The sequence below is a fragment of the Streptomyces sp. NPDC088387 genome, from assembly GCF_044753385.1.
Taxonomy (GTDB): Bacteria; Actinomycetota; Actinomycetes; order Streptomycetales; family Streptomycetaceae; genus Streptomyces.
This window is the reverse complement of sequence record NZ_JBIVNC010000009.1, coordinates 296183-408329: the sequence shown is the minus strand read 5'-3', so window position 1 is coordinate 408329 and position 112147 is coordinate 296183. Positions and strand designations below refer to the sequence as shown.

The window sequence follows — 112147 nt, the reverse complement described above, 5'->3', positions numbered from 1 at the left end:
ATCTCTCGGCCCGCCCGCGTGAGAGCGTGGCGCCGAACACCTCCCGCTGACCGCACAAGACCTCACATCAAGGACTGACTCGGGGAGTCAACCCGTATCCTGCACAACAACCCACCCGACGAGCAGCACTCTCAAGTTGAGGAGGACCGGCCCGTGGCACGCCAGTTTCTGACCGTTGGCCAGGACGGCGCGGGCGAGTTCCGGACGATCGGAGAGGCACTGAGCCGGGCACATGCCGGAGCGGTGATCAGCATCCAGCCCGGGAGTTACGCCGAGGCGCTGACCGTTCGCACCCGGGTGACACTCGTCGCCGAGGGCCCCCGCGGCTCGGTGCGCGTCGAACCGGTGCGGGGCAGCGCCGTCACGCTCGCCGCGGACGCCGTGATGCTCACCGACCTGGTACTGCGGGCGGGTGAGAGTGACCTGCCGGTGGTGGACGCGGTCCGCGGCCAAGTGGCCCTGGACGGCTGCGAGGTGATCGGCGCCGGCTGGACGGCCGTACTGAGCCGGGGCAACGGATCACTGGCCATGCGCAACTGCCGGGTCACCAACCCGGTGGGCGCCGGCATCGTCGAGACCGCCACCACGGGCAGCATCGTCGAGGACTGTCTGATCGAGCACCTGGGCACGTCGGCCGTGGTGATCGGCGAGCAGGGCCGGGCCACCGTGCGCGGCTGCACCATGCGCGACGCACGGGGCAACGGGCTGCTGGCCAACGGCAGTTCACGCGGTTCGGTGGAGGAGTGCGAGATCTCCTCGACGGACAAGCCGGCGATCGCCCTCGAAGGCGCCACGACGGTGACGGTGGCCAGGACCGAGGTGCACGGCGGGGCCGTCGGCGCCTATCTCGCCTCCACGGCACGGGTGTCACTGACGGACGTACGGGTCAGCAAGACCACCGGACACGGATTTGTGGTCGCCAACGGGAGTGATCCACAGCTGCGCGCGTGCGGCACCGCCCGCACCGGCGGCAGCGGGCTGATCGTCACCGAGCGGTCGCGCGGCACCTACACCGACTGCGAGTTCACGGGCGCCGCCCAGGCCGGCATCCATGTGGACGAGTCGAGCGCGCCCACCCTGACCGGGGCGCGGGTCGCCGACTGCGACGGCATCGGGATCCAGCTGGTCAACGAGTCGTCCGCCGAGTTCGACCGGCTGACCGTCACCGACAACGGCGGCATGGGTGTGTCCATACGCACCGGTGCCAACCCGCTGCTGCGCCGCGCACTGATCACAGGCAGCCGCGGCCCCGGCATCCAGGTCGCCGAGGACGGCCGGGGCCGGGTGGAGGACTGCACCGTCGAGTCCGCCGCGGGGCATGGGCTGCGCACCGAGGGACACGGCAATCCGCAGGTCGGCAACTCGGTGATCCGGGGCGCGGGCAAGTCGGGTGTGTCGGTGGGCCCGCGCGGCCTCGGCCAGGTCCGGGACTGCGAGGTGTCCGGCTCGGCGGAGAGCGGGGTGAGTGTCGAGGACGGCGGCGAGGTGTCGCTGGTACGGCTGCGGATCAACGGCTCGGGCAAGCACGGTGTGCTGATCGCGGGCGGCGGCCGGGCCACCCTCAGTGGCTGCGAGGCCACGGAGAACGGCGGCGACGGCATCCGTATCGACAGCGCCGAGCAGGTCGCGCTGACCGGCTGCGCCACCCGCGGCAACAGGGGCGCCGGACTCAGGGCGGGCAGGCCGGGCCCGCGGCTGTCCGTCGCCGAGCTGATCAGCGCCGACAACCACGCCCCGGACGCCTGGCCCGGCGCCGACCCCGCCGCGCAGACCACCGCCCCCGGAGCCACCGGCGACGGCGCGCCCGCCGAACCGCAGGGCCCGTTCGCCGAACTCGACTCCCTGGTGGGCCTGGCCGGCGTCAAGCACCAGGTCAACACCCTGGTCAACCTCGGCCGGCTGGCCCAGCGCCGGGCCCAGCTCGGTATCCCCGCCCCGCCGATGAGCCGCCACCTCGTCTTCGCCGGCCCGCCCGGCACCGGCAAGACCACCGTGGCCCGGCTCTACGGCAGCATCCTCGCCGACCTCGGGATGCTCTCCTCCGGGCACATCGTCGAGGTGTCCCGCTCCGACCTGGTCGCCCAGGTCATCGGCGGTACGGCGATCAAGACCACCGAGGTCTTCGAACGGGCCCTGGGCGGTGTGCTGTTCGTCGACGAGGCGTACACCCTGCTGTCGGACAGCAAGGGTTCCGGCGCCGACTTCGGCCGGGAGGCGATCGACACCCTGGTGAAGCTGGTGGAGGACTACCGCGACGAGGTCGTGGTGATCGTGGCCGGTTACTCCAAGGAGATGCAGGACTTCCTGGCCGCGAACCCGGGCCTCGCCTCCCGGTTCACCCGGACCATCGAGTTCACCAACTACTCGGTGGACGAACTGGTCACCATCACCGAGAACATGTGCGCCTCGCACAGCTATGTCCTCGACCCGCTGGCCGTGCAGGCGCTGCATCTGCACTTCGACCGGATGCAGCGGGACGCCACGTTCGGCAACGGCCGGGCCGCGCGGCGGGTGTTCGAGGAGATGGTGGACCGGCAGTCGTTCCGCCTCGCGTCGGTGCCCGACGCGACCGAGGCCGATCTGCTGCTGATCCTGCCGGAGGACGTGGGTGAGGCGGAGGCCGCCGAGGTGCGCGGCGGCGGTGCCCCGACGCCCGGCGACTCGGACGTACTGGCCCGGCTGAACGGCATGATCGGGCTGGGTGCGGTCAAGCGCGAGGTGCGCGGCATCCTGGATCTGCTGACCACCACCCAGCAGCGGCAGGCGGTCGGCCTGCCCACCCCCAAGGTCAGTCACCATCTGGTGTTCTCGGGCCCGCCCGGCACCGGCAAGACCACCGTGGCCCGGCTCTACTCCGATCTGCTGCGCTCCTTCGGCATCCTCCAGCGCGGCCAGCTCGTCGAGGTGGCCAGGGCCGACCTGGTGGGCCGGTACATCGGTCACACGGCCCAGCTGACCACCGAGGCCTTCGAGCGGGCCTCGGGCGGTGTGCTGTTCATCGACGAGGCGTACACCCTCACACCGGAGAACTCACCGCAGGACTTCGGCCGGGAGGCCGTCGACACCCTGCTGAAGCTGATGGAGGACCACCGCGACGAGACCGTGGTGATCGTCGCGGGCTATCCCGCGGAGATGAGCCGCTTCCTGGACTCCAACCCGGGTCTGGCCTCGCGCTTCACCCGCCATGTCGCCTTCGAGGACTACTCCACGGACGAACTCGTCGAGATCATCGGGGAGATGACCTCGGGCGCGGGTTACAAGTGCGCGCCGGCCACCCTGGAGACACTGCACACCTACCTGGACGGCATTCCCCGCACCCGCTCGTTCGGCAACGCCCGGCTGGCCCGTCAGCTGGTCGAGTCGATGATGACCCGGCAGGCGGGCCGGCTCGGCAGTGTGGCCAGTCCCGACCTGGAGGCGCTCACCCTGCTGCTCCCGCAGGACCTGCCGCACACCGCGGAGGCGGCACGACAGGTCTCATAGGTCCGCTCGACCGCCGTGTCCCGCTCAACCGCCTTGTCCCGCAACCCGGTTCACGCCGGGGTCCGGACGGGCAGGGCCGGTTCCCTTTCGCGCGGACCCGGTAGTGGGTTCTTCCTGGTCGTGGGACATGTCTGTCACCTTCGACGGAGCCGGGGCATCGGGTGCCGGGCTCCCGGACCGCCACGCTCCCAGGAGATGATGCGCGATGAACGTGACCAACGTGCCCCCGGACACCGAGGTGCGCTCGGTGTCCCTCCCGCGTACGCCCCCGCGGCTGCCCGAACTGCGGGTGCAGCCCGCGCCGCACACGGTGGCCCGGCTGGTCTCGCGGGGCGGCGGGGGTGTGGCCCGGGACCGGATGCGGCTGTGGAGTCACTACGGCAGGCGCTACCGCACGGCCATGGCACACATGGCGAACGCGCTCGCGCAGGACGACCCGGCACCCGGCGGCGGCCGGCTCGACGACCGGGTGGCGGCCCGCGCCGACCTCGCGGCCCTGCACCTGTATCTGGCCGAGGAGTGGGCCTGGGTGGAACCGGCGCTGCTCGACGGAGACATGGGTGGCCATCTGCCCCTCGCCCGCTGTGCCGGGGCGGCGTTGCGCAGGCTGCCGCCCTACCGCGGTGCCGCGATCGTACGCACTGATGTGCCGGACAACGTGCTGACATGGTTCCGCGGCAACCAGGTCGTCCGCGACCAGGGTTTCTGGAGCGCGTCGGTGTCGACGGCGGCACTGGGTTCGGGTGGACCGGCTTTTCTGGTCTGGTCGTTGACCGGGCGGCGTACGGGTGCGGTGGACCCGTACACACCTGACCGGCTGGTGTTCCTGCCCGGCACCCGGTTCAAGGTGCTGGAGGTGCGAGGGGGCCGACGGCCGGTGGTGGTGCTGCGGGAGATGTTCCCGCAGGAGTCGGGTGCCGCCGGTGCGGCGGACCCGCACGGCGGGTGGCTGGACCGGACCACACTGGCGGAGCTGGGACAGTCAACCGACGTTCCCACCACGCTGGTTCCGACCGAGTTCATGGGTCCGCGGGCCCGGCCTCCTGGGTTGGTCCTGGGCAGGTAGGCCGTCCGCCGGAGGTCAACCGGCGCCTACCACAACACCTACCCGCCTGACTCCCGCATCGGCCCCCTGATGTCAGTATGGGCAACTGTTCCGTACTATCGGGTCAACAGGCACACAGCAGTGACTGCTGTGGCCCTCCCACACCAGGTCGAAACGCAGGCTGGTTTGGTTCCGCACAGGCTGTGGGCTCGCCCCTCATGGGGCATGAGCCCCGGGAAGGTCGTGAGCTCAATGTCCGAATCCACCGCCGGAGTCACCGGGGTCACATCGCAGTACGCCACCAAGGTCGCCGAGGACCTGGAACACAACCTCAAGGAGCAGCAGCGCATCAGCGTCGACATCGCCGCGCTCCAGGAGCAGTTGACCGCGCTCCAGGAGGACCATGTCGTCCTCACCAGCCTTCAGGGTGCCCTCGGGATCGCGCCGGTTCCCACCGCCGCCGAGCCCGTCACCGAGCCGGCTGCGGTGGTGCCCGCGCCGCGCAAGAGGACCGAGAAGGCCGCCGCGAAGCCCAAGGCCAAGGAGACCGCGGCCACCAAGTCGGCCAAGGCCACCAAGCCCAAGGACACCGTGGCCGCCAAGGCCAGGGTGACCACGCCGGCCAAGGCCAAGGACGCGGCACCCGCGAAGGCCAAGGAGACGGCGCCGACCAAGAGCACCCGCAAGCCGGCGGCCAAGAAGAGCCCGGCGGCCCCGGCGGCCGGTCAGCCCACGCTCGTCACCCTGATCCGCGAGCACCTGGCCGCCCAGAAGGAGCCGCGGTCGGCGGCCGAGGTGACCTCCACCCTGACCGAGCAGCACCCGGACCGGTCCATCAAGACGACCGTGGTGCGCACCACGCTCGAAGGCCTGGTGGCCCGCAGCCAGGCGCGGCGCTCCAAGCAGGGCTCGTCGGTCTACTACACGAGCCCCGACGCCTCGGACGCCACCCCGGCCGAGGAAGCCAAGCCCTCCGCCTGACCGTTCAGCGGTCACCCCGTACGGCGAGGGTGACTCCCTCGGTAGCTCCTTCAGGTGAATCCAGTGCCGAGTCCTCCACCACGGGGAGGGTGAGGCGCGAGGTGGCGACGCCGATGCGGTGGCCGACGGGGGCGGGGACACCTGGTGTGTCCGTGCCCGTACCGCGGTCGTATCGGGGGTGGGCGCCGCCGCTGAAGTCCAGCCTGATCCGGTGGCCCGCGGCGAACCGGTGGGCGCACGCGCCCAGTTCGAGGCGGATCGTGGTGGCCTCCACCGGTGCCGGACTCAGTCGCTCGAACCGTTCGGTGACGACATGGGACCGGCCGCGGCCGTCCACGTCACAGAGCCGGACGAACACATCCGCGTGTGGGGTGTCCACGGTCAGCTCGAACTCCACGTGGGGTGTGCCGATCACATCAACCGGTTCGGTCAGTGCCGCTCCGGTGAAGGCCAGGGTGTCCGCGCGCTGTTCGAGACTGCGGACGTCGGCCGGGCCCGCCTTGGGAGACATGTGCCGGCCGCCGAGTGACGGGGTGGGATCCGCCGGATCGTGGCGGAAGCCGACCTCACCCTCGTCCGGGTCCTGGCCCAGGCCGCCGTCCGCCCGCAGCCACAGGGTGTGCCCGGTCGCGGCGGGAGGCCAACTGGGCAGCGAGAGCCAGGTGTTGGCCCCCGTGTGGAAGATCTCCACGGGGGCGGTCACTCCGGCCGTCCCGCCCGGTCCGGCCGCCGTCCCGCCGGCGGACGTGTCCTCCGTACCCATGTGCAGGTCGAGCCACCTGAGCACCTGTGCGTCGATGACCCGGGTCGCCTTCGCGGCGGTGTCCATGTGTGTCCATGGCCCGACGGTCAGCGCGACCGACGGGTTGTGCCGGCGCAGCACCTCGTACTGGTGGAGGGTCTGGTCGAGGAAGACGTCGTGCCAGCCGCCGAAGAGCAGCACGGGCACGTCGACCCGCTCCAGCGCCTGTTCCGCCCGGTAGTCGGCCCAGTAGGGGTCGTCCCCGTGCGGGTGGTCGAGCCACTCGCGGAACCAGGGCGCCGAGCCGCCCAGGGCGACCGTGGCCGCCGCGGCGGCGGTGGGCTCGGACCAGGCCGCGGCCAGCCTGCCGCGCGCCGCGAGCATGGCCCGCAGTCCGCGGACGCCGCCCAGGCCCTGGGCCTCGACGTTGGCGCTCCAGGTGAGGAAGTCGGCGAGGGCGAGCGCCCCGGTGCCGTTGATCGCCTGCTGGAAGTCGTGCGGGCCCACCACCACGGCCGCCGCGCGGAGTTCGGGCGGGGGGTCCTGGAGCAGGGCCCACTGGGCCCAGCCGAGGTACGACCCGCCGAAGGTCGCGAGGCGGCCGTCGAACCAGTCCCGTGTCCGCAGCCACGCCACCGTGTCCTGGGCGTCGTCGGCCTCCTGGACGATCGGCCGGAACGTCCCGGTCGAGCCGGCCGTGCCGCGGACGCTCTGGAGGACCACGTGGTAGCCGCGGGCGGCGAACGCCCTGCCGTACAGCGAGTGCGGCAGACCGCGGCCGTAGACCGAGCGGATCAGTACCGTGCCCCGGGGATCCCGCTCGGGGATGTAGTGGTCCGTGAGCAGCACGGCGTCGTCACGGGTGGGCACTCGCAGGTCCTTGTGCACGCTGTAGCGCGTGCGGGCCGGGGGCAGGCCCAGCACCCTCCCCTGGAGGACTCCCAGCGTCCGGGCGAGCCGGCCCGCCGGTCGGGGTGCCGACATGACGTTCTCCTCTCGTATGTGGAGATACTATCTCCGCTTTCATGTCATGGGAAGCCCCGGCAGCCTTTCGCGACTCCGCCCGGCATTTCGGCGGACACGCTGGTGCGGGCGTCGGCGCGGCCCGCGGAGGTCAGCCCGGTCTGCGGGTGACCAGCCACACCGAGGCGAGGCTGATCAGTGTGACGCCGACCAGATAGAGCGTGATGGGTGTGGTGCTCGACCAGCTCGCGTAGAGGGCGGTGGCGACGGTCGGGGCGATACCGCCGCCCAGGATGGACCCCACCTGGTAGCCCAAGGAGGCGCCGCTGTACCGGACTTCGGCCTTGAAGAGCCCGGAGAAGAGTTCGGCGATCGGCCCGTAGACGATCCCCATGAACACCGCGGTGACCAGGAGGGCGATCAGGATCAGCGCCGGTTCGGCGGTGTCGATGACCGGGAACAGCAGTGCCGCGCAGGCCACCAGGCCGATGGAGCCGGTCATCAGCACCCGGCGCCGGCCGTGCCGGTCGGCGAGCGCGGACGCCCAGGGGATGACCGCGAGCCAGACGGTGGAGGCGACGAGGGTGAAGGTGAGGACGAGGTTCCTGCTCAGACCGAGCACCGCGGTCGTGTACGACAGCAGGTAGGCCATGAAGATGTAGCCGAGTGCGTTGATGCCGATGAAGGCACCCGCGGACAGGGCCACCTCGCGCCAGTTGTCGCGCAGCACCTCGACGAGCGGCATCCGCCGGTCCGCCCCGGCCTGCTTGACCTCCTTGAACTCCGGGCTCTCGTCGACGGTCAGCCGGATCACCAGACCGGCGATCACCATCACGGCGCTCGCGAGGAACGGCACCCGCCAGCCCCACGACAGGAACGCCTCACTGCTGAGGTTGGTGGTGAGTCCGAGGAAGACCAGGTTGGCGAGAATGAGGCCGCCCGGCACACCCATCTGCGGGAAGCTGCCGTAGAAGGCCTTCTTGCGTTCCGGGGCGTGTTCGACGGCCATCAGCACCGCCCCGCCCCATTCGCCGCCGACGCCTATGCCCTGGATGAAGCGCAGGGTGACCAGCAGGACCGGCGCCCACACACCCACCGTGTCGTAGGTGGGCAGCAGACCGATTCCCACGGTGGCGAGACCCATCGTGAGCAGGGAGACGACCAGCATGGACTTGCGGCCGACCCGGTCGCCGAAGTGACCCATGACGATGCCGCCGACCGGCCGGGCGAAGAAGCCCACCGAGTACGTGGCGAACGCGGCCATGGTTCCCGCGACCGAGGAGACCGACGGGAAGAACAGCGGGCCGAACACGATGGCCGCGGCCAGGCCGTAGATGAAGTAGTCGTACCACTCGACGGCGGTTCCGATGAAGCTGGCCGTCGCCACCCGCAGGGGGCGGACCCGGGGCGGCGCGACCGCCGCTTCGGACAGGTTTTTCTCGATGGTCACGTTGTCTCCTGACAGGGTGAGCGGTGCCCCAGGAGCCGTACAGCCGGGCTTGGGGAGTCGGAGCAGCCGAGGAGCGGACACCGGGAGAGCCGGCGGCGCCGGACGGGCCGGCGGCGCCGGGAGGTGTGGCGCCGGGAGGCCGGCGCGGTGATGAGCGGAGGGCGGAGGCACGGTGGCGCCGGGGCCCTCCCGCCGGCTGGACGACCGGTTGACCGCCCTCCACGCTCCCGACCGAACGATTGGTCGTTTCGTGTTCGGTAAGTAAAGGCAGCCCTGCAACCGGTGTCAAGAAGTTGGGCCGGGTCAGGTCGGGCCGGGTCAGGTCAGGTCAGGTCGGCGCTATGCCCGGGCGGCGGGCCAGTTCACCGCGGCGACGGCGGTCGCCGCCGCCACGGCCGCGAGACGCCGGAAGTCGAGGGTGTCCACGACGTCGGTGGGCTGGTGATAGTGCGGGTTACGGAAGTTGGCGGTGTCCGTAACCATCAGCGCGGGGATGCGGTGGTTCCAGAAGGGCGCGTGGTCACTGCGGCCGAGATGGTTGACCGGCGGGACCGCCAGGCCGATGAGCATGCCGAGCGGGCCGTCGGGCCTCGGGTCGCGCAGCAGGATGCTCGGCAGGGCGGCCGAGGTCGCCGCGGCGGCCCGCTGCCAGATCCCGGCGGCGGCCGCGGAGGAGCGCCGGTGGACGACGAGGGTGAAGTCCCCGCGGAAGTCGTTGGCCCTGGTCGCCGCGGCCGCGTCGGGGAAGGCCCGCGCGAAGCCCGCGGGGAGCCGCTGGGTGCCCGGCTCGTCCAGGAAGTAGCCGACGGACTCCAGGCAGAGCATCCCGGAGACCCGTCCGGCGGCGGCGAGTTGGCGCGCGGCATGACGGGCGCCGATGAGACCCAGCTCCTCCATGTCGAACAGCGCGAGCGTCACGGCGGGCGGTACGGGCAGGCGGGCGAGCAGCCGCGCGGCCTCCAGCACCACGGCCACGCCGGAGGCGTTGTCGTCGGCGCCGGGGCTGCCGCTGACGCTGTCCAGGTGGGCGCCGACGAGCACGGTGGTGGTGTGGTCGGCGCCGGGCAGGGACGCGAGGAGGTTGGCGCCCCGGAGCCTGCGGTGCAGCCGGAGCTTGAGGGCGAGGGCGCGGTGGCCCTGCTCGTCGGTGGCGCCGAGCTGCCGGCGCAGGTCGAAGGGCTGCCGCTCCACCTGCCAGCCGGCGGCGGCCAGTTCACCGGAGACGTAGGACTCGGCGCGGTCCATGGCGGCGGGCGCCCGGAGCCGGCTGCGTGGCCCGTCGCTCAGGAACTCGACGTCCCGCCGCAGCCGTGCCGCGGTCACGTCGGATTCGAACGCGCTCACATCGGTCATGCCGTCAGTCACCGTTACTCCGAGACCAGGAAACCCCGCTATGTTGAGATGGTAGCTCCATTTCGACGGCACCACCGGCCCGGGCATATACATGGCAGCCAAAATCAACGGTGTTCGGCCGTTATGCCAATAGTCGTCCCACCCGGCGCCGCGGCGAGGCCACCCGCGGCGATCTGCGGGGTCGGCCGGCGACAGCCGTACCGCACACGCGGGCTGACGGGCCGTCGGCAGCCTCTACCGACGGGAATTCCCCGCCCTCGGCAATTCCGCAAGAGCGGAAACACAGCCCACGTATCGCGGTCACCCATTCCGGGCACATATCGAAAGGGTGCGGAATATCCCCGACGCCGACCAGAAGATTTCCGACCGCCCGCCCACGGATTCCCACCAACCCGAGAGCAGCGTGCCGAATTCTCCATTCCGGCACCCGGGTCCGAGGCCACCCGTCGGACACGGAGACCCCCCGGTGACGGCACAGCGGCGGCACAACAGCCGCACAGGGCACGGACAGTGCCCCCGCGTCGACCTCGGCGAGCGGCCCGCCGCCCGCGCCGCACCCGGGTCCGCACAGCGAATCGGCGGGGTTACCATGAGGACATGACTGATACTTCCCGGGGAACGTCCGCGAAGGACGAAGGGCGGCCCCTGAGGCGGGATGCCGCGCTCAACCGGGAAAGAATTCTCCAGGCGGCCCACGAAATCTTCGGCCGGCGCGGTCTGGGCGTCACGCTCGACGATGTGGCCCGGCACGCCGGAGTCGGCGTCGGCACCGTCTATCGGCGTTTTCCCACCAAGGAAGCGCTCGTGCGCGCCCTGTTCGAGGAGGACCTCAAGAGGCGCCAGGAGGTCGCGGAAAAGGCCCTGTCCAACCCCGATCCCTGGGAGGGCTTCGTCGAGTTCCTCGTCTCGATGACGGGCGACCTCGCCGAGAACCGCGGCCTGCACGAGGTGATCATGATGGGCAGCCACAGCTCCGAGCCCATCGAGCGGGCCCGTGGCGGGCTGCGCCCCTTCCTCGGTGAACTGGTGCGCCGGGCACAGGAGAGCGGGCAACTGCGCCCGGAGGTGACCCCCTCCGACTTCCCGGTCATCGCGCACATGCTGAGCGCCGCCACGCAGTTCACCCAGGGCGAGCGGCCGGACATCTGGCGCCGCTACATCGAGATCCTGCTGAACGGGCTCAGACAGCGCCCCGAGGACCCCCCTCTGTCGACCCCGAGCCTGACCGACGACACGGTGGAGCAGGTCATGGGGTTCCGGAGGCCACCGGCGGCGGAGTGACAGCACGGAAGGGCCGGGGGGAGCGGCACACCGCCGCTCCCCCCCGGCCCTTCCGTCACCCGGGGTCGCCGCCGACGGCCTCAGGCGTCGTAGTCCACCGTCAGCTTCTCCGACACGGGGTATGTCTGGCAGGTCAGCACGTAACCGGCGTCGACCTCGGCCGGTTCGAGCGCGTAGTTGCGGCGCATGTCCCCCTCGCCGACGGTGATCCGGGCGCGGCACGTGCCGCACACCCCGCCCTTGCAGGCGAACGGCAGGTCGGAGCGGACCCGGGACGCCGCGTCGAGCAGGGTGGTGTCGCGGGGCAGCCCGTCGGTGGTGGAGCGGCCGTCGAGGGTGACGGTGACCTCGCTGACCGGGCCGGTGGCCGTCTTCTCGGCCCGGCGCGGCACCGGCGGCGCGGGCTCGTCGTCGGCGAAGAACAGCTCCTGGTGGATCCGTTCGCGCGGCACGTCGAGCCGGCCGAGGACCTCGCGGGCGTCGCGCACCATGCCGTGCGGCCCGCACAGCCACCAGTGGTCGGCGTTCGGGACGTCGATCAGGGCCTCGACGAGCGCGGCGAGCCGTCCGTCGTCGAGGCGGCCCGAGAGCAGTTCGGCCTCGCGCGGCTCCCGCGACAGCACATGGGCCACCTGGAACCGCGTACGGAACTCGTCCTTCAGATCGGCGAGTTCGTCGGCGAACATCACGGTGTCGGTGCGGCGGTTGCCGTAGAAGAGGGTGACCGTGGAGCGGTCGTCGGCGGCCAGGACGGACTCGGCGATGGACATCATCGGGGTGATGCCGGAGCCGGCCGCGATCAGGACGTGGTGGCCGGGGACGGTGAGGTCGGGGGTGAAGGCGCCCGTCGGGACCATCACGTCGACGGTGTCGCCGGGCCGCACGTCGTGCACCAGCCAGGCCGAGAAGAGGCCGCCGGGGACCTCACGGACACCGATGCGGGGCGCGCTGCCGGCGGGCGAGCAGATCGAGTACGAGCGTCGCTCGTCGCGCCCTTCGACCTCACGGCGCAGGGTGAGCGACTGGCCGGGGCTGAAGGCGAACTCCTCCGCCAGGGCGTCGGGGATCTCGAAAGTGACGGCGGCCGCGTCCTCGCAGAGACGCTCCACCGCCGCGACGCGCAACAGGTGGAACGCCGGGCGGCGGCGCCGAGGCGTCGCGGGGGCACCGGCGGCCGGTGCCATCACCTCTGCCATCAGATCTCCTTGACGTACTCGAACGGCTCGCGGCAGCTGACGCAGCGCCACAGCGCCTTGCACGAGGTGGCCGCGAACCGGGAGGTCTCCTCGGTGTCGGCCGAGCCGCAGTGCGGACAGGGAACGGTGCGCCGGGTCGGCGACAGACTGAGGGGGACGGGTCCGGCCGGGTGCCGGGGTGCGGCCGCCGGCGGGGCGATGCCGTGGTCCACGAGCTTGCGCCGCCCGGCGTCGGTGATCCAGTCGCTGGTCCACGGCGGATCGAGGACCGTACGGATCTCGACCCGGTCGAAGCCGGCCGCGCGCAGCCGGGCGTCGACCCCGGCGCGCATCTCGGCCATGGCGGGGCAGCCCGAGTAGGTGGGCGTGAGGTCGGCGACGACCGTGCCGTCCGGCTCGATCCTGACGTCCCGCAGGACTCCGAGGTCGGCCAGGGTGAGCATGGGCAGTTCGGGGTCGGGCACCTGCTCGGCGAGGTGCCGGGCGCGCCGGACGTCGGTCAGTACGGTCACCATGTCGCCTCCGGGTGGGCTCGCGCGACACTCTGCAACTCGGTCAGCAGCGGGACGAGGTGTTCGGTGTGTCCGCCGGTCCGGCCACCGCCGGGCACCGGTGTGGCCCGCGGCATGGGCAGCCCGGCGGCGTCGAGCACCTGCCGCAGGTCCGCCATTACGGCGTCCCGCGCGTCGTGCGCCGCGAACAGCTCGTCCCAGTACGGGGCCACCGCCTCCAGCGCCACCAGCATCCGCGCGCGCGACTCCTCGGTGCCGTCGCCCAGCCGTACGGCCCACTCGGCGGCGTACTGCCGGTGGTAGGTCAGCTCCTTGACGCCCTTGGCCGCGATGGCCGCGAGCACCGGGTCGGCGGTGCCGGCCAGCTCGGTGAAGTGCGCGAGCCGCCAGCTGGCGAAGACCAGGAGCCGCACGATCGAGAACGCGAAGTCCCCGTTGGGGAGTTCGACGAGACGGACGTTGCGGAAGTCGTCGGCGTCACGGAAGTAGGCGTACGCGTCCTCCGGGCGGCCGGTGCCGTCGACCTGGCCGCAGCGGGCGTACAGCAGCCGGGTCTGGCCGAGCAGGTCGAGGCCGATATTGGCGAGGGCGACCTCCTCCTCCAGCTCCGGGGAGCGGGTGACCCACTCGGCGAGCCGCTGGGACAGCACCAGGGCGTCGTCGCCGAGGGCCGCGCAGGTCGCGGCGAGTGCGGCGGCGTCGACGTCCTCGGGGACGGTGGTGTCCACACCGTGCAGGGGGTCCTCGAAGCCGGTGCCGAACGCCCAGCGGGCGTCACTGTCGTCGTGCCCCTCGGCCAGGCTCATGTACACGTGGTCGTCGCTCATCCGGGGCTCCTAGATGTGCGGGACATCTTCGGGGATGTCGTAGAACGTCGGATGGCGGTACACCTTGTCGGCGCTGGGCGCGAAGAAGGGGTCCTTCTCGTCGCGGGTGGTGGCGGCGATGTGCTCGGAGCGCACGACCCAGATACTGACCCCCTCGTTGCGCCGCGTGTACAGGTCGCGGGCGTGGGTGAGGGCCATCTCGTCGTCCGCCGCGTGCAGCGAGCCGACGTGTACGTGGTTGAGTCCGCGCTTGCCGCGCACGAACACCTCGTACAGGGGCCAGCTGTCCTTCTCCTGGCTGCTCATGCGGCGGCCTCCTGACGGGCTTTGGCTCGGGCCGCCTGCTTGGCGGCGTGGGCGGCGGCGGCCTCGCGGACCCAGGCGCCCTCCTCGTGGGCGGCGCGGCGGCACTCCATGCGCTCCGCGTTGCAGGGTCCGTCGCCGCTGATGACGGCCTTGAGTTCGGAGAAGTCGGGGGTGCCGAAGTCGTGGTGGCCGCGCTCCTCGTTCCAGCGCAGCTCCGGGTCGGGCAGGGTGACGCCGAGCTTGGCGGCCTGCGGCACGGTCATGTCGACGAAGCGCCGGCGCAGTTCGTCGTTGCTGTGCCGCTTGATCTTCCAGGCCATCGACTGGGCGGAGTTGGGCGAGTCGTCGTCGGGCGGGCCGAACATCATCAGCGACGGCCACCACCAGCGGTTCACCGACTCCTGCACCATCTCGCGCTGGGCGTCGGTGCCGCGCATCATCGTCATCAGCAACTCGTAGCCCTGGCGCTGGTGGAAGGACTCCTCCTTGCAGATGCGGACCATCGCGCGGGCGTAGGGGCCGTACGAACTGCGGCACAGGGGAACCTGGTTGCAGATCGCGGCGCCGTCCACGAACCAGCCGATGACACCGACGTCGGCGAAGGTGGGGGTGGGGTAGTTGAAGATCGAGGAGTACTTCTGGCGGCCTTCGAGCAGGCGCTGGGTCAGCTCGGAGCGGTCGATGCCGAGGGTCTCGGCCGCCGAGTACAGGTACAGCCCGTGGCCGGCCTCGTCCTGGACCTTGGCGAACAGGATCGCCTTGCGGCGCAGCGAGGGCGCCCGGGTGATCCACTCCCCCTCGGGCTGCATACCGATGATCTCGGAGTGCGCGTGCTGGGCGATCTGCCGGATCAGCGTCTTGCGGTAGCCGTCCGGCATCCAGTCGCGCGGCTCGATCCGCTGGTCGCGGGCGATCGTCGCCTCGAAGTAGGCCTCCAGGTCCTGACCGGCGTCACTGCCGGACGACGCGGCGGAGTGTGCTGTGGCCATCTCGATCCCTTCCCACCAGAGTACCCAACCGACCATTCGTTCGGTCCATCATACGGTGCAGCCTCCCCGCCCTGGCAAGCGCCGGGCGCCCATCAGTACGCGCGCCGGTGCCGGCACCGAGGCTCCGCACGCGCCACCACGTATCGATGCCCCCCTCGTCACCACGTGTAGAAGCCCTGTCCCGTCTTCTGCCCGAGTTCGCCGCGTGCCACCTTGTCACGCAGCAGCCGGGGCGGGGCGAAGCGCTCACCGAGGGTGCTGTGCAGGTGTTCGGCGATGGCGAGCCGTACGTCGAGGCCGACCAGGTCGGTCAGGCGCAGCGGACCCATGGGGTGCTTGTAGCCGAGGCGCATGGCGTCGTCGATGGCCTCGGGCGCGGCGACGCCCTCCTCCACCATGCGGATGGCCTCCAGGCCGAGGGCGAGACCGAGCCGGCTGCTCGCGAAGCCCGGGGAGTCCTTGACGACGACGTCCTGCTTGCCGAGCGCCCGGGTCCAGCCGAGGGCGGCCTCGACGACGTCCGGGGAGGTGCCGGGGGCGACCACGATCTCGACCAGCGCGGAGGCGGGCACCGGGTTGAAGAAGTGCATACCGAGGAAGCGGGCCGGGCGGTGCAGTACGGCGGCCAGGTCGGTGACCGAGAGGGAGCTGGTGTTGGTGGCGAGCACGGTGGACCCGCCCACCGCAGCCTCGGCCGCCTTCAGCAGCCGGGCCTTGAGCGCCGGGTCCTCCGGGACGGCCTCCACGACCAGTTCGGTGGCCGGGTCGAGGGCGTCCACCGCGTGGACGAAGGCCAGCCGGCCGGCCACCTCGGCGGCGGGCTCGGCGAGATGGCCGCGGGCCTCGGCGCGGGTCAGGCTCGCGACGATCCGGTCCAGGGCCGCGGCGGCGGCCTCCTCGCCGCTCTCCACCACGGTGACGGCCGAGCCGGCGGACGCGAAGGACTGGGCGATGCCCGCGCCCATCCGGCCGCCGCCGATCACCGCGACGGTCCGGGGTGCCGAGGTCATGCGCGGCTCCTCTTCTCCAGGAAACGGGTCATACGCTGCTTCTTGTCCTCACCCTCGAAGAGCACGGCCTGGGCCAGGTCGTCGGCGACGGGGTGGGCGCCGGGCGAGTCGACGACGAGCTTGGTCAGCCGCAGTGCCGTGGCCGACGACCGGGCCATACGGTCGAGCAGCGCGTGGGCGCTGTCCAGCAGCTCCTCGGCCGGTACGACGTCCATGACCAGGCCGACGGCCTGCGCCGTACGGGCGTCGAGGTTGCGTCCGGCGAGCAGGATCTGCTTGGCGACGGACTCGCCGACGAGTTCGGGCAGCCGCCAGCAGGCGCCGGCCGCCGCGAGGATGCCGAGACCGGGCTCGGGGTTGCCGAACACCGCGCCGGGTCCGGCGATCCGCAGGTCACAGGCGTACGCCAGCTCGGCCCCGCCGCCCAGGGCCCAGCCCTCGACGGCGGCGAGGGTCGGCATGGGCAGCCGGCGGACCCGCTCGAAGAGCCGGCTGTTGATGCCCTGAAGGGCCTCGTCCCGGCCCCGCTCCAGCAGCTCGCCGATGTCGGCACCGCCCGCGAAGACACCCCCGTGCCCGGTCAGGAGCAGCAGCTTCGGATCGTGCTCCAACAGCTCGCACACCTGGTGCAGTTCACTGATCATGCGCCCGCTGATGGCGTTGCGTGCCGCGGGGCGGTGCAGGGTGACGACCACCCGGTCGGCGCGCTCCTCGACCAGGAGGGTGTCGTAGGTGCGGGTGGTCGGCGCGGGTCCGGTGCCCGTCGTCATATCCGCTCCACCAGCAGTGCGACCCCCTGGCCCACGCCCACGCACAGCGTGGCCAGGCCTCGGCGGCCGTTCTCGCGTTCCAGGCGGCCGAGGAGGGTGAGGAGGATGCGGGCGCCGGAGCAGCCGAGGGGGTGGCCGAGGGCGATCGCGCCGCCGTCGGCGTTGACCTTGTCCTCGTCGAGCTTGAGCCGGCGGATCACGGCGAGCGCCTGCGCGGCGAAGGCCTCGTTCAGCTCCACGGCGTCCAGGTCGCCCACCTGCCACCCGGCGCGCGCCAGCGCCTTCTCGGTGGCGGGCACCGGGCCGAGGCCCATGAGGTTGGGCTGGACGCCGGCCGACGCGGAGGCGACGATCCGGGCGCGCGGGGTGAGGCCGTAGCGCTCGACCGTCTCCTCGCCGACGACGACCAGCGCGGCGGCGCCGTCGGACAGCGGCGAGGCCGAGCCCGCGGTGACGATGCCGTCGTCGCGGAAGACCGTACGCAGGGAACCCAGCTTCTCCAGGGTGGTGGAGGGGCGCGGCCCCTCGTCGCGGGTCACCTCGCCCTTCTTCACCGGCACCGGCACGATCTCGCGGTCGAAGCGGCCCGCCTCCTGCGCGGCGACGGCCCGCTGGTGGCTGCGGAGGGCGAAGGCGTCGGAGTCGGCGCGGGTGATGCCGTCCAGGGCGGCGACCTCCTCCGCGGTCTCCCCCATGGACAGCGTCGTCTTCGACGTCCCGGGACCGGCGCCCGCGGGGACGGCCCGGTCGGCGGTGGCGAACCGCGGGTTGGTGAAGCGCCAGCCCAACGCCGTGTCGTGCACCTGGCCGGGCTTGGCCCAGGGGGTGCCGGGCTTCTCCATGACCCAGGGCGCCCGGGTCATGGACTCGACGCCGCCGGCGACCACCAGGTCGGCCTCGCCCGCGCGGATCGTGTGCGCGGCGGAGGCGACCGCCGTCAGACCCGAGGCGCACAGCCGGTTCACGGTGTACCCGGGCACGGTGTGCGGGAGCCCGGCGAGCAGGACGGCCATGCGGGCCACGTCCCGGTTGTCCTCGCCGGCCTGGTTGGCGGCGCCGAGGATCACCTCGTCCACGGCGTCCCCGGGGACGGCCGAGCGGCGCACTGCCTCGGCGACGACGAGGGCGGCGAGGTCGTCGGGGCGTACGGAGGCCAGGGCGCCGCCGTAGCGGCCCTGCGGGGTGCGGGCCCCGTCGACGAGATAGACGTCGGGCATCAGGAGGACTCCTCAACAGGGACGCTGTGCTGATCGACAGGGACGCCGCGGTGCGGCATACAAGCCACCTCTTGACAGGCAGTGGTCTTGCTGGATTACTTGACCACGCCGCACGCTAACCGAATGTTCGGTCGGTCCACAAGGTGGTGGAGATGACGACTCAGGTACCCGATCCGACGCTCAGCCCGGTCGAATCGATGTTCGCCGCGGACGAGGCGTCACGCCGGCTCGGCATCGAGTTGCTGCACCACGCCGAGGGGACCGCCGTGGTGCGGATGACCGTGACCTCCACGCAGGTCAACGGGCACCGGATCGCCCACGGCGGTTATCTGTTCCTCCTCGCCGACACGGCCTTCGCCTGCGCCTGCAACAGCTACGGCCCCGTGACGGTCGCCGCGGGCGCCGACATCGACTTCGTCGCCCCGGCGTACGAGGGCGACGTCCTGGTGGCCACCGCGCGGGAGCGCACCCGGTTCGGGCGCAGCGGCATCTACGACGTGACCGTCGTGCGGGGTGACGAGGTGATAGCGGAGTTCCGGGGCCGCAGTCGCACCCTCCGCACGGTGCAGAACGAGGAGCCGCAATGACCAGCGAAGTGATCGCGCCCGAACCCACCGCAGTCCGCCGCGGCGACCCGCTGCCGGACGCGCTGCTGGACGACGCGGAGCGGATGTCCCGCGACGAGGTCCGGGTTCTCCAGCTCGCCAGACTGCGCGCGACGCTGCGGCACGCCTACGACAACGTCGAGCTGTACCGCAGGAAGTTCGACGCCGCCGGAGTCACCCCCGACGACTGCCGCACCCTTGAGGACCTGGCCCGCTTCCCCTTCACCACCAAGGCCGACCTGCGGGACACCTACCCCTTCGGCATGTTCGCCGTCCCCATGGACCAGGTGCGGCGTGTGCACGCCTCCAGCGGCACCACCGGACGCCCGACGGTCGTCGGCTACACGGAGAACGACCTCTCCATGTGGTCCGACGTGGTCGCCCGCTCCATCCGCGCCGCGGGCGGCCGCCCCGGCCACAAGATCCATGTCTCGTACGGATACGGCCTGTTCACCGGCGGCCTGGGCGCCCACTACGGCGCCGAACGGGCCGGCTGTACGGTGATCCCCGCGTCCGGCGGCATGACCGCCCGCCAGGTCCAGATCATCCAGGACTTCCGGCCCGAGATCATCATGGTGACGCCCTCCTACATGCTCACCCTGCTCGACGAGTTCGAGCGCCAGGGCGTCGACCCGCGCTCCACCTCGCTCAAGGTCGGCATCTTCGGCGCCGAGCCCTGGACGGAGGAGATGCGCCGCGAGATCGAGGAGCGGCTGGACATCCACGCGGTCGACATCTACGGCCTGTCCGAGGTGATCGGCCCCGGTGTCGCGCAGGAGTGCGTGGACACCAAGGACGGCCTGCACATCTGGGAGGACCACTTCTACCCGGAGATCGTCGACCCGCTCGGCGAGGACGTCATGGCCGAGGGCGAGAGCGGCGAACTGGTCTTCACCTCGCTCACCAAGGAAGCGCTGCCGATCATCCGCTACCGCACCCGGGACCTGACCCGGCTGCTGCCCGGCACGGCACGGCCCGGGTTCCGCCGGATCGAGAAGATCACCGGACGCAGCGACGACATGATCATCCTGCGCGGGGTGAACGTGTTCCCCAGCCAGATCGAGGAGATCGTGCTGCGCACGCCGGGAGTGGCTCCGCACTTCCAGATCCAGATCGGCCGGCGCGGACGGATGGACCACATGACCGTACGGGTGGAGGCGCGGCCCGACGCCGGGACCGAGCGGCGCGAGGCCGCCGTCAAGGACATCGTGCGGGGTGTGAAGGACGCCGTCGGTGTGACCGTCGAGGTCGTGGTCGTCGACCCGGAGACCCTTGAGCGGTCACTGGGCAAGCTGCGCCGGGTCAAGGACACCCGCGAGTCATGAGCTGACGGCCCCGCCCCGGACCACTGAGCCGGACCACACCACCTGCCGGTGCCCCACGGTGCGAACCGCCGTGGGGCACGGGTGTGTTGTGACCGGGATCACCCGCCGCCGAGCGAACTCCTCCCGCCGCCCTCCGTCTTGTGTGCGTCCACCGCAAACGGAGGGAGCGAGCGATGCGCAAGGCACTCGCGATCAGGACCGTGTGCGCGGGGCCGAGCCCCGGCCGCACACCCGGGTGTCGCCAATTCGGTCACCCGTAACATGACTTGGGCGCCCTTCCTCACCCCCCTCACCCCATGGGAATCGCACGGTCACATGTCATTGACTCGACGCTTCTTCGCCCCCGCAGTCCTGCCGGCCGACCCGTCCTGTTCCGTGCTCCGTGACGCCGTCGTCGACGTCGGCCCCGACGGACGCATCACCTACTGCGGCGCGGCCGACACCGCTCCCCCGCTCCCGGACGGCGCCCCGCGGACCCGCCTGACCGGCATCCTCACCCCCGGCCTGGTCAACACCCACGCCCACTCGCCCATGACCCTGCTGCGCGGCCTCGGCAGTGATCTGCCGCTGCTGCGCTGGCTCCAGGAGGCCATCTGGCCGGCCGAGGCGCGGATGCGCCCGGCGGACGCCCGCGCGGGCATGCTGCTCGGCTGTGTCGAGATGCTCCGCTTCGGGGTGACGACCAGCGCCGAGATGTACGCGCACGCGGAGCACGTCGTGGAGGCCGCGTTGGAGGCCGGCAGCCGGGTGCTGATCGCGCCCGCCTACTTCGACCTGCCCGGCGGTGACTGGCGTGCCGACATCGATGCCATCGGCAGATGGATGGACGCCGACGGACTGCGCTTCGGCCCCGGCGACCGGGTGGAGCTGTGCTACGGGCCGCACTCGACGTACACCCTGCCGCCCGAGGCCCTGCGGGTGACGGCCCAGGAGGCGGCACAGCGCGGCGCCCTGGTCCACATCCATGTCGCCGAGACGGTCGCCGAGGACGTAACGACCCGCGAGAAGTTCGGGTCCGTACCCCAACTGCTCAAGGAGACCGGGCTGTTGGACGGGCGGCTGCTGGCCGCACACGCCGTTCACCTGTCCGACAGCGACATCGCGCTGCTGGCCGCGGCGGACGTCGGCGTCGCGCACTGCCCCGGCTCCAACGCCAAACTCGCCTCCGGCACGGCCCCGCTGCGGGCCCTGCGCGCCGCGTCGGTCAACGTCGGCCTCGGCACCGACGGCCCCGCGAGCAACGACGACCTCGACCTGTGGGAGGAGGCCCGGCTGGCGATGATGTTCGCCCGGCTGGCCACCGCCGACCCGCTGGCGCTCGGCGCCGAGGACGCGTTCCTGATGGCGACGGCGGTCGGTGCCGCCGCGCTCGGCAGGACCGACATCGGCGCCCTGCGCGCGGGCAACTGGGCCGACATGGCACACATCTCCGTGGACGGGCCGTACTTCGCCGCCGGGCTGGACGTCGAGGACAGTCACCTCGTCGCCAACCTCATGTGGGCGGCCGGCTCCCGTGCCGTCAACGACGTCTGGGTGGCCGGTGAGCCCGTTGTCGTGGACGGCGAGACGGTCCGCGTGGACGGGACAACCGCCCTGCACGCCGCCGCCGAAGCCGCGGCCCGCGTCATCTGACCCCCGCGGGTCCCCGCAGCCCCGGCAGCCCCCGCGCCCCCCACACACGATTCCCCGCCACAACCCCGCCCCTCCCCACGCCCGTGTCAGCCGGAGAACAGCGAAGGATGAAACACATGACCACCCTGAGCACCCCGCGCACCCCGCGCACCCCGCGCACCCCGCGCACCCCGCGCACCCACCGAAGCAGACTCGCCCGTACGGCCGCCGCGGGTGGTGTCCTGGCGCTGGCCGGTGTCGCCACGTCCGCACCCGTGAGCGCCGCCGCCCCGCAGCACCACACGACCTGGACCAAGTCCTACGTCGCCCTCGGGGACTCCTCCGCGTCCGGTCCCGCGATACCGGACCAGATCGACGCCAACTGCGCCCGGTCGAACCGTAATTACCCCACACTCGTGTCGACGACGCTGGGCACCGAACTGACCGACGTGTCGTGTTCCGGCGCGACGACCGCCCAGATGACGGCCCCGCAGGGCACCGCCCCGGCCCAGTTCACCGCGCTCAAGTGGTCGACGAAGCTGGTCACCCTCACCATCGGGGGCAACGACATCGGGTTCTCCTCGACCATCGGCACCTGCGCCCAGCTCGGCGGCACCAACCCCGCCGGGTCACCCTGCAAGGACCACTACAACGCGACGGGCACCGACCAGGTGCGCACGGCCATCGAGCGGACGGCACCGAAGGTCGCGGACGTACTGAAGGGCATCAAGCAGCGCGCCCCGTTCGCCCGCGTGCTGGTCGTCGGCTACCCGGCCCTGTTCCCCGAGTCGGACGACGGCGGCTGCTTCAGCCGGACCGCGCCGTTCGCCGCGGGTGACTTCCGCTGGATGCGGGACAGCGAGAAGACGCTCAACGCGATGCTGGCCAACGAGGCCCGTCTCGCCGGAGCCACCTACGTGGACACCTACACCCCGACCATCGGCCACGACATGTGCGCGCCCGCCGCGGAGCGCTGGGTCGAGGACCTGGCCCCGGTCACCCCGGCCGCCCCCGTACACGCCAACGCCCAGGGCCACGCGGCCATGGCGACGGCGGTGGAGCGGACACTCGGCAAGCGCTGAGGAAGACGATCGCCCCGCGCCCGGAAGGGGCGCGGGGCGATATCCATGTACTGCTCCGGATCCATGGACTGCTTCGGATCCATGTACTGCTCCGCATCGATGTGCCGCTCCGCCGCGTGGGCGCGACAAGCCCACCACCACCCGCAGACGACCAACAACCACCCTGCGGCGGGCTACGCCTCCGCGCTGCCGGCGGCGGCCTGCTTGATCAGGTCGACGACGGCGTCCGGCTGGGACACGTAGATCGCGTGGCTGCCCGGCGACTCCGCCACCGTGGAGCCCGCCCGGTCGGCCATCGCCCGCTGTGCCAGGGGAGGGATCATGCGGTCGTCGGCCGCGACCAGGTACCAGCTCGGCTTCGTCTGCCACGCCGGCTCCCCGACGACCCCGCTCAGCGCCTCGACACCCCACGGGACCTGGGAGTCGGCCATGAAGCGGGCGCGCGCAGGCGGCAGGTCGTCGGCGAAGGAGGCACGGAACTGCTCGCGGTCGAGGAACAGGTAGCCGTTCTGCGGGGGGAGCAGCGGGGCGACGGGCGCACCGGGCGGCGGGTCGGAGATCAGGGAGTTGACCGACTCACCCTTGTCGGGCGCGTAGGCGGCGATGTAGACGAGCCCGGCGACCTTGGGGTCCCGGCCGACCTCGGTGATGACGACGCCACCGTAGGAGTGCCCCACGAGGACCACCGGGCCGTTCTGCTGGGCGATGACCCGTGCCGTCGCGGCGACATCGTCGGCCAGCGACTGGGTCGGGTTCTGTACGATATTGACGTTGTAGCCGTCGTTCACGAGCCGCTCATGGACGCCCCACCAGCCTGAACCATCAACAAATCCTCCATGTACGAGGACGATGTTTCTCACGCTGCTCATCTGCCGGCTCCCCTGTCGTCTGCGAGTACCTGCGCGGCGGATACAGACTAGAGCGCTTGAGCGGCTCAGGCTTCGCCCAAATGGCCTATGCGTGTATGCAATGGGCTTGCATTTGGCGAATTTTATGATCGTTTGCGCGTTCTGTGAGCGTCACGAACGCCCCGTCGTCAGCGGTACGCGGTCCGGCCCGAGCGTTCCCCCTGCGGCGGGCGGCTGCGGGCGGCCGAGGACCGGTGGGTGGACTGCCGAAGAGAGCGCTCCCGAGCCGCGGCGAGCATTCTGACGGCCTCGTTGCGGCTGGCCCGGACGCGTTGGGCCGCGTCCCCGTGCGGGGCGTCGGCGGTCGCGGCGAGTGCGGCGGCCAGCTTGACCCGCCCCTGGCTGAGCCGGCTGCGGACCGTGCCGACGGGCACCCCGCAGGCATGGGCTATCTCCTCGTAGGAGGTGACCCCGGTGGCGAAGTGGCGCAGCACCAGCGGCATCCGCAGCACCGGGGAGAGTTCTTCGAGGGCCTGCCAGACCCAGTCGCGCACCGCGTTCTGTTCGAGCCACTGCTCGGGGCCGAGGTCGGTGGAGGTCACCGGCAGCTCCTCCATGGGGCGCAGGACGACCGACTCGCGCAGCACGGATCGGCCGGCGTTGCGCACGATCATCCGCAGCCAGGCGCCCACGGCCGCCGGTTCGCGGACGTCGCCGATGCGGCGCAGCGCGGTCAGGGCCGCGTCCTGCATCACGTCGTCGACGTCGGCGGCCGGGCCCAGGACACTCAACGCCACGGCCCGCATGCCGGCCCGGTGCCGTTCCAGGAGCAGTCCCAGCGCGGTGACCTCTCCCTCCTGCGCGGCACGGGTGAGTGTCGCGTCGTCGAGCGGCACGGTCTCGCCGTCCGTCACGTGACGGACCGGGCCGTTGCGCAGGTACCAGCCGGTCAGCTCGGGCGGTATGGATCCGGTCACCTCCAGTCCGGTGATCGTGACCTCGTCGGGCACGGGCGCGAGGTTCCCGGCCAGGTGGGGAGGGGTCGTTGCTGTACTCACGGAGAGCTCCATCGGTGGGGGTCAGGCGTCGGCGTCGGTCGCCGCCGCGGCCTCCATACGGGCCTGCACCCGGGCGGGGTAGATCCTGGTGAAGACGGCGGGAGCGACCAGGCCGGAGACACGGGCCGTCCAGGCGAGCCACTCGGGGGCGCCGGCCGCCTCGCACACGGCCAGGGCGACGACGATGAAGGTGAACCCGGCGGCCCAGACGGCGGTGATGACGTTGTTGACCGCGACGAAGCCGGGCAGGTCCCAGTACTCCTCGGGCGTCTGCCGCCGGGCGATGCCGAGGGTGAAGGGGCGCTTGACGGCGAGGCTTCCCCAGGCGGTGCCGGCCAGCCAGACGAAGGAGAGCACGCCGTTCCACCGCTCCAGCGGGGAGTCGGGCGAGGCGAACGCGATCGCGCCGATCACCACGAAGTAGACGACGCTGCTGGCCTCCAGCACGAGCGCGTCCGGCGCCACGCCCCGGCGCCGGTCCTGCACCAGCAGCAGGAGGCCGATGACCAGGCCCGCGACGGCACCCCAGCGCCAGTCGAAGCCCGACACAACACCTGATGCGATCCAGGGGATGAAACCGCGTACGTAACCCACGATGCTTGCCCTCAGTTCTTATGTTCCGATGTTGACATGTGGAAGTTAGAAGCTCTGAACTCAACATGTCAAGATAGGAATGTGAGGTCTTCCCCAAAGGGTAGTTCTCGACCTGTCAACTTTGGAGCGACAAGAGTTAGGCTGGCCGTTATGAGCCTTCGCCACGCCCTTCTCGGGCTCCTCGTCTTCCGCCCCGGCAGCGGGTACGACCTGCTGAAGATCTTCGACACGTCCCTCGGGAACGTCTGGCCCGCCAAGCAGAGCCAGATCTACGGCGAGCTGGTGAAGCTGGACGCCGCCGGCCTGATCGAGGTCACCGACGAGGGCCCGCGCGGACGCAAGGAGTACGCGCTCACCCCCGAGGGCCACACCGAGATCCGGCGCTGGCTGACCGACGTCGAGGCGTCCACCTCCCAGCGCAACCCGATGCTGCTCCAGACCTTCTTCCTGGGGCTGATATCCAGGGAGGACGCCGTGGAGCGGCTGCACCGCTACGCCGACACCGCGGCGAAGGAGTACGACGCCATGCTGGCCATCAAGGACTCGGTCGACTGGGACAAGGACCTCCTGACCACCTGCGGGAGGCTCGCCCTGGAGTACGGCCTGCGGGAGCGCGTCCTCGACCAGGAGTGGGCCAAGTGGGCCGCCGAACAGCTCGCCGGCAGTCCCCTCATGGACTCCGCGGGGGAGACAGGGCCGTCGGACGCACCCGGTTCGAGTACGGCCGCCGGGGCCCGCCCAGGACGGTGACCCACCGCGGACATGCGCCGAACGCATCGCGTGCAGCCATCCGGACCCCTTTAAGTGGAGATCTAATCTCCACTTAAAGGTACCACTGGATGCGGCCGCCGCACGGTGTTCGGCGGGTCCGCCCGGAGTTTCGCGCGTCAGACGGCGCCGGGCGCGGTCGCGTTCACGAATCCGGCGACCGCGGCGGCGAACTCCGCGGGCTCCTCGATGTGCCCGAAGTGCCCGCTGTTCTCCAGCACCGCCAACTCCGCGCCGGGGATGAGCCGGTGGAGCTCCTCGCCCCACCTCACCCCGCAGATGAAGTCGTGCCGGCCGACCACGACCAGCGCCGGAACCGTGAGCGAACCGAGCGTCCCGGTGTCGTCGACGACGTCCGCCACCAGGTCCTCGTCCAGCGAGGTGACGTAACTGCCGCTCACCCGGGCCCGGAACGGCGCGAACTCCTCCTCGCGCCCCCAGTAGTCGGCGAAGTACACCGGGACCAGCGTCCGCAGCAGCGCGGTGAACCGCGCGTCGTCGGTGGCGTCCGCGACGGCGCCGAAACCGGCCAGGATGGCGGGCAGTTCGGGTCGGCCGGCGTTGCGCTCGGCGAACAGCCCCACCTGGCGGCCGACTTCGGCGCCGTGCTCGGGGCCGGTCAGCGGAGCGCTCTCGTAGAGGATCACGCCGGCGAGCCGCCCGGGGTGACGGAGGGCGTGGTACTGGGCGACGAAGCCGCCGTGGGAGTGGCCCAGCACATACACCTTCGGCACACCCAGGTGGCCGATGAGACCGTCGAGGAAACGGCTGTACGTCGACCGGGTGTAGCCGTTCGGGTGGGAGGCGAGCCGGCCCGACCCGCCCGAGCCGACCGGCTCCAGGTAGACGACGGTGAGGAACTCCTCCAGCGCGGGCATCCGCAGGTACTCCCAGTCGATGCCCGGGCCGCCGGAGTGCGCGACGCACACCGGTCCCGTCCCGTGGACGTGGTAGCGCTGCTCGACTCCGTCGATCTCGACGGTGTGGGTACCGGCCGACAGACGGCCGGTCGCGGGGGCGGTCATGGTGATCTCCGTATCCAGCGGGTGTCAGGAACACCGGCAAGACACGGGGCGGGGAGGGAAGTTCACCCCCGCCGAAGTGATCTAGGCCACAAGGGCGGGGAGCGCCTCGATCTTCTGGACGGGCCTCGGGTGGCACAGCCGCAGCTGCCGCACCCGGCCCGCGTCGTCCAGGGTCATCAGCCAGGCCACGGAGGGCGGGCAGTGGTCCGGGTTGTCCGCCGGGTTGAGGATCTCCATCTCCCAGACCGCCAGTGACCGCCCGGCCGCGGCCTGCACCAGCCGCTGCCGCACACCGTCCTCGATGTCGTGGTCCATGGTGCGTACGAGGAGGTCCCGGCCGCCGAGCAGATCCATGCCCCGCAGCAGGGCGACGTCCGGCGCCCAGCGTTCGGTGAGCAGCTTGCCGAAGCTGCCGTTCTCGGCGGCGTCGAGGGTCTCGCGGGCCTCGATCCGGGTGGCCCTGACCCGCTGCTCGGTGTCCGCGTGCGCGGCGTCCGCGGTGGCGGCGAGGGCGGCCGCGAACTTGGCCCGCCCGTGGCTCAGCCGGCTGCGGACCGTGCCGACCGGCACCCCGCAGGCGTGCGCGATCCGCTCGTAGGAGGTGACCGCGTGCGTGAAGTGGCGCAGGACCAGGGGGAGTTGCAGCGCCGGGGAGAGTTCCTCCAGCGCCTCCCACACCCAGTCCCGCAGGGCGCTGCGCTCCAGCCACTGCTCGGGGCCGTCGTCCACGGCGGGCAGTTCCACCTCGTCCAGCGGACGCAGCCGCACGGAGTCCCGCAGGACGTTCCGGCTCGCGTTGCGCACGATCATCCGCAGCCAGGCACCCACGGCCCCCGGCTCACGGACGTCACCGATGCGCCGCAGCGCGGTCAGCGCCGCGTCCTGCAACACGTCCTCGGCGTCCGCGCCCGGCCCCAGGATGCTGAGCGCCACCGCCCGCATACCCGCCCGGTGCCGCTCCAGGAGCTGCCCCAGCGCCGCCACTTCGCCCGCCTGGGCGGCCCGCGTGAGCATGGCGTCCTCGATGCGTCCGGCGTCGGCGACGTCCTGGTTCATGCCATCCTCCCCGCTGCACGGCCGGGCCCCATGGTCTCACCGCCGCGGCCGGCTCACCGGGCCCGCTCCACGCTCCACCCCGGCAGCACCTCGAAGAAGGTCACCGCCTCGCCCCGCCAGCGGGACCGCCACCCGGCGGCCACCTGCGCCGCCTCCCGCGCGTACCGGCGCATGTCGGCCCGCAGCCGCTCCGCCACCCCCCGCTCCTCGGCGATCGCCCGCACAACGGCGACCGTCTCCGCGGTGCAGGCGGCGTCACCGAGAGCCGACTCCACCGCGGCCCGCTCCCTCCCGCCGACCACGGCGAGCAGCGCGGCCACGGCATAACTGTGCTTGCCGTCACGGAGGTCGGTCCCGGTCGGCTTGCCCATCACCTCACCGTCCCCGAACAGGTCGAGGTAGTCGTCCCGCATCTGCCCGCAGATCCCGACCAGCCGCGCGTATCTGCGCAACTCCCCCTCGTACGGCTTCAGTTGCTCACCGGCCGCCAGCAGTCCCAGCTGCATGGGCGCGAGCAGCGAGTACCGGGCCGACTTGTAGTCCGCGACCTGGTGCAGCACATCCAGGTCCGGCGGTACGGCCGCGAAGTCCCGTTCCAGGTCGATGATCTGGCCCATGAACGTGTCCGCCGCCGCCCGGGTCTGCACCTCGACCATGGCCTGCCGCACCCCGGGTTCCGCCTCCGCGTCGAGCAACGCCCGCAGCGACAGCGCGAGCGCGAGGTCCCCCGCGAGCACGGTGAGCCCCAGCGCCGCGCGCGGATGCCCCGGAAACCGGTCCCGGTAGGCGTAGTACGTCGACGGTCCGCCGCGCCGGGTCGCGCTGTCGTCGATCAGGTCGTCGTGGATCAGGCCGTGGGTCTGGAGCAACTCCACACTCAGGGCCGCCCGGTCGAGCCCCGCCACCGCCCCGTCCGTCACGAGCCGCGCCGCCTCGTGCAGCACCACCACCCGCATCCGCTTGCCGCCGCGCATCGACAACTCCCGCAGCAGCGTGAGGCATTCGGGGGTGAAGCGGCCGAAGGAGGGGATGTCGAGCACCTCGTCCAAGGTGTCGAAGTACTCGGCGAAGAGCGCGTCGAAGCGCCGGGTGCACAGGGCGACACGGGCCTGCACCCGGGCACGGACATCATCGGCTGCGGACACAACAGGGGAACTTACACCTTCAACAACTTTTGATCCGGGCCGCCTCCGACTAGGCTCACCTGTCGTTGTATACGGAAGTCGTACAGGAAGAGGAAACGGACTCCGCCGAGCGGGATGGCGGTGTCCCCCGGTCCGAGGAGGGCACCCGACGTGCCGGCGACACCCCGTCAGGTCTGGCTCCCCACCCAGTTCACCAACCTCGCCGACCTGCCCGAGAACCTGCGTTACGCACACTGGGACGGCCGTTCGCCCTTCCCGTCGGATCCTGCGGACGTGCAGTTCTACGTACCGCCGCTGGTACAGGACCTCGGCACGATCAGCCGGCCGCTCGCCCGGATGACCCGGCTGCGAGCCGTGCAGGCGCTCAGCTCCGGGACCGACGGACTGCGCGCCGAACTGGCCCGCCTGCCGGGCCGCATCACCCTCTGCAACGCCGACGGCGTACACGCCCCGAGCACCGCCGAACTCGCCCTGACCCTGATCCTCGCCTCACAGCGCGGCATACCCGGATTCACCCACGCACAGGACCTCGGGATCTGGAAGCCCGAGGTCTTCCCGTCCCTGTACGGCGGTTCGGTGCTCATCGTCGGGTACGGCGCGGTCGGCTCCGCCCTCGAAGAGCTGCTGGTGCCGTTCGGCTGTGCCGTGACCCGGGTCGGCCGCACGGCCCGGACGTCCCCGCGCGGACCCGTGCACCCGGTCTCCCGGCTGCCCGAACTCGTCGCGGACGCCGACGTGGTGGTGCTGGCGACCGCGCTCACCCCCGAGACCCACCATCTGGTCGACGCCGGACTCCTCACCGCCATGCGGGACGGCACCCTGGTCGTGAACGTGGCGAGAGGGGCCGTGGTGGACACCGACGCCCTGGTCGAGGAGGTGCGCGGCGCCCGGCTCCGCGCCGCGCTCGACGTCACCGACCCCGAACCCCTGCCGGCCGGCCACCCCCTCTGGGAGGCGCCCGGTGTCCTCATCACCCCGCACGTCGGCGCCTTCACCCCCACGATGTGGCCACGGCTCGAAGCGCTGATCCGACGCCAGCTCCTGCGGTTCGCCGCACACGAGGAGCTGGACCACATAGTGGCCCCCTGACCTCGCGGAACACCGCGCACCTCCCCCACCCCGACCGCCCTCGGGCGGAACGGACGACCGAAAGCGCAGGAAGCAGCCGTGGGCACCATCACCACCGATCCCGGGCAGCGGACCCACGCGTCCGGCACCCCCGACCCCGTCGAGGCGGCCCGGTCGCTGATCCCGCTCCTCGCCGAGGAGGCCCCCCGCACCGAGGACGCCCGCAGACTGACGGACACCACCCTGACCGCCCTGCGGGAGGCCGGCCTGTTCCGCCTGGGCACACCCGCCGTGTACGGCGGTCACGGCGCGGGCGCGCGGACGGCCGTGGAGGTGTGCGAGGAGCTGGCGCGGGGCTGCGCCGCCGCCTCCTGGATCGTGGGCATCGCCTACGGCGGCAACCTCTTCGCCTCGCAGCTCGCGGACCCGGAGCGCGCGACCCTGTGGGCCCACGACCCGGACACGTTCGTCTGCGGCTCCGCCAACCCCTCCGGCACGTCCCGCAGGTCCGGCGACGGCTGGGTGCTGACCGGCAACTGGCCCTGGATATCGGGCATCCACCACGCCCCCTGGACCCTGCTCGGCCACGCCTGGACCGACGACGACGGTGCGACACAGCGAGGTATGTGCCTGGTCCCCACGTCCGAGCTGACCGTCGACGACGTCTGGCACGTGGCGGGCATGCGCGGCACCGGCAGCAACACGGCCGTCGCGGACGAGGTGTTCGTGCCCGGCTCCCGCACGATCGGCCTCGCCGACATGGCCGACGGCACCTATCACCTGCGCCACCCCGGCGAGCCGCGGCTGACCTTCCATCTCTCCATCAACCTGCCGCTGGTGGCGACCGCGGTGGGGATCGCGGCGGCGACCCTGGACCATGTGGTGCGGGCCGCGGTCGGCGGCAAGCGGGCGGTCTCACCCCTGCACCGCCTGGTCGCCGAGGCCCCCTCGCACCAGCTGAACGTGGCGGACGCAGCGACCCTGACCGACACCGCCCGGCTGCACCTGGGCCGCGCCGCCGACGAGGTCGACGCCAGGGCCCGCGAGGGCGACCGGCCCGCGCTCGCCGACCGGGCCCGGCTGCGGATGGACGCCGCCCACGCCATGCGCTGCGCCCGGGACGCGGTGAGCCTGCTGCTCGACACGGCAGGCGCGGGCAGCTTCGCGGACGGCTCGGTCCTCCAACGCGCCTGGCGCGACATCGAGACGGCCTCACGGCACGCCGCCCTGAGCGTCCAGACGAGCAAGGAGCTCTACGGCCGCGCCCTCCTGGGCGCCCCGCTCCCCTCGAACCCGGCGATCTGAGAGGAGCCCACCATGCGGGAACCGGCAATCCTCGGCGCGTCGCGCGTGGCCCTGGTCACCGGCGCCGGACGCGGTATCGGCGCGGCCGTCGCCGCACGGCTGCACCGGCTCGGCCACCGGGTCGCCCTCCTGGACCGCGACGCGGACGCCGTGGCGGAACTGGCCGCCACCCTCGCCCCGGAGGGCGGCACCGCACTGCCCCTCCCGGTCGACGTCGACGACATCACCGCGGTGCAGGCCGCGCTCCGCACGGTCGCCGACACCTGGCACGCCCCCGACGTACTGGTCAACAACGCCGCCGTCACCGCGCCCGGATCCGTCTGGGACATCGGCCTCGACGAGTGGGACGCCGTACTGACGACCAATCTGCGCAGTGTCCTCGCGCTGACCCGGCTGTGCGCACCGCCGATGCGGGACCGCGGCTGGGGCCGGGTGGTCAACCTCTCCTCGCTGGCGGGCCAGCAGGGCGGCACCCTTGCCGGCGCCCACTACTCCGCCGCGAAGGCCGGTGTCCTCGTCCTCACCAAGGTCTTCGCCCGGGAACTCGCGCCGCACGGTGTCACCGTCAACGCGGTCGCCCCCGCCTCCGTACTGACCCCGGCGGTCGCGGACCTCGGCGCGGCCCGGGTGTCCGAGGCGGCGAAGTCCATCCCGGTCGGCAGGCTCGGCACCCCCGAGGAGGTCGCCGCCCTGGTCGCCTATCTGGTGAGCGAGGAGGCGGGATACGTCACCGGCACCACCGTCGACATCAACGGCGGCACCCACATGCGCTGACCCGCGAGGACACCGCCGACCCGGCACCCCTTAAAGTCGGCTTCCCGTGCCCGCACCGGAAGGATCCGCCATGCGTCTGCGCTGCGCCCTGCTCGACGACTTCCAGGGGATCGCGACCGAGGTCGCCGACTGGTCGGTGCTCGCCGACGACGTCGAGGTGGTGTCCTTCCGTACCCACCTCGACGGCGAGGACGCCCTCGTCGAGGCGCTCGCCGGCTTCGACATCGTGGTCACCCTGCGCGAACGCGTCCCGTTCCCCGCGTCGGTCCTCGCCCGGCTGCCCCGTCTGAGGCTGCTCGTCGCCTCCGGCATGCGCAACACGGTCATCGACTACGCCGCCGCCGAGGCGCACGGCGTCACCGTGTGCGGTACGGCGAGTTCGTCCGCGCCGCCCGTCGAACTGACCTGGGCGCTGCTGCTGGGTCTGGCGCGGGGCCTCGTCGAGGAACACAAGGCGATCCGCGCGGGCGGCCCCTGGCAGTCCACCGTCGGCGCCGACCTGCACGGCCGCCGCCTGGGACTGCTGGGCCTCGGCAAGATCGGCAGCCGGGTCGCCACGATCGCCCTGGCCTTCGGCATGCGCGTCTCGGCGTGGAGCCAGAACCTCACCAAGGAGCGCGCGGACGAGTTCGGGGCCGACCTCGCCCCGTCCAAGGAGGACCTCCTCGCGAGCAGCGACTTCGTCTCCGTGCACCTCGCCCTGAGCGACCGCACCCGCGGCCTGCTCGGCCCCGCCGAACTCGCCCTGCTGAAGCCGACCGCCTACCTGGTCAACACCTCGCGGGCGGCCATCGTCGACCAGGACGCCCTGCTCGCGGCCCTGCACGAGGGCCGGATCGCCGGCGCCGGCATCGACGTCTTCGACGTCGAACCGCTCCCCGCCGGCCACCCGATGCGCACGGCCCCCCGCCTGCTCGCCACCCCGCACCTCGGCTATGTCTCCCGCGCCAACTACGAGACGTACTACGGCCACGCGGTCGAGGACATCACGGCGTATCTGGCGGGCGCGCCGGTACGCCGCCTGCCCTGACAGCGGACTTCAGGCCGCGCCGGGCTCGGCGGGCCGCCGGTAGATCCCGTCACTGCGGTCCAGGTGACCGAGGTCCACAAGATGGCGCCGGAGCGTCACATGGTCGGTCTCCCCGTCCTCGCACAGCGCCCGCAGCCGCTCGTCGACCTCCCGCTCGGGGTAGCCGACGCCGGGTTCGAAGACCAGCTCGGCGATGTGCTGGAGCACCAGCTTCTTCCGGGTCCACCGCGCCGGCAGCCGCAGCAGCCGCCCGTCCCGGACGAACGTGGCCACGGTCTTCGCGTCCTCCCCGGAGGAGTCCCCGGAACCCCCGGAACCCCCGGAACCCCCGGATCCCCCGGCGCCCGCAGAGCCCTCGGTGGACTCCGCGTCCGCCTCCTGTCCGCCGCGTCCGGCCGCCGCAGCCGCGCGGAACGTCTCGTACACGACCGCGAGCCGCCCGTCCTCGCCGTTCGCCACCACACCCTGCATCCACAGCCGGAGCAGGGCGGCGGCCGCGTCCCGCGCGGACAGTCCGGCCCGCTCGGCGACCTCCTCGGAGGTGCCGGCGCCGAGCGCCACGGCGGCGAAGGCGCGCGCCCGGCTCTCGTCCGCGAGGAGGGAGATCAGTCGGTCCGCGTCTGCTGAAGTCGCCATGGCCGCAGGCTAGCCGAGCCGTTCACCGCGGGCCGAGGGGTTTTCCGCGGCCCCGGACGGGCCGTCCGCTGTTCGGAAAGGGTGATCCGCGCGCTCCCGCCGTGACCAGCCCCCGTCCCCGGCGTTGAAGAGAAGTCCGGTGGCGTGTCCTGCCGCCGTACTCACCGAGTCAGTAAGGAGAACGTGATGTCTCGCATCGCGAAGGCCGCCGGGATCGCTCTCGGCGCGGGTGCCGTGGTCCTCGGCGGAACCGGCATGGCCGTGGCGGACGCGGGCGCCGAGGGCGCGGCCGCCCACTCGCCGGGTGTGCTGTCGGGCAACCTCGTCCAGGTTCCGGTGCACGTGCCGGTCAACGTGTGCGGGAACACGGTCGACGTCATCGGCCTGCTGAACCCGGCCTTCGGCAACACCTGCGCCAACGTCAGCGACGGCCACAAGGACGACGGCAAGCCCGGCGACCACCACGGCGGCTACGGCTACGGCGGCTGAACAGCCCGTACCCCGCCCAGTACGGCTCCCCGGCCGTACGGCACCAGAGAGCCCCGGCACCTCCGAGCGCCGGGGCTCTCCCCCTGTCCGCAACCGGCCGCGCGGCCCGCGAGCCGGCCGACCGCTCACCCGTAGCGGTAGATCCGCGCGTGGTCCTCCAGCTGGTCCGGCGTCAGGTCCCAGGGCGGCAGCGGTTCGTGCCGGGCGACGACCCGGCGGTACTGCGCGGTGCCCGGCGCGGGTGGCTTCGCCGGCTGGTAGCGGTGCTCGCGGTGGCGTTGCTGCCAGCGCGACCACAGCAGGTCGATGTAGGCGTGGTGCATCCAGAAGACCGGGTCGTTGACGGACGCGCCGCCGACCATGGCCCCGCCGACCCACCGGTGGACCCGGTTGTGGTTGCGCCAGGAGGGCGCGCCCCGCCCGGTCCCCCAGCCCTCCAGCTTGTTGCGGAAGCCGCGGGTGACGGTGGAGTCCCAGGGCGAGACGTCGTAGGCGGTGTCCTTCAGGGCCCACTCGACATCGCTTCTGGTGGGCAGTTCCAGCGGTTCCCTGACCCGGCCGAGGTCCCGGGTGAGGTACGCGCCGTCGGTGACGCCCTCCTTGAGGGTCCAGTTGCCCTCCCCGTACGCGAAGGGCCCGTCCATGACCCGCCGGTCGCCGGCCCGCCCGGTGCCGCCGAGCAGATCCCTCGTCCAGGGCGCGGACTTCGCGGTTCGGTCGCGCGTCCAGTCCCAGTACGGCACGGACACGGAGTCGTCGATCCGGCGCAGCGCGTCCTCCAGCTGCAACAGGAACTGGCGGTGCCAGGGCAGGAAGGAGGGCGCCATGTGGGCGGTGCGCAGTCCACCGTCGCCGTCGGCGACGTAGTACTCGATGTGGGTGCGGACGAACTCGTCGTACTCGCCGCGCCTCTTCAGCTCCAGCAGCGCCTTGACGAACCGCCGCTTCTCACCGGCCGTCAGGGTGCTGACGTCCTTACGCGTGTACGCCATGGTGTCCCCCCTGCGATGCGTGGCCGCTCTCGCGCAGCCGCTCCCCCGGGCCGAGTTCGTCGACGGCGGCCCGGACGGCTTCGAGGGGGGTGGGGTACGAGCGGTAGTGGTCGAGCATGCTCAGCCAGGTGCCGTCGGCCCGGCGCATCAGATGCAGCGCGCGGCCGTCCACGGTGACGTGCCAGTCACCGGCGCCGAGCGCACGGCCCGCGCTGGTGCGGACGCCGCGGATGCGGCGGCCCCGGTGGACCTCGTCGAAGGCGAGGTCCGGGGGCGGGTCGCCCGGCCGGGCGGGCCGGGACGCGGCCACGAGGGGCGCGATCACCAGGGCGCCGGCCGGGGCGAGCAGCGCCCGGAGCAGGTCGCGCCGGCTCCCGCGCGCCCGCCCCGGTCTGTGTCTTCTCGCCGGCCCCGGCTCCGCTCCGACCGGTACCCCGCCGACGCTGACGACCATGGTGTGCTCCTCGTCCGGTTGCTGTACGGCTGTGTCGGTACCGCTAACCGCACGAGGGGGCACACGGTCACCGTGGGGGCCGTGCGAAGGGGTCCGGGTGCTACAGACCCGGGCCCATCACGAGCTCCGCGCCCGGCACGGTCTGGAGCACCGGCGCGAGCACACCGACCTGGGGCAGCTTGGCGCCGGGCAGGCCGTAGTTGTCCGGGTTGGGCGGGGTGAGCGGGGCGTCGACGCTGAGGCCGGGGGCGAGGGTCCGCACGTCGGCGGCGGGCGCCTCGACGCCGACGTGGTCGAAGTCGTCGCCGAGGATGTGCGGCAGCGGGGCGCGCAGCCCGGCGCCGGGCAGTCCGGCGGTGACCGGGAGCTGCGGCAGGGTGCGCTCGGGGATCAGCCGGCCCTCGACGTACCGCGGGCCTTCGGGGGCGCCCGGCACCGGCAGCGGCACCTCGCCGCCGAGCTTCGGCAGCTCCATGTTCAGCGAGTTCTCCAGGCCGTTCAGCGGCACGGGTACGGGCACCGTCTCGACCGCGGCCGCGGGGGAGGCGGCGGCGCCCACCACGGCGGCCACGCCGGTGACGACGGCGGCAAGGGTTCCTCGGGTGCTCTGCTTCATGTCGGGTACGGTCCCTTTCCGGGTTCGGGGGCTCAACGTCCGTATCGCGTAACGATCCCGGCGTCACCACCAGCGCAAGAATCCCCCGGCTGCCGCAGTAGTGGGACGGGGGGATAGTCGGTTCGTCGGCCGAGCGCCGCTCAGCTTGTCCAGAAGTCCCACCAGCGGGTCAGGACCAGCATTCCGATCACGCCGAGGTGCAGCACGACGATCACCCAGGTGAACTCGGCGAACACCGCCCGCGCCCAGCCCGGCGCGGGCAGGAACCCGTGGTCCACGGCGAAGGCGGTGACGTACCAGAACATGAGGATCGTGGCGATCCACGCGAGGACGCACCACAGGCACAGCGCGTTGATCCGGTACAGCGACTCGAACTGGAGCCAGGACACGAACCCGACGCCGAAGAGACAGCCGGCGTCGAGGGTGAGCCAGTACCAGCCGGGGAACCGGGCGCCGGCGAGCAGGCTCACGCCGACGCAGACCACGGCGGCGTAGGTGACCAGGCCGAGCATCGGGTTGGGGAACCCGAAGGCCGCGGCCTGGTCGCTCTCCATGACGCTGCCGCAGGACACCACCGGGTTCAGGCTGCATCCGGGGGTGAAGTCCGGGTCCTCCAGGAGCTTGAACTTGTCCAGGGTGATGACCCAGGAGGCCAGCAGCCCGGCCGCCCCGGTCAGCACCAGCAGCAGGGCGAGTGCGCGGCCGGCGCCCGCGGCGCGCGTCACCGCGGACGCGGGCCGTCCCGCGGCCGTGGTCATCAGCTGCGCAGGCTGCGGGCCGGCAGGACGACGTGGGTGGCCGCGTTGAGGGTCTCCTCGGCGCCGGCGAACGCGGCGAGCGCCTCGGGTGCGACGGGCTTGCCCGGCTCGGCCTCGGGCCAGGGGCGGGTGGTGAACACGAAGTAGGCGAAGCCGCGTTCGCCGACCGCCGCGAGCCACTCCGGGGGCGGGGTGACCTGGGCGTTGAGGTGCGGCATGGTGACGACGGCCTGGCCGGCCTCGACGAGCATGCTCACCGCGAGGCTGGGCCGGGCGTGGCCGTCGACGAGGTCGCCGCCGACGGGCATGTCGTTGTCGGAGAGCAGCCGCTCGATGGCGGCGGTGGTGGCCTCGGGCCCGTCGGCCGCGTCGCCGAGGGAGTAGGCGAGCAGATAGGGCATGTCGCCGTCGGGGGCCTCGCCGCTCCAGGCCAGCACCACGAGCGTGCCGAGGTCCGCGGGGCGGAAGGGGCGGGTTTCGTTGGGGGTTGTGGTCACCGCGCGACCCTATCCACGCAGCCGAACGGGGCCCTCCGGTTGTCACCCGACCGGGCGATGGGCCGCCCCGGCTCCACACGAACGAGGGACGCCGGCCGCCCCGGGCTCGAACAGGCCCGTTCCGGCGGCCGGTTGGATATGCGGGCGAATGACGAAGGGCCGATTCCGGGGGAATGGAATCGGCCCTTTCGTGAATTGCGTGACTCCGTACGGCCGTCGTCCCGCGCCGCCGGCCTTTCGGAAAGGTCAGCTCTGGAGCGGAAGTCCGCCGAGCAGTCCGCCCTTGTTGAGGGTGGTGGTCGCGCCCTTCACGGTGTTGAGCACGGAGTCCTTGTTCTCGGTGTCGAGCGCGTCCGACTGGTGCTGCAACGGCATCGCGTCGGCGGGCGTCAGGCGACCGCTGGTGAGCGTGTTCACCGCGCCGGTGAGGCTGGTGGGCGTGAGGTCGGCGGTGTTGTGGGCGAACGCGGGCGCGGCGGCACCTGCGAGGACCACGGATCCGGCAACGACAGCGGCAGCCTTCAGGGACTTCATCGTGTTCCTTTCTTGGGCAACTCGGGTCACCACAGGGAATTCTGACACCGTGTCCAACGATCCCCGGCCGGTGCGGAAACTCCGTCCGGAGAAGTCATATGAGCCCGCCTGAATTACCGGACCGGATTCGTGTGCGCGGCGAGAGCGTGTTCCGGAAAACGCGGACGGTCGTCGTGCCGGCCACCAGGAAGGTCCTGGGGCCGGCACGACGACCGGGGTGGTGACTGCTTCGCCTCAGGCGCCGCCCCTGATCCCAGGACGGCACACGGGGGTCACGAGACGGGCAGGGCGGGCGGGGCGACGGGCAGGCTCGGCGCGCCCGCGGGCAGGGCCGGCAGTGCGGGCAGGCCGGCCAGGTCCGGGGCGGGCAGTCCGCCGCCGAGCAGCAGGGCGGCGACCAGGTTGACGAGGCCGGTGACGGTGGCGGTGGCCGCGGGCAGTACCGCGCCGACGTCGAGGGAGGTGGCGGCGGCGAGCAGGTCGGCGACGGCCTTCTGAAGGGCGGCGAGCGCGTCGTCGGTGACGTCGGCGGGCGCCTTGGCGTCGTCGGCGGCCCGGGTGAGGGCGGCGCCGAGGCCGGGCAGCGCGGGCAGGGCCGGCGCGGCCGGGAGGGCACCGACCGGCGGGACGGCCGGGGCGGCGGGCGCGGCGGGGGCGGCCGGGGCGGCGGCGGTGACCTGGGCGATGGCGTCCTTCACCGCGTCGCCGAGGTCGGTCGCCTGAGCCGGTGTGAGCTGGCCGTTGTCGGCGTTGAGCACCGTGGAGAGCAGCTGGGTGACCGGGGTGAGCACACCACCGAGGTCGCCCAGGGTCTTGGTCTGGGTGAGCAGCGCGTCCGCGCCGGGGACGGGCGCCTGGGACGCCGTATGGACGCGCGCGTCCGAGGAGTCGCGCTCCGCGGCCACCGCGGGTCCGGCGATCCCGAGGACGAGGGCGGCACAGAGTGCGGTGGACGCGATACGCCGTACGGGCAGACCACGCATGGGGGTTCCTTTCGATGGTGCGTCGAGCCTTGACTCTTGACTCCACCGTGTGAGCGATCGTCGCACTCTGCAACCGCCCGCCCCCATTCGGGGCAAAAGCGAACCGGCCGCCCTCCCCCGAGGGGGAGCACGGCCGGCTGCGAAGGCGCGTCGTGACCTCAGTCGTTGACGCAGGTGTTGCCGAACGCCGGGTTCAGCAGACCGATGACGTTCACGGTGTTGCCGCAGACGTTGACCGGAACGTGGACCGGGACCTGGACGACGTTGCCCGACAGCACGCCCGGCGAGTGGGCGGCCGCGCCCTGGGCGCCACTGTCGGCGGCGGCTACGCCGGCACCACCGGCGACAGCCGCGGCGGCAACGGAGGTCAGGACCAGGCCCTTCGCGATACGCGACATGGAGAGGTGCTCCTCTTGGGGTTGACACAAACATCCGGGCGGGATGCCCGGCGCTGTGTCAACGCACCACGCTCCCCCGGGTTGTGCGGCCAATGGAGTGATGTCACCAAAGAGGCCGCTTCACCGTTCCGACACACATGTCGGCTTTCGATGGATTAATACGGATAGCGGCTAGAGTTGCGGACCATCCGACGTACCCCTATAGCACGCAAATCGCATGAAAGGGCACTGCGGTCATGTCCCCCCTCCCTGGGTTTTCGGGTCCGCTGCTGCGTCGTGCGACGGTCGGCCTTCTCGCCCTCGCCGCGCTCTGGGTGCCGGGCGGCGCCCGCGCGGTCGTCCCGCCCGCCGCCGAGGCCGAGCGCCTCACCTTCGCCGAACGCCACCGCGCCGTACAGCACGGCGGTTTCGTCCGGGCGGCCAACACCTCCATCAGCTGCCGCACGTCCGGCGCACCCGCGGCGTCGGCCCCCTGTCTGGGCGCCCGCGACGGCCGGGCCGCCGCCAACGGCGACTTCGACATGTTCTACGTCGACGTCGACACCGACCCCAACACCTACAACTCCTCCCGCGCCGAGGTCCGCCTCCCCGCCGGCGGCCGGGTGACGTACGCGCGGCTGTACTGGGGCGGCAATCTGCGCGTCGGCGAGCAGAAGCCGGCGAAGGACAACGGGCGGGTGCTGGTCGCGGAACCCGGCGGCGCCTACAAGGAGGTGCTCGCCGACAGCGTCGTGGGGCACCGGGTGGCGCACGGGGCCGACGCGTTCCAGGCCTCGGCGGACGTCACCCGGCTGGTGCGCGAGAGCGGCGCGGGGCTGTACACGGTGGCTCAGGTCAATGTGGCGATGGGCCGTTCGGCGGCCGGGGCGTGGGGCGGCTGGACGCTGGTCGTGGCCTACGAGAACGCGGCCGAGCCGCTGCGCCGGCTGGCCCTGTGGGACGGCTTCGAGGCGCTCGACCGGGCCGGGCACGAGATCCGGATCCGGGGGCTGCGCGTCCCGGCGGGCGCGACCGGGAAAGCGGGGCTCGTGGCCTACAACGGCGACCGGGGCCGGGCCGGTGACTCGCTCTCCGTCTCCGCCGACCGGCGGGCGCCGAGCCATCTCTCCGACGGGGCCAACCCGCGTGACGACGTCCTGAATTCCACCGTCACCGGCGCGACGGGTGCGCGCCTTCCGGCGTACGCGCAGACCCTCGGTTACGACTCCGACGTGTTCGAACTCGGCGCGGCGCTGCGGCGGGGTGGTGACCAGCTGGCCTTCCGGCTCGTTTCCCAGCAGGACGCGGCATGGGCCGGCGTGCTCTTCGTCGCCGTCGACGCCTGAGGCGCGTTCCCGCCCGTACCCAGCGCCACCCGTGAGCGAGGAAACCGCGCAATGCACCAGTCAGCACCCGACCGACGGCCGCGCGTCCTGCACCTGACGCAGCCCGTGGACGGCGGCGTAGCCCGCGTCGTGACAGATCTGACGCGGGCTCAGCTGACCGCCGGATTCCAGGTCACGGTCGGCTGCCCGGAAGGGGCGCTCGCGGCTCAACTGGGGGCGCTCGGCGCGGGCTTACGCCCCTGGCGCGCCGCGCGTGCGCCGGGGCCCGCGCTCCCGCGTGAGGTGCGCGCCGTCGCTCATTTGATCGAAAGTGTTCGGCCGGACGTGGTACACGCCCACAGCGCCAAGGCGGGGCTCGCCGCAAGGCTGGCCGTACGCGGCCGGATCCCCACCGTGTTCCAGCCGCACGCCTGGTCCTTCGAGGCCGTCGGCGGCGCCACCGCCGCGCTGGCGCTGCGCTGGGAGCGGTACGCGGCCCGCTGGGCACACCGCACGGTGTGCGTGAGCGAGGCCGAGCGCGAGACCGGCGTCGCGGCCGGGATCGCCGGCCAGTGGGCGGTCGTCCCCAACGGCGTCGACACCGGCCGCTTCCACCCCGCCGCCGTCGACACCGTACGGTCCGCGCTGCTGCCCCTCGACGACCCGCGCGCCCCGCTGGTGGTGTGCGTGGGGCGGCTGTGCCGGCAGAAGGGGCAGGACGTCCTGCTGGACGCCTGGGCCGCCGTACGGGAGGAAGTGCCCGGAGCGCGGCTGGTGCTGGTCGGCGACGGGCCCGACCGGCCGCGGCTGCGCGCCCCGGAGTCGGTGCTGTTCGCGGGGGCCGTCGCCGATGCCGCGCCCTGGTACCAGGCCGCCGACCTGGTCGTCCTGCCGTCGCGCTGGGAGGGCATGGCGCTAGCGCCGCTGGAGGCGATGGCGTGCGGGCGGCCCGTGGTGGTGACGGACGTCGACGGCGCCCGGGAGAGCCTGCCGCCCGGCCTCGCCCCGCACTGTCTGGTACCGCCGGAGGATCCGGCCGCGCTCGCCCGTGCCGTCGCCGCGCTGCTGCGCGACCCGCTGCTGCGCGAGGGCCTCGGCGCCCGCGGCCGCCGGCACGTTCTCTCCGCGCACGACGTGCGCCACATGACCGAGACGGTCGCCCGGGTGTACGGCGAACTCCTCGGCACCGGTGAGGCGGAGCGTGTCGCTCCCCCCGAGTACAGGGAGTCCATCCACTCGTGACCGCCGAAAGCACTGCCGAAAGTCCTGTCCCCTCCCCGGGCGCACAGCCCCGGGAGCACGGCTTCCCCCATGGCTCGGTCCTGTCGCCGCACCGCAGGGACGGCGGGTTCCGGATGCCGGCCCGGCGTCCCCCGGCCCGCCCGCTCGCCCCGGTGCCGCTGCTGCTCACGGACGGCGCCGCCGCCCTGCTGGGCGCGCTCGCGCTCGTCGGCCACCGGCCGATCCTGCCCGCGCTGGTGGTCGCCGCGTCGATGCTGCTGCGCCCGCACCGGCCACCCCGGCGGCTCCAGGGCGTCCTCGACGAACTGCCCCTCGTCTGCGGCCGGATCGCCGCCGCCTGGCTCGGCATCGCCGCCGCCGTCGCCGCCTACGCCCCGCACCACGCGCTGTCCGTCCGCACCCTGGCCCTCGGTCTCGCCGTGCAGTCGGCCGCGGCGTGCACCGGGCGCGCCCTGGTGCACTGGCGGCGCCGCACACTGCTGCGCAGACGGCCGCGGGCCGCGCTCGTCGTCGGCCCCGCCCCGACCGCCCAGCGGGTCGCCGCCGCGGTCCTGCGCCACCCGGCATGCGGGGTGCACCCGGTCGGCATCGTCTCCGAACTCCCCGACAGCGCCGAGGGGTTGCCGGTGCTGACCACCGGCGAGGAGGTGCAGCGGGCCCTGATCCAGAACGGCGTACGGGACATCCTCACCGTCGATCCGGCGGTACGCACCGGACAGGCGCCGCTGCTGCGGGCGCTCGCCGAGTCGGGGTGCGCCCTGTGGGAGCTGGACGCCGACTCGCCGTCGTACGAGGCGCGCGAGCAGCTCGCCGGGTTCTCCTGCCGGCGCCTGGAGCTCGGCTCGGGGCGGCGCGGCAGCCTCGGCAAACGGGCCCTCGACATCACCGTGTCCGGGACCGCGCTGCTCCTGGTCAGCCCGCTGCTGCTGCTGTGCGCCGTGGTGCTGCGGCTCAGCGAGGGCCCCGGTGTGGTGTTCCGGCAGGAGCGCATCGGCAAGGACGGCCGCCCCTTCACCCTGCTGAAGCTGCGCACCCACCGCCCGGTCGACGAGCACGAGTCGGCGACCCGGTGGAGCGTGGCGAACGAGCACGGCATGCCGTGGTTCTGCCGGGTGCTGCGCCGCTCCTCGCTCGACGAGCTGCTCCAGCTGTGGAACGTGGTCAGGGGCGACATGAGCCTCGTCGGCCCCCGCCCCGAACGCCCCTATTTCGTCGCCCAGTTCAGCCAGACCTACCCCGGCTACGCGGCCCGGCACCGGATGCAGACCGGCATCACGGGACTGGCCCAGATCCACGGGCTGCGCGGCGACACCTCGATCGAGGACCGGGCCCGCTTCGACAACGCGTACATCGACAACTGGTCCCTCTGGCAGGACGTCTGCATCCTGCTGCGCACGGCCGCCGCGCTCGTGAAGCCGACGGGGAGCTGACCGGATGACTCTCGCCCTCCCGCTGCCGGGACGCCGGCCGGTCTCGCCGGTGTGGCCGGTGGTGGCCGTCGTCGCCCTGCTCGGGCTGCCGGTCGCGGCCGGGGCCGGGGGCGGCGCCGGCCCGGCCGACGCGGTCTCCGCGCTCGTGGTCGGATTCTGCGCGGTCCGGCTGCTGCGGCAGCGCCGGCGCCCGCTGTCCCGCAGGGCCGCCCTCGTCCTCGGACTGCCGGTCGTCGGGCTCGCGGTGGCCGCGGTCGGCGCGTCCTCGGCGGGCGCGGGCCTGACCGGGTTCGGCCGCTATCTCCAGGTGTTCGTGCTGGTCCCGGCGGCGGTCGCGCTGCTGATCCGGGACCGGTCCGACTTCCGGCTGCTGGCCTGGGCGTTCGTCGCGCTCGCCGGGTGGGAGGGCGCGGTCGGCGTCCACCAGTACGTCACCGGCACCGGCGCCTCCTACCAGGGGCGGCTGATCCGGGCCGTCGGCACCTTCGGTGCGCAGGACGTCATGGGAATGGCGACCGTGGTGTCCTTCGGTCTGGTCTGCGCGGTCGGCCTCGCGCTGGGCCGCGGCCCGGTGCGGCAGCGGGCCCTCGCCGCCGGCTGCGCGCTCGTACTGCTGCTGCCGCTCGCGCTGTCCTTCAGCCGGGGCGCCTGGATCGCCACGGCCGTGGCCTGCACGGTCCAGCTGGTGCTCTCCGGGCTGCGCCGGGCGCTGAACGTGGGCGCCGTGCTCCTCGCGGCCGGGGTCGTCCTGGTCGGCGGCCTCGGGGTCGGCTCGACGATGCTCCAGGAGCGGATCAGCAGCATCACGCAGGTCACGGACGCGCCGGACCAGTCGGTCACCGACCGATACACGATGTGGGCGGCGGCGGCCGGCATGTGGCGCGAACAGCCCGTGACCGGCGTCGGGCTGAAGGGCTTCCCCGAACACCGCGACGCGCACGCCTCCCTCGCGCTGTCCGCCGCCAGCGACACCGACGGCGCCGGCGCGTCCTTCACCCGCCAGCCGCTGCTCTCCCCGCACAACATGTACCTCCTGGTCCTCAGCGAGCAGGGTCTGGTCGGACTGGTCGCCCTCGCGGGCTGCTGGCTGGCGCTGCTGGTGTGCGCGCTGCGCGGGCTGGTGCTCGCCCGGCGGCGGGGGCGCGGCCAGGACTGCGCGCTCGTCGCGTGCGGCCTGCTGGTCTGGCAGCTCACGGACTTCGTGTACGCCGACATCGGCGGCCCCTCGACGGTCCTGACCGCCGTGTGCCTGGGCCTCGCGGCGTGGTGGGGGCTGGTGGGCGGCGAGGAGTCCGCCCGGCCCGGGGAGGCCGGGGCACGATGACGGTGACGCCTCCGGACGCACCCCGGGTACCCCCGGAGGAACAGGTCGGGGACCTGGCCGAGGGGGAGCAGCCGGCCGTACCCGCCGCCCGCACCCCGCCCGCCGAACTCCCGAAGGAACCCCGCAACTTCCTCGCCAGGGCGGCCCTGCTCACCGCCGCGTTCTCCGTGGCCGGCGCGGTGCTCGGGCTGGTCCGGGACCAGGCGCTGGCCCGGCTGTTCGGGGCCGGGGCGGAGACGGACGCGTTCCTGGTCGCGTGGACCGTGCCGGAGTTCGCGTCGACGCTGCTGATCGAGGACGGGCTGGCGTTCGCGCTGATCCCGGCGTTCAGTCTGGCGCTGGCCCGGCGGGCGCGGGGCGCGGCCGGCGATCCGGTGCGGGCGCTCGTCGCGCGGACGCTGCCGCGGCTGACGCTGGTGCTGGCCGGTGTGGCCGCCGTGGTCGTGGCCGCGGCCCCGTATCTGGTGGCGGCCCTCGCGCCCGGCCTGGACGACCCCGCGCTCGCCGTGGACTGCACCCGGCTCGCCGCGGTCTGTGTGATCGGGTTCGGGCTGGCCGGGTATTGCAGCGCGGCGCTGCGGGCGCACCGACGCTATCTGGCACCGGCGGCGATCTACGTCGCCTACAACACCGGCATCATCACCGCGATGTTCGTGCTCGGCGGGCACTGGGGTGTGCGGTCGGCGGCGATCGGCGTCGCGGTGGGCAGCCTGCTGATGGTGGCCGTGCAGGTGCCGTCACTGGTACGGCAGTTGCGCGGGCGGAGGCCGGCCGGGCCGCCCGCCGGGGCCGCCGAGCCCGAGCCCGCCGTCGGGCTGGCGCTGGTGGCGACGATCCTGCTGTTCGCGCTGTGCCGCCAGTCGCAGGTGCTCATCGAGCGGTTCCTCGCCTCGCATCTGCCGTCCGGCGCGATCTCGCACCTGAACTACGCGCAGAAGGTCGCGCAGATCCCCATGACGCTGTCGCTGATGCTGGTCACGGTCACCTTCCCGGTGGTCGCGCGGGCGCTGGCCGACGGCGACACCGAGCGGGCCCGCTCGCGGGTGGAGCGGGATCTGGCGCTGGCGACCTGCATGGTCCTGTTCGGCGGCGCCGCGGTCGTCGCGTGCGCCCCGCAGATCGTCGAACTGCTCTTCCAGCGCGGCGCGTTCACCGCCGCCGACACCGCGGTCACCGCCTCCGTGATGCGGGTGTACGCGCTCGGGCTGCTCGCCCAGACCCTCGTCGGCGCGCTGATCCGCTCCTACTTCTCCTCGGGCCGCCCCACCTGGTACCCGCTGGGCGCGATGGCCCTCGGCATCGTCGCGACCGCCTGGATCGGCGCCTGGGCGGTGGGCCCGTGGGGCGTGTCCGGCATCGCCGCCGCCAACGCGGCCGGCATCACCGTCACCGCCGTACTGCTGCTGGCCGGCACCCGTTCCCGCGGGGTCGTGCCGATCCGCCGGCGGGCGGTGCTCGCCGAGCTGAGCCGGCCGGTGCGCGCGGCGCTGGTGGCGACGGCGGCCGGGGCGTTCGCGGCGAGCCTGCCCGGGTCACCGCTGCTCGGCCTGCTGGCCGGCGCGGTGGTCGTCACCGTCGTCTTCGTCCTGATCGGTGCGGCCCTGGGCGCCCAGGGCTGCGCACCCGCAGTGAGTTCCGTACGTTCCGCGACCCGAAGGCTTCGACATGCGCTCTCCCGTTGACTCCGGCACGCGTACCGTGCCGCGCCCCGGCCCGCTGCCCTGGGTGGCGATGTACCACTCCGTGGGCGACTGCTCCGACGACCCGTACCGCATCACCGTGACCCCCGACCGGCTGGAGCGGCAGTTCGCGTGGCTGCGGCGGCGCGGGCTGCGCGGGGTGTCCATGGCCGAGCTGCTCGCCGCGCGGTCCCGGGGCGGCGGCCGGGACCTGGTCGGGCTGACCTTCGACGACGGGTACGCCGACTTCCTCGACCACGCCCTGCCGGTGCTGCGCCGGTCCGGCTTCGGCGCCACGCTGTTCGTACTGCCGGGCCGGCTCGGCGGCGACAACGCCTGGGACCCGCTGGGACCGCGCAAGCCGCTGCTGACGGCGGACGGCATCCGGCACGCGGCCGACGCGGGCGTCGAGATCGGCTCGCACGGCCTGACCCACCTCGACCTCACCCGGGTCGACGACCTCACCCTCAAGGCCGAGGTCGCGGAGAGCGGGGCGCTGCTCTCGGAGCTGACCGGCACCCAGGTCGCCGGGTTCTGCTACCCGTACGGCACGATCGACGCCCGCGTGGTCGACGCCGTCCGCGAGGCCGGCTACGCCTACGGCTGTGCCATCGACCCCGGCGCGCTCACCGGCCCGCACGCCCTGCCCCGCGCCCACGTGGGGCAGAACGACAACGCCGTACGCCTGTTCCTCAAGTACCGGCTGCACGGGCTGCGCCGGCGTCCGGTGGCGGGGGCCTGAGGTGAAGGCGCTGCACATCATCACCGGGCTCGGTGTCGGGGGCGCCGAGCAGCAGCTGCGACTGCTGCTGAAGCATCTGCCCGTCGAGTCCGACGTCGTCACGCTCACCAACCCGGGCGCGGTGGCCGACGGACTCGTCACCGACGGGGTCCGCGTCACCCACCTCGGGATGGCCGGCAACCGTGACCTGGCCGCGCTCCCCCGGCTGGTCCGGCTGATCCGCTCCGGCGGCTACGACCTCGTGCACACCCATCTGTACCGGGCCTGTGTCTACGGCCGGCTCGCCGCGCGGATCGCCGGCGTGCGCGCGATCGTGGCGACCGAACACTCCCTGGGCGAGTCCCAGATGGAGGGCCGCCGGCTCACCGCGGGGGTGCGCGGGCTGTATCTGGCCAGCGAGCGGCTCGGCCGGGCCACCGTCGCCGTGTCGCCGACGGTCCGGGAGCGGCTGATGCGCTGGGGGGTGCCGGCGCCCCGGATCGAGGTGGTGCCCAACGGCATCGACCTGGACCGCTTCCGCTTCGACCCGCTCCGGCGCCACCAGACGCGGCGCCGCCTCGGGCTGCCCGAGGACGCGTTCGTCGTCGGCGCCATCGGCCGCCTCACCGCCGGCAAACGCTTCGACGTGGCCGTCCGCGCGATGGCACGGCTCCCCCGCGACAGCTGGCTGCTGATCGTGGGCGGCGGCCCGGAGGAGAACGTGCTGCGGCGCACCGCGCACGAGGCGGGCGTCGCCGACCGGATCCTGTTCGCCGGCGAGCGCCCCTACATCGCCGACGGCACCCCGGGCCCCGACCTGCCGTCCCTCGCGTCCGCCATGGACGTGCTCGTGTCGCCGTCGCCCGAGGAGGCGTTCGGGCTCGCGGCCGTGGAGGCGCTGGCGTCCGGGCTGCCGGTGCGTTACGTGTCCTGCCCGGCGATCGAGGACCTGCCCGCGCACTCCGCCGCCGACGTGCGGCGGGTGACCTGCGATCCCGGTGCCTTCGCCGGCACCCTCGCCGAGGTCCGCACGCACCCCCCGCGACCGCGCGCCACGCCCGACGCCGCCCGCCACTACTGCATCACCCGCAGCGCCGACCGGCTCATGGACGTGTACGCCGGCGCGGTGGCCGCCCCGCTCCAGTCCCCCTCGTCACCGTCAGCCCAGGGAGTCAGCCCGTGATGACCGACCACTCCACCCGGCCGCGCCCCGCGACCGAACTCCTCGCCCGCACCCGGGCGCTCCCGCCCTGGTCCCTGCTCGCGGCCGGCGTCCTGGCCGGCGGGCTGATCGGCGGCGGCTACGGAGTGCTCAGCACCCCGACGTACGCGGCGACCAGTTACGTCGTCGCCGTCCCCACCGAGAAGTCCGACCCGGCGTCCGCGCTCGGCTTCGCGCAGGCCTACGGCCGGGTCGCCACCCAGCTCGCGGTGCTCGGGGACGCGCAGGTGTGGGCGGGTGTGCCGGTGCGGACCCTGCGGGACAGCGTGACGACGGCGACCTCGCCGGACGCGCCGATGGTCGCGATCACCGCCACCTCGGAGCGCCCGGACACCGCCGCGGACATGGCCAACGCGGTCGCGCGGGCGCTGACCGGACACGCGAGCGACAGCGAGAACGCCACACACGTCGAACTCCAGCAGTTCGCGCGGGCGGTGAAGCCCACCGAGCCGTCCTCGGCGACGACGACCATGACCGGTCTGGTGGGCGCGAGCGCGGGCGGCCTGCTCGGCGGTCTCGCCCTGCTGGTCCGGCCGCGGCGCGCGACGGAGGACACCGGCCGCCCGGCGGTACCGGGCCCGGCGGTGGCGGCGGACGCGAACGGGCGGCTGTGAAGCCGACGTACGACACGGCCCCCGTGGGCGCCGTCCACGCCCCGCCCGCCGTGGCACCGGCGTACACCACCCAGCTGGTCACCGACGCCGACGCGTTCGCCGCACTGGCCTCCGACTGGCGGGGACTGTACGGGCGGTGTGCTTCGGCGACCCCGTTCCAGGGTCACGCCTGGCTGCACTCGTGGTGGCTGTCGTACGGCAGGCCGGGGCGGCTGCGCCTTGTCCTGGTGCGCACCGGCGGCCGGCTGGTCGGGGCGGCGCCCCTGATGCGCGTCCACCGGCCGCTGCCCGCCCTGGTCCCGCTGGGCGGGGCCATCTCCGACTACGGCGACGTTCTGCTGGACGACGAGCACGGGCCCGCCGCGGCGGACGCCCTCGCCGCCGCGCTCACCACCGCCGCCCGGACCGCGCTGCTCGACTTCCGTGAGGTGCGCCCGGGGGCGGCCGTCGAGCGGGTCTACGACCGCTGGCCGGGCCCGCGGCGCCGGGTCGACGACTCGGTGTGCCTGGAGCTGCCCGCCGTACCCATGGACGAACTCGTCGCCCGGCTGCCGTCCGCGAAGGCCCAGCAGCGGGCCCGCGCCAAGCTGCGCAAGCTGGAGACGCTCGGCGTCCGGCGCCATGTCGTCGACCCGCACGAGGTGGACGGGGCGCTGCGCCGGCTGATCGAGCTGCACCGGCTCCAGTGGCAGGGCCGCAAGGTGACCACCGAGCATCTTCAGCCCCGGTTCTGCGAGCACCTGGTGCGTTCGGTGGGGCCGATGGTCCGCTCCGGCGAGGCGATCGTCACCGAGTTCCGGCTCGACGACGACGTGGTGGCCGTCGACCTGACCCTGATGTCCCGCCGGCTGACCGGCGGCTATCTGTACGGCGCCCATCCCCGGCTGCGCGAACGCAAGGCGGACGTGGCGGTGATGCTGCTCGACGCGTGCACCGAACACCTGCGGGCGGCGGGCGGTCCGGCCACGCTGAGCCTGCTGCGCGGCAACGAGCCGTACAAGCACCACTGGCGGCCACAGCCGGTCGTCAACCGGCGGCTGCTGCTGGCCCGCCGGCACACCGCCCCGCTCCTCGCGGCGGCCCTCGCCGACGCGACCGCCCGCCGGCGCGGCAAGGAGCTGCTGCTGCGCTGGAAGGAGCGCGACGGTGGCGGCAGGTCCTGAACGGGCCTGCCGCCACCGCGGGCTCACCTACGGCTCACTTGTCGCGCGACCACCAGTCCAGACGGACGCAGAGCTTGCCGCCCAGCCAGTGCTCGACCCAGTCGCCGAGTTCCAGCGGCGAACAGTTCGCCGGCTTGGTCGGCGTGGGCTGGGGCGTGGGCTCGGGCTTCGGGGTCGGTTCGGGGGTCGGCTTCGGCGTCGGCTCCGGGGCGTCCCGTCCGGTGAGCACACTGCGGTAGATCTCGGACGCCCTGGGGTTCTGCCCGCACTGCCACACACCGTGCGGGCAGTAGTCGGTCAGCGTGTTGTAGAGCGGTTTGTGCTCGTCCATCCAGGCCAGCATGCGCCGCATGTACTCGGCGTTGTCGCCGTTGCGGAACAGCCCCCACTCCGGATACGAGATCTGCTTTCCGCGCGCTTTCGCGAAGTCCACGTGGGCCTGAAGTCCGTAGGGCTCCTTGATCTGTTCGTCGAAGGTGATTCCCGACGGCTGGTCGTAGGAGTCCATTCCGATGATGTCGACGGTGTCGTCGCCCGGATAGCAGCGGGTCCACGCGACGGCGTCCCGGCCGCGGGTCGGTGTGAAGTCGAACTTGAACTTCTGGCCCGGCACGGCGCGCATGGCGGTGACGATCCGGTTCCAGTACTGCTTCCACGCCGCCGGGTCCGGGCCGCAGCGGTGGGTGTAGGTGATGCCGTTCATCTCCCAGCCGAGCACGATCACCGTGTCCGGCACCTTCAGCTCGACAAGACGCTCGGCGAGGGCGCGGTAGTGGTGGTCGAACTCCCCGGCCGCGCCCTGCCGCAGCAGCCGGCGCACCTCGGCGTCCGGGACACCCGCCTCGTTGCGTTCCGCCATCGGCACGTTGAGGACGAACATCCGGTCGTCCTTCTTGCGCCGCCAGTCGGCCCACACGTCGAGGAAACCGGGCCGGCCCTCGATGTTGGACCACAGGTCGCCCGGCAGGTAGGTGTGGCCCACCCGCAGGTCGGCGCCGCCCAGCCAGCGGCTGAGTTCGGCGATGCGGGCCACCCCGCGCGGCCCGTAGTCGAGATAGGCGCCGAAGGCCGGCAGGTCCTTCGCCGGCGGAACGGCGGACGGATCGACCGGCGGCAGGCCGGGCGGCACGGCGGAACCGCCCGCAGGCTGGTCCGGGCCGGCTGGTGTCCCGGGCTCCGGCACCGGCGGGACGGCCGGCGCGGCGGGCGGTTCGGGAACGGCCGGCGGTTCGGGGGCGGCGGCGCCCGGGGACGGGGCCGGTCCGCTCACCTCGGGTGCCGGTACGGCGGGCGTCGGAGCGGGTGGGTCGGCGACGACCACCACCCCCAGTCCCGCGGCGAACACCGGACCGGAGGCGAGGACCGCCGTCGCGGTGACCGTCGCCGCGACGAGGGCCAGCCGCTGGGACCGGGACCGTCGCTGCTGCTGTGGGGCCATGCCTGCTCCTCTCTCCACGCGCGCGCTGCCGCGGAATTCTGACGTGCTTTCTCATACCGCCCGCATTACGCCTACTGACACTCAGTCATATGAAAGTGCCCCACGCCACCGCCGTTGCGGCGTCCGAGTGCCCCGCTCGCCCGCACGGGTGAAACCGACCGAAGGAAAAGTGCCCGTGTCGCTGTTCGACACCCGTGTCCCCGCCGTCCTGCTGCGGATCGACCGGAACCCCTTCCACCACGGAACGCTCGGCGCGATCCGTTCCCTCGGCCGGGCCGGCGTGGACGTGCACGTGGTGGCCGACTGTGCCGGAAGTCCCGTGGGCGCGTCCCGGTTTGTCGCCGGGGTCCATCCGCCCCCCGCGCCCGGCGCGTCCCCGGACGACATCGCGCTGGTGCTGCGCCGGGTGGCCGCCCGGGTCGCGCGGCCCGCCGTGCTGATCCCGATGGACGACGCGAGCGCGGTCGCGGTGGGCGGTCTCGGTGACGCGCTCGCGCCCGCCTGTCTGCTGCCCGCGCTGCCCGGCGCGCTGTCCGAACGGGTCGCCGACAAGGCCGAACTGGCCGCCCTGTGCGCGGCCCTCGACATCCCGCACCCCACGACGCTGGTCCCCGACAGCGCCGAGCAGGCCGCCCGCGCCGCCTGGCGCCTGGGCCTTCCGGTGGTCGCCAAATGGAGCCGGCCGTGGCTGCTGCCGCCCGGCGGCGGGCTGCGCAGCACGGTGGTCGTGCGCTCCCCGCGGGAGGTGCGCGAGCTGTACGAGCGGGCGGCGGAGGCGGGCAGCAGGCTGCTGCTCCAGGAGTTCCTGCCGCCGGGCCAGGACCGCGACTGGTTCTGCCACGGCCACGCCGACCGTACGGGCGTGCTGCGCGGCGGCGGCACCGGCCGCAAGCTCCTGGCCTGGCCGCGCGGCGCGGGCCTGACGGCGGTCGGCGAGTGGACGCCCAACCCGCGGGTGCAGGAGATCGCCGACCGGCTGGTGACCGCGCTCGGCTACCGCGGCATCCTCGACCTCGACTTCCGCCGCTGCGGCAGCACCGGCCGCTACCACCTGCTCGACTTCAACCCGCGCCCCGGCGCCCAGTTCCGGCTCTTCGCCGACGGCACCGGCCTGGACGTCGTACGCGCCCTGCACCTGGACCTGACCCACCGTCCGCTGCCCGCGGCGGCACCCCTGCCGGGCCGCACGTTCGTGGTGGAGAACTACGCCCCGCTCGCCGCCCTGCGCCCGTCCCCCGCCGGACGGGAGAAGGCCTGGTACGCCGCCGACGACCGGGCACCGGGCCGCGCCCTGTGGGCCCAGTGGAGCCGGCACGTGGCCCGCAGGATCCGGCACCGCGTCACCGCCCCGGACCCCGACCCGCCCCACCCCCGCATCGTCCGCCAGGCCACCGCGCCGGCCACCCTGACCGACCACTCCGACGACGAGAAGGCGAGCAGCTGTTGAGGTACGACCTGCTGGTGGTGGGCGCCGGCCCGTACGGACTGTCCATCGCGTCGCACGCCGCCGCGGCCGGGCTGTCCCTGCGGGTCCTCGGCCGGCCCATGGCGTCCTGGCGCGACCACATGCCGCGCGGCATGTTCCTCAAGTCCGAGCCGTGGGCGTCCGACCTCTCCGACCCGGCCCGCCGCTGGCGCCTCGGCACCTACTGCGCCGGCCACGGCAGCACGGCCCGGCACGGCGAGCCCGTCCCGGTCGAGACGTTCGCCGAGTACGGCCTGTGGTTCGCGCGCAACGCCGTGCCGGACGTCGACGAACACCTCGTGGTCCGGCTGACATCCGCGCCGGGCGGCTTCGAGGCGGTCACCGACGACGGCCGCACCCTGTACGCCCGTACGGTCGTCCTCGCGGTCGGTGTGCTGCCCTTCGCCGAACTCCCGGCGGCCCTGCGCGGTCTCGACCCCGCCCGTGTCACGCACAGCAGCGCCCACAGCCACCTCGACGACTTCCGCGGCCAGGACGTCACGGTCGTCGGCGGCGGCCAGGCGGCCCTGGAGACGGCGGCCCTCCTCGCCGAACAGGGCACCCGCGTACGGATCCTGGCCCGCGCGGACCGGCTCCACTGGAACGACGTCCCGCCACCGCTGCGCCGCCCCTGGTGGGAGGCGGCCCGCTCCCCGCACACCGCCCTCGGCTGCGGCTGGCGCAACCGGCTCTACGCCGATCACCCCGGCCTCTTCCGCCGCCTCCCGGAGGCCACCCGGACCCGGATCGCGTCGACCGCGCTGGGCCCGGCGGGCGCGTGGTGGGTCCGCAGCCGGGTGGAACCCTCGGTGGAGGTGCTGCTCGGCCACGAGATCGAGGCGGCGCGGACGGTACCGGGCGGCGTGCGCCTGGAGGTGGTGCGCCACCTCAACGACCCGGCGCCCAGGGCCGATTCGCCGTCCCACTCCTTCGACACCCAGCACGTGGTCGCCGCCACCGGCTTCCGCCCCCGCGCCGACCGGCTGACCCTGCTCGGCGACGACCTTCGCGGCGCGCTGGCGACCACACCCGACGGCTCACCGTGGGTCGGACGGGACTTCGAGTCGTCGTACCCCGGGCTCTTCCTCGCGGGCCTGGTCACCGCGTCCGGCTTCGGCCCGGCGATGCGCTTCGTCCAGGGCGCCCACTTCACGGCCCGCACCCTGGTCCGGGGCGTCCACCGCCGACTGCGCGCGCGTCCGTACGAGCGCCTGGTTCCGGCCCCCGGCGGCACGCCCGCCCGCGAGGCGGCCTCGCGGACCACCTAGTACATGCGAGCCAGTACATGCGAGGGCCCCGGACGACGATCCGCTGTCGTCCGGGGCCCGGATGCCCTCGGGTTCCGATGTCGCGCGCCCGGCGCGTCACCGACGGGACGCGGCCCGGCCTCGCCGGTACAGCACGGCCCCGCCCGCGATCAGCGCGGCACTGGCGGCCGAAGCGCCCCACATGGCCTCGCTGCCGGTGTGCGGCAGGGAGGGCGGCTGCCCGTGATCCCCACCACCGGGCGGCTGATGACCACCGTTCGGAGGCTGCTCCCCGCCGTTCGGCGGGTGACCACCACCGGGGGGCTGCTCCCCGCCACCGGGTGGGTGCTCACCACCACCGGGGGGCTGTTCGCCACCACCGGGCGGGTGTTCCCCACCGGGAGGCTGCTCCCCGCCGCCGGGCGGCTGTTCGCCACCACCGGGGGGCTGCTCACCTCCGGGAGGCTGCTCCCCACCGGGCGGGTGCTCACCACCAGGCGGGTGTTCCCCACCAGGAGGCTGCTCACCACCGGGCGGGTGCTCACCACCAGGGGGCTGTTCGCCACCAGGAGGCTGTTCGCCGCCGGGCGGGTGCTCGCCGCCGCCGGGGGGCTGGTCGCCGTAGCCGGGGGGCTGGTCGCCGTAGCCGCCGGACGGCTCGTCGTCGTTGTGGGACGGCTCGTCCCCGTAGCCGCCCGCGGGCCTGTCGACCTGCTTGGAGGGCTTGGCGCTGCCCTCCTTGGACGGGTGGTCGTCGACCTGGCTGCCGGAAGGCCGCTCGCCGCCGCGGACCGGCTCGTCCGCGGGCTGCTTCTCCGGCGTCCGCCCGCCCCCGAACGCGGGGTTGAGGCCGCTGACCGGGTTCGCGGTGTTGCCGCTCGTCCGCACGGGGACGTCGGCCGGGGCGCCGCCGTTGTTGCCGGTGACGGTGCCCGGGGAGCCCTCGGTCTCACCATGCGCCGACATGCCCTGCGGGCCGGGCGCACCCCGGTCGTCCCGCCCGGAGTCGTGGCCGTACCCGGTGTCGCGGCCCTGGTGTCCGGAGTCGATGTCGAAGTCGCCGAAGTCGCCGTCGGGGGCGCCCGGGAAGCCGCCGTCGTGCCAGGCCGACGGCACCGCGGCGCTACGCCGGATCGAACCGGCTTCAGTACCGCAGGAGTTGCCGAACGTGGGGTTCAGCGCACCCGCCGGGTCCACGCTGTTGCCGCACGCGTTCACCGGGGCGGTGATGGGGACCTCGACGTTGTTGCCCGACAGCACGCCGGGCGATCCCTCCGCGGCACCGGCCACGGTGGTGTCGGCGACGGCCGGGGTCCCGCACAGGGACAGAATGCCGGTCGCGGCGGCGGCCGCGACCATTGACCTGCTCAGGGTCTGTCGCAATCTCGTTCTCTTCCTGCTCGCAGAGCTTGCAGAGTTCGGGAAAAAGGCCGGCCCCGGACCGGAAACGGAGCGGTCCAGGGCCGGCCGAGGCGCAGCCGGAAGGCTGGTGCGTTACGTCGTCAGTCGTTCGCGCACTCGTTGCCGAACGCGGGGTTCAGCAGGCCGATGACGTTGATGCTGTTGCCGCACACGTTCACGGGGATGTGAACGGGTACCTGGACGACGTTGCCGGACAGAACGCCCGGAGAACCGATCGCGGCGCCCTCGGCACCGGAGTCGGCGAACGCCGGGGCGGCCCCGCCCAGGGCGAGGATCGCGCCCGCGAACACGGCAGCGGTCTTCTTCATGGACTTTCCCTTCTCTGCGGTCATGCCCCTTTGACGGCCGAAACCGAGCGAGCACAACTGGGCGGCTCGCACCATGACCGGCAGGCTGTAGAACGAGGGATAGACAGTTCAGGAAACTCCGGAACGTGTGTCGCGGGGTAATTCACTCGAACGCCTTGTCCGCATTGACGTAATGACGCAGAAGAGCGGAAACGCTTCGCCTGTTTGGCACAACGCAAGCAGCGAACGGTTATTCAGCAGAATCCGCCCGGACGGCCCGCGGGGAGAGTTGACGGACCGTCCGGACGGATTTCGTGCGGCGCTGGATCAGCCGCTGCCCTCGCCGTTCCCGGAGAGCGCGGAGATGTCGTCCAGGATGTGCGACAGCGGTTCGTCGCCCTTCGCCTGGGTGGAGTTCTCGGCGCACTGCTGGTTCTGCGGGGCGGACAGGACGGGGATGTCCTGGACCGAGACCGGCACGAGCACACCGAGCAGCGGGCCGACGTTCGCCTTGGCCGGCAGACCGACACAGAGCTTGTTGACCGAGCCCTGCACCAGGGTGGCCTGCGGGCTCATCTTGCCCTTGGTCACCTGGTTGCCGAACGACGAGGCGGCACCGTTGCCGCTCGCGGACGTGGTGCCGCTGTCGTCACCGATGGCAAGCGCCTGCGGCGCGGCCACGGCCGTCGCTCCGACCACGGAGGCGGCGACCGCTGCCACGGCCATTGCCTTCTTCAGCATTTCCGTTTCCTTTCCGACGAGGACACCCGTTCCGGGCCGCACGTTTTCCGGCCCGGTCACGACGCGTGTTCCTGCCTCCGCATCAACACGGGGCACGGCGTTTGGTTGCGGGCTTTCACCCGTACGGTGCTCGCGGCCTCGGCGTATTCACGCCGGGGCCGGATTCGCGGGGGCCCGGAACCGGGTGGGCACTGTGCGCCATCGGAGTGAATGGGGGCAACCAAGCGGGCTGTCGGCAGTTGACCAGAACGCTCCGGTGGACGGGGTTTCTCCAGAAGGGACTAGCAAGTGATCAAGAAGGTTCTGGCTACCGCCGCGGTCGCCGCTTCCGTCGTCGGTGCTTCCGCTGCCGTCGCTCCGCAGGCGCTCGCCATCGGCAACGACGAGGGCACCACCTCCGCCAGCGGCAACGGCGCGATGCAGTCGTTCGGCAACTCGGCGACCCACGGCAACATGAGCCCGCAGATGGCGCTCATCCAGGGTTCGTTCAACAAGCCCTGCATCGGTCTGCCCGCCAAGGCCAACGTCGGCTCGCTGGTCGGTGTCGTGCCGGTCGCCGTCCAGGACATCCCGATCCTGTCGGCCCCGCAGAACCAGCAGTGTGTCGAGAACTCGACCCAGGCCAAGGGCGACGAGCCGCTGTCGCACATCCTCCAGGACATCTCCGTGCTCGCCGGTAACGGCGAGGAGAACCACTGACCCAGAACGCCTTCCGCGTTCTGAACGGGTTCCTCCCCGAGCCCTGGGGGCTGTGTCTCCAGTCCTGACCAGCGGGCCGCCGGTGTTCTCCGGCGGCCCGCTGCCGTTGCGGCCGAACTGCCCGCGTGAACTCCGCGCCGGGCGTTCATCCCATCATGGGAACGCACTGGGCCAATCGGGGCAAAGCCCGCAACCCAAACCCCGGTGCGAGCGTTGACGATCATGCAACTCCCCACCGGAGTCCGCTTTTCGAAGGGAACGAACATGAAGAAGCTGTGGGCGACCGCGGCTATTGCCGCCTCCGTCGCCGGTCTGTCCGCCACGGCCGCCCCCCAGGCGCTTGCCATCGGTGACGACAACGGCACGACCTCCGCCAGCGGCAACGGCGCTTCGCAGGAGTTCGGCAACTCGGCCACGTTCGGTGAAATGAGCCCGCAGCTCTCGCTGGTTCAGGGTTCGCTCAACAAGCCGTGTGTCGGTCTGCCGCTCAAGGCCAACGTCGGCTCGCTCGTGGGTCTCGTGCCGGTCGCCGTCCAGGACATCCCGATCCTGTCGGCCCCGCAGAACCAGCAGTGTGTCGAGAACTCGACCCAGGCCAAGGGCGACGAGCCGCTGTCGCACATCCTGAGCGACATCTCGGCGCTGTCCGGCAACGGCGAGGGCAACGGCTGAGCCGTTCCCCCCACCCGCGACGGCGGGTCACCGGTTCTCCGGTGACCCGCCGTCGTCGTGTGTCCGGGGTGCGCCGGCCGTTCCTGGTCGGTCCCGGGTGTCTCAGCGGTCGTACAGCGCCTCGATCTCCTTCTCGTAGACCGTCATGACCGCCTGGCGCTTGACCTTCAGGGACGGGGTGAGCAGGCCGTTGTCCTCGCTGAACTCGCCCTCGACGAGGGTGAAGGCGCGGATGGACTCGGCGCGGGAGACGGCCTCGTTGGCGTAGTCGACGGCCCGCTGGACGGCGGCGCGGAGGTCCTCGTCGCGGACGAGTGCCGAGAGCGGGGTGTCGGCGGGCAGTTTCCGTACGGCGAGCCAGTGGGTGACGGCCTCGGGGTCGAGGGTGATGAGGGCGCCGACGAAGGCGCGGTTGTCGCCGACGACCAGGCACTGGCCGACGGGTGAGCGGCTGCGCAGCCGGTCCTCCAGGATCGACGGGGAGACGTTCTTGCCGCCGGAGGTGACGAGGATGTCCTTCTTGCGGCCGGTGATGGCGAGATAGCCGTCCTCGTCGAGGGCACCGAGGTCGCCGGTGGCGTACCAGCCGTCGCTGAGGACGGCGTCGGTGGCCTCCGGGTTGTTCCAGTAGGAGCCGAGGACGATGGGGCCGCGGACGAGGACCTCGCCGTCGTCGGCGATCCGGACGGCGGTGCCCGGGACGGGGAGGCCGACGGTGCCGGGGCGGGGTTTGAGGGGCGGGACGATGGTGGCGGCGGCAGTGGTCTCGGTGAGGCCGTAGCCCTCGTAGACGATGATTCCCGCCGCGTAGAAGAACAGGTTGAGGTTGCGGTCGAGGGGGGAGCCGCCGCTGATCGCGTAGCGCATCCGGCCGCCCAGCTCCTTGCGGATGCGGCGGTAGACCAGCAGGTCATAGAGGGCCCAGGCGGCGTAGAGCGCGGGGCCGGGGCCCTTGCCGGTGTCGAGGAACCTGTTGAGGTAGGCCTCGCCGAAGCGGACGCCGACGCGGTCGGCGCGGTCGAAGGAGGAGGCGCGGCCCATCTTCTCGGCGGTGACACGGCCGGCGTCGTGGATCTTCTCGAAGAGATAGGGGACGCCGACCAGGAAGGTCGGGCGGAACTCCTTGAGCGCGGGGCGGAGTTCGTCGGGTTTCACGCTCGGGAAGTGGCCAATCTCGATGCGGGCCATCAGACAGGCGATCTGGAGGGTGCGGCCGAGGATGTGGGCGAGCGGGAGGAAGAGGAGGGTCGAGGCGGTCTGGCCGGTGACGGCCTGGAAGACCGGGTGGAGCAGCTCGACCGTGTTGGCGGCCTCCGCGTGCAGGTTGGCGTGGGTGAGGACGCAGCCCTTGGGCCGGCCGGTGGTGCCGGAGGTGTAGCAGATCGTCGCGACCGAGTCGGGGGTGAGGGCGGTGCGGCGCTTGGTGACCTCCTCGTCGGGGACGTCCCGGCCGAGGGCGGTCAGTTCGGCGATCGCGTCCGCGTCCAGCTCCCAGACGCGGGGCCGCTCGGGGTGGCCGGCCGTGGCGGCGGTGACCGTGGCGGTGTTGGCGGCGGTCTCGGTGACCGCGAAGCGGGCGCCGGAGTCGCGGACGATCCACTCGACCTGGTCGGCCGACGAGGTGGCGTACACGGGGACGGTGCTCGCCCCGGCGGCCCAGGCCGCGAAGTCGACGACCATCCACTCGTAGCGGGTGCGGGACATCAGGGCGAGGGTGTCGCCGGGCTCGACGCCCGCCGCGATCAGGCCCTTGGCGACCGCGGTGACCTCGCGGGCGAAGGCCGCCGCGGTGACCGGCTGCCAGCCGCCGGCCGCCGCACCGCGGTGCAGGACCACGGTGTCCGGCGCCTCGGCGGCGTTGGTGAAGGGGATGTCGGCCGTGCTGCCGGTAGTGGGTACGGCCGCCAGCGCCGCCACGCGGACCTCGCGTACCGTCCCCGCCTCGTCCCGGACCAGCTCGGTACGGGTACGGGCCGCGAGGTCGGTGCGGCGCCTGGCCCGTTTCAGATCCTTGCGTACGCCCATGGCGGCTCCCGGTCGCAGGGTGCTGAACGGGGGTCAACTTACCGGTGCGTAAGGAAATTTCAATGGGTTCCGCGGGGTCGGTTCAGGCGGCCGCGGGTCCTGCGGGCCGCTGCTCCGGCTCCAGCACCTTGCGGGTGACGCGCTCGCCGATGGCCGCGACCAGGGTGCGGGGGCGGCGCGGGTTGAGGTGGGCGCCCAGCGCGTTGCCCAGCCCCGGAGTGATGTACGCGCGGTCGCGGTCGAGGGCGCGCAGGGCGGCGCGGACGACCGGTTCCGAGGTGCCGACCGAGCCCATCGCGGCCTTGCGGGTGCCGATCGCCTCGAAGAAGCCCGTGTCGACCGAGCCCGGGCACAGGGCCGTGACGCGGATGCCGCGGCCCCGGTACTCCCGGCGCAGGGCCAGCGAGAAGTTGAGGACGAAGGACTTGGTGGCGCCGTAGACCGCGAAGTACGGGGACGGCTGGTAGCCGGCCGTGGAGCCGACGTTGAGGACGGCGCCGGAGCCGCGCTCCAGCATGCCGGGGAGCAGGGCGTGGGTGAGGTCCACGAGCGCGACGACGTTGACCATGATCTCGTCGTGCTCGCGCCGCGGGTCGATCTCCTCGAAGCGGCCGCAGGTGCCGAAGCCCGCGTTGTTGACCAGCAGGTCGACCGTGAGGCCGCGGGCGGCGAGGGTCTCGGCGACGCGGGCCGCGGCGTCCGGCTCGGCGAGGTCCTGGGGCAGGACGTGCGCCTGGACGCCGCAGGTCGTCCGCAGCCGGTCGGCCAGTTCTTCGAGGCGGTCCCGGGAGCGGGCGACGAGGATCACGTCGTGGCCGCGGGCGGCGAGCTGGGTGGCGAACTCGGCGCCCAGCCCGGAGGAGGCGCCGGTGATCAGGGCGGTGGGTGTGGCCGTCATGACTGTTCCCTTCAGAACGTCGAGGTGAGACGAGCCGAGCGACTAACTAAGACATTACTGTAGCTCTTATTTCCTTAATTGCAACAGCTCTGACTCAGTTAGATGGGGAACGGCGACCCAGGCGTATCGTCTGTGGGGAGCGGGGGCAGGAACCAACGGAGTGGAGGTGGCCATGGGCCGAGCGCTGCGGGCCGATGCCGAGCGCAGTGTGCGCGCGATCCTGGAGGCGGCCGAGCTGGTGCTCGCCGTCGATCCGAACGCGTCCATGGAGCAGATCGCCGAGGCCGCCGGGGTGGCCAGGACCACGGTCCACCGGCGCTTCGCGAGCCGGCAGGCGCTGATCGAGGCACTGGCCGAGTCGGCCGTACGGCAGCTCACCCAGGCCATCGAGGACGCGCGGCCCGACACCGCGCCGCCACTGGTCGCGCTGCACCGCGTCACCGCGAACGTGCTGCGGATCAAGGGGGCCTGGAGCTATGCCCTGGGGCAGCCGGACGATCAGGGCGGCGGGGCCGCCGCGGGCTGGGAGCGGCTCGGGGCGCGCTGTGTCGAACTCCTGGGCCGGGCCCGGGCCGAGGGCCTGCTCGACCCGGCCGCGGACCTGGAGTGGGTCCGCCGTGTCTACTACGCCCTCATCGGCGAGGCCCTGCACCACGACGAGGGGGCGGACGCCGATCCCGACGCCCGGGCGACACTCGTCGTCGACACACTGCTGTACGGCGCCGGGCGGCGGCCCGGCGCCGGCCGGGTCAGCGCGTGATGCGGGCCGCCGTCTCGATGGCCTCGGCGAGTTGCCGCACCTCGCCGTCCGCCGTCCGGTCCGCCAGGTCACCGGCGCGGTCGCCGAGTTCGGCCAGGCCGGGGTCGCCGGGGAGGGAGTCCCAGCGGTCGTCGCCCGAGCGCAGGGCGTCGGCGAAGTAGGCGGCCACCGCGGTGACCTGGAAGCGGGAGCCCGCCTCCCACACGGAGCCCTGGACGGCGCCGGTCTCCAGCTCGCCCGACTCCTCGTGCGGGTCGCGGGATCCGGGGTCGAGCCAGCGGACGGTGGCCGTGGCGAGATGGCCCGAGGCGCCGGGCGCGGTACGTACCGCGTACAGGGCGGTCACGGTGTGGCCGGGGCCGACCTCGCCGCCGTCCACACCGTCGTCGCGGAAGTCCTCGTCGGCGACCTGCCGGTTGTCGTAGCCGATGAGCCGGAACTCCTCGACGTTCTCCGGGTCGAAGGCGACCTGGGCCTTGGCGTCGCGGGCGGTGAGGTCGATGTTCCGCGGGAGTTCCTCGCAGAAGACCTCGCGGGCCTCCTCGGAGGTGGAGACGTAGGTGGTGTGGCCGTCGCCGCGGTCGGCGAGCCGTTCCATCAGCTCGTCGCCGTAGTCGCTGCCGACGCCCACGCCGAACAGGGTGATGCCGTACTCGCTGCGGGCCCCGGAGATCTTCTCCAGGATGGTGTCGGCGTCGGTGTCACCGGTGTTGGCGAGGGCGTCGGAGACCAGCACGACCCGGTTGGTGGCGTCCTCGCGCAGGCCCTCGACGGCGGTGGCGTAGCCGGTCTCGACACCGGCGCCGAGGTTGGTGGACTGGTGGGTCACCAGGTCGTCGATGACACCGTGGACGCGGTCGCGGTTGCCGTCGAGCCGGGTCATCGGCAGGACCGTCTCCGCCTCGTCGGTGAAGGTGACCAGGGCGACCGAGTCGTCGTCGCGCAGCTGGTCGGTCATCACGCCGAGGGACTCCTTGGCGAGGTCGAGGCGGCCCGGTTCCGACATGGAGCCGGAGACGTCGAGGACGAACGTGAGGGCGGCGGGCGGGCGTTCGCCCTCGTCCTCGGCGGGGCGGGTGGCGAGTCCGACACGGACCAGGGACCAGTCGGCGGCGCGGGTGCGGGCGCCGTCGACGGTGACCGTGAAGCCGTCGCCGTCGGGGCGCTCGTAGTCCTGGCGGAAGCTGTTGACGAACTCCTCCGGGCGGACCGTGGCCGGGTCGGGGAGCCGGCCGTCGGCCAGGGAGCGGCGGGCGTAGCCGTAGGAGGCGGTGTCGACGTCCAGGGCGAAGGTGGAGAGGTGGTTGGGGTCGGCGTCGGGGGCGAACCTGCGCTGGTCCTCGCTGTCCGTGTTGTTCTCGTCGGGCCGTGGCCGGCCGTTCTCGTCGGGGAGGGCGGGGGCGGGCATACCCTCGCGGCGGTCCGCCTTGTTGCTCTCGGCGGAGCCGCCACCGCCGCACGCCGTGAGCAGCAGGGTGCTTGTCGCCGTGAACGCGAGCAGCGCGGCGCGCAGTCGGCGTGTTCGGTACCGGTCCATTGCACGGGCCCCCTCGGTGTCGGTTGCTGCGGGGTGGGTCCGCGGCCCGGCGTTCGGGGTGCCGCTGCGCCCACCCGTGCCGCCCCAGCGGCACAAGTGCCCGCAGTTGGGGCGGCTCGCGTGCCCGCAGCTGCGTGGCTCTCTGTGACTGTGACGGGGGCGAGGGCCCGAACGTGCGGTACGGGGGGTTGCGGAAGGGTCTCGAAGTGGGTACGAGGGGTGGGCTTCGAGACCGGTGGGTGATCCTCCGTTGACCTAGGAGACGACGTCCTTGCGGGCGAAACCGCGGAAGGCCAGCGCGAACAGCACAACCGCGTACGTTACCGAGAGCGCGGCGCCCTGGATCATGCCGGACCACTCCGGCCGGGGCTGGACGGCGTCCGCCCAGGCGTAGTTCCAGTGCGCCGGCAGGAAGTCCCGCCAGGAGCCGAGCGCGGTCACCTGGTCCAGGACGTTGCCGACGATGGTGAGGCCGACCGCGCCGCCGACCGCGCCCAGTGGGGCGTCCGTCTTGGTGGAGAGCCAGAACGCGAGCCCTGCGGTGACCAGTTGGGAGACAAAGACGTACGCCACAACCACCACGAGCCGCTGTGCCGCGGTGCCCGGGGTAACCCCGCCGCCGGTGGGGAGCTGGAGCGAGCCCCAGCCGTAGACGACACCGCCGACGGCCAGCGCGATCACCGGGAGGATGATCATCGCGGCGAGGCTTAGGCCGAGCGCGACGGTGAGCTTGGACCACAGCAGGCGGGCGCGCGGGACCGGCGCCGCGAGCAGATAGCGCAGGGAGGACCAACTGGCCTCCGAGGCGACGGTGTCCCCGCAGAACAGGGCGACCGGGACGACCAGCAGGAAGCCCGCCGACACGAACAGGTTCACCGCGGCGAAGTTGGCGCCGGACTGGGTGGCCGTGTCCATCAGGTTGAGATGGTCGTCGACCTCGCCCCTGTTGTTTTGCTCCCCGCCGCCGACCGCGAAGGCGACGGCGAGCACAAACGGCATCAGGGCGAGGATCGCGAACATGACCATCGTGCGGCGCCGCTTGAGCTGGCGGATCAGCTCCACCCGCAGGGGCAGCGTGCGGCCCGCGCGGTAGCCGGAGGCCGTCTCGGTGCGCCGGGCCTCTTCACGGGCGTCCTCGGCGTCCGGGACCGGTGCGTCGTCGGCCCCGGTGCGCTCGGCGAGCTGGCTCATGCGGAGCCTCCGATCAGGGTCAGGAAGGCGTCTTCCAGACGGCGGTTCGGGCCCACCGACTCGACGGGCACCTCCAGGCGTACGAGCTCGGGCACCAGGTCGGCCGCGCTGCCGTCGGCGGTGAGGCGGACCAGGAGTCCGTCGTCGGTGCGGACGGCCGAGAGGACGCCCGGCAGTGCGGCGACCTTCTCGACGAGCGGGCCGTCGAGGGGCTTGCCGGTGCCGACGAGCAGGGTGTCCCCGGAGCCGATGATCTCGGCGACCGGGCCCGCCTGGACGAGCCGGCCGCGGTCCATGACGACGAGGTGGGTGCAGGACTGCTCGACCTCGGCGAGGAGATGGCTGGAGACGATGACCGTCCGGCCCGCGGCCGCGTAGCGGATCAGCACCTCGCGCATCTCGCGGATCTGCGGCGGGTCCAGGCCGTTGGTCGGTTCGTCGAGGATCAGCAGGTCCGGCAGGCCGAGCATGGCCTGGGCGATGGCGAGGCGCTGGCGCATGCCCTGCGAGTAGGTGCGCACCGCGCGGGCGAGCGCGTCGCCGAGGCCCGCGATCTCCAGGGCCTCCTCGATGTGCGAGCCGTCGGCGGGGCGGCCGGTGGCGGCCCAGTACAGCTCCAGGTTCTCCCGGCCCGACAGGTGCGGCAGGAAGCCGGCGCCCTCGACGAAGGAGCCCACCCGGGACAGCACGGTCGCGCCGGGCCGGATCGCGTGCCCGAAGACCCGGATCTCGCCCTGGTCGGGGGTGATCAGGCCCATCAGCATGCGCAGGGTGGTGGTCTTGCCGGCGCCGTTCGGCCCCAGGAGGCCAAGCACCTGGCCCTTCTCCACCCGGAACGAGAGGTCCTTGACCGCGTACCGGTCCGACGCCTTGGAGTACCGCTTGCCGAGGTCGGTGATCTGGAGCGGCACCTCGGCGAGCGCCGGGTCCGGGGCCGGGGCCGAGGTGCGGCGGCGGGCGGTGAGCAGCAGCAGGGCGGCGATCACCGCGCCGGAGATCGGCATCCACCACACCCAGGCGGGCAGCGCGGCGGCGGCGGTCGTCACGCCGGGGGCCGTCGGGACGCTCAGGTCTCCCTTGAGGGACACCGTGTACGTCGCCGGGGCGGCCGGGGAGGCGTAGCCGAGGTCGGTGGAGGAGAGGACCAGCCTGAGCGTGTGGCCCTGCTGGACCTCGTAGTCGATGGCCGGGAGGGTCAGGGTGACGTCCTTGCCGGCCTTGGCGTCCTCGACCCTGAAGGGCGTGACCAGCTGGGACGGGAGCACCTGCTGGCGTCCGTCGGGGCCGACGTCGTAGACCTTGGCGAAGAGCACGGCGTCGTCGCTCGTCGAGCGGACGTGGACCGTCGCCGTGGGTGAGCCGGTGACGCGCAGATCCTCGGCGAGCGGGGCCGACTCGAAGGAGGCGAACTGGCCGGGGAAGTCGAGGGAGATGCCGACGCCGAGCGAGGCCAGCGAGGCGAGTCCGCCGCCGGCGCCGAGGCCGGGGAGGGCGGAGACGGCGGGCGGGTTGGCGCCGGCCGGGTTGGTGACGCGCTGCTCGCGGCCGGTGAGGGCGAAGTCGCGGGTGTCGCTCTCCAGGCCGGGGTAACTGTCGGAGTCGGCGCCGCGCAGGGTGGCCTGGCCGTCGGTGGAGTCGACGCCGCCGGTGCGGGTGACACGGAAGGCGGGGCCGGTGTCGACGCCCCTGTCGTCCTTGAGGTAGCGGTCGAACCACGAGGTCACGCGCTGCTGGACGCGGGCCGTCTCCATGTCGCCGCCGTCGTGGCCGCCCGCGATCCAGTCGACGTCGACCGGGGCGCCGTTGGCGCGGATCGCCTTGGCCGCCGCGTCGGCCTGGCCGAGCGGGAACAGCGAGTCGGTCTGGCCCTGGAGCAGCAGGGTGGGTACGTCGATGCTGTCGGCGACCGCCGACGGCGAGCGCTCGTCCAGCAGGGCGCGTGCCCGGTCGTCGGGGACACCGGACTCGGCGACCCGGTCGTACATCTCGCACAGCTGGGTCTCGAAGTTGGCGCAGCCGCCGCCCGAGTTGACGAAGATGCCCGCCCACAGCTTCTTGAAGACGCCGTTCGGGAAGAGGGCGTCCGCGAGGTTCCAGTACGTGATCGCCGGGGCGATGGCGTCCACACGGTCGTCGTGCCCGGCGGCCAGGAGCGCGATCGCGCCGCCGTACGAGCCGCCCGCCATGCCGACCCGCGGGTCGCCCTTCTTGTCCAGCTGGACCTGCGGCTGCGTGGCGAGCCAGTCCAGGAGCCGGGAGACGTCGGCGACCTCGCCCTGCGGGTCGTTGATCCCGACCTTGCCGGTCGAGTCGCCGAAGCCGCGGGCCGACCAGGTCAGCACCGCGTAGCCGTCGCGGGCCAGGTCCTCGGCCTGCGCGCGCACGTCGTCCTTGCTGCCGCCGAAGCCGTGGCCGAGCAGCACGGCGGGCCGGCGCCCGTCGGAACCGGCGGTGAAGTACGAGGTGTCGAGCCGTACTCCGCCTCCCATGTCCATAACGCGGTCGGTGCCGCGTACCGCCGGCGCGTCGTCGGAGGCGACGGCCGTCCATGTCCCGGCGGCGGCGAGTACGACAACGGCGGCAGCGGCGGCCAGCAGCCGCCGCGACCGCCGTATCCCACCCGGCCGGGGCAGTCGAAGATCCATGCGTTCACAGTACGGGCCGAACCTGTCGGCGACCGACAGCTTCAGGGCTGAACCCCCGCCCCTCCTCGGGGCGTACGGGCCGCGTTCCGCATACCGCGAGTGCGGTATGCGGGCAGGCCGCGGCGGTCCCGTCCGGGGGCGTCGCGGGAGCCCGCCGCGAGCCGCGGACCCCGGTGCCGGGCCGTCGAATGTCCGAGATCACATTCGGTCCGCTGTTCGGCAGTCCACTCGATGCATTGAAAGATCGCCAAACACCGCATGTCGTGCCCGACCGGGGCATTGCCTTGAAGGTCTGCCCCCTGTGAACGGAGACGCCCTGTGCGCATGACTGACATCCAGCGCTGCGAGATCAGGCCGGGACGGCTGGTCGAGTGGACGCTCGGTCCGGAGAGCGTCGAGGCGGCGGCGGGACTGCCCGAGGACCCCCGGCCGCCCTCGTACATCCAGGAGTCGCACATCCGGACCGCCCGATCGGTGCGGGAGGACGGCCTGTTCGTGCCGACCTGGCTGGGTATCGCCTTCGACATGCCGGGGCCGGTCGACCTGGACGCGCTCCAGGAGGCGCTGTACGGCTGGACGCTGCGGCACGAGACGCTGCGCAGTGGGTTCCGGGTGGCCGACGACACGGTCCGCCGGTTCACTCTCGCCCTCGGGGACGTCTCCCTGCACCGCGAGGTCGTCGGTGACTTCCCCGACGCGGGCGCGCTGGCCCAGCACCTCCAGGACCGGTTCGACCTGGCGGCGGACGCGCTGCGCTGGCCGAATCTCATCTACACGGCGGTCGTGCGGGACGACGACACCAGCGTGTACATGGCGTTCGACCACAGCAACGTCGACGCGTACTCGATCCAGCGCATTCCGGCCGAGATCCATGAGCTGTACGAGGCCGCGGTCGCGGGGGTGCGGGTGGAGCAGCCGCCGGTCAGCAGTTACGTCGACTTCTGCGAGATCGAGCGGGCGGACGCGGACCGGATCGACGCGGGTCACGAGATCGTGGGGCGGTGGCGGGAGTTCATCCGGCGCTGCGACGGGAAGCTGCCGAGTTTTCCCGTCGACCTCGGGCTGGATCCGGCGGCCGGGCTGCCGCCGCAGCGGTTGATGCGGGAGCCGCTGGTGGACGCGGGGGCCGCGGCCGCGTTCGAGGCGTACTGCCGGCGGAGCGGGGGGAGTCTGGTGGGGATTCTCGCCGCGACGGCGCTTGTGCTGCGGGAGATCGGGGACCGGTCGGTGTACCGGACCGTGCTGCCGTTCCACACCCGGGTGAAGTCGCAGTGGTCCGAGTCGGTGGGGTGGTATGTCGGGGGTGCGCCGATCGAGGTGCCGCTGGACGCCGAGCTCGACTTTCCGTCCGCGGTGCGGGCTGTGCGGGCGCAGATGCATGCGAATCGGTCGCTTGCGCGGATGCCGTTGGCTCGGGTGCTCGCGTTGTTGGGCGAGGACTTTCGGCCTACGTCGCCCGATCTGTACTCGATCGTGTCGTTCGTCGACGCCCGGGGGATTCCCGGGGCCGGGGAGTGGGGGCGGTGGAACGCGTACGGGCTGGTGCGGGTGTCTTACGGGGATCAGGTGTGCGTGTGGGTGAACCGGCTGCACGAGGGGTTGTGGCTCGCCAGCCGGTATCCGGACACGGATGTTGCCCACAAGGCGATGCGGTTGTATGTGGAGCGGTTGCGGGATGTGATCACCGGGGTGGCTCGTGGGTGATCGCCGGGCGCGGGCCGGTGGGGGCTGATCGCGCAGTTCCCCGCGCCCCTGACCGACCAGGCCTACGGCCGGCCGCCACCTCACCGCGGAGCCGTACATCGGCATGGCCCCGCGGCTCTGAAAGTGACCTAGTGGTTGCGTGGGAAGCCCAGGTCTACGCCTGTGGGGGCGTCTGCCGGGTCGGGCCAGCGGGTGGTTACTACCTTGCCTCGGGTGTAGAAGTGGGTGCCGTCGTTGCCGTAGATGTGGTGGTCTCCGAAGAGGGAGTCCTTCCAGCCGCCGAAGCTGTGGTAGCCGACGGGGACCGGGATCGGGACGTTGATGCCGACCATGCCGGCCTCGATCTCCAGCTGGAAGCGGCGGGCCGCGCCGCCGTCGCGGGTGAAGATCGCGGTGCCGTTGCCGAAGGGCGAGTTGTTGATCAGGGCCACGCCTTCGTCGTACGTGTCCACACGCAGGACGCAGAGGACCGGGCCGAAGATCTCGTCCTGGTAGGCCTTCGCCGTCGTCGGCACCTTGTCGAGGAGCGAGATGCCGATCCAGTGGCCGTTCTCGTGGCCGTCGACCGTGTGGCCCGTGCCGTCGAGGACGACCTCGCAGCCCTCGGCCGCCGCGCCCTCGACGTAGGACGCCACCTTGTCGCGGTGGGCCGCCGTGATCAGCGGGCCCATCTCGGAGGTGGGGTCGTTGCCGGGGCCGATCTTGATCTTCTCGGCGCGCTCGCGGATCTTCTCCACCAGTTCGTCGCCGATCGCGCCGACCGCGACCACGGCCGAAATGGCCATGCAGCGTTCGCCGGCCGAGCCGTAGGCCGCGGAGACGGCGGCGTCGGCCGCCGCGTCCAGGTCGGCGTCGGGCAGGACCAGCATGTGGTTCTTCGCGCCGCCGAGGGCCTGCACCCGCTTGTGGTTCGCGGCGGCGGTGGTGTGGATGTGGCGGGCGATCGGGGTCGAGCCGACGAACGAGACCGCCTTGACGTCCGGGTGCTCCAGGAGCCGGTCCACGGCCACCTTGTCGCCGTGCACGACGTTGAAGACGCCGTCGGGCAGGCCCGCCTCGGCGAGCAGTTCGGCGATCTTGAGGGAGGCCGACGGGTCCTTCTCGCTCGGCTTCAGGACGAACGTGTTGCCGCACGCGATGGCCAGCGGGAACATCCACATCGGGACCATCGCCGGGAAGTTGAACGGCGTGATGCCCACGACCACCCCGAGCGGCTGGCGGATCGAGGAGACGTCCACGCGGCTCGCGACCTGCGTCGACAGCTCGCCCTTCAGCTGCACGTTGATGCCACAGGCCAGGTCGACGATCTCCAGGCCGCGCGCGACCTCACCCAGCGCGTCGGAGTGCACCTTGCCGTGCTCGGCGGTGATCAGCTCGGCGATGGCGTCCCGGTTGGCGTCGAGCAGCGCGCGGAACTTGAAGAGGATGGACGTGCGCTGCGCCAGCGAGGACTGGCCCCAAGTGGCGTAGGCCTCCTGGGCAGCCTGCACCGCCGCGTCGACCTCCTCCACCGACGCGAACGCGACCTTCGTGGTGACCTCGCCGGTCGCCGGGTCCGTGACCGGCCCGTACGTGCCCGACGCGCCGTCGACGGTCTTGCCGCCGATCCAGTGGTTGACGATCTTCGTCATGACCGAGTGCTCCTTCACAGATGGCGGCGTCGGGTGGAGACGTGCCGTTCGTACAGCTCACGGGCCTTCACCGCGGACGGTCGGGTCGCGGTCTCGGCCACGGGTACATCCCACCAGGCCTGCGCCGGAGGCGCGCCCGACACTGTGTCGGACGTTTGGGTCTCCACGTAGACACATGTGGGGGTGTCGGCGTCGCGCGCCTCGGCGAGCGCGGCGCGCAGGTCGGCGACGGTACGGGCGCGCAGCACCCGCATGCCGAGGCTCTGGGCGTTGGCGGCCAGGTCGACCGGCAGCGGGGCGCCCGCATAGGTGCCGTCCTCGGCGCGGTAGCGGTAGGCGGTGCCGAAGCGCTCGGCGCCGGTCTCCTCGGAGAGGCCGCCGATGGACGCGTAGCCGTGGTTCTGGATCAGCACCAGCTTGATCGCGATGCGCTCCTGTACGGCCGTGACGATCTCCGTCGGCAGCATCAGATAGGTGCCGTCGCCCACCAGCGCCCACACCTGCCGGTCCGGCGCGGCCAGCTTCACGCCGATCGCGGCCGGGATCTCGTAGCCCATGCAGGAGTAGCCGTACTCCACGTGGTACTGGTCGAAGGACCGGGCCCGCCACATCTTGTGCAGGTCGCCGGGCATCGAGCCGGCCGCGTTGATGATGACGTCCGAGGCGTCGACGATGGCGTCCAGGGCACCCAGGACCTGCGGCTGGGTGGGGCGTACGTCCGGCTCGTCGGCCTCGTAGCAGGCGTCGACGCGCTGTTCCCAGCGCTCCTTGTCCTCGGTGTACTCGCCGACGTAGGACTCGGCGACCCGGTACTCGTGCAGCAGCAGGGCGTCGGTGAGCTGCGCGAGGCCGCTGCGGGCGTCGGCGACCAGGGGGCGGCCGGCGAGCTTGTGGCCGTCGTAGGGCGCGATGTTGAGGTTGAGGAAACGGACGCCGTCGGCGGCGAAGAGGGTGCCGGAGGCGGTGGTGAAGTCGGTGTAGCGGGTGCCGACGCCGATCACCAGGTCGGCGGTGCGGGCGAGTTCGTCGGCGGTGGCGGTGCCGGTGTGGCCGATGCCGCCGACGTCCTGCGGATGGTCGTACTGCAGGGAGCCCTTGCCCGCCTGGGTGGAGGCGACCGGGACACCCGTGGCCTCGGCGAACTCGGCGAGCGCGGCCTCGGCGCGGCTGTGGTGGACACCGCCGCCCGCCACGATCAGCGGCCTGCGTGCCGCGCGGATCGCGGTGACCGCCTCGGCCAGCTCGGTCGGGTCGGCGCCGGGGCGGCGGACGGTCCAGACGCGGTCGGCGAAGAAGTCGTCCGGCCAGTCGTACGCCTCCGCCTGGACATCCTGCGGGAGCGCGAGGGTGACCGCGCCGGTCTCGACCGGGTCGGTGAGCACCCGCATCGCCTGGAGCGCGGCCGGGATCAGAGCCTCGGGGCGGGTGATCCGGTCGAAGTAGCGGGAGACCGGGCGCAGGGTGTCGTTGACCGACACATCGCCCGCGTACGGCACTTCGAGCTGCTGGAGGACCGGGTCCGCGGGGCGGGTGGCGAAGGTGTCGCCGGGGAGGAGCAGCACCGGGAGGTGGTTGATGGTGGCCAGGGCGGCGCCGGTGACCAGGTTGGTCGCGCCGGGGCCGATGGAGGTGGTCACCGCGTGCGCGGACAGGCGGTTGGACTGGCGGGCGTAGCCGACCGCCGCGTGCACCATCGCCTGTTCGTTGCGGCCCTGGTGGAACGGCATCCGGTCGCCGTACTCCACGAGCGCCTGCCCGAGCCCGGCGACGTTGCCGTGGCCGAAGATGCCCCAGGTCGCGCCGATCAGCCGGCGCCGGACGCCGTCGCGCTCGGTGTACTGGGCCGCCAGGAAGCGGACGAGCGCCTGGGCGACGGTGAGGCGCGTGGTGGGCGTCTGCGGGTTCTGTGGGGTCGTCATCGGTATCCCCCTGTGGTCTCTACGTGGTCCGGGTGGAAGCAGATCCGCCACTCCCGGGTCTCCCCCGGGCCCGCCATGACGTTCAGGTAGTACATGTCGTGGCCGGGCTGGGCGATGGACGGGCCGTGCCAGCCGTCCGGTACGAGCACGGCGTCGCCGGAGCGGACCTCGGCGAGGACGTCGGATCCGCCCTCGCGCGAGGGGAACACCCGCTGGTAGCCGATGCCGTTCGGCCCGTCGATCTCGAAGTAGTAGATCTCCTCCAGCTCGGACTCCTCGCCCGGCCGGTGCTCGTCGTGCTTGTGCGGCGGGTACGACGACCAGTTGCCGCCGGGGGTGATCACCTCGACGGCGATCAGCTTGGCGCACTCGAAAGCGTCCGCGGAGGCGAAGTTGCGGACGTGGCGTGTGCAGTTGCCGCTGCCGCGTACTTCGACGGGGACCTCCGACGCGGGGCCGTAGCGGGCGGGGAGTCGTCGCTCGCACTTCGCTCCTGCCAGGGCGAAGCGGCCTCCCGCGTCGGAGGAGATCTGTGCCCGTGCGTCACGGGGCACGTAGGCGAAATCGGTGCCCGAGGCGAACACGCTTTCCCGGCCTCGGAGTTGGAACGTTTCGCCCTCAACTTGTACGGTACATCCGCCTTCCAGGGGCAGCACGATCCACTCGCTGTCGCCGGCGGTGAACGTATGGCTGCCGCCGGGCTCCAGCGCGACGATCCGTAGACCGCTGTGCGTCCAGCCGGCCAACTTCGGGTCGATGTCGAGCGTGTAGTACGCGTCGGCGGTGGCGCCCTTCGGGACGTGCAACTCGTTGCTCATGCGGCCCTCACAGCAGTCCTACGGCGGTGTCGACGGCGGCGGCCACATCGCCGTCCGCCGGGTAGAGCAGCGATCTGCCCACCACCAGCCCTCGCACGGTGGGCAGTTGGAGCGCGCCGCGCCACTTCTCGTACGCCCCGTCCTGGTCGTCGTTGACCTCGCCGCCGAGCAGTACGGCGGGCAGGGTCGTGGTCTCCATGACCCGGGCCATGTCGTCGGGGTTCTCGGTGACCGGCACCTTCAGCCAGGTGTAGGCCGAACTGCCGCCGAGGCCCGAGGCGATGGCGACGGAACGGGTGACGGCCTCGGCCGACAGGTCGTTGCGCAGCCGTCCGTCGGCGTCCCGGCGGCTGATGAACGGCTCCACGAAGACCGGCAGCCGGCGGGCCGCCATCGCGTCGATCGCGCGGGCCGTGGACTCCATGGTGGTGAGCGAGCCCGCGTCGCCGTAGTCGATACGGAGCAGCAGCTTGCCCGCGTCGAAGCCGAGCCGCGTGAGGTCCTCGGGGCGGTGGCCGGTGAAGCGGTCGTCGAGTTCGAACGCGGCGCCCTGGAGTCCGCCGCGGTTCATCGAGCCCATGACGACCTTGCCGTCGAGGGCGCCGAGCAGCAGCAGGTCGTCGAGGATGTCCGCGGTGGCGAGCACCCCGTCGACGCCGGGGCGGGCGAGCGCGAGGCAGAGGCGTTCGAGCAGGTCGACGCGGTTGGCCATGGCGAACTTGCGGTCGCCGACGCCGAGCGCGCCCCGGGCCGGGTGGTCGGCGGCGACGATCATCAGCCGGCCGGAGGGGCCGAGCAGCGGGCGCCGGGTGCGGCGGGCGGCGGCCTCGGCGATCGCCTCGGGGTGCTCGGTGCGGGTGCGGACCAGTTCGGTTATGTCGACGACGGGGCGCGAGTCGTTGTCGCTCGGGGTGGCGGACGGGTGGGTCACTTGACGGCTCCCGCGGTGAGGGCGGCCTCGACCTCGGCCGGCGTCGGCATCGCCGAGGAGCACTCCAGCCGGGAGGCGACGATCGCACCGGCGGCGTTCGCGTGCCGCATGATCTTCTCCAGGTCCCAGCCGGCGAGCAGCCCGTGGCAGAGGGAGCCGCCGAACGCGTCTCCCGCGCCGAGGCCGTTGAGGACGGTGACCGGGAGCGGCGGGACCTCCGCACAGTCGCCGGCGCGGTTGACGGCCAGCACCCCCTTGGGGCCCTGCTTGACGACGGCGAGTTCCACCCCGGCGTCGAGGAGGGCGCGGGCGGCGGCGTGCGGTTCGCGGACGCCGGTGGCGACCTCGACCTCGTCGAGATTGCCGACGGCGACGGTGGTGTGGCGCAGGGCCTCGGCGTAGAAGGAGCGGGCCTCGGACTGGTCGGGCCAGAACATGGGGCGCCAGTCGAGGTCGAAGACCGTGATGCCGGCCTTGGCGCGGTGGGCGAGCGCCGCCAGGGTCGCCGTACGGCTCGGCTCCTCGCTCAGTCCGGTGCCGGTCACCCAGAACACCCGGGCCTCGCGGATCGCGTCGAGGTCGAGGTCGTGGGCGTCGATCTCCAGGTCCGGGGCCTTGGGCTGCCGGTAGAAGTACAGCGGGAAGTCGTCCGGCGGGAAGACCTCGCAGAAGGTGACCGGGGTCGGCAGTCCGGGCACCGGTGTGACCCAGCGGTCGTCGACACCGAACCCTCGCAGTGCCTCGTGGAGATACGTGCCGAACGGGTCGTCGCCGGTCCGTGTGATCACGGCGACGTCCCGTCCGAGCCGGGCGGCGGCCACCGCCACGTTGGTCGCCGAACCGCCGAGGAACTTGCCGAAGGACGTCACCTGCGGCAGCGGAACGCCCGTCTGCAACGGGTACAGGTCCACTCCGATCCGCCCCATGGTGATCAGGTCGTACGCCATCGAGTTCCCTTCGTGCCGTCGGTTCGGCTCACTCCGGTCGGCCTTCGCGTCGGTCCACTCCGGTTTTTAGTCCCGCGCCGGTGACCCTGTCAATGTTTTGTCCGGACATTCTGACCAGAGAACCTTCCGAGGTCCAGTGCGCCTCCCCTTCGGGCCCGCGTACGCCTTTGCTTCACGTCTGTCACAAACACCACCTCCGTGTCACATCTGTCCCGTGTACGCGGGCTCTCCGTCACACCCGGTCGACAGCCCCTGCCCGCCGGTCACTCTGCGTCGTTCAACGGGCACAGGCTTGGTGATCGCCAGCGCAGCGCACGGCTCCCCCGACGGCCGCTCCCGGCCGCCGCCGCGGCGCGCGCAGGGAGGTGCAACTCATGACCGACCGAAGGCTCTGGTCCTACAAGGAGATCGCGGCGCACATCCGGGTGCAGCCGGACACGGTGCGCTCCTACCGCAAGCACGGGCTGCTGCCGCCGCCGGACCATGTCGAGAGCGGCAAGCCGTACTGGTACGCCGACACCGTCCGCGCCTGGGTCGCCGCCCGACCCGGGAACCGGAACCGGCGGGACTAGGGCGAAACACGCCCCGGCTCCGCTCCGCCGGTGCCATGGGGGTGCGCTCCGCTCGCGCGCCCTGGACGCCCCTCGCTCCCCGCCCCGGGAGCGGGGGGCGTTATTCGATTGCCGGGGTCGACCGGTGGTGCGCAGGATCCTCGGATGAGCTTTCTGGTCAAGCCCGTGCTCACCGGTGAGAAGACCGTGCTGCGGCCGTTCACCGCGGCCGACGCGGATACCGTCTGGGAGATCCTCCAGGACCCTGAGGTCCTGCGCTTCACCTTCGAGCCGTCGAGCGAGCTGAGCCTGGACCGGGTGCGTTCCTGGTATGCCACCCGCTCCGAACAGCCCGACCGGCTCGACCTCGCCGTCACCGACCGGGCGACCGGCGAGGTCGTCGGCGAGGTGGTCCTCAACGAGTGGGACCCGCACCGGCGCGGCTGCAACTTCCGCACCCTGATGGGCCCCCGCGGCCGAGGCCGCGGCCTCGGCACGGAGGCGACCCGGCTCATCGTGGGCCACGGCTTCGAGGAACTCGGTCTGCACCGGATCTCGCTGGAGGTCTACGGCGACAATCCGCGGGCCCGGCGGGTGTACGAGAAGGTCGGGTTCGTGGTGGAGGGCGTACGGCGGGAGGCGTCCCTCCGGGACGGGGTGTGGGTGGACGAGGTGCTGATGGGGGTGCTGGACCGGGAGTGGGCGGGGCATCGGGGGTGGCCCGAGGGTGCCCGTCCCCAGGGCGTCAGGTCCAGGGGTTGATCACCGTCACCCCCGAGCCCGGGGCCGTGCCCATCGCCTCCAGTGCCTGCGGTACCGCGTCCAGGGGGATCTCCGACGTCACCAGCAGGTCGGGGCGGAGCACACCCGACGCGACCAGCTCCAGCATCTCCGGGTAGGTGTGCGCGGCCATACCGTGGCTGCCGAGGATCTCCAGCTCCCAGGCGACGGCACGGGCCATCGGGACCGGTGTGGTGCCGGTGTCCGAGGGGAGCAGGCCGACCTGGACGTGCCGACCCCGGCGGCGCAGGCCGTTGACCGACGCGGCGCAGGTCGTGGGGGAACCCAGGGCGTCCAGGGAGAGGTGCGCGCCGCCGTGCGTCAGCTCGCTGACGGCCTTTGCCGTGTCCGGCACGGTGGACGCGTTCACGCATTCCGTCGCGCCGAACTTCCTTGCCAGCTCCAGGGCTCGGGGGGACACATCGATCGCGACGACCCGTGCGCCGGCCGCCGCCGCGATCATCACCGCCGAGAGGCCCACTCCGCCGCAGCCGTGTACCGCGACCCACTCGCCCGCGGCAGCCCTGCCCTTCTGGACGACCGCGCGGAACGCCGTGGCGAAGCGGCAGCCCAGTGATGCCGCCGTCGCGAAGGTCATGTCGTCGGGGAGGGCCACGAGGTTCACGTCGGCGTGGTCCAGTGCGACGTACTCGGCGAAGGAGCCCCAGTGGGTGAAGCCGGGTTGTGTCTGGCGTTCGCACACCTGGTGGGCTCCTGCTCGGCAGGAGGGGCAGGTGCCGCAGGCGCAGATGAAGGGGACGGTGACCCGGTCGCCGGGGTGCCAGTGGGTGACGGCGGGGCCGACGGTCTCGACCGTGCCGGCCAGTTCGTGGCCCGGGACGTGCGGGAGTCTGATGTCGGGGTCGTGGCCCATCCAGGCGTGCCAGTCGCTTCGGCAGAGGCCTGTCGAGCGGACTCGGACGGTTACGCCGTGGGTGGGTGGGGTGGGGGTGGGGATGTCGTGGATCTCTGGGGGGTGGGAGTGGCGTTCGATGACGACTGCCCGCATGGGGGCTCCCTTCTTTGCGGGCAGTATTCCGGTTGAGTGTTCAGTGCGGGGGTGTGGGGTGCGGGGGCTTTTCGCGCAGTTCCCCGCGCCCCTAGGTGGGTGGGACCTCGCGGTCATTGTGTGTGCGGCAGCGTCGTGGCTTTTCGCGCAGTTCCCCGCGCCCCTCGGTGGGTGTCGCCTCGCGGTCATTGTGTGTGCGGGGGCGTCGTGGCTTTTCGCGCAGTTCCCCGCGCCCCTGGGTGGGTGTCGCCTCGCGTTCGTTGTGTGTGTGGCGGCGTCGTGGCTTTTCGCGCGGTTTCCCGCGCGCCTGGGTGGGGGTGCCTTGCGTTCGTTATGTGTGCTGGGGGGTTGGGGTTTCTTGGGGCTCTGGGGCGGGGGGCGTTGCGTTGCCTGGGGATTCGGTTATGCCTATGTGGGTGTGGAGTTTGCGTAGGGCGGGTGGGGACCACCATGTGGCTTTGCCTGTGAGGCGCATTACCGCTGGTACCAGGAGGCTGCGGACGACCATGGCGTCCATGAGGACCGCCAGGGCTATGCCGAGGCCCAGCATCTTGGTGTTGGTGACTCTTGAGGTGCCGATGGCGATCATGACCACCGCCAGGATGACGGCCGCCGCCGTGATCAGGCCGCCCGTGCGTTGCAGGCCGTGGCGGATCGCCTCCTCGTGGTCGCCCGTCCTGTCGTACTCCTCCTTGATGCGGGAGAGCAGGAACACTCCGTAGTCCATGGAGAGTCCGAAGGCGACGCAGAACATCAGGACGGGGAGGGTCGTCTCGATGGAGCCGGGGCTGGTGAAGCCCAGCAGGCCGGACAGGTTGCCGTCCTGGAATACCCAGACCACCGCGCCGAACATCGCCGTGAGGCTGAGCGCGTTGAGCAGGATCGCCTGGAGGGGGATCAGCACACTGCCGGTCAGGAGGAAGACCAGGATCAGGGTCACGACCGCGATGAAGGCCGCCGCCCACGGCAGTTGTTCGGCTATGGCCGCCTTCGAGTCGACCAGGACCGCCGCCGTGCCGGTCACGCTGGTGTCGAAGGGGGCGTCGGTGGCGCGGATCTCGTCCACCAGGCGCTGGGCCGGTTCGTCGACGGCCTCGCCGTCCGGCAGGACCGTGAAGTACGCCGCGTCGCCGTTGACCAGCGGGCCCTCGACGCGCAGGACGTCCGGCAGTTCGGTGATCCGCTGCTTGTAGGCGGTGTACTGCGCCTGCGTCGCGCGGCCCTCGGCGAGGACCTCCAGGCCGCCGCCGGGGCTGCCCGGGAAGCCGTCGCGGATGTGCTGCTGGACGACGTGGGACTCGGCGGTCGACGGCAGTTGGCGGTCGTCGGCGGTGCCGAACTTCACGCCCAGGAAGGGCAGTCCGAGCAGGACGAGGACGGCGGTGGTGGCCAGCGCGAAGAACGGCGCCCTGCGCATGACCAGGTCCGCCAGGCGGGCCCAGGCCCGGCCCTCGGACCCGGGCGGCCTGCGCCGGGTGCCGCGGCGCAGGGCCCGGCGCAGGTCCAGGGAGTTGACCCGGTGGCCGAGCAGCAGCAGGGCCGCCGGGAGGAGGATCAGGGCGGCAGCGGCGGCCAGCACGACCACGGCGATACCGGCGTAGGCGAAGGACCGCAGGAAGTACTGCGGGAAGAGCAGCATCGCCGCCAGGGAGACCGCGACCGTGAGGGAGGAGAACAGGACCGTGCGGCCCGCCGTGCGCAGGGTGGTGCCGACGGCGGTCAACGGGTCGGCGCCGTCGGCCAGTTCCTCGCGGAAGCGGCGGACGATGAACAGGGCGTAGTCGATGGCGAGGCCAAGACCGAGGGCCGTGGTGAGGTTGAGGGCGAAGACGGAGACGTCGGTGAACTCGGTCAGGCCGCGCAGGACGGCGTTGGTGCCGAGGATCGCGACGATGCCCACACCGAGCGGCAGCAGGGCCGCGATCGCGCTGCCGAAGACCATGACCAGCAGGACGAGCGTCACCGGCAGGGCGATGAGCTCGGCCCGCAGCAGGTCCTCCTGGATGGTCGTCTGCATGTCGTGGCGGACCGAGACGATGCCGCCGAGCCTGACATCCAGCGGGCCGTGGGTGCCGCGGAACTCCGGGGCGATGCGCTCCAGGGTTTTGCTCGCCTCGTTCTCCTCGCCGGTGATGCGGGCCGCTATCAGGGCCTCGTGGCCGTCCTCGGCGCGCAGGGCGGGCGACCGGGACTGCCAGTAGGAGCCGACGCCCGCGACGCCCTCCTCGCCGGCCAGGCGCTCGGCGAGGCGGCGGGCCTCGGCGGCGACGGCCGGATCGTCCACGGAGGCCTCGCCGGCGTCGACGAGCAGCAGGAAGTTGGGCTGGGAGTCGGGGAACTCGCGCTCCAGCGCACTGGTCGCGTAGGTCGACTGGGCGTCCGGGTCCTCCCAGCCGCCGCCGCCCAGCCGGTCGCCGACCCCGCTGCCGGCCAGCACGGCGAGTGCGGTCAGGACCAGCGCGACGAGCAGGGACAGCCGGGGCCGGGCGGTGACGAACCGCGTCCAGCCACCCGGGCCCGGCGGTCGTGACGGCGTGTTGACTTCGGTCATCGTGCGGTGTCCCCTTCACCTTGACCCGTGTCCACCCGACCCGTGCCCACCCGGCCCGTCCGCCCTGTTCGGGCCGGACCGGCAGCACAGGCAGGTGCATGGGTCAGCTGTTGCCATAGACTGGCAAACACGAGAGATCGCTCGCGTTTCTCAAGAATGCGAGCGACCACTCGCGTTTGTCAATCGCGTTCGGAGAACTGGGGATGACTCGTGCCCGACACACCCGCGCCCGAGCAGACGGAGGAACGGCCCAAACGCCGCCAGGCCCGCGGCGAACGCCGTATCGCCCAGCTCCTGGAGGCCGCCGCGACCGTGTTCAGCACCACCGGCTACACGGCGGCCAGCACCAACGCCATCGCCCGTGAGGCGGGCGTCTCACCGGGCACGCTCTACCAGTTCTTCCCGAACAAGGAAGCGATCGCGATCGAGCTGGGCGAGCGGCTGATGCGGGAGATGCGGGAGGCGTACGGCGAGGCCCTGGCGCCCGTCGACCGGGCCACCCCACTGGAGGAGGCGGTCGGTTCGGCCATCGACCGGTTCGTCGCCTTCAACTGCGACCACCCGGTGTTCTTCGCGCTGATGCACGGCCCCGACATCCCGGGCCGGATCGCCGAGGAGCACGACGCCCTGCACGCGACCCTCCTGAGCCGGGTCCGGGACCTGCTCTCCTCGCTCCTCCCGCCCGACACCCCCGAGGCCGACGTCGAACGCACGGCGAACGTCTGCCTCAGCACGTACAAGGCGGGCCTGGAACTGGTGCTGGGCAGCGCGGGCGCCGAGCGCGAGGCCTATGTGACGGAGCTGAAGCACGTACTGATCCGCTACCTCACCCCCCTCGTCGCCTGACCCGCCCCACCACCGGCACCCTCCCCCACCACCGGCACCCTCCCCCGGACCGGGAACCCGCACCACCCCGCCCCGCCGCGACCCGCCCCCTCCAGGCACCCCCGCCTCCTCCCGGACTGCGAACCCGCCCCGCCCCCCTTAGGGTTCGGACAAATCGGCCCCGACCGGCCGATGGCGTACCCGTCGCCGTACCCGGAGCACAGAGGGACCCGTCGTGACCCACACCCCACCGCCCGGCACCCCCCGGGCCCGTATCCCCGGACCGCAGCAGCCGCCGTCCGCACGGCCGCAGATCAGGCCGGGGCTGTGGCGGCACTGCCTGTGGGGCGGCCTCGCCCTGTGGGTGCTGACCGCCCTCGTGACGTACGCGACGAAGAACACCACCCTGCTGCCGACGCTGATCCTGCTCGGCAGCTTCCTGGTGCCGGTGACCTTTGTGCTCTGGGCCTACGAGCGGCACGGGCGCGATCTCGGCGTCGGCGTGATCCTCGGCTGCTTCCTGACCGGCGGCACACTCGGGGTGCTCGGCGCCTCGCTGATGGAGTACTACCTCCTGCACCCGTCGCTGTGGATGTTCGTCGGCGTCGGGCTGATCGAGGAGGCGGTGAAGCTGGCCGCGCTGATGTTCGTGCTGCGCCGGCAGCCCCGGATCCGCGGGATGCGCGCCGGGCTGGTGCTCGGCGCGAGCGTCGGCTTCGGGTTCGCCGCGCTGGAGAGCGCGGGCTACGCCTTCAACGCGGCCGTCTCCACCGAGGGCATCGATCTGCGGGCGCTGATCGAGACGGAGATCCTGCGGGGTGTGCTGGCCCCGTTCGGACACGGCCTGTGGACGGGGATCGCCGGTGGCGTGCTGCTGTCGTACCGGCGCCCGGACGGACGCTTCCGGCTCGCCGGGCCGGTCGTCGTGACGTACTTCGGGGTGTCCCTGCTGCACGCCCTGTGGGACTCGACGCACGGCATCGCGGTCTGGCTGGTCGCGCACGTGACGGACACGGGGCTTCAGCGGCAGCTGTTCTCGCTGGGGTACATCCCCCACCCGACCGAGGAGCAGCAGCACCTGTTTACGTTGTTCTCGGTGGGAGGGATGGTCGCGGTGGCGTTGTTGGGACTGGCGTGGGGGCGTTCGCTCGCGAGACGCGACCCCTCTTGGAGAAATACCCCGTAGGGGTATAGCGTTGGGAGTAGTGGGCCTCACTGGGCCACCTCAGTCCCGCACGCCTCGACGAGGAGAACGACATGACCGCCCAGACCGACACCTCCGGTTCCGTCACCGCCGTCTACAAGGTGAACGGGATGACCTGCGGCCACTGTGAAGGCGCCGTCCGCGAGGAGCTCTCCCAGCTGTCCGGCGTCGACTCGGTGCAGGCCGTCGCGGCGTCGGGCGAGGTCACGGTCGTCTCCACCGCCCCGCTGGACGAGGAGGCCGTCCGCGCGGCCGTCGACGAGGCCGGTTACGAACTGGTCGGCCGCGCCTGATCCAGGCCCCGGCACCCCCGCGGGACCGGGCCGCGCGCGAAGCACCCCTTCCCGGACCGGGCCGTCCCGCAGCGGCCCGGTCCGTTCCGTCGTCTGGAGTACGGAAGACATGTCCAGCACCACCGACCACTCCCCCATAGCCGCGACGAGCGCGCCCGCCTCCGAGGTCGAGCTGGTCATCGGCGGGATGACCTGCGCCTCCTGCGCGGCCCGTGTGGAGAAGAAGCTCAACCGGATGGACGGCGTCAGCGCCACGGTCAACTACGCGACCGAGAAGGCGCGGGTCAGCTACCCGGCCGGCACCGACGTCGCCGATCTGATCGCGACCGTGGTGAAGACGGGCTACACCGCCGAGGAGCCGCGCCCCGAGGTGCCCGAGCAGACGGCCGACACCCCGGACGACCCGGAACTGGCGGCCCTGCGGCAGCGGCTCGTCGTGACCGTCGCGCTGGCCGTCCCGGTGGTGCTCCTGGCGATGGTCCCGGCCCTCCAGTTCGACAACTGGCAGTGGCTTTCGCTCACCCTCGCCGCGCCCGTCGTCGTCTGGGGCGGCCGGCCCTTCCACCGCGCCACCTGGACCAACGCCCGGCACTCGGCCGCGACCATGGACACCCTGGTGTCGATCGGCACGCTGGCCGCGTTCGGCTGGTCTCTGTGGGCGCTGTTCCTCGGGGACGCCGGGATGCCGGGCATGCGGCACGGCTTCGACCTCACGGTCTCCCGTACGGACGCGGCCTCGACGATCTATCTGGAGGTCGCCGCGGGAGTCACCGCGTTCCTGCTGCTCGGCCGCTATCTGGAGGCGCGCGCCAAGCGCCGGGCGGGCGCCGCGCTGCGGGCCCTGATGGAGCTGGGCGCCAAGGACGTGACCGTGCTCCGTGCGGAACGCGAGGTACGGGTGCCGGTGGCCGAACTGGCCGTCGGCGACCGGTTCGTCGTACGCCCCGGCGAGAAGATCGCCACCGACGGCACGGTCGTCGAGGGGCACTCCGCCGTCGACGCGTCCATGCTGACCGGTGAGTCCGTGCCGGTGGACGTGGCGGCCGGGTCCGCCGTGACGGGCGCGACCGTGAACGCCGGCGGACGGCTGGTCGTCGAGGCGAACCGGGTCGGCGCCGACACCCGGCTCGCGCGGATGGCGAGGCTGGTCGAGGAGGCGCAGAGCGGCAAGGCGGCCGTACAGCGGCTGGCCGACCGGATCTCGGCGGTCTTCGTGCCGGTCGTCCTGGTGGTCGCGACGGCGACCTTCGGCGGCTGGCTGGGCGCCACCGACGACCCGACGGCCGCGTTCACCGCCGCCGTCGCCGTACTGATCATCGCCTGCCCCTGTGCGCTGGGCCTGGCCACGCCCACCGCCCTGCTGGTCGGCACGGGCCGCGGCGCGCAGCTGGGGATCCTGATCAAGGGCCCGGAGGTGCTGGAGTCCACCCGCAGGGTCGACACCGTCGTCCTGGACAAGACCGGCACGGTCACCACGGGCCGGATGACCCTCCAGGAGGTGTACGCCGCCGAGGGCACCCACGAGGACGAGCTGCTGCGGCTCGCGGGCGCCCTGGAGCACGCCTCCGAGCATCCGGTGGCGCGGGCGGTCGCGGCGGGCGCCGAGGAGCGGCTCGGCGCGCTGCCGGGTGTGGAGCGGTTCGAGAACGTCCCCGGGCGGGGCGTACGCGGGTCCGTGGAGGGCCGTGAGGTGGCCGTGGGGCGCCTCTTCGACGACGGACTGCCCGAGGAGCTGGCGCGCGCCGCGGAGGCCGCCGAGCGGGCCGGGCGTACGGCGGTGGTGGTCGGCTGGGACGGGGCGGCACGCGGCGTTCTGGGGGTCGCCGACGCGGTGAAGGAGACGAGCGCCGAGGCGGTGCGCGAGCTGCGCGCGCTGGGGCTCACGCCGGTGCTGCTGACCGGTGACAACCGGACCGTCGCCGAGGCCGTCGCACAGTCGGTCGGGATCGAGCAGGTGATCGCCGAGGTGCTGCCCGAGGACAAGGTGGCCGTCGTACGGCGGCTCCAGGGCGAGGGCCGGACCGTGGCGATGGTCGGCGACGGTGTGAACGACGCGGCGGCGCTCGCGGCGGCCGATCTGGGGCTCGCGATGGGCACCGGGACGGACGCGGCGATCGAGGCGGGCGATCTGACGCTGGTGCGCGGCGATCTGCGTACGGCCGCGGACGCGATCCGGCTCTCGCGCCGGACGCTGGCCACGATCAAGGGCAATCTCGTCTGGGCCTTCGGCTACAACGTGGCCGCGCTGCCGCTGGCCGCCGCGGGGCTGCTGAACCCGATGATCGCGGGTGCGGCGATGGCCTTCTCCTCGGTGTTCGTGGTGACGAACAGCCTGCGGCTGCGTAACTTCCACTGAACGACCGGTCACAAATGTGGGAAGTTACCGTGGGTTCGCCGAAGTCGTGACCTGGGACCCTCTGGAACCCGGCGCGAGCCTCACATAAGCTCTTCACAAGGCTCGCGCATCTTCCTTACGCTTGAGCCCCGTTCGTCGTATCGGGTCTCAAGCGTATACAACGGGACATATGCAAGAGACGCAGATCACAGTGATGAGAACGTAACCATCGAAGGGGTTCGACGGTCTAAGTTGACGATGTCAGACGGCGTCTTGGGGGGCGTCGGACGACATCTGAGGATGTCTTGGGGGACTTCCTCGGAATTGCGTTGCCGGGACACGTACACCGGGAAGCTTTGAGCGGCCCTCCCAGCGTGCGTTGTCCCGGCAGATGCATCAGCACCACTGAGATCTGCCGCACCACAGCAGAACAACCGAACAGCAGAACAACTGCACACGAGTACGACGAGTTCTGCTCGTTGTGCTCACACAGCGATTCAGGCGCTGTCCAGACGCCCGGCCGGATCCCGTGGGGGGAATCCGCACCGGGACATGGGAAGGCGCCCTGGTCGTCGGCCCGTGGGGGGACTGACGTACCGGGGCGCCTTCTGCATTGCCGGGTCGCTCAGCAGTGCTTCGGGCCGCCTCCCCGAGGACAGTGCGTTGTGCCGCTTCCTCGTGGACGGGGCCTGTGCCCGCCAAAGCAACAGGCCCCGCATCCCACTGCTGGGGAATACGGGGCCCGGGGCGAAATGACTCAGCGTTCCTCGACCGGAATGAAGTCGCGCTCGACGACGCCCGTGTAGATCTGGCGCGGGCGGCCGATGCGCGAGCCCGGCTCCTTGATCATCTCGTGCCACTGGGCGATCCAGCCCGGGAGCCGGCCGAGGGCGAACAGGACCGTGAACATCTCGGTCGGGAAGCCCATGGCCCGGTAGATCAGGCCCGTGTAGAAGTCGACGTTCGGGTAGAGCTTGCGCTCGGTGAAGTAGTCGTCGGAGAGCGCGTGCTCCTCCAGCTTCAGCGCGATGTCCAGCAGCTCGTCGGACTTGCCGAGCGCGGAGAGCACATCGTGCGCGGCGGCCTTGATGATCTTGGCGCGCGGGTCGAAGTTCTTGTAGACCCGGTGGCCGAAGCCCATCAGGCGGACGCCGTCCTCCTTGTTCTTCACCTTGCGGATGAAGGAGTCGACGTCACCGCCGGAGGTCTGGATGTCCTCCAGCATCTCCAGCACCGACTGGTTGGCGCCACCGTGCAGCGGGCCCCACAGGGCGCTGATGCCGGCGGAGATCGAGGCGAACATGTTCGCCTGCGAGGAGCCGACCAGTCGCACGGTGGAGGTCGAACAGTTCTGCTCGTGGTCCGCGTGCAGGATCAGCAGCTTGTCGAGCGCCGCGACGACGACCGGGTCGAGGTCGTACTCCTGGGCGGGGACCGAGAAGGTCATCCGCAGGAAGTTCTCGACGTAACCGAGGTCGTTGCGCGGGTAGACGAACGGGTGGCCGATCGACTTCTTGTACGCGTAGGCCGCGATCGTCGGAAGCTTGGCGAGCAGCCGGATCGTCGAGAGGTTGCGCTGCTTCTCGTCGAAGGGGTTGTGGCTGTCCTGGTAGAAGGTGGACAGCGCGGAGACGACCGACGACAGCATGGCCATCGGGTGGGCGTCGCGAGGGAAGCCCGTGTAGAAGTTCTTGACGTCCTCGTGCAGCAGGGTGTGCTGCGTGATCTCGCCCTTGAAGGCGGAGAGCTGGTCCACGGTCGGCAGTTCGCCGTTGATCAGCAGGTACGCCACCTCCACAAAAGTGGAGCGCTCGGCCAGCTGCTCGATCGGATAACCGCGGTACCGGAGGATCCCCTGCTCGCCGTCGAGGTAGGTGATCGCGGATTTGTAGGCGGCGGTGTTGCCGTAGCCGCTGTCCAGGGTCACAAGACCGGTCTGGGCGCGCAGCTTCCCGATGTCGAAGCCCTTGTCCCCGACGGTGCTGTCGATCACCGGGTAGGTGTACTCGCTGCCGTCGAACCGCAGTACTACAGAGTTGTCGCTCACGTCTTCCCTCACCGACGTAGTGCCTCATCTTCGAGGTGCCCTGACTGTCTCTACCATCCCCCATTTGGCTCAGGAGAGTGCACTCGGGGTCGACCATTGGGCCTATTGGCGGCACTCAGTGCCGCCAACTTGCCCATCCTGCCCGGTCGGTCCGCCTTCCGGTAGTGCCCTGTGACCCTTGTGACTCATTTGATCGATCATTTTTGTGGAGTCACTCCCCCGGTCACCGGCCGGTCACCCGGATCGGGCACCGGCGAGCCGGAAGTCGAGTGCCGTGCAGCGGCGTCCCGCGGACACCGTGCGCACCGCCTGGCCGATCGCCTTGCGTGAACCGACGAGGACAACGAGCTTCTTGGCCCGGGTGACCGCCGTGTAGAGCAGGTTCCGCTGGAGCATCATCCACGCGCCGGTGGTGACCGGGATCACCACGGCCGGATACTCACTGCCCTGCGAACGGTGGATGGTCACCGCGTACGCGTGAGCCAGTTCGTCCAGTTCGTCGAATTCGTACGGAACCTCCTCGTCCTCGTCCGTCAGCACCGTGAGCCGCTGGTCGACCGGGTCGAGAGAGGTGACCACGCCCACGGTGCCGTTGAAGACACCGTTCTCCCCCTTCTCGTAATTGTTACGGATCTGCGTGACCTTGTCGCCGACACGGAAGACCCGGCCGCCGAACCGCTTCTCCGGCAGCTCGGGGCGGCCGGGGGTGATGGCCTGCTGGAGCAGCCCGTTGAGCGCGCCGGCGCCGGCCGGGCCGCGGTGCATGGGCGCGAGAACCTGCACGTCACGGCGTGGATCGAGGCCGAACCTGGCCGGGATCCGGTGGGCCGCCACGTCCACGGTGAGCCGTCCGGCCTCCTCGGTGTCGTCCTCGACGAAGAGGAAGAAGTCCTTCATGCCGTCGGTGACCGGGTGCTGTCCGGCGTTGATCCGGTGGGCGTTGGTGACCACACCCGACTGCTGCGCCTGCCGGAAGACCCGGGTGAGCCGGACGGCCGGCACCGGGCCGCCGTCCGCCAGCAGATCCCGCAGCACCTCGCCCGCGCCGACGCTCGGCAGCTGGTCCACGTCCCCGACGAAGAGCAGATGGGCGCCGGGCGGTACGGCCTTGGCGAGCTTGTTGGCCAGGAGCAGGTCCAGCATCGACGCCTCGTCGACCACCACCAGGTCGGCGTCCAGCGGGCGGTCCTTGTCGTACGCCGCGTCCCCGCCGGGCTTGAGCTCCAGGAGCCGGTGGACCGTGGAGGCCTCGGCGCCGGTCAGCTCCGCGAGCCGCTTGGCGGCCCGGCCGGTGGGCGCGGCCAGCACGACCTTGGCCTTCTTGGCGCGGGCCAGCTCGACGATCGAGCGGACCGTGAAGGACTTGCCGCAGCCGGGGCCACCGGTGAGGACGGCGACCTTCTCGGTCAGGGCCAGCTTGACGGCCGCCTCCTGCTCGGGCGCGAGATCGGCGCCTGTACGGCCCTTCAGCCAGGTCAGCGCCTTGTCCCAGGCGACGTCGTGGAAACCGGGCATCCGGTCCCGCTCGGTGCGCAGGAGGCGCAGGAGCTGGGCGGAGAGGGAGAGCTCGGCGCGGTGGAAGGGGACGAGATAGACGGCGGTGACCGGCTCGCCGCCGTCAGGGCCCGGCACCTTCTCCCGTACGACACCCGGGTCCTCGCCCTCCTCGGGCGGGGCGGCCAGCTCGGCGAGGCACTCGATGACGAGGCCGGTGTCGACCTGGAGGAGCTTGACCGCGTCGGCGATCAGCCGCTCCTCGGGCAGATAGCAGTGGCCCTGGTCGGTGGACTGCGAAAGGGCGTACTGGAGGCCCGCCTTGACGCGCTCCGGGCTGTCGTGCGGGATGCCGACGGACTGGGCGATCTTGTCGGCGGTGAGGAACCCGATGCCCCAGACGTCGGAGGCGAGCCGGTACGGCTGGTTCTTCACGACAGAGATGGAGGCGTCGCCGTACTTCTTGTAGATGCGTACGGCGATCGACGTCGACACGTCGACGGTCTGGAGGAAGAGCATGACCTCCTTGATCGCCTTCTGCTCCTCCCAGGCGTCGGCGATCTTCTTGGTGCGCTTGGGGCCGAGGCCGGGGACCTCGATCAGCCGCTTCGGCTCCTCCTCGATGATCGTCAGGGTGTCGATGCCGAAGTGCTGGGTGATGCGGTCGGCGAAGACCGGGCCGATGCCCTTGACGAGCCCGGAGCCGAGGTAGCGGCGGATGCCCTGGACGGTGGCGGGGAGCACCGTCGTGTAGTTCTCCACGGTGAACTGCTTGCCGTACTGGGGGTGCGAGCCCCAGCGGCCCTCCATCCGGAGGGATTCGCCGACCTGGGCGCCGAGCAGCGCGCCGACGACGGTGAGCAGGTCGCCTGCGCCGCGGCCCGTGTCGACCCGGGCGACCGTGTAGCCGTTGTCCTCGTTGGCGTACGTGATGCGCTCCAGGACGCCTTCGAGGACGGCGAGTTGCCGTTCGCCGGGGGCCGCTGCCGTCTGGTTGGACATGATCCGACGGTACCGGGGAGGTGTGACAGTGCGGGCCCTGCTCTTGCCGGGTGGGGGGCCGCGGGGGGCGGTGGCATCGCTTGGCGCCATGTGGTGCCACGTGATGCCACGTGATGCCATTCGCGGCGCCGGAGTGGGTGGGGGCGAGGGTGGTGCCGTGATGCGTCACGGTGGCGCCAACGGATTTTCGCAGGTCAGGGTGGTCGGGGTGGCTCTCATTCGGGTGCGGCACCACTTTGGGGTTGCGCGTGGTGCCACAACGGTGCCACTATGGCGTCATGGACCTGACGCCGTATGTCGAGAACCTTCGCCGCGAACTCGCGGTGGCCGCCGAAGCCGGTGGCGAGGAAGCCCGCGAGCTGGCCGAGCGGCTCACCGCGCCGCTGGAGTCGGCGACCCGGCTGACGATGCTCAACGTGCTCTCCGCCGCGATGGACGAGATCACTCGTGAGCTCGCCCCGGGGTCGGTCGACGTACGGCTGCGGGGGCTTGATCCGGACTTCGTGGTGACGCGGGCGGGGGGCGACGCGGTCTACGAGGACCGGGGCGCGCCGTCTGCCGAGCCGCTTGCGGCGCCGGCCGCGGTGCCGCCCGTCGACGGTGACGAGAGTGGCACCGCACGGGTCAACCTGCGGTTGCCGGCCCATCTCAAGGCTCGGGCCGAGGAGGCCGCGGGGCGGGAGGGGCTGTCGGTCAACGCGTGGCTTGTGCGGGCCGTTTCCGCCGCGGTTGAGGGTGGGGGGCGGGTGCGCCAGCCCGAGAAGACCCAGACGGTTGGACAGAGCTTTACGGGGTGGGTCCGGTAAGGACCGCCTTCGGCCGCGGCGCCGTCGCGCCTGATCGCGCCCACGCGGCGGAGCCGCACACCGATACAGCCCCGCGCCCCTGGCGGCGTTGAAATCACCCGGAATTGATCTGAGACCCAAGAGGACGGGACAGTCATGCCTACTTTCGAGACTTCTGAGCCGATCTCGGCGACCGTGCACGTGGAAGCCGGATCCATCCAGTTCGTCGCGGGGGACCGTGTCGACACTGTTGTCGACGTGCAGCCCCGGGACCCGAAGAAGGACCAGGACGTGCGGGCCTGCGAGCAGACCGAGGTGGTGTTCGCGGGCGGTCAGCTGACCGTCCGTACACCCAAGCAGCGCTACCTCGTCGGGCGTACCGGCACGGTCGACGTCACGGTCGAACTGCCCGCGGGCTCCCAGGTCGAGATGACCGGTGCCTGGGCCCAGGTGCTCGGTGAGGGCCGGCTCGGCGAGGTGCGGGTGAAGACCTCGTCCGGCGACGTCCGCCTCGACACCACCGGCCCGCTCCATCTGACGGCCGCGCACGGCGCCATCACCGTGGACCGCGTCGAGGGGATGGCGGAGGTCAGCACCAGCTCCGGCAGCGTGCGCGTCGGTGCCGTCAACGGCCCGGCCGTCATCAAGAGTTCGCACGGCACCATCATCGTCGGCGACGTCCTGGGCGATCTGCGGGTGAACGGCGCCAACGGTGACATCTCCGTCGAGCGCGCCGAGGCCTCGGTCGTCGCGAAGACCGCCCACGGGACCCTGCGGGTGGCCGAAGTGGCCCGCGGTGTCGTCCAGTTGGAGACCTCCTACGGTGCCATCGAGGTCGGTGTCCGCGAGGGCACGGCCACCTGGCTCGACGTGAAGTCGAACTCCGGCCAGGTCCGCAACACGCTCAAGACGTCGGACGCGCCCGGCAAGTCCGAGGACACCGTCGAGGTCCGCGCGCGTACCAAGTACGGCAACATCGACATCCGCCGCGCCAAGGGCTGACCGGGCCCTCACCTCCGTAGCGCCGGCCACCACCACCTCACCTCACCTCACCGCTCACCACGCCTTCGATTGGGAGGGCCCCATGCCTTCTTCTGTCATGCCCACGACCAGTTCCCACTCCCCCGTCGCCGTCTCCGCCGTAGGGCTGCGCAAGTCGTACGGGGACAAGACCGTGCTCGACGGCATCGATCTGCGGATCCCCTCGGGGACCGTGTTCGCTCTGCTCGGGCCGAACGGGGCCGGCAAGACCACTGTCGTGAAGATCCTCTCCACGCTGATCAGTGCCGACGGCGGGGAGTCGCAGGTCGCCGGCCACGACGTCGCCTCGGCGGCGGACGGGGTGCGGGCCGCGATCGGCGTCACCGGCCAGTTCTCCGCCGTGGACGGTCTGATCACCGGCGAGGAGAACATGCTCCTCATGGCCGACCTCCACCACCTCTCCAAGCGCGAAGGGCGCCGCGTCACCGCGGAGTTGCTGGAGCGCTTCGACCTGACCGAGGCGGCGAAGAAGCCCGCCTCCACCTACTCCGGCGGTATGAAGCGCCGCCTCGACATCGCCATGACCCTGGTCGGCAGCCCGCGGATCATCTTCCTCGACGAGCCGACCACCGGCCTCGACCCGCGGTCCCGGCACAACATGTGGGGCATCATCCGCGAACTCGTCTCCGACGGTGTGACGGTCTTCCTCACCACGCAGTACCTGGAGGAGGCCGACGAACTCGCCGACCGCATCGCCGTCCTCAACGACGGCCGGATCGCCGCCGAGGGTACGGCGGAGGAGCTGAAGCGGCTGATCCCGGGCGGGCACGTCCGGCTCCGCTTCTCCGACCCGGACGCCTACCAGTCCGCAGCACACGCACTGCGCGAAGTCACCCGGGACGACGAGGCGCTGGCCCTCCAGATCCCCAGCGACGGCAGCCAGCGCGAGCTGCGCTCCATCCTCGACTGGCTCGACGCGGCCGGTATCGAGGCCGACGAGCTCACCGTCCACACCCCCGACCTCGACGACGTCTTCTTCGCCCTGACCGACCGCACCGACGTCCCCGCCCAGCAGCACCAGACCAAGGAGAACGTCCGATGAGTACCGTCTCGGCTCCCGCCCGCCCGTCCCGGATCTCCCTCGCCGTGCGCGACTCGTCCACGATGCTGCGCCGCAACCTCCTGCACGTCCGGCGCTACCCGTCGCTCACCCTGAACCTGCTGCTCACGCCGGTGATGCTGCTCCTGCTCTTCGTCTACATCTTCGGCGACACCATGAGCGCGGGGATCGGCGGCGGTGGCGGGGACCGGTCGCAGTACCTCGCGTACATCGTCCCCGGCATCGTGATGCTGACCATCGGCGGCACCACCATCGGCAGCGCGGTGTCCGTCGCCATGGACATGAACGAGGGCATCATCGCCCGCTTCCGCACCATGGCGATCCATCGCGGGTCGGTCCTCATCGGCCATGTCCTCGGCAGCGTCATCCAGTGTGTGATGAGTGTGCTGCTCGTCGGGGCGGTCGCCGTCGCCATCGGCTTCCGCTCCACGGACGCCACGGCCCTGGAGTGGCTCCTGGCAATCGGCCTGGTCGCGCTCGTCTCCCTCGCCCTCACCTGGATCGCGGTCGCCATGGGCCTGTCCAGCCCCAATGCCGAGGCGGCCAGCAACAACGCGCTGCCGCTCATGGTGTTGCCCCTCCTGTCCAGCGCGTTCGTGCCGCTGGACGCGATGCCGGGCTGGTTCCGGCCGGTCGCCGAGTACCAGCCGTTCACGCCGGCCATCGAGACCCTCCGGGGCCTGCTGCTCGGCAGCGAGATCGGCCACAACGGGTGGCTGGCGGTGGGCTGGGCCGTGGCGCTCGCCGTACTCGGTTACTTCTGGTCCAAGTCGCTGTTCAACCGGGACCCCAAGTAAGGGCTCGCATCAGGGCGGCGCATCCCGACACCGGTCGGGGTGCGCCGCCCTGTGGACTCCACAGGCCCGCGTCGAGCAAGCTCGGGTGTGCATGAGTCACCGACTGACCGCCGAGGGATCGGAGTACGGGGCTGTGGCGACACGTCGGACAGTGATCAAGGCGGTGGGCGCCGGGGCGTTGGCCAGTGGGCCGGCGGCACCCGCTTCAGCCGCGTCCAGGGCGGCGCAGGCCGACGTACTGATCGTGGTCGAGAAGGGCAGCCACGCGGTCGGCTTCTACGACGCCGGGTCGGGACAGCGCCTGCACACCGTCCAACTCCCTGACTACCCGCACGAGATGGTCGTGGACTCCCGCGGACGCTTCGCCTACGTCGGGCACTACGGCGTACGGATGGCCTCCACCGTCGGGGAGGGCGGCGCCGCCGTCTTCGTCATCGACCTCGCCGAGCGGTCCCTCGCCCGCACCATCGACACCCGGCCCTTCAACCGCGTCCACGGCATCCGCCTCGACCGTGACGACCGGCTGTACGCCCTGAGCGAGGAGAAGGCCGTACTGCTCGGCTTCGACAACCCGGCCACCGACACGGCCCCGAGCCGGGCGGTGCCGACGCACGGCGTGAAGACCCACCTCTTCTCGGTCAGCCGCGACGGCGAACGGGCCTATGTCACCGGCCTGTTGTCCCACACGGTGAGCCTCGTACGCCCGTACGACGCCGCCGTACCGCCCGTCCTGGTCACCCCCGGGCAACTGCCCGAGAGCAGTTGTCTGAGCCCGGACGAGAAGACGCTGTACGTCGGCGCCCGGAAGAGTTCCTCGCTGGTGGCCGTCGACGCCCGCACGATGAAGGTACGCCGGACCGCGACGACAGGTGGGGACCCTCTGCGGGTGTACGTGCTCGACGACGAGCGGTTGCTGGTGACGGACATCGTCGGCAACGCGGTGTCCGTCTGGAGCACGGATCTACGGCGGGTGCGCACGCTCTCCCTCGACGGGACGCCGTCCGCGGTGGCCCTTCACCCGGGCAGGCCGCTGGCGTACGTGTCCCTGTTGGGCGCGAATCGGATCGCGGTCGTGGATCTGGAACGGTTCTCGGTCGTCGGCACGTTCGACACTCGGCTGGAGCCGGACTCGGCGGTGTTGCTGCCGCAGGTCAGCAGTCCTGCGCCGGTCTCTTGAGCGTGGCGACGAAGGTCGCGAAGGCGGCGGACCGGAAGGTGAGGGTGGCTGTGGTGGGGGTTTTGGAATCGCGGACGGCTATGTGGGTGGGGGAGGTTGCGATCTCCACGCAGGCGTTGCCGTCGCCTCCACCGGAGTAGGACGACTTCCGCCACTTGTGCATGGGGTGCCTCACAGCTCTTTCGCCAGCTTGTGCCGAGTTGCCGCTAGGGATAACTGGTTCCGACGCGACTCATGTTGTCCCGCCCTGCCACCGATGCCAACCATGCCTCGAATATAGGTTGTTGGCCACCGCCTGAGGAGTCCGGTGCGTCGACGGGCGCACGGCTCACCAGTCCCGGGCCGACCTCTTGAGGGCGTGGAGGAAGGTGACGAAGGTGGGGGCCTGGAAGGTGAGGGTGGCTGTGGTGGGGGTCTTGGAATCGCGGACGGCTATGTGGGTGGGGGAGGTTGCGATCTCCACGCAGGCGTTGCCGTCGTCCGGCCCCGAGTAGGAGGACTTCCGCCAGTTGTCCATGGGTACGTCACAGCTCCTTTGCCAGCCGGTGGATGAAGTCCCGCGACCGATCGGGAGTGAGGGATACAGCCTCCACTCTACGGAAACGTGTTCGACAGACGCTGAGCTGCGCTTCGGAATCGATGAAGGCCGAGCCGTGGGGCACGTCGCGCACAACTGTGTCGAGTTTCGTGAGCGGGCCACCGGCGTACGTCATGGCGCTGGCAGCGCTGCCGAAGTCGTCCAGGTCGAACGGGATGACGCGCACGGTGATGCTGTCCGCTTCGGAGAGCTCCAAAAGTTTGGCGAGTTGAGCCCGCGAGACGCCTCGGTCGCTGACCCGGATGCGGAGGGCTGCCTCGTGGATCACCAACTCGTACGGGACAGTGACCTGCTGGCGCCTCATGCGGTGACGTAGACGCAACTCAAGTTCGTCACCGGCGAGTTCAGGGACTCGGGAGGAGAACACCCCTCGGGCGTACTCCTCCGTCTGCAACAGGCCTGGTACGTAAAGGATCGCGACCTCGCGCTGGAACGTAGCGTGGTGCTCCAGCTCCGCGAGGTCCAGGAACGATGTTGGCAGCAGGCCGCGATACTCCTCCCACCAACCGCGCGTACGATCCGTGGCCATCCCGACCAGGGCGCTGATGAACTTCTCGTCCGTGCAGGCGTAGTGGGACGCGAGCCGGCGCATTCGCTCCTCCCCCACACCCGTGGTCCCGGATTCGATCTGCGTGACGTGGACTCGATTCACTCCCAGCAGCGCCGCCGCCTCGACGGTGTTGAGCCCGGCCGCCTCGCGAAGCCTGCGCAACTCCACGCCCAAGCGCCTCTGACGCGCAGTCGGTTCGCGCCTCAGACCCATCAAAAGCTCCTCGTTCAACACGCCGGCGGATTCCGCTCGTTCGGCGTCAGATTACGCGATCGACTTGCCCGGCATTACGAGTAAGCCCTACCGTCAGTGATGCGACGCACACACCGCGGAAGCGCACCACTCCGTCCTGCCATGACGGACCCGGCAATGACACCGCTTGTCGCCCACACCCCCTTCGCCCTCCGCCAGGAGCTGACGCATGCCCGAGAACGAACCCTGGGAGTACTCCCTCCACATCCCGAACGACCTCCGAGCCGTCACCGTGAGCCGCCGCACCCTCCGGCTGATCCTGACGATGCACGGGCTCATCGGCCTGGTCGACGTCGCCGAACTGCTCGCCACGGAGCTGGTGTCGAACGCCGTACGGCACACAAAGGGGCCGGCCGCGCTCCGGGTGCGCTGGTCCCCACCCGGGACTCTGCGGATCGGCGCGTGGGACGCGGACCCCGAACCGCCGGAACCACCCGTGCCGTTGGAGCAGGCGCTCGCGTTGGAGGAGGGGCGGGGGCTCGCCCTCGTACGGGCCTGCTCCGCCGTATGGGGCTGGCAGCCACTGGCCCGGCACGGCAGCCGGGGCAAGTACGTGTGGTGCGAACTGGAGGCAGCGTAATGGTGGGCTCGTCGCACGAGGCCCTGCACAGAATCTTCCAGAAGGATCCGGCCCTGCTGACCCGCGCATTACAGCGGGTCCTGCACGTGCCGTTTCCCGAGCCTCGGGAGATCGCCGCACTGAAGTGCAGTTCGTCGACTCATGCCTGGCTGATCCCCGGGCGAAGGAAATGTGGAGGGATCTGATGACGGCGATCCAGTACTTCTGGCGACACCCGCTCGCCGAGCAGGTCCGCGAGGAAGGTCGAGAGCAGGGGCGTATCGAGGACCGGCGGGGGATGATTCTCCAGATTCTGGAGTGGCGTGGCATTCCGGTCTCCGAGGATGTCCGGCGGCGTGTCGACGCCTCTTCCGACCTCGGCCAGTTGGAGGTCTGGGCCCAGCGGGCCGTTCGGGCCACGGACGCGGCCGAGTTGTTCGCCCCGGAGTGATGGCCGCGCCGGCGGAGCTACTCGCTGTGCACGATCTGGATCAGGTTGCCGCAGGTGTCGTCGAAGACGGCCGTGGTGACGCCGCCCATCCCCAGCGGCTGCTGCGTGAAGTGCACGTCGAGCGCGCGCAGCCGCTCGTACTCCGCCTGCACGTCGTCCACCGCGAACGACGCCGCCGGGATGCCGTCCTCGACCAGCGCCGACTTGTACGGCTTCACGGCCGGGTGCCCCGAAGGCTCCAGCAGGAGTTCCGTGCCCTCCGGCGCCTCCGGTGAGACCACCGTCAGCCAGCGGGCCTCGCCGCCCAGCGGGACGTCGTGCTTCTTCACGAAACCCAGCGTGTCGGTGTAGAAGCGCAGGGCCTTCTCCTGGTCTTCGACGAAGACCTGCGTCAGGTGGATCCTCATGAGGGTTTCTCCGGTGTGTTCGGCCTGAGCCATCGGGTCAGGATGCGCTCAAGCGGCTGTGTGTTGAGGTTGTGGTACTTGTAGCGGCCTTCGCGGCGCGTCTCGACCAGGCCCGCCGCTTCGAGGACCGCCAGATGCTGGCTGACCGCCTGGCGGGAGAGTCCCAGCCCGTGCTTGGTCACCAGCCGCGTACAGATCTCGAACAGCGTCTGGCCGTCCCGCTCCACCAGCTCATCGAGGATGCGCTGACGGGTGGGGTCGGCCAGGGCCTTGAGCACATCCTCTGCCATGCCCCCCACAATAGGCAAGTCACCACTTGCCTATCAACCCCTACCTGCACTTTGATCACCCCTGCTATCGTGCGCCGATGTCCACGATCAAGCAGGTCCAGATCACCTTCGACTGCGCCGACCCCGAGCGCGTCGCGCGCTTCTGGTGCGAGGTGCTGGGGTACGTCGCCCCGCAGCCGCCCGAGGGCTTCGACACCTGGGACACCTACAACGACTCGCTGCCGCCCGAGAAGCGCGGGGCGTGGTTCTCGTGCAGTGACCCCACGGGTGCCGGGCCGCGGCTGTTCTTCCAGCGGGTCCCGGAGGGCAAGGTCGTCAAGAACCGGGTCCATCTCGACGTACGGGCCGGTACCGGGCTCGTGGGCGCCGAGCGCCTCGCCACGCTGGAGGCCGAACGCGACCGGCTGATCGCGCTCGGCGCGGTGTGCGTGGACATCCTCCTCGCCGACGGGGAGAACGAGTCGTGCATCGTGATGCAGGACGTCGAGGGCAACGAGTTCTGCCTCGACTGACGCACGCCTGCCGGCGCCCGCACAACGGCCCAGGTCCGGGTGGCTTGTTCACGCGCCTGCCTCCTCACTCACACGAGTGATAGCGCAGGACATCGGTTTTCCACGCTCCGCGGCGGGGATCTCGGCGGTTGCAGGACTTCGCAACCAGGCTCGGTTCCCGAGAATCTCGCCGAGGAGACGACTCGATGAGGCCCGGAGAAAAACGCGCGTTCCGGCGAGACCCGCTGGCGTACATCGACAGCCTCCGTCACCGCAGCACAACGCCGGTCATCCGGCTCCCCTGGGGCGGTTACTGCGTCAGAGACGCCGATCTGTCGCAGACGCTGCTGCGCAGCCCCGAATACAACACGGGGAAATCCCGGTTCTTCAACGACCTGCTGCCCACACGACAGGCGCAGACCGAAGTCGGCCACGCGGTACGGGACTTCCTCCGGGCAAGCCTGCCGCAGTACGGCACGGAACTGAATCGGGCGGTGTCCGAACTCCCGGCAGCCAGCCGCTGGCCCACCGCCGCGAACACCCTGGTACACCGGAGCCTGTCGCACCTGCTCCTGCACCCCGGCACCCCCGCCGGAACGCGTCGGTCAGCCGATCGGGCCGCGCGCAAAGGTGTGTTCTTCCACGCACCGCACACCTGGCAGCGGGCGCGTGCGGAGATCCTGCGCGCCAGACTCATCAGCGCGCTCACCGATGAGGTGCGCCACCGCAGGGACCACCCCGCCGCCGAGCCACGTGACCTGCTGGACGCCGTCCTCCACGTGTGCCACCGCACCGAAGTGACCGACCGGACGGCCGCCGAACTGCATCTGATGATGTCCCGGGCGATCGTGGTCCCCATCAGCGCGTCGCTCGCCTGGTCCGTGCTCCTGGCCTGTCTGCATCACACCCCGGACTCACCGTGGCCCTGGCCGGCCGACCGGATCGTGCGTGAGTCACTGCGGTTCCGTCCAACCCCCTGGATGCTCGGCCGCACCGTCCCGCACTCCATGGAGATCGGTGGAGTCGCCTTCCGGCCCGGCGAACTGCTCTCCGTCAGCCCCTACTTGATCCACCACGCGGACGGCCAGTGGACCACTCCCGACGACTTCCGGCCCGACCGCTGGAGCGACCCGGACGAACACGGCCACTACGTGACGTTCGGCGCGGGCCCCTACACCTGCCCCGGCGCGGCGGTGGCGCAGACACTGCTCACCGACGCGCTGACCGCCCTCACCCGCGACGCCCGCCTGACCGTCGTCGGCGGCGACACGCGCCCGGTCATGGCCGAGGGCAGCGTCCCACGGCCGTTCACCCTCCACCGCGCTCCGCGCTGTTGGGGATCGGACTCCACATCGGAGGGAGGTGACTAGCCATGGCCGCCGCGATGCGACGAATCTTCAGCAACAAGCCCGCCCGACGCTGGTACTGGTACTGAGTGCCACCGCCCCCCGGCCCGGGAACCGAAACCGGCCTCAAGCCTGCGAGGCAACGGCGATTGCCTCGCAGGTGGAGCAACCGAACTCCGGCCTGCGGCTCCGCCCCTCCGGTGTGAACGTGAAGCGGTCCTGGAAGTCGCCGTCGCCGCAGCGGACCGCGAGGAGGAGGGGCTCCTGGTGCGAGGGCGGCCAGGTGTCCTCCGACCCCGGGTCGGCGCCGTTCCACAGGTGGAAGCACACCATCGGCTCCGCCGGGTCCTCGGTCAGATAGGCGAGGGTCTTCCCGTAGAGCGGATTCGTGCCACCGAACAACACCGAGGGAGCGCCGAAGGCGGCGGTCACATCGGCCCACACCCGGTCGTGCCGGGCCCACTCGCGGAACGTGTCCCGCAGGGCCGCGTACTCCCCGGCATCCAGCACCCGGTCGGGCCTGAGCCAGCCCTGCCGCCGCGCGAACTCGGCGTAGACGGAGGCCACGTTGTCGGATTCCCGGTTGGCCGGCAGCACCGCGCGGAACGCGCCCTTCACCCCGATCGAGGTCCACAGCCCCTGCGCCTCCCAGGCCTCGGTCTGCTCCTTCCAGGCCCCGGACCGCCCTTCGAGGAAGAGAAGGTGATTGATCGCCAGCCACAACGCGGCCTCCACCTCCCCGTACATGCCCGACCTGCGCAGCATGCGGTTGATCTGCTCGACGAGGTACTCGTGCATCTCCTCCGCCGTAGCGAGCCCCGTCCCCCCGGACTCCCCGGGCTCCCGGGGCTCACCCGACCCGCTGCCCGTCACAACCCCACCATCCCCGCCAGCCCCTCCACATGCGCCCGCAGGAACTCCTTCGGGTCGGTCACCGTGTCCGCCGCGTAGTGGCCGAACGTGTCGAACAGGATCGCCCCGATCACCGCCGACCAAAGGCCGTACACCCGGGCCGCGTTGCCCAACGGCATCTCGAAGCCGAGGGTGGCGCGCAGGCGTTCCATGTCGGCCAGGACCGTCTCGTTCAACGGGGGTTCCAGCGGGCGCAGTTGGCCCGTCCGCCAGGCGTCCTCGATCACCCGGGCCAGCGCCAGGGCGAAGCGGGTGCCGGGCTCCACCGTCCGGCTGCCGGGGGCCGCGTAGCCCGGGACGGGTGTGCCGTAGAGCATGCCGAACCGGGACGGTTCACGGACCGCCCAGGCCCGGGCCGCGAGCACCGCCGCCTGGAGGCGCTCGCGGTGCGGCAGGTCCGACGCCTTCGCGAGCGCCGCGTCCACCTCGTCGGCCAGTTCGTCGTACGCGTCGACGATCAGCAGCGTGATCAGTGCCTCGCGGTCCTGGACGTAGCGGTAGAGCGCCGACGGGACGACCCCGATGTCCCGGGCCACGGCCCGCAGGGAGAGGTCCGCCGGCAGAACCGTCGCCAGGTGCTCGCGCCCGACGCGCACGATGTCACGCATCATCCGTTCGCGCGCGACCTGCCGTGAAGTGACCATGCAACCACCTTATAAGTCAACGGCGTTGCCAATCGGTCGGCCACAGCGGGGGATCGTTTCACCTGATCACCCCAGGTCCCCCGCCGCGGCCTCGCCGGATTCGCCGCCGAGACAGATCCCGGGCAGATCCGAGAACAGTGTTCTCTAGTTTCGGGGCCCGGTTGCGGAATCCGCCCCTCCCAGGGGGTTGACTCTCGGCGTGTAATCGATTCCAATCGCTGCTGACGCGTCGATGTAATCGATTCCACGAGGAGGTGGGTCGGGGATGGCGAGCATCAAGGACGTCGCCGCCGAGGCGGGAGTGTCCGTCGCCACGGTGTCGCGGGTGCTGAACGCGCATCCGTCCGTCAGCGCGGACGCCCGTGCCCGCGTGCTGGCCGCCGTCGAGGCGCTGCGGTACCGGCCGAACGCCGTCGCCCGCTCCCTGCGCACGGACCAGACCCGCACCCTCGGGCTGGTGATCAGCGATGTGCTGAACCCCTACTTCACCGAGCTGGCCCGGTCCGTCGAGGAGGCGGCCCGCGCGCTCGGCTACAGCGTGATCATCGGGAACGCCGACGAGCGTCCCGACCTCCAGGACCACCACGTACGGACCCTGCTGGACCGGCGGATCGACGGGCTGCTCGTCTCGCCCGCCGACGGCGGCTCCCCGCTGATACTGGACGCCTCGCGGGCCGGGACGCCGATGGTCTTCGTCGACCGGTGGATTCCCGGGGTGAACGTGCCGGTGGTGCGGTCCGACGGGCGGGCGGCGGTACGGGATCTCGTCGCGCATCTGTGCGGGCTCGGGCACCGGCGGCTGGCGATCATCGCGGGGCCCGCCGCGACCACCACCGGCAGTGAGCGCATCGAGGCCTTCCGGGAGGCCATGGCCGAGCACGGGCTTCCGCTGCCGGACGCCTATATCGGGCAGGGCGACTTCCAGGCCGAGAGCGGGCGGCGGGTCACCGAGGGGTTCCTCGACCTGCCCGAGCCGCCCGAGGTGGTCTTCGCCGCGGACAATCTGATGGCCCTGGGCGCGCTGGACGCCATACGGGCGCGCGGGCTGCGGGTGCCCGACGACATCGCGCTCGCCGCGTTCGACGACATCCGCTGGTTCGTGCACACCGATCCGCCGATCACCGCGATCGCCCAGCCGACCGGCGAAGTGGGCCGGGCCGCCGTACGCGCGCTGGTCGACGTCATCGAGGGACGGCCCCCGCAGTCGGTGACCCTGCCCGCACGGCTCGTTGTGCGGCGGTCCTGCGGTGCGGCCGGCGCCGGGCCTTCGGCGGGCTCCCGGAAGCAGCCGGGGCCGGTGGAGCCCCCGGGTGCCCCCACCCCCCGGCCGCCCGGCGAACCGTCGGCCGCGGCACCCGCCGCCCCGGCCTCCCGCACACCGCGTGCGGCTCGCGCACGCTCCGCGACCCGGCCCGCGCCGGCGGCCCCCGCCGCCCCCGTCACCGCCCCGGTCCCCGTCACCGCCCCGGCCCCCGTCAGCCCCCCGAACCCCGCCCCACCGACCACGGACAGGAGCAAGTCGTGAGTGACAGTGGCGAGTTGCTGCGTATCGAAGGCATCCGTAAGACGTTTCCCGGTGTGGTCGCGCTCGACGGGGTCGACTTCGATCTGCGGCGCGGCGAAGTGCATGTGCTGCTCGGTGAGAACGGTGCCGGGAAGAGCACGCTGATCAAGATGCTGTCCGGCGCCTACACACCCGACGGCGGGCGGATCGTGGTGGGTGGTGAGGAGGTGCGCGTCCACGGGGCGCAGGACTCCGAGCGGCTCGGGATCGCCACCATCTACCAGGAGTTCAATCTCGTTCCCGATCTGACCGTCGCCGAGAACATCTTTCTCGGGCGGCAGCCTCGGCGGTTCGGGGTGATCGACCGGAAGCGGATGGAGGCCGACGCCGAGCAACTGCTCGCGCGCGTGGGTGTGAAGGTGTCGCCACGCGCGCGGGTGCGTGAACTCGGCATCGCCCGGCTCCAGATGGTCGAGATCGCCAAGGCACTCAGCCTGGACGCCCGGGTGCTGATCATGGACGAACCGACGGCCGTGCTGACGACCGAGGAGGTCGAGAAGCTCTTCGCCATCGTGCGGCAGCTGCGGGCCGACGGCGTGGGGATCGTGTTCATCACCCACCACCTGGAGGAGATCGCCGTCGTCGGGGACCGGGTGACCGTGATCCGGGACGGGAGGAGCGTCGGGGAGGTGCCCGCCGACACCGCCGAGGACGAACTCGTACGGCTGATGGTCGGGCGGTCGATCGAGCAGCAGTATCCGCGCGAACGGCCGGACGCCGGGGCCGCGTTGCTCAGTGTCGAAGGGCTCACCCGGGACGGGGTGTTCCACGACATCAGCTTCGAGGTGCGGGCCGGGGAGGTCGTCGGTATCGCGGGGCTCGTCGGGGCGGGCCGTACCGAGGTGGTACGGGCCGTGTTCGGCGCCGATCCCTACGACAAGGGAGCCGTCACGGTCGCCGGGACTCGGCTGCGCGGGCACGACGTGCCGGCCGCGATGGCCGCCGGGATCGGGCTCGTGCCCGAGGACCGCAAGGGACAGGGCCTGGTGCTCGACGCCTCCGTCACGGAGAACCTCGGGCTCGTCACCCTGCGGGGCGCCACGCACGGCGGGGTCGTCGACCTCAAGGGGCAGCGGGAGGCGGCCGCGCGGATCGCCGGGCAGCTGGGCGTGCGGATGGCCGGACTCGGCCAGCACGTACGGACGTTGTCCGGCGGCAACCAGCAGAAGGTCGTCATCGGCAAGTGGCTGCTCGCCGACACCAAGGTGCTGATCCTCGACGAGCCGACGCGCGGGATCGACGTCGGCGCCAAGGTCGAGATCTACCAGCTGATCAACGAACTCACGGCCGCCGGGGCCGCCGTACTGATGATCTCCAGTGATCTGCCCGAGGTGCTCGGCATGAGCGACCGGGTGCTGGTGATGGCCCAGGGGCGGATCGCCGGCGAACTCCCCGCCGACCGGGCGACCCAGGACGCCGTGATGGCGCTCGCCGTCAGCTCCCCCGAAGACGGACCAGAAGACGGACCAGAAGACGGAACAACCGATGGAACGGAGGCCTCCCGTGGCCAGTGACACGCTCAAGAGCACGCCGGGCGCGGGTGGTGGCCGGACGTCCACCGCCGGCGGCCTGCGCAGGCTGCTGCTGGACAACGGCGCCCTCACCGCGCTGATCGTCCTCGTCATCGCCCTGTCGGCGCTGTCCGGGGACTTCCTCACCACCGACAACCTGCTCAACATCGGCGTCCAGGCGGCCGTCACCGCGATCCTCGCCTTCGGTGTGACCTTTGTGATCGTCTCGGCGGGCATCGACCTGTCGGTGGGTTCGGTGGCGGCCCTGTCGGCGACCGTGCTCGCCTGGAGCGCCACCAGCGAGGGCGTCCCCGTCGTCCTCGCCGTACTCCTCGCGGTCGCCACCGGCATCGTCTGCGGCCTGGTCAACGGCTTCCTGATCTCGTACGGGAAACTGCCGCCGTTCATCGCGACGCTCGCCATGCTGTCGGTGGCGCGCGGTCTGTCGCTGGTGATCTCGCAGGGCTCCCCGATCGCCTTCCCCGACTCGGTCTCGCACCTCGGCGACACGCTGGGCGGCTGGCTGCCGGTGCCGGTGCTCGTGATGATCGTGATGGGTCTGATCACGGCGTTCGTGCTCGGCCGTACCTACATCGGCCGCTCGATGTACGCGATCGGCGGCAACGAGGAGGCGGCCCGGCTCTCCGGGCTGCGGGTGAAGCGGCAGAAACTCGCGATCTACGCGTTCTCCGGGCTGTTCGCCGCCGCCGCGGGCATCGTGCTCGCCTCCCGGCTGTCCTCCGCGCAGCCGCAGGCCGCGCAGGGCTACGAGCTGGACGCGATCGCGGCCGTCGTCATCGGCGGCGCCTCGCTGGCCGGCGGCACCGGCAAGGCGTCCGGGACGCTGATCGGCGCGCTGATCCTCGCGGTGCTGCGCAACGGCCTCAACCTCCTTTCCGTGTCCGCCTTCTGGCAGCAGGTCGTGATCGGTGTGGTGATCGCGCTGGCCGTGCTGCTGGACACCGTGCGGCGCAAGGCGGGCGCGACCCCGGCCGGGTCCGGTGGCGGCAACCGGGGCAGGCAGGCGCTGACCTATGTCCTCGCGGCCGTCGTCGCCGCGGCGATCGTGGGCGCGACCTCGCTGCTGCACACCGGTTCCTCGTCCTCGAACCAGAAGATCGGGCTGTCGCTGTCCACCCTCAACAACCCGTTCTTCGTGCAGATCCGGGCCGGGGCGGAGGCCGAGGCGAAGAAGAAGGGCGTCGACCTCACCGTCACCGACGCCCAGAACGACGCCTCCCAACAGGCCAACCAGCTACAGAACTTCACCAGCGAGGGCCTGTCGTCGATCATCGTCAACCCGGTCGACTCGGACGCGGCCGGACCGTCCGTACGCGCCGCCAACAAGGCACACATCCCCGTCGTCGGCGTCGACCGCGGGGTCAACAAGGCGGACACGGCGGCCCTGGTGGCCTCCGACAACGTCGAGGGCGGACAGCTCGGCGCCAAGGCGCTCGCCGACAGGCTCGGCGGCAGGGGCACGATCGTGATCCTCCAGGGCCAGGCCGGCACCTCCGCCAGCCGGGAGCGCGGCGCGGGCTTCGCCGAGGGCCTGAAGGCCTTCCCGGGCATCAAGGTCGTCGCCAAGCAGCCCGCGGACTTCGACCGCACCAAGGGCCTCGACGTGATGACCAACCTGCTCCAGGCGCACCCCGACATCAACGGGGTCTTCGCGGAGAACGACGAGATGGCCCTCGGCGCGATCAAGGCGCTCGGCTCGAAGGCCGGCAAGTCGGTCCAGGTCGTCGGCTTCGACGGCACCCCGGACGGGCTGGGCGCGGTGAAGGCGGGCACGCTGTACGCGTCCGTGGCGCAGCAGCCGACCGAACTGGGCAGGATCGCGGTGGACAACGCACTGCGGGCCGCGGACGGCGAGAAGGTCAGCAAGACGGTGAAGGTGCCGGTGAAGGTGGTCACGAAGGAGAACGTGGCCGGCTTCGGCGGCTGACCGCACCGACAACGACCGCACCAACAACGGGGAGGGGCGGCGGTCGCCCGGTGCGACCACCGCCCCACGTCACCTACCTGGGGAGACACGTGATGTACGACTACGACCTGCTGGTCGTGGGATCCGCCAACGCCGATCTGGTGATCGGTGTCGAGCGGCGGCCGGACGCGGGCGAGACGGTGCTCGGCTCCGACCTGTCCGTCCATCCGGGCGGCAAGGGTGCCAACCAGGCGGTCGCGGCCGCGCGCCTCGGCGCCCGTACGGCGCTGCTGGCGCGGGTCGGCGACGACGCGTACGGCCGGCTGCTGCTCGACTCGCAGCGGGCGGCCGGGGTGGACACGGTGGGTGTGCTGGTCGGCGGGGCGCCGACCGGGATCGCGCTGATCACGGTGGACCCGTCCGGGGACAACAGCATCGTGGTGTCGCCGGGCGCGAACGGCCGGCTGCGGCCCGAGGACGTCCGGGCGGCGGGCAGCCTCTTCCACGCCTCGCGGGTGGTCTCGACGCAGCTGGAGATCCCGCTGGAGACGGTGGTGGAACTGGTGCGCTGTCTGGCGCCGGACAGCCGGTTCGTACTGAACCCGTCGCCGCCGCGTCCGCTGCCCGGCGAGATCCTCGCCGCCTGCGATCCGCTGATCGTCAACGAGCACGAGGCCAAGGTGATCCTCGGCGACTCGTGTGTGAGCGACGACCCCGCGGACTGGGCCCGGCTGCTGCTGGCCAAGGGTCCCCGCTCGGTCGTCGTCACCCTCGGTGCGGAGGGCGCGCTGGTGGCGGCCACGGACGGCGTCGAACGGGTGCCGTCGGTGAAGGTGGACGCCGTGGACACGACCGGGGCGGGGGACGCCTTCACGGCTGCCCTGGCCTGGCGGCTCGGGCTCGGCGAACCACTGCCGGTGGCGGCGGCGTACGCGGCCCGGGTGGGGGCGGCGGCCGTGACCAGGGCCGGGGCACAGGAGTCGTATCCGACACCGGAGGAAGTGGCGGCGCTGTGAGGGGGGTCGGGTGGTGAAGAGGGGTGGGATTCTCAATCGGTATCTGGCCGGGGCGCTGGCCGAGTTGGGGCACGGGGACACCGTGCTGGTGTGCGACGCCGGGATGCCGATCCCGGCCGGGCCGCGCGTGGTGGACCTGGCGTTCCGGGCCGGGGTGCCGTCCTTCGCCGAGGTGCTGGAAGGTCTGCTGGCCGAGCTGGTGATCGAGGGCGCGACGGCGGCGACGGAGGTGCGCGGCGCCAACACCCGGGCGGCACGGCTGCTCGACGGGCACTTCCCCGGGCTGGAGCTGGTCACCCACGAGCGGCTCAAGGAACTGTCGGCGGGTGCGCGGCTGATCGTCCGGACGGGCGAGGCACGGCCGTACGCGAACGTACTGCTGCGGTGTGGGGTGTTCTTCTAGCCACAAAACTGGAGGGGCCCGGTCCGTCGACCGGGCCCCCCTGCTTTCCCCTCCGTATCAGAACCCCCGCGATCCCCCCAGATCCCCCTCCTAGAAGTCCTGATGCCAAGTACGACACCCAAGGCGGGCGGAGGGTTGCACGGTGATGCGGAATTTTTTCCGCCGCTCAGTCGAGGACGTGCGTGACGAACCGCTCGGTGGTCTCCGCGAGCACTTCACGCCCGTTCCGTGCCCACAGGCCCTCGTTGAACAGCTCCACCTCGATCGGGCCGGTGTACCCGGCCGTCTCGACGTAGCGTTTCCACTCCCGCATGTCGATCGAGCCGTCGCCGATCTGCCCCCGCCCGTTGAGCACGCCCTCGGGAAGCGGGGTGGTCCAGTCGGCGAGCTGGAAGGTGTGGATACGGCCGCCCGCACCCGCCCGCGCGATCTGCTCGGGCGCCCGGTCGTCCCACCAGATGTGGTACGTGTCCACCGTGACGCCGACCTGGTGGGCCGGGAAGCGTTCGGCGAGGTCGAGGGCCTGGGTGAGCGTCGAGACCACGCAGCGGTCGGACGCGTACATCGGGTGGAGCGGCTCGATGGCCAGCTTCACGCCACGGGACTCGGCGTAGGGGCCCAGCTCCCCCAGGGCGTCGGCGATCCGCTCCCGCGCGCCGTGCAGGTCCTTCGAGCCGGCCGGCAGTCCGCCGGAGACCAGGACCAGGGTGTCGGTGCCGAGGGTGGCGGCCTCGTCGACGGCCCGGCGGTTGTCGTCCAGGGCCCGCGCCCGATCGGTCGGCTCGATCGCCGTGAGGAAGCCGCCGCGGCACAGGGTGGTGACAGTCAGACCGGCGTCACGGACCAGCTTGGCGGTGGCGTCGAGGCCGTACGCCTGGACGGGGGCGCGCCACAGGCCGACGTTGGTGACGCCGGACTCGGCGCAGGCGTCGGCCAGTTCCGGCAGCGACAGCTGCTTGACCGTCATCTGGTTGATGCTGAAGCGGGCGAGATCGCTCACTGGGTCACTCCGTACAGGGACAGCAGGTTCCGCATCCGGTCCTCCGCCAGCTTCGGGTCGGGGAACAGGCCCAGGCCGTCGGCGAGTTCGTAGGCGCGGGCGAAGTGCGGGAGGGAACGGGCCGACTGGAGGCCGCCGACCATCGTGAAGTGGGACTGGTGGCCGGCCAGCCAGGCGAGGAAGACGACGCCCGTCTTGTAGAAGCGGGTCGGGGTCTGGAAGAGGTGCCGGGACAACTCGACCGTGGGATCGAGGAGTTGGCGGAAGCCGTCGACGTTTCCCGTGTCGAGGACGCGGACCGCCTGTGCCGCCAGCGGTCCGAGCGGGTCGAAGATGCCGAGCAGCGCGTGGCTGAAGCCCTGCTCGTCGCCCGCGATCAGCTCGGGGTAGTTGAAGTCGTCGCCGGTGTAGCAGCGCACGCCCCGCGGCAGCCGGCGCCGGATGTCGATCTCCCGCCGGGCTTCCAGGAGCGACACCTTGATCCCGTCCACCTTGTCGGAGTGCGCGGCGATGACGTCGAGGAACGTGTCCGTGGCCGCGTCCAGGTCGGACGAGCCCCAGTAGCCCTCAAGGGCCGGGTCGAACATCGGGCCCAGCCAGTGCAGGACGACGGGCCCGGTGGCCTGGCGCAGCAGATGGCCGTAGACCTCCAGGTAGTCCTCGGGCCCCCTGGCCACGGCCGCCAGCGCCCTGGACGCCATCAGGATGGCCTGCGCGCCGGACTCCTCGACGAGGGCCAGCTGCTCCTCGTAGGCGGCCCGTACGTCCGCCAGGGTGCCGCCGGTGATCTGGTCGGTGCCGACACCGCAGGCGATACGGCCACCAACCGCCTTGGCTTCAGCGGCGGATCGGCGGATCAACTCGGCCGCGCCCGCCCAGTCCAGGCCCATCCCGCGCTGGGCGGTGTCCATCGCCTCGGCGACCCCGAGCCCGTGCCACCACAGGTGCCGGCGGAAGGCGAGGGTGGCGTCCCAGTCGACGGCGGCGGCCGAGTCGGGCGACACGTCCGCGTACGGGTCGGCGACGACGTGCGCCGCCGAGAAGACCGTACGAGAGGTGAAAGGGGCGCCGGGGTCGAGAGCGAGGGGTTCGGGGCGGGGGGCGTAGGCCCGCGTCCCGCCCTTGGAGTCCGGGAGTCGGATCGTCACAGCGCGATCTCCGGTACGTCGAGACGGCGGCCCTCCGCCGACGACTTCAGCCCCAGCTCGGCGAGCTGGACACCACGGGCGCCGGCGAGGAGGTCCCAGTGGTAGGGGGCGTCGGCGTAGACGTGGCGCAGGAACAGCTCCCACTGGGCCTTGAAGCCGTTGTCGAACTCGGTGTTGTCCGGCACCTCCTGCCACTGGTCGCGGAAGGGCTCGGTGGCGGGGATGTCGGGGTTCCAGACCGGCTTGGGGGTGGCACCGCGGTGCTGGGCGCGGCAGTTGCGCAGGCCGGCTACGGCGGAGCCCTCGGTGCCGTCGACCTGGAACTCGACGAGTTCGTCGCGGTGGACGCGGACCGCCCAGGAGGAGTTGATCTGCGCGATGGCGCCGCCCTCGATCTCGAAGACGCCGTAGGCGGCGTCGTCGGCGGTGGCGTCGTAGGGCTTGCCCTGCTCGTCCCAGCGCTGCGGGATGTGGGTGGTGGCGAGGGCCTGGACGGAGGTCACCCGGCCGAACAGCTCGTGCAGGACGTACTCCCAGTGCGGGAACATGTCGACGACGATGCCGCCGCCGTCCTCCGTGCGGTAGTTCCAGGAGGGGCGCTGGGCGGGCTGCCAGTCGCCCTCGAAGACCCAGTAGCCGAACTCGCCGCGGATCGAGAGGATCCGGCCGAAGAAGCCGCCGTCGATCAGGCGCTTCAGCTTGAGCAGGCCCGGGAGGAAGATCTTGTCCTGGACGACGCCGTGTTTGATGCCCTTCTCCTGGGCGAGCCGGGCGAGTTCCAGGGCGCCGGCGAGCCCGGTGGCCGTCGGCTTCTCGGTGTAGACGTGCTTGCCGGCGGCGATCGCCTTCTTGATCGCCTCCTCGCGGGCGGAGGTGACCTGGGCGTCGAAGTAGATGTCGACGGAGTCGTCGGCGAGCACCGCGTCGAGGTCGGTCGCGATGTGCTCCAGGCCGTACCGCTCGGCAAGCGCGGTCAGGGTGTGCTCGCGGCGGCCGACGAGGATCGGCTCCGGCCACAGCACGGTGCCGTCGCCGAGGTCGAGGCCGCCCTGCTCGCGCAGGGCGAGGATGGAGCGGACGAGGTGCTGGCGGTGGCCCATGCGCCCGGTGACGCCGTTCATGGCGATCCGCACCGTCTTGCGTGTCACGTCGTTCCCTTCGCGGGCGGTTGGTACGCCCTTCGATTCCCGAGGCGTGCGCAGCGATTCGCTCATCGAGCAGCAAGCGCTTTCTACGTATCAGAAGCTAGCCTCTGACCGCAGGCCTGGACAAGGGTGCGCGCGTTTCGAGTTGTTCGAGGGGGCGAACAATCCGCTGTCCGGGCCATAAGGTCTGCTCGACACCGAGCAGCGCACGCGACCGGAGGACGACGACATGACGGTGACCCTGGCGGACGTGGCGGCCCGCGCGCAGGTCTCGCCCGCGACGGTGTCGCGCGTGCTGAACGGGAACTATCCGGTGGCCGCCTCCACCCGGGAGCGGGTGCTCAAGGCGGTCGACGAGCTGGACTACGTGCTCAACGGACCCGCGAGCGCGCTCGCCGCGGCCACGTCCGACCTCGTCGGCATCCTCGTCAACGACATCGCCGACCCCTTCTTCGGGATCATGGCGAGCGCGATCCAGTCCGAGATCGGCGGGCCCGGCGGGCGGGCGGGCGGCGAACGGCTGGCGGTGGTCTGCAACACCAACGGCTCCCCCGAACGCGAACTGACCTACCTCACGCTTCTCCAACGGCAGCGGGCGGCGGCGGTTGTGCTGACCGGCGGGGCGGTGGAGGACACCGCGCACGGGGAGGCGGTCTCCGCGAAGCTGCGACGGCTGGTGGACGCGGGGACGCGGGTGGTGCTGTGCGGGCGGCCGCCGGCGCCGGGGACGGACGCGGTCGCGCTGACCTTCGACAACCGTGGGGGTGGGCGGGAGCTCACCGACCACCTGCTCAGCCTGGGGCATCGGCGGCTCGGGTACATCGCGGGGCCGGAGGAACGGACGACTACGCGGCACCGTCTGGAGGGGCATCGGGCCGCGCTGGCGGCGGCGGGGGTTGCTGACGACCCCCGGTGGTCGCTTCATGGCCGGTACGACCGCCGGTCCGGCTACGAGGCCACGGTGGAACTGCTGCGCAGGGATCCGACGTTGACGGCGATCGTCGCCGCGAACGACTCCGTCGCGCTGGGGGCGTGTGCGGCGCTGCGGGAGTCCGGGCGGCGTATCCCGGACGACGTGTCGGTGGTCGGCTTCGACGACCTCCCGTTCAGCGTGGACACGGTCCCGTCCCTGACGACGGTCCGGCTGCCGCTGGCGGAGGCGGGGGCCCGTGCCGGGCGGATCGCGATGGGGCGGGAGGAGGGGCCGCCCGGGGGGATCGCTATGGTACGGGGCGAACTGATGGTCCGAGGCTCTTCCGGAGTACCTCGGGTGGGGTGACGGGGGTCGGGGGGCAACTGGCGTTGCCGGGTCCCGGCGTCACAGCTGAACGGGGTGGTCACGCGACCCGGCGTGGAGGCTGAGGCGGGGTGGGTCACGCAGCCCGGCGTTGGCGGGGCGCCGCCCGCGCCCACCCGTGCCGCCCCAGGCGGCACGCATGCCCGCGGCTTGGGCTGGAGGGGCGAGGCGGCGACGCCCTGCCTTTTAAGGGGCGCGGGGAACTGCGCGATCTGCCCCCACCGGGCCCACAC

Annotated in this window: 105 protein-coding genes (1 of these 105 only partly in view); 51 read left to right on the top strand and 54 right to left on the bottom strand. The window is 71.9% G+C overall.

The features are described from left to right. The 4 genes from ACIQAC_RS25535 to ACIQAC_RS25520 all read left to right on the top strand — a co-directional run. Positions 1-50 carry the 3' end of a hypothetical protein gene (locus ACIQAC_RS25535; RefSeq protein ID WP_402194448.1) on the top strand. Its footprint begins 14965 nt before the window's first position, so 50 of the gene's 15015 nt are visible here — the last part of the coding sequence; the start codon falls outside the window, past its left edge; the stop codon is at positions 48-50. Positions 51-153: 103 nt separating this feature from the next. Next, a complete protein-coding gene (locus tag ACIQAC_RS25530; RefSeq protein ID WP_402194446.1) occupies positions 154-3483 on the top strand; it encodes a right-handed parallel beta-helix repeat-containing protein in 3330 nt (1109 codons plus the stop codon). A gap of 205 nt (positions 3484-3688) precedes the next feature. Further along, entirely contained in the window at positions 3689-4549 is an 861-nt protein-coding gene (locus tag ACIQAC_RS25525) for a hypothetical protein (protein ID WP_402194444.1), read from the top strand. Positions 4550-4780: 231 nt separating this feature from the next. Next, positions 4781-5509, top strand: coding sequence for a hypothetical protein (locus tag ACIQAC_RS25520; protein ID WP_402194442.1), 729 nt, complete (start codon positions 4781-4783; stop codon positions 5507-5509). 4 nt (positions 5510-5513) lie between these two features. Here ACIQAC_RS25520 and ACIQAC_RS25515 read toward each other — a convergent pair whose 3' ends face one another. The 3 genes from ACIQAC_RS25515 to ACIQAC_RS25505 all read right to left on the bottom strand — a co-directional run bounded on the left by ACIQAC_RS25515 (position 5514) and on the right by ACIQAC_RS25505 (position 10017). Next, positions 5514-7235 carry a CocE/NonD family hydrolase gene (locus ACIQAC_RS25515; protein ID WP_402194440.1) on the bottom strand — a complete coding sequence of 574 codons (1722 nt, stop codon included), beginning with the start codon at positions 7233-7235 and terminating at the stop codon, positions 5514-5516. Positions 7236-7365: 130 nt separating this feature from the next. After that, on the bottom strand, positions 7366-8664 hold the full coding sequence (locus ACIQAC_RS25510) for an MFS transporter (RefSeq protein ID WP_402194438.1): 1299 nt from the start codon (positions 8662-8664) through the stop codon (positions 7366-7368). Between the two features lie 339 nt (positions 8665-9003). After that, complete coding sequence (locus ACIQAC_RS25505) at positions 9004-10017, bottom strand: M28 family peptidase (RefSeq protein WP_402194436.1); 1014 nt, start codon at positions 10015-10017, stop codon at positions 9004-9006. A gap of 597 nt (positions 10018-10614) precedes the next feature. Between ACIQAC_RS25505 and ACIQAC_RS25500 the strand changes: the two genes are divergently transcribed. Continuing rightward, a complete protein-coding gene (locus ACIQAC_RS25500; protein ID WP_402194434.1) occupies positions 10615-11298 on the top strand; it encodes a TetR/AcrR family transcriptional regulator in 684 nt (227 codons plus the stop codon). 80 nt (positions 11299-11378) lie between these two features. On the opposite strand, the gene paaE is transcribed toward ACIQAC_RS25500, so the two are convergent. From paaE to ACIQAC_RS25460, 8 genes are all read right to left on the bottom strand, one after another. Then, entirely contained in the window at positions 11379-12482 is a 1104-nt protein-coding gene (gene paaE / locus ACIQAC_RS25495) for a 1,2-phenylacetyl-CoA epoxidase subunit PaaE (protein ID WP_402194493.1), read from the bottom strand. Positions 12483-12493: 11 nt separating this feature from the next. Next, positions 12494-13009, bottom strand: a complete 516-nt coding sequence (paaD, locus tag ACIQAC_RS25490) for a 1,2-phenylacetyl-CoA epoxidase subunit PaaD (protein WP_402194432.1) — start codon at positions 13007-13009, stop codon at positions 12494-12496. Then, positions 13003-13833: a 1,2-phenylacetyl-CoA epoxidase subunit PaaC gene (gene paaC / locus ACIQAC_RS25485; RefSeq protein ID WP_402194430.1), complete on the bottom strand. Its 831-nt coding sequence runs from the start codon at positions 13831-13833 to the stop codon at positions 13003-13005. The genes paaD and paaC overlap by 7 nt, the downstream gene beginning before the upstream one ends. A 9-nt stretch (positions 13834-13842) precedes the next feature. Then, positions 13843-14139 carry a 1,2-phenylacetyl-CoA epoxidase subunit PaaB gene (paaB, locus tag ACIQAC_RS25480; RefSeq protein ID WP_402194428.1) on the bottom strand — a complete coding sequence of 99 codons (297 nt, stop codon included), beginning with the start codon at positions 14137-14139 and terminating at the stop codon, positions 13843-13845. Then, a complete protein-coding gene (gene paaA / locus ACIQAC_RS25475; protein WP_402194427.1) occupies positions 14136-15128 on the bottom strand; it encodes a 1,2-phenylacetyl-CoA epoxidase subunit PaaA in 993 nt (330 codons plus the stop codon). The genes paaB and paaA overlap by 4 nt, the downstream gene beginning before the upstream one ends. Positions 15129-15286: 158 nt before the next feature. Further along, on the bottom strand, positions 15287-16138 hold the full coding sequence (locus ACIQAC_RS25470; RefSeq protein WP_402194425.1) for a 3-hydroxyacyl-CoA dehydrogenase family protein: 852 nt from the start codon (positions 16136-16138) through the stop codon (positions 15287-15289). Then, complete coding sequence (locus tag ACIQAC_RS25465) at positions 16135-16908, bottom strand: enoyl-CoA hydratase/isomerase family protein (protein WP_402194423.1); 774 nt, start codon at positions 16906-16908, stop codon at positions 16135-16137. The genes ACIQAC_RS25470 and ACIQAC_RS25465 overlap by 4 nt, the downstream gene beginning before the upstream one ends. Beyond that, entirely contained in the window at positions 16905-18125 is a 1221-nt protein-coding gene (locus ACIQAC_RS25460) for a thiolase family protein (protein ID WP_402194421.1), read from the bottom strand. Before ACIQAC_RS25460 ends, ACIQAC_RS25465 begins: the two co-directional genes overlap by 4 nt. Positions 18126-18277: 152 nt before the next feature. Here ACIQAC_RS25460 and paaI point away from each other — a divergent pair, with 152 nt between their 5' ends. The 4 genes from paaI to ACIQAC_RS25440 all read left to right on the top strand — a co-directional run bounded on the left by paaI (position 18278) and on the right by ACIQAC_RS25440 (position 22748). Then, positions 18278-18712 carry a hydroxyphenylacetyl-CoA thioesterase PaaI gene (gene paaI, locus ACIQAC_RS25455; RefSeq protein ID WP_402194419.1) on the top strand — a complete coding sequence of 145 codons (435 nt, stop codon included), beginning with the start codon at positions 18278-18280 and terminating at the stop codon, positions 18710-18712. Beyond that, positions 18709-20055 (top strand): phenylacetate--CoA ligase PaaK, encoded by a 1347-nt coding sequence (gene paaK / locus ACIQAC_RS25450; RefSeq protein WP_402194417.1) that lies wholly within the window; start codon positions 18709-18711, stop codon positions 20053-20055. The genes paaI and paaK overlap by 4 nt, the downstream gene beginning before the upstream one ends. Positions 20056-20370: 315 nt before the next feature. Further along, positions 20371-21687, top strand: a complete 1317-nt coding sequence (locus ACIQAC_RS25445; protein WP_402194415.1) for an amidohydrolase family protein — start codon at positions 20371-20373, stop codon at positions 21685-21687. A gap of 116 nt (positions 21688-21803) precedes the next feature. Then, positions 21804-22748, top strand: coding sequence for an SGNH/GDSL hydrolase family protein (locus ACIQAC_RS25440; protein ID WP_402194414.1), 945 nt, complete (start codon positions 21804-21806; stop codon positions 22746-22748). 173 nt (positions 22749-22921) lie between these two features. On the opposite strand, the gene ACIQAC_RS25435 is transcribed toward ACIQAC_RS25440, so the two are convergent. From ACIQAC_RS25435 to ACIQAC_RS25425, 3 genes are all read right to left on the bottom strand, one after another. Continuing rightward, positions 22922-23617, bottom strand: a complete 696-nt coding sequence (locus ACIQAC_RS25435) for an alpha/beta hydrolase (protein ID WP_402194412.1) — start codon at positions 23615-23617, stop codon at positions 22922-22924. A 167-nt stretch (positions 23618-23784) separates the two neighbouring features. Then, positions 23785-24654 (bottom strand): sigma-70 family RNA polymerase sigma factor, encoded by an 870-nt coding sequence (locus ACIQAC_RS25430; protein ID WP_402194410.1) that lies wholly within the window; start codon positions 24652-24654, stop codon positions 23785-23787. A gap of 21 nt (positions 24655-24675) precedes the next feature. Next, positions 24676-25248 carry a hypothetical protein gene (locus tag ACIQAC_RS25425; protein ID WP_402194408.1) on the bottom strand — a complete coding sequence of 191 codons (573 nt, stop codon included), beginning with the start codon at positions 25246-25248 and terminating at the stop codon, positions 24676-24678. A gap of 150 nt (positions 25249-25398) precedes the next feature. Here ACIQAC_RS25425 and ACIQAC_RS25420 point away from each other — a divergent pair, with 150 nt between their 5' ends. Further along, complete coding sequence (locus ACIQAC_RS25420) at positions 25399-25998, top strand: PadR family transcriptional regulator (RefSeq protein WP_402194406.1); 600 nt, start codon at positions 25399-25401, stop codon at positions 25996-25998. A 137-nt stretch (positions 25999-26135) separates the two neighbouring features. Here the strand turns inward: ACIQAC_RS25420 and ACIQAC_RS25415 are convergent, their stop codons facing one another. The 3 genes from ACIQAC_RS25415 to ACIQAC_RS25405 all read right to left on the bottom strand — a co-directional run bounded on the left by ACIQAC_RS25415 (position 26136) and on the right by ACIQAC_RS25405 (position 29242). Further along, a complete protein-coding gene (locus ACIQAC_RS25415; RefSeq protein WP_402194404.1) occupies positions 26136-27041 on the bottom strand; it encodes an alpha/beta fold hydrolase in 906 nt (301 codons plus the stop codon). A gap of 81 nt (positions 27042-27122) precedes the next feature. Further along, a complete protein-coding gene (locus ACIQAC_RS25410; protein WP_402194402.1) occupies positions 27123-28097 on the bottom strand; it encodes an RNA polymerase sigma factor in 975 nt (324 codons plus the stop codon). A gap of 53 nt (positions 28098-28150) precedes the next feature. Further along, the gene (locus tag ACIQAC_RS25405) at positions 28151-29242 is read right to left on the bottom strand and encodes a polyprenyl synthetase family protein (protein WP_402194400.1); all 1092 of its coding nucleotides are present in this window, start codon (positions 29240-29242) and stop codon (positions 28151-28153) included. Between the two features lie 114 nt (positions 29243-29356). On the opposite strand from ACIQAC_RS25405, the gene ACIQAC_RS25400 reads away from it, so the two are divergent. The 4 genes from ACIQAC_RS25400 to ACIQAC_RS25385 all read left to right on the top strand — a co-directional run bounded on the left by ACIQAC_RS25400 (position 29357) and on the right by ACIQAC_RS25385 (position 33419). Continuing rightward, positions 29357-30331 (top strand): 2-hydroxyacid dehydrogenase, encoded by a 975-nt coding sequence (locus tag ACIQAC_RS25400; protein ID WP_402194398.1) that lies wholly within the window; start codon positions 29357-29359, stop codon positions 30329-30331. A gap of 78 nt (positions 30332-30409) precedes the next feature. Then, positions 30410-31615 (top strand): acyl-CoA dehydrogenase family protein, encoded by a 1206-nt coding sequence (locus ACIQAC_RS25395; protein ID WP_402194396.1) that lies wholly within the window; start codon positions 30410-30412, stop codon positions 31613-31615. 12 nt (positions 31616-31627) lie between these two features. Beyond that, on the top strand, positions 31628-32389 hold the full coding sequence (locus ACIQAC_RS25390) for an SDR family oxidoreductase (RefSeq protein WP_402194394.1): 762 nt from the start codon (positions 31628-31630) through the stop codon (positions 32387-32389). Between the two features lie 70 nt (positions 32390-32459). Beyond that, positions 32460-33419, top strand: a complete 960-nt coding sequence (locus ACIQAC_RS25385; RefSeq protein ID WP_402194392.1) for a D-2-hydroxyacid dehydrogenase family protein — start codon at positions 32460-32462, stop codon at positions 33417-33419. Between the two features lie 9 nt (positions 33420-33428). Here ACIQAC_RS25385 and ACIQAC_RS25380 read toward each other — a convergent pair whose 3' ends face one another. Further along, positions 33429-34055 carry a DUF2087 domain-containing protein gene (locus ACIQAC_RS25380; RefSeq protein ID WP_402194390.1) on the bottom strand — a complete coding sequence of 209 codons (627 nt, stop codon included), beginning with the start codon at positions 34053-34055 and terminating at the stop codon, positions 33429-33431. A 186-nt stretch (positions 34056-34241) separates the two neighbouring features. On the opposite strand from ACIQAC_RS25380, the gene ACIQAC_RS25375 reads away from it, so the two are divergent. Continuing rightward, a complete protein-coding gene (locus tag ACIQAC_RS25375) occupies positions 34242-34544 on the top strand; it encodes a chaplin (protein WP_402194388.1) in 303 nt (100 codons plus the stop codon). Positions 34545-34669: 125 nt separating this feature from the next. On the opposite strand, the gene ACIQAC_RS25370 is transcribed toward ACIQAC_RS25375, so the two are convergent. From ACIQAC_RS25370 to chpG, 8 genes are all read right to left on the bottom strand, one after another. Beyond that, complete coding sequence (locus ACIQAC_RS25370) at positions 34670-35536, bottom strand: tyrosinase family protein (protein WP_402194387.1); 867 nt, start codon at positions 35534-35536, stop codon at positions 34670-34672. Continuing rightward, positions 35520-35990: a tyrosinase family oxidase copper chaperone gene (locus tag ACIQAC_RS25365; RefSeq protein WP_402194386.1), complete on the bottom strand. Its 471-nt coding sequence runs from the start codon at positions 35988-35990 to the stop codon at positions 35520-35522. Before ACIQAC_RS25365 ends, ACIQAC_RS25370 begins: the two co-directional genes overlap by 17 nt. Positions 35991-36090: 100 nt before the next feature. Then, complete coding sequence (locus ACIQAC_RS25360; RefSeq protein WP_402194384.1) at positions 36091-36606, bottom strand: hypothetical protein; 516 nt, start codon at positions 36604-36606, stop codon at positions 36091-36093. Positions 36607-36746: 140 nt separating this feature from the next. Further along, positions 36747-37364, bottom strand: a complete 618-nt coding sequence (locus ACIQAC_RS25355; RefSeq protein ID WP_402194383.1) for a vitamin K epoxide reductase family protein — start codon at positions 37362-37364, stop codon at positions 36747-36749. Beyond that, on the bottom strand, positions 37364-37861 hold the full coding sequence (locus ACIQAC_RS25350; RefSeq protein ID WP_402194381.1) for a DUF5949 family protein: 498 nt from the start codon (positions 37859-37861) through the stop codon (positions 37364-37366). The genes ACIQAC_RS25355 and ACIQAC_RS25350 overlap by 1 nt, the downstream gene beginning before the upstream one ends. 246 nt (positions 37862-38107) lie before the next feature. Beyond that, on the bottom strand, positions 38108-38395 hold the full coding sequence (locus tag ACIQAC_RS25345) for a hypothetical protein (RefSeq protein ID WP_402194379.1): 288 nt from the start codon (positions 38393-38395) through the stop codon (positions 38108-38110). Positions 38396-38667: 272 nt separating this feature from the next. Further along, positions 38668-39378 (bottom strand): hypothetical protein, encoded by a 711-nt coding sequence (locus ACIQAC_RS25340; protein ID WP_402194378.1) that lies wholly within the window; start codon positions 39376-39378, stop codon positions 38668-38670. Positions 39379-39536: 158 nt separating this feature from the next. Beyond that, positions 39537-39776 (bottom strand): chaplin ChpG, encoded by a 240-nt coding sequence (gene chpG, locus ACIQAC_RS25335; RefSeq protein WP_402194377.1) that lies wholly within the window; start codon positions 39774-39776, stop codon positions 39537-39539. A 236-nt stretch (positions 39777-40012) separates the two neighbouring features. On the opposite strand from chpG, the gene ACIQAC_RS25330 reads away from it, so the two are divergent. Genes ACIQAC_RS25330 through ACIQAC_RS25290 form a run of 9 tightly spaced genes read left to right on the top strand, consistent with a single transcriptional unit; the run spans position 40013 to position 50475 of the window. Beyond that, the gene (locus ACIQAC_RS25330) at positions 40013-41101 is read left to right on the top strand and encodes a DUF3344 domain-containing protein (protein WP_402194375.1); all 1089 of its coding nucleotides are present in this window, start codon (positions 40013-40015) and stop codon (positions 41099-41101) included. A 51-nt stretch (positions 41102-41152) separates the two neighbouring features. Further along, positions 41153-42322: a glycosyltransferase gene (locus ACIQAC_RS25325; RefSeq protein WP_402194374.1), complete on the top strand. Its 1170-nt coding sequence runs from the start codon at positions 41153-41155 to the stop codon at positions 42320-42322. Continuing rightward, complete coding sequence (locus ACIQAC_RS25320) at positions 42319-43752, top strand: exopolysaccharide biosynthesis polyprenyl glycosylphosphotransferase (RefSeq protein WP_402194372.1); 1434 nt, start codon at positions 42319-42321, stop codon at positions 43750-43752. The genes ACIQAC_RS25325 and ACIQAC_RS25320 overlap by 4 nt, the downstream gene beginning before the upstream one ends. 4 nt (positions 43753-43756) lie before the next feature. Beyond that, positions 43757-45076, top strand: a complete 1320-nt coding sequence (locus tag ACIQAC_RS25315) for an O-antigen ligase family protein (protein ID WP_402194370.1) — start codon at positions 43757-43759, stop codon at positions 45074-45076. Then, complete coding sequence (locus ACIQAC_RS25310; RefSeq protein ID WP_402194368.1) at positions 45073-46758, top strand: lipid II flippase MurJ; 1686 nt, start codon at positions 45073-45075, stop codon at positions 46756-46758. Before ACIQAC_RS25315 ends, ACIQAC_RS25310 begins: the two co-directional genes overlap by 4 nt. After that, complete coding sequence (locus tag ACIQAC_RS25305; RefSeq protein ID WP_402194367.1) at positions 46742-47497, top strand: polysaccharide deacetylase family protein; 756 nt, start codon at positions 46742-46744, stop codon at positions 47495-47497. Before ACIQAC_RS25310 ends, ACIQAC_RS25305 begins: the two co-directional genes overlap by 17 nt. A 1-nt stretch (position 47498) precedes the next feature. After that, the gene (locus ACIQAC_RS25300; protein WP_402194366.1) at positions 47499-48659 is read left to right on the top strand and encodes a glycosyltransferase; all 1161 of its coding nucleotides are present in this window, start codon (positions 47499-47501) and stop codon (positions 48657-48659) included. After that, on the top strand, positions 48659-49312 hold the full coding sequence (locus ACIQAC_RS25295; RefSeq protein ID WP_402194365.1) for a lipopolysaccharide biosynthesis protein: 654 nt from the start codon (positions 48659-48661) through the stop codon (positions 49310-49312). The genes ACIQAC_RS25300 and ACIQAC_RS25295 overlap by 1 nt, the downstream gene beginning before the upstream one ends. Before the next feature lie 50 nt (positions 49313-49362). Further along, entirely contained in the window at positions 49363-50475 is a 1113-nt protein-coding gene (locus ACIQAC_RS25290; protein WP_402194492.1) for a GNAT family N-acetyltransferase, read from the top strand. A 34-nt stretch (positions 50476-50509) separates the two neighbouring features. Here ACIQAC_RS25290 and ACIQAC_RS25285 read toward each other — a convergent pair whose 3' ends face one another. Continuing rightward, on the bottom strand, positions 50510-51913 hold the full coding sequence (locus tag ACIQAC_RS25285) for a glycoside hydrolase family 26 protein (protein WP_402194363.1): 1404 nt from the start codon (positions 51911-51913) through the stop codon (positions 50510-50512). A gap of 175 nt (positions 51914-52088) precedes the next feature. On the opposite strand from ACIQAC_RS25285, the gene ACIQAC_RS25280 reads away from it, so the two are divergent. Both ACIQAC_RS25280 and ACIQAC_RS25275 read left to right on the top strand, forming a co-directional pair. Further along, positions 52089-53360 carry an ATP-grasp domain-containing protein gene (locus ACIQAC_RS25280; RefSeq protein WP_402194362.1) on the top strand — a complete coding sequence of 424 codons (1272 nt, stop codon included), beginning with the start codon at positions 52089-52091 and terminating at the stop codon, positions 53358-53360. After that, on the top strand, positions 53357-54646 hold the full coding sequence (locus ACIQAC_RS25275) for an FAD-dependent oxidoreductase (protein WP_402194361.1): 1290 nt from the start codon (positions 53357-53359) through the stop codon (positions 54644-54646). The genes ACIQAC_RS25280 and ACIQAC_RS25275 overlap by 4 nt, the downstream gene beginning before the upstream one ends. Positions 54647-54742: 96 nt before the next feature. Here ACIQAC_RS25275 and ACIQAC_RS25270 read toward each other — a convergent pair whose 3' ends face one another. From ACIQAC_RS25270 to ACIQAC_RS25260, 3 genes are all read right to left on the bottom strand, one after another. Next, positions 54743-56008, bottom strand: coding sequence for a chaplin (locus ACIQAC_RS25270; protein WP_402194359.1), 1266 nt, complete (start codon positions 56006-56008; stop codon positions 54743-54745). A 119-nt stretch (positions 56009-56127) separates the two neighbouring features. Continuing rightward, on the bottom strand, positions 56128-56355 hold the full coding sequence (chpD, locus tag ACIQAC_RS25265; RefSeq protein WP_402194358.1) for a chaplin ChpD: 228 nt from the start codon (positions 56353-56355) through the stop codon (positions 56128-56130). Between the two features lie 306 nt (positions 56356-56661). After that, a complete protein-coding gene (locus ACIQAC_RS25260; protein WP_402194357.1) occupies positions 56662-57075 on the bottom strand; it encodes a rodlin in 414 nt (137 codons plus the stop codon). Between the two features lie 288 nt (positions 57076-57363). Between ACIQAC_RS25260 and ACIQAC_RS25255 the strand changes: the two genes are divergently transcribed. Together ACIQAC_RS25255 and ACIQAC_RS25250 are read left to right on the top strand one after the other, a co-directional pair. Beyond that, positions 57364-57774: a rodlin gene (locus ACIQAC_RS25255; RefSeq protein WP_402194355.1), complete on the top strand. Its 411-nt coding sequence runs from the start codon at positions 57364-57366 to the stop codon at positions 57772-57774. Between the two features lie 264 nt (positions 57775-58038). Further along, positions 58039-58446 carry a rodlin gene (locus tag ACIQAC_RS25250; RefSeq protein ID WP_402194354.1) on the top strand — a complete coding sequence of 136 codons (408 nt, stop codon included), beginning with the start codon at positions 58039-58041 and terminating at the stop codon, positions 58444-58446. Positions 58447-58548: 102 nt separating this feature from the next. Here ACIQAC_RS25250 and ACIQAC_RS25245 read toward each other — a convergent pair whose 3' ends face one another. Both ACIQAC_RS25245 and ACIQAC_RS25240 read right to left on the bottom strand, forming a co-directional pair. Then, positions 58549-60471, bottom strand: coding sequence for an AMP-dependent synthetase/ligase (locus ACIQAC_RS25245; protein WP_402194353.1), 1923 nt, complete (start codon positions 60469-60471; stop codon positions 58549-58551). A gap of 82 nt (positions 60472-60553) precedes the next feature. Beyond that, positions 60554-61369 carry an SDR family NAD(P)-dependent oxidoreductase gene (locus ACIQAC_RS25240; RefSeq protein ID WP_402194351.1) on the bottom strand — a complete coding sequence of 272 codons (816 nt, stop codon included), beginning with the start codon at positions 61367-61369 and terminating at the stop codon, positions 60554-60556. 172 nt (positions 61370-61541) lie between these two features. Between ACIQAC_RS25240 and ACIQAC_RS25235 the strand changes: the two genes are divergently transcribed. Continuing rightward, positions 61542-62129 carry a TetR/AcrR family transcriptional regulator gene (locus ACIQAC_RS25235; RefSeq protein ID WP_402194350.1) on the top strand — a complete coding sequence of 196 codons (588 nt, stop codon included), beginning with the start codon at positions 61542-61544 and terminating at the stop codon, positions 62127-62129. Here ACIQAC_RS25235 and ACIQAC_RS25230 read toward each other — a convergent pair. The 3 genes from ACIQAC_RS25230 to ACIQAC_RS25220 all read right to left on the bottom strand — a co-directional run bounded on the left by ACIQAC_RS25230 (position 62119) and on the right by ACIQAC_RS25220 (position 67502). Continuing rightward, the gene (locus tag ACIQAC_RS25230; RefSeq protein WP_402194349.1) at positions 62119-63666 is read right to left on the bottom strand and encodes a von Willebrand factor type A domain-containing protein; all 1548 of its coding nucleotides are present in this window, start codon (positions 63664-63666) and stop codon (positions 62119-62121) included. The two genes, ACIQAC_RS25235 and ACIQAC_RS25230, sit on opposite strands and share 11 nt — an antisense overlap. A 255-nt stretch (positions 63667-63921) precedes the next feature. Continuing rightward, positions 63922-64857, bottom strand: coding sequence for an ABC transporter permease (locus tag ACIQAC_RS25225; RefSeq protein WP_402194347.1), 936 nt, complete (start codon positions 64855-64857; stop codon positions 63922-63924). Then, positions 64854-67502: an alpha/beta fold hydrolase gene (locus ACIQAC_RS25220; protein ID WP_402194346.1), complete on the bottom strand. Its 2649-nt coding sequence runs from the start codon at positions 67500-67502 to the stop codon at positions 64854-64856. Before ACIQAC_RS25220 ends, ACIQAC_RS25225 begins: the two co-directional genes overlap by 4 nt. Positions 67503-67820: 318 nt before the next feature. On the opposite strand from ACIQAC_RS25220, the gene ACIQAC_RS25215 reads away from it, so the two are divergent. Further along, positions 67821-69206 (top strand): condensation domain-containing protein, encoded by a 1386-nt coding sequence (locus ACIQAC_RS25215; RefSeq protein WP_402194344.1) that lies wholly within the window; start codon positions 67821-67823, stop codon positions 69204-69206. A gap of 128 nt (positions 69207-69334) precedes the next feature. Here ACIQAC_RS25215 and mmsA read toward each other — a convergent pair whose 3' ends face one another. Genes mmsA through iolC form a run of 5 tightly spaced genes read right to left on the bottom strand, consistent with a single transcriptional unit; the run spans position 69335 to position 75452 of the window. Beyond that, entirely contained in the window at positions 69335-70837 is a 1503-nt protein-coding gene (gene mmsA / locus ACIQAC_RS25210) for a CoA-acylating methylmalonate-semialdehyde dehydrogenase (protein WP_402194343.1), read from the bottom strand. 14 nt (positions 70838-70851) lie between these two features. Continuing rightward, positions 70852-72756 (bottom strand): 3D-(3,5/4)-trihydroxycyclohexane-1,2-dione acylhydrolase (decyclizing), encoded by a 1905-nt coding sequence (gene iolD, locus ACIQAC_RS25205; RefSeq protein ID WP_402194341.1) that lies wholly within the window; start codon positions 72754-72756, stop codon positions 70852-70854. Then, on the bottom strand, positions 72753-73574 hold the full coding sequence (iolB, locus tag ACIQAC_RS25200; protein ID WP_402194339.1) for a 5-deoxy-glucuronate isomerase: 822 nt from the start codon (positions 73572-73574) through the stop codon (positions 72753-72755). The genes iolD and iolB overlap by 4 nt, the downstream gene beginning before the upstream one ends. A gap of 7 nt (positions 73575-73581) precedes the next feature. Then, positions 73582-74505 carry a deoxyribose-phosphate aldolase gene (locus tag ACIQAC_RS25195; RefSeq protein ID WP_402194337.1) on the bottom strand — a complete coding sequence of 308 codons (924 nt, stop codon included), beginning with the start codon at positions 74503-74505 and terminating at the stop codon, positions 73582-73584. Then, positions 74502-75452: a 5-dehydro-2-deoxygluconokinase gene (gene iolC / locus ACIQAC_RS25190; RefSeq protein ID WP_402194335.1), complete on the bottom strand. Its 951-nt coding sequence runs from the start codon at positions 75450-75452 to the stop codon at positions 74502-74504. The genes ACIQAC_RS25195 and iolC overlap by 4 nt, the downstream gene beginning before the upstream one ends. Before the next feature lie 374 nt (positions 75453-75826). Here iolC and ACIQAC_RS25185 point away from each other — a divergent pair, with 374 nt between their 5' ends. Continuing rightward, entirely contained in the window at positions 75827-76024 is a 198-nt protein-coding gene (locus tag ACIQAC_RS25185) for a helix-turn-helix transcriptional regulator (RefSeq protein WP_402194333.1), read from the top strand. 144 nt (positions 76025-76168) lie between these two features. Beyond that, positions 76169-76765 (top strand): GNAT family N-acetyltransferase, encoded by a 597-nt coding sequence (locus ACIQAC_RS25180; RefSeq protein ID WP_402194332.1) that lies wholly within the window; start codon positions 76169-76171, stop codon positions 76763-76765. On the opposite strand, the gene ACIQAC_RS25175 is transcribed toward ACIQAC_RS25180, so the two are convergent. Together ACIQAC_RS25175 and ACIQAC_RS25170 are read right to left on the bottom strand one after the other, a co-directional pair. Beyond that, complete coding sequence (locus tag ACIQAC_RS25175) at positions 76749-77792, bottom strand: zinc-dependent alcohol dehydrogenase family protein (RefSeq protein ID WP_402194331.1); 1044 nt, start codon at positions 77790-77792, stop codon at positions 76749-76751. The genes ACIQAC_RS25180 and ACIQAC_RS25175 overlap by 17 nt on opposite strands. A 331-nt stretch (positions 77793-78123) precedes the next feature. Next, positions 78124-80343 (bottom strand): MMPL family transporter, encoded by a 2220-nt coding sequence (locus ACIQAC_RS25170; RefSeq protein WP_402194330.1) that lies wholly within the window; start codon positions 80341-80343, stop codon positions 78124-78126. Between the two features lie 210 nt (positions 80344-80553). On the opposite strand from ACIQAC_RS25170, the gene ACIQAC_RS25165 reads away from it, so the two are divergent. From ACIQAC_RS25165 to ACIQAC_RS25150, 4 genes are all read left to right on the top strand, one after another. Beyond that, the gene (locus ACIQAC_RS25165; protein ID WP_402194329.1) at positions 80554-81189 is read left to right on the top strand and encodes a TetR family transcriptional regulator; all 636 of its coding nucleotides are present in this window, start codon (positions 80554-80556) and stop codon (positions 81187-81189) included. A 214-nt stretch (positions 81190-81403) separates the two neighbouring features. Then, a complete protein-coding gene (locus tag ACIQAC_RS25160; RefSeq protein WP_402194328.1) occupies positions 81404-82354 on the top strand; it encodes a PrsW family intramembrane metalloprotease in 951 nt (316 codons plus the stop codon). Positions 82355-82425: 71 nt separating this feature from the next. Then, positions 82426-82665 (top strand): heavy-metal-associated domain-containing protein, encoded by a 240-nt coding sequence (locus tag ACIQAC_RS25155; RefSeq protein ID WP_402194326.1) that lies wholly within the window; start codon positions 82426-82428, stop codon positions 82663-82665. Between the two features lie 109 nt (positions 82666-82774). Next, complete coding sequence (locus ACIQAC_RS25150) at positions 82775-85021, top strand: heavy metal translocating P-type ATPase (protein ID WP_402194325.1); 2247 nt, start codon at positions 82775-82777, stop codon at positions 85019-85021. Positions 85022-85757: 736 nt separating this feature from the next. Here the strand turns inward: ACIQAC_RS25150 and ACIQAC_RS25145 are convergent. After that, positions 85758-87047, bottom strand: a complete 1290-nt coding sequence (locus tag ACIQAC_RS25145; RefSeq protein ID WP_402194323.1) for a citrate synthase — start codon at positions 87045-87047, stop codon at positions 85758-85760. 234 nt (positions 87048-87281) lie between these two features. Then, positions 87282-89543, bottom strand: a complete 2262-nt coding sequence (locus ACIQAC_RS25140) for an ATP-dependent RecD-like DNA helicase (RefSeq protein WP_402194322.1) — start codon at positions 89541-89543, stop codon at positions 87282-87284. Positions 89544-89821: 278 nt separating this feature from the next. Between ACIQAC_RS25140 and ACIQAC_RS25135 the strand changes: the two genes are divergently transcribed. The 5 genes from ACIQAC_RS25135 (at position 89822) to ACIQAC_RS25115 (ending at position 94403) form a co-directional block, all read left to right on the top strand. Then, on the top strand, positions 89822-90349 hold the full coding sequence (locus ACIQAC_RS25135) for a hypothetical protein (RefSeq protein ID WP_402194321.1): 528 nt from the start codon (positions 89822-89824) through the stop codon (positions 90347-90349). Positions 90350-90484: 135 nt separating this feature from the next. Beyond that, positions 90485-91330 carry a DUF4097 family beta strand repeat-containing protein gene (locus tag ACIQAC_RS25130; RefSeq protein ID WP_402194320.1) on the top strand — a complete coding sequence of 282 codons (846 nt, stop codon included), beginning with the start codon at positions 90485-90487 and terminating at the stop codon, positions 91328-91330. A 97-nt stretch (positions 91331-91427) separates the two neighbouring features. Continuing rightward, complete coding sequence (locus tag ACIQAC_RS25125) at positions 91428-92411, top strand: ATP-binding cassette domain-containing protein (protein WP_402194491.1); 984 nt, start codon at positions 91428-91430, stop codon at positions 92409-92411. Further along, the gene (locus ACIQAC_RS25120) at positions 92408-93226 is read left to right on the top strand and encodes an ABC transporter permease (protein ID WP_402194318.1); all 819 of its coding nucleotides are present in this window, start codon (positions 92408-92410) and stop codon (positions 93224-93226) included. Before ACIQAC_RS25125 ends, ACIQAC_RS25120 begins: the two co-directional genes overlap by 4 nt. A gap of 91 nt (positions 93227-93317) precedes the next feature. After that, positions 93318-94403: a YncE family protein gene (locus tag ACIQAC_RS25115; RefSeq protein WP_402194316.1), complete on the top strand. Its 1086-nt coding sequence runs from the start codon at positions 93318-93320 to the stop codon at positions 94401-94403. On the opposite strand, the gene ACIQAC_RS25110 is transcribed toward ACIQAC_RS25115, so the two are convergent. From ACIQAC_RS25110 to ACIQAC_RS25100, 3 genes are all read right to left on the bottom strand, one after another. Then, the gene (locus ACIQAC_RS25110; RefSeq protein ID WP_402194315.1) at positions 94378-94566 is read right to left on the bottom strand and encodes a DUF397 domain-containing protein; all 189 of its coding nucleotides are present in this window, start codon (positions 94564-94566) and stop codon (positions 94378-94380) included. The genes ACIQAC_RS25115 and ACIQAC_RS25110 overlap by 26 nt on opposite strands. Positions 94567-94731: 165 nt before the next feature. Beyond that, positions 94732-94920: a DUF397 domain-containing protein gene (locus tag ACIQAC_RS25105; RefSeq protein ID WP_402194314.1), complete on the bottom strand. Its 189-nt coding sequence runs from the start codon at positions 94918-94920 to the stop codon at positions 94732-94734. Between the two features lie 7 nt (positions 94921-94927). Beyond that, positions 94928-95764, bottom strand: a complete 837-nt coding sequence (locus ACIQAC_RS25100) for a Scr1 family TA system antitoxin-like transcriptional regulator (RefSeq protein ID WP_402194489.1) — start codon at positions 95762-95764, stop codon at positions 94928-94930. 208 nt (positions 95765-95972) lie between these two features. On the opposite strand from ACIQAC_RS25100, the gene ACIQAC_RS25095 reads away from it, so the two are divergent. Next, entirely contained in the window at positions 95973-96383 is a 411-nt protein-coding gene (locus ACIQAC_RS25095) for an ATP-binding protein (protein WP_402194312.1), read from the top strand. 184 nt (positions 96384-96567) lie between these two features. Then, complete coding sequence (locus ACIQAC_RS25090) at positions 96568-96813, top strand: hypothetical protein (RefSeq protein ID WP_402194311.1); 246 nt, start codon at positions 96568-96570, stop codon at positions 96811-96813. A gap of 17 nt (positions 96814-96830) precedes the next feature. Here ACIQAC_RS25090 and ACIQAC_RS25085 read toward each other — a convergent pair whose 3' ends face one another. After that, positions 96831-97220, bottom strand: coding sequence for a VOC family protein (locus ACIQAC_RS25085; RefSeq protein ID WP_402194309.1), 390 nt, complete (start codon positions 97218-97220; stop codon positions 96831-96833). Beyond that, positions 97217-97510, bottom strand: a complete 294-nt coding sequence (locus ACIQAC_RS25080; protein WP_402194307.1) for an ArsR/SmtB family transcription factor — start codon at positions 97508-97510, stop codon at positions 97217-97219. Before ACIQAC_RS25080 ends, ACIQAC_RS25085 begins: the two co-directional genes overlap by 4 nt. A 77-nt stretch (positions 97511-97587) precedes the next feature. Here ACIQAC_RS25080 and ACIQAC_RS25075 point away from each other — a divergent pair, with 77 nt between their 5' ends. Both ACIQAC_RS25075 and ACIQAC_RS25070 read left to right on the top strand, forming a co-directional pair. Beyond that, entirely contained in the window at positions 97588-98022 is a 435-nt protein-coding gene (locus tag ACIQAC_RS25075; RefSeq protein WP_402194305.1) for a VOC family protein, read from the top strand. A 185-nt stretch (positions 98023-98207) separates the two neighbouring features. Beyond that, a complete protein-coding gene (locus tag ACIQAC_RS25070) occupies positions 98208-99371 on the top strand; it encodes a cytochrome P450 (RefSeq protein WP_402194304.1) in 1164 nt (387 codons plus the stop codon). Positions 99372-99473: 102 nt separating this feature from the next. Here ACIQAC_RS25070 and ACIQAC_RS25065 read toward each other — a convergent pair whose 3' ends face one another. Both ACIQAC_RS25065 and ACIQAC_RS25060 read right to left on the bottom strand, forming a co-directional pair. Next, a complete protein-coding gene (locus ACIQAC_RS25065; protein ID WP_402194303.1) occupies positions 99474-100145 on the bottom strand; it encodes a hypothetical protein in 672 nt (223 codons plus the stop codon). A 71-nt stretch (positions 100146-100216) separates the two neighbouring features. Then, positions 100217-100903, bottom strand: coding sequence for a TetR/AcrR family transcriptional regulator (locus tag ACIQAC_RS25060; RefSeq protein ID WP_402194301.1), 687 nt, complete (start codon positions 100901-100903; stop codon positions 100217-100219). Positions 100904-101168: 265 nt separating this feature from the next. Between ACIQAC_RS25060 and ACIQAC_RS25055 the strand changes: the two genes are divergently transcribed. The 5 genes from ACIQAC_RS25055 (at position 101169) to rbsD (ending at position 107324) form a co-directional block, all read left to right on the top strand. Then, a complete protein-coding gene (locus ACIQAC_RS25055) occupies positions 101169-102428 on the top strand; it encodes a LacI family DNA-binding transcriptional regulator (RefSeq protein WP_402194300.1) in 1260 nt (419 codons plus the stop codon). Continuing rightward, positions 102425-103981 (top strand): sugar ABC transporter ATP-binding protein, encoded by a 1557-nt coding sequence (locus ACIQAC_RS25050; RefSeq protein ID WP_402194298.1) that lies wholly within the window; start codon positions 102425-102427, stop codon positions 103979-103981. Before ACIQAC_RS25055 ends, ACIQAC_RS25050 begins: the two co-directional genes overlap by 4 nt. Then, on the top strand, positions 103971-105926 hold the full coding sequence (locus tag ACIQAC_RS25045; RefSeq protein ID WP_402194296.1) for a substrate-binding domain-containing protein: 1956 nt from the start codon (positions 103971-103973) through the stop codon (positions 105924-105926). Before ACIQAC_RS25050 ends, ACIQAC_RS25045 begins: the two co-directional genes overlap by 11 nt. Positions 105927-106018: 92 nt before the next feature. Beyond that, positions 106019-106921, top strand: coding sequence for a ribokinase (locus ACIQAC_RS25040; protein ID WP_402194295.1), 903 nt, complete (start codon positions 106019-106021; stop codon positions 106919-106921). Positions 106922-106934: 13 nt separating this feature from the next. Next, positions 106935-107324 (top strand): D-ribose pyranase, encoded by a 390-nt coding sequence (gene rbsD / locus ACIQAC_RS25035; protein WP_402194487.1) that lies wholly within the window; start codon positions 106935-106937, stop codon positions 107322-107324. A gap of 166 nt (positions 107325-107490) precedes the next feature. Here rbsD and ACIQAC_RS25030 read toward each other — a convergent pair whose 3' ends face one another. Genes ACIQAC_RS25030 through ACIQAC_RS25020 form a run of 3 tightly spaced genes read right to left on the bottom strand, consistent with a single transcriptional unit; the run spans position 107491 to position 110620 of the window. Then, on the bottom strand, positions 107491-108324 hold the full coding sequence (locus tag ACIQAC_RS25030) for a sugar phosphate isomerase/epimerase family protein (RefSeq protein WP_402194293.1): 834 nt from the start codon (positions 108322-108324) through the stop codon (positions 107491-107493). Continuing rightward, entirely contained in the window at positions 108321-109472 is a 1152-nt protein-coding gene (locus ACIQAC_RS25025; protein ID WP_402194291.1) for a dihydrodipicolinate synthase family protein, read from the bottom strand. Before ACIQAC_RS25025 ends, ACIQAC_RS25030 begins: the two co-directional genes overlap by 4 nt. Next, positions 109469-110620, bottom strand: coding sequence for a Gfo/Idh/MocA family protein (locus ACIQAC_RS25020; protein WP_402194289.1), 1152 nt, complete (start codon positions 110618-110620; stop codon positions 109469-109471). The genes ACIQAC_RS25025 and ACIQAC_RS25020 overlap by 4 nt, the downstream gene beginning before the upstream one ends. A 226-nt stretch (positions 110621-110846) precedes the next feature. On the opposite strand from ACIQAC_RS25020, the gene ACIQAC_RS25015 reads away from it, so the two are divergent. After that, entirely contained in the window at positions 110847-111896 is a 1050-nt protein-coding gene (locus ACIQAC_RS25015; RefSeq protein ID WP_402194288.1) for a LacI family DNA-binding transcriptional regulator, read from the top strand. Positions 111897-112147 lie beyond the last annotated feature (251 nt).

What these genes read in the sequence shown, in the direction of transcription:
- ACIQAC_RS25525 (WP_402194444.1), top strand. Translation starts at nt 3,689, where the DNA reads ATGAACGTGACCAACGTGCCCCCGGACACCGAGGTGCGCTCGGTGTCC.
- ACIQAC_RS25520 (WP_402194442.1), top strand. Translation starts at nt 4,781, where the DNA reads ATGTCCGAATCCACCGCCGGAGTCACCGGGGTCACATCGCAGTACGCC.
- ACIQAC_RS25515 (WP_402194440.1), bottom strand. Translation starts at nt 7,235, where the DNA reads ATGTCGGCACCCCGACCGGCGGGCCGGCTCGCCCGGACGCTGGGAGTC.
- ACIQAC_RS25505 (WP_402194436.1), bottom strand. Translation starts at nt 10,017, where the DNA reads ATGACCGATGTGAGCGCGTTCGAATCCGACGTGACCGCGGCACGGCTG.
- ACIQAC_RS25500 (WP_402194434.1), top strand. Translation starts at nt 10,615, where the DNA reads ATGACTGATACTTCCCGGGGAACGTCCGCGAAGGACGAAGGGCGGCCC.
- paaE (WP_402194493.1), bottom strand. Translation starts at nt 12,482, where the DNA reads ATGGCACCGGCCGCCGGTGCCCCCGCGACGCCTCGGCGCCGCCGCCCG.
- paaD (WP_402194432.1), bottom strand. Translation starts at nt 13,009, where the DNA reads ATGGTGACCGTACTGACCGACGTCCGGCGCGCCCGGCACCTCGCCGAG.
- paaC (WP_402194430.1), bottom strand. Translation starts at nt 13,833, where the DNA reads ATGAGCGACGACCACGTGTACATGAGCCTGGCCGAGGGGCACGACGAC.
- paaB (WP_402194428.1), bottom strand. Translation starts at nt 14,139, where the DNA reads ATGAGCAGCCAGGAGAAGGACAGCTGGCCCCTGTACGAGGTGTTCGTG.
- paaA (WP_402194427.1), bottom strand. Translation starts at nt 15,128, where the DNA reads ATGGCCACAGCACACTCCGCCGCGTCGTCCGGCAGTGACGCCGGTCAG.
- ACIQAC_RS25470 (WP_402194425.1), bottom strand. Translation starts at nt 16,138, where the DNA reads ATGACCTCGGCACCCCGGACCGTCGCGGTGATCGGCGGCGGCCGGATG.
- ACIQAC_RS25465 (WP_402194423.1), bottom strand. Translation starts at nt 16,908, where the DNA reads ATGACGACGGGCACCGGACCCGCGCCGACCACCCGCACCTACGACACC.
- ACIQAC_RS25460 (WP_402194421.1), bottom strand. Translation starts at nt 18,125, where the DNA reads ATGCCCGACGTCTATCTCGTCGACGGGGCCCGCACCCCGCAGGGCCGC.
- paaI (WP_402194419.1), top strand. Translation starts at nt 18,278, where the DNA reads ATGACGACTCAGGTACCCGATCCGACGCTCAGCCCGGTCGAATCGATG.
- paaK (WP_402194417.1), top strand. Translation starts at nt 18,709, where the DNA reads ATGACCAGCGAAGTGATCGCGCCCGAACCCACCGCAGTCCGCCGCGGC.
- ACIQAC_RS25445 (WP_402194415.1), top strand. Translation starts at nt 20,371, where the DNA reads ATGTCATTGACTCGACGCTTCTTCGCCCCCGCAGTCCTGCCGGCCGAC.
- ACIQAC_RS25440 (WP_402194414.1), top strand. Translation starts at nt 21,804, where the DNA reads ATGACCACCCTGAGCACCCCGCGCACCCCGCGCACCCCGCGCACCCCG.
- ACIQAC_RS25435 (WP_402194412.1), bottom strand. Translation starts at nt 23,617, where the DNA reads ATGAGCAGCGTGAGAAACATCGTCCTCGTACATGGAGGATTTGTTGAT.
- ACIQAC_RS25420 (WP_402194406.1), top strand. Translation starts at nt 25,399, where the DNA reads ATGAGCCTTCGCCACGCCCTTCTCGGGCTCCTCGTCTTCCGCCCCGGC.
- ACIQAC_RS25415 (WP_402194404.1), bottom strand. Translation starts at nt 27,041, where the DNA reads ATGACCGCCCCCGCGACCGGCCGTCTGTCGGCCGGTACCCACACCGTC.
- ACIQAC_RS25410 (WP_402194402.1), bottom strand. Translation starts at nt 28,097, where the DNA reads ATGAACCAGGACGTCGCCGACGCCGGACGCATCGAGGACGCCATGCTC.
- ACIQAC_RS25400 (WP_402194398.1), top strand. Translation starts at nt 29,357, where the DNA reads ATGGCGGTGTCCCCCGGTCCGAGGAGGGCACCCGACGTGCCGGCGACA.
- ACIQAC_RS25390 (WP_402194394.1), top strand. Translation starts at nt 31,628, where the DNA reads ATGCGGGAACCGGCAATCCTCGGCGCGTCGCGCGTGGCCCTGGTCACC.
- ACIQAC_RS25385 (WP_402194392.1), top strand. Translation starts at nt 32,460, where the DNA reads ATGCGTCTGCGCTGCGCCCTGCTCGACGACTTCCAGGGGATCGCGACC.
- ACIQAC_RS25380 (WP_402194390.1), bottom strand. Translation starts at nt 34,055, where the DNA reads ATGGCGACTTCAGCAGACGCGGACCGACTGATCTCCCTCCTCGCGGAC.
- ACIQAC_RS25375 (WP_402194388.1), top strand. Translation starts at nt 34,242, where the DNA reads ATGTCTCGCATCGCGAAGGCCGCCGGGATCGCTCTCGGCGCGGGTGCC.
- ACIQAC_RS25370 (WP_402194387.1), bottom strand. Translation starts at nt 35,536, where the DNA reads ATGGCGTACACGCGTAAGGACGTCAGCACCCTGACGGCCGGTGAGAAG.
- ACIQAC_RS25365 (WP_402194386.1), bottom strand. Translation starts at nt 35,990, where the DNA reads ATGGTCGTCAGCGTCGGCGGGGTACCGGTCGGAGCGGAGCCGGGGCCG.
- ACIQAC_RS25360 (WP_402194384.1), bottom strand. Translation starts at nt 36,606, where the DNA reads ATGAAGCAGAGCACCCGAGGAACCCTTGCCGCCGTCGTCACCGGCGTG.
- ACIQAC_RS25355 (WP_402194383.1), bottom strand. Translation starts at nt 37,364, where the DNA reads ATGACCACGGCCGCGGGACGGCCCGCGTCCGCGGTGACGCGCGCCGCG.
- ACIQAC_RS25345 (WP_402194379.1), bottom strand. Translation starts at nt 38,395, where the DNA reads ATGAAGTCCCTGAAGGCTGCCGCTGTCGTTGCCGGATCCGTGGTCCTC.
- ACIQAC_RS25340 (WP_402194378.1), bottom strand. Translation starts at nt 39,378, where the DNA reads ATGCGTGGTCTGCCCGTACGGCGTATCGCGTCCACCGCACTCTGTGCC.
- chpG (WP_402194377.1), bottom strand. Translation starts at nt 39,776, where the DNA reads ATGTCGCGTATCGCGAAGGGCCTGGTCCTGACCTCCGTTGCCGCCGCG.
- ACIQAC_RS25330 (WP_402194375.1), top strand. Translation starts at nt 40,013, where the DNA reads ATGTCCCCCCTCCCTGGGTTTTCGGGTCCGCTGCTGCGTCGTGCGACG.
- ACIQAC_RS25325 (WP_402194374.1), top strand. Translation starts at nt 41,153, where the DNA reads ATGCACCAGTCAGCACCCGACCGACGGCCGCGCGTCCTGCACCTGACG.
- ACIQAC_RS25315 (WP_402194370.1), top strand. Translation starts at nt 43,757, where the DNA reads ATGACTCTCGCCCTCCCGCTGCCGGGACGCCGGCCGGTCTCGCCGGTG.
- ACIQAC_RS25310 (WP_402194368.1), top strand. Translation starts at nt 45,073, where the DNA reads ATGACGGTGACGCCTCCGGACGCACCCCGGGTACCCCCGGAGGAACAG.
- ACIQAC_RS25305 (WP_402194367.1), top strand. Translation starts at nt 46,742, where the DNA reads ATGCGCTCTCCCGTTGACTCCGGCACGCGTACCGTGCCGCGCCCCGGC.
- ACIQAC_RS25295 (WP_402194365.1), top strand. Translation starts at nt 48,659, where the DNA reads ATGACCGACCACTCCACCCGGCCGCGCCCCGCGACCGAACTCCTCGCC.
- ACIQAC_RS25285 (WP_402194363.1), bottom strand. Translation starts at nt 51,913, where the DNA reads ATGGCCCCACAGCAGCAGCGACGGTCCCGGTCCCAGCGGCTGGCCCTC.
- chpD (WP_402194358.1), bottom strand. Translation starts at nt 56,355, where the DNA reads ATGAAGAAGACCGCTGCCGTGTTCGCGGGCGCGATCCTCGCCCTGGGC.
- ACIQAC_RS25260 (WP_402194357.1), bottom strand. Translation starts at nt 57,075, where the DNA reads ATGCTGAAGAAGGCAATGGCCGTGGCAGCGGTCGCCGCCTCCGTGGTC.
- ACIQAC_RS25250 (WP_402194354.1), top strand. Translation starts at nt 58,039, where the DNA reads ATGAAGAAGCTGTGGGCGACCGCGGCTATTGCCGCCTCCGTCGCCGGT.
- ACIQAC_RS25245 (WP_402194353.1), bottom strand. Translation starts at nt 60,471, where the DNA reads ATGGGCGTACGCAAGGATCTGAAACGGGCCAGGCGCCGCACCGACCTC.
- ACIQAC_RS25240 (WP_402194351.1), bottom strand. Translation starts at nt 61,369, where the DNA reads ATGACGGCCACACCCACCGCCCTGATCACCGGCGCCTCCTCCGGGCTG.
- ACIQAC_RS25235 (WP_402194350.1), top strand. Translation starts at nt 61,542, where the DNA reads ATGGGCCGAGCGCTGCGGGCCGATGCCGAGCGCAGTGTGCGCGCGATC.
- ACIQAC_RS25230 (WP_402194349.1), bottom strand. Translation starts at nt 63,666, where the DNA reads ATGGACCGGTACCGAACACGCCGACTGCGCGCCGCGCTGCTCGCGTTC.
- ACIQAC_RS25225 (WP_402194347.1), bottom strand. Translation starts at nt 64,857, where the DNA reads ATGAGCCAGCTCGCCGAGCGCACCGGGGCCGACGACGCACCGGTCCCG.
- ACIQAC_RS25220 (WP_402194346.1), bottom strand. Translation starts at nt 67,502, where the DNA reads ATGGATCTTCGACTGCCCCGGCCGGGTGGGATACGGCGGTCGCGGCGG.
- mmsA (WP_402194343.1), bottom strand. Translation starts at nt 70,837, where the DNA reads ATGACGAAGATCGTCAACCACTGGATCGGCGGCAAGACCGTCGACGGC.
- iolD (WP_402194341.1), bottom strand. Translation starts at nt 72,756, where the DNA reads ATGACGACCCCACAGAACCCGCAGACGCCCACCACGCGCCTCACCGTC.
- iolB (WP_402194339.1), bottom strand. Translation starts at nt 73,574, where the DNA reads ATGAGCAACGAGTTGCACGTCCCGAAGGGCGCCACCGCCGACGCGTAC.
- iolC (WP_402194335.1), bottom strand. Translation starts at nt 75,452, where the DNA reads ATGGCGTACGACCTGATCACCATGGGGCGGATCGGAGTGGACCTGTAC.
- ACIQAC_RS25185 (WP_402194333.1), top strand. Translation starts at nt 75,827, where the DNA reads ATGACCGACCGAAGGCTCTGGTCCTACAAGGAGATCGCGGCGCACATC.
- ACIQAC_RS25180 (WP_402194332.1), top strand. Translation starts at nt 76,169, where the DNA reads ATGAGCTTTCTGGTCAAGCCCGTGCTCACCGGTGAGAAGACCGTGCTG.
- ACIQAC_RS25175 (WP_402194331.1), bottom strand. Translation starts at nt 77,792, where the DNA reads ATGCGGGCAGTCGTCATCGAACGCCACTCCCACCCCCCAGAGATCCAC.
- ACIQAC_RS25170 (WP_402194330.1), bottom strand. Translation starts at nt 80,343, where the DNA reads ATGACCGAAGTCAACACGCCGTCACGACCGCCGGGCCCGGGTGGCTGG.
- ACIQAC_RS25155 (WP_402194326.1), top strand. Translation starts at nt 82,426, where the DNA reads ATGACCGCCCAGACCGACACCTCCGGTTCCGTCACCGCCGTCTACAAG.
- ACIQAC_RS25150 (WP_402194325.1), top strand. Translation starts at nt 82,775, where the DNA reads ATGTCCAGCACCACCGACCACTCCCCCATAGCCGCGACGAGCGCGCCC.
- ACIQAC_RS25140 (WP_402194322.1), bottom strand. Translation starts at nt 89,543, where the DNA reads ATGTCCAACCAGACGGCAGCGGCCCCCGGCGAACGGCAACTCGCCGTC.
- ACIQAC_RS25135 (WP_402194321.1), top strand. Translation starts at nt 89,822, where the DNA reads ATGGACCTGACGCCGTATGTCGAGAACCTTCGCCGCGAACTCGCGGTG.
- ACIQAC_RS25130 (WP_402194320.1), top strand. Translation starts at nt 90,485, where the DNA reads ATGCCTACTTTCGAGACTTCTGAGCCGATCTCGGCGACCGTGCACGTG.
- ACIQAC_RS25125 (WP_402194491.1), top strand. Translation starts at nt 91,428, where the DNA reads ATGCCCACGACCAGTTCCCACTCCCCCGTCGCCGTCTCCGCCGTAGGG.
- ACIQAC_RS25120 (WP_402194318.1), top strand. Translation starts at nt 92,408, where the DNA reads ATGAGTACCGTCTCGGCTCCCGCCCGCCCGTCCCGGATCTCCCTCGCC.
- ACIQAC_RS25115 (WP_402194316.1), top strand. Translation starts at nt 93,318, where the DNA reads ATGAGTCACCGACTGACCGCCGAGGGATCGGAGTACGGGGCTGTGGCG.
- ACIQAC_RS25110 (WP_402194315.1), bottom strand. Translation starts at nt 94,566, where the DNA reads ATGCACAAGTGGCGGAAGTCGTCCTACTCCGGTGGAGGCGACGGCAAC.
- ACIQAC_RS25105 (WP_402194314.1), bottom strand. Translation starts at nt 94,920, where the DNA reads ATGGACAACTGGCGGAAGTCCTCCTACTCGGGGCCGGACGACGGCAAC.
- ACIQAC_RS25100 (WP_402194489.1), bottom strand. Translation starts at nt 95,764, where the DNA reads ATGGGTCTGAGGCGCGAACCGACTGCGCGTCAGAGGCGCTTGGGCGTG.
- ACIQAC_RS25095 (WP_402194312.1), top strand. Translation starts at nt 95,973, where the DNA reads ATGCCCGAGAACGAACCCTGGGAGTACTCCCTCCACATCCCGAACGAC.
- ACIQAC_RS25090 (WP_402194311.1), top strand. Translation starts at nt 96,568, where the DNA reads ATGACGGCGATCCAGTACTTCTGGCGACACCCGCTCGCCGAGCAGGTC.
- ACIQAC_RS25085 (WP_402194309.1), bottom strand. Translation starts at nt 97,220, where the DNA reads ATGAGGATCCACCTGACGCAGGTCTTCGTCGAAGACCAGGAGAAGGCC.
- ACIQAC_RS25080 (WP_402194307.1), bottom strand. Translation starts at nt 97,510, where the DNA reads ATGGCAGAGGATGTGCTCAAGGCCCTGGCCGACCCCACCCGTCAGCGC.
- ACIQAC_RS25075 (WP_402194305.1), top strand. Translation starts at nt 97,588, where the DNA reads ATGTCCACGATCAAGCAGGTCCAGATCACCTTCGACTGCGCCGACCCC.
- ACIQAC_RS25070 (WP_402194304.1), top strand. Translation starts at nt 98,208, where the DNA reads ATGAGGCCCGGAGAAAAACGCGCGTTCCGGCGAGACCCGCTGGCGTAC.
- ACIQAC_RS25065 (WP_402194303.1), bottom strand. Translation starts at nt 100,145, where the DNA reads ATGCACGAGTACCTCGTCGAGCAGATCAACCGCATGCTGCGCAGGTCG.
- ACIQAC_RS25060 (WP_402194301.1), bottom strand. Translation starts at nt 100,903, where the DNA reads ATGGTCACTTCACGGCAGGTCGCGCGCGAACGGATGATGCGTGACATC.
- ACIQAC_RS25055 (WP_402194300.1), top strand. Translation starts at nt 101,169, where the DNA reads ATGGCGAGCATCAAGGACGTCGCCGCCGAGGCGGGAGTGTCCGTCGCC.
- ACIQAC_RS25040 (WP_402194295.1), top strand. Translation starts at nt 106,019, where the DNA reads ATGTACGACTACGACCTGCTGGTCGTGGGATCCGCCAACGCCGATCTG.
- ACIQAC_RS25015 (WP_402194288.1), top strand. Translation starts at nt 110,847, where the DNA reads ATGACGGTGACCCTGGCGGACGTGGCGGCCCGCGCGCAGGTCTCGCCC.